The sequence below is a fragment of the Pandoraea sp. NPDC087047 genome, from assembly GCF_044745225.1.
In the GTDB taxonomy this organism is placed as follows: Bacteria; Pseudomonadota; Gammaproteobacteria; order Burkholderiales; family Burkholderiaceae; genus Pandoraea.
Map to the genome: position 1 here is coordinate 1 of NZ_JBIUZU010000013.1, position 115,343 is coordinate 115,343.

Annotated in this window: 94 protein-coding genes, 1 tRNA gene and 1 pseudogene; 72 read left to right on the plus strand and 24 right to left on the minus strand. The window is 63.6% G+C overall.

Features of this window, described 5'->3' with window-relative positions; genetic code table 11:
* The 3 genes from ACIPHM_RS21710 to ACIPHM_RS21720 form a co-directional block, all read left to right on the plus strand.
* Positions 1-302: hypothetical protein (locus ACIPHM_RS21710; RefSeq protein ID WP_400332891.1), on the plus strand; the 302-nt coding region annotated here is incomplete at its 5' end.
* A gap of 21 nt (positions 303-323) precedes the next feature.
* Positions 324-1,763, plus strand: coding sequence for an alanine/glycine:cation symporter family protein (locus ACIPHM_RS21715; RefSeq protein ID WP_400332894.1), 1,440 nt, complete (start codon positions 324-326; stop codon positions 1,761-1,763).
* A gap of 246 nt (positions 1,764-2,009) precedes the next feature.
* Positions 2,010-3,629, plus strand: a complete 1,620-nt coding sequence (locus ACIPHM_RS21720; protein ID WP_400332896.1) for a hypothetical protein — start codon at positions 2,010-2,012, stop codon at positions 3,627-3,629.
* A gap of 161 nt (positions 3,630-3,790) precedes the next feature.
* Here ACIPHM_RS21720 and ACIPHM_RS21725 read toward each other — a convergent pair whose 3' ends face one another.
* The 8 genes from ACIPHM_RS21725 to hemE form a co-directional block, all read right to left on the minus strand.
* Entirely contained in the window at positions 3,791-4,933 is a 1,143-nt protein-coding gene (locus tag ACIPHM_RS21725; protein WP_400332899.1) for a branched-chain amino acid ABC transporter substrate-binding protein, read from the minus strand.
* Positions 4,934-5,141: 208 nt separating this feature from the next.
* Complete coding sequence (putP, locus tag ACIPHM_RS21730; RefSeq protein WP_400332902.1) at positions 5,142-6,713, minus strand: sodium/proline symporter PutP; 1,572 nt, start codon at positions 6,711-6,713, stop codon at positions 5,142-5,144.
* A 375-nt stretch (positions 6,714-7,088) separates the two neighbouring features.
* Entirely contained in the window at positions 7,089-11,003 is a 3,915-nt protein-coding gene (putA, locus tag ACIPHM_RS21735) for a trifunctional transcriptional regulator/proline dehydrogenase/L-glutamate gamma-semialdehyde dehydrogenase (RefSeq protein WP_400332904.1), read from the minus strand.
* A gap of 260 nt (positions 11,004-11,263) precedes the next feature.
* The gene (locus ACIPHM_RS21740) at positions 11,264-12,718 is read right to left on the minus strand and encodes a hypothetical protein (RefSeq protein WP_400332907.1); all 1,455 of its coding nucleotides are present in this window, start codon (positions 12,716-12,718) and stop codon (positions 11,264-11,266) included.
* Between the two features lie 290 nt (positions 12,719-13,008).
* Entirely contained in the window at positions 13,009-13,401 is a 393-nt protein-coding gene (locus ACIPHM_RS21745) for a sulfite:cytochrome C oxidoreductase subunit B (RefSeq protein WP_400332910.1), read from the minus strand.
* Between the two features lie 16 nt (positions 13,402-13,417).
* A complete protein-coding gene (locus ACIPHM_RS21750) occupies positions 13,418-14,758 on the minus strand; it encodes a molybdopterin-dependent oxidoreductase (RefSeq protein ID WP_400332913.1) in 1,341 nt (446 codons plus the stop codon).
* Positions 14,759-14,918: 160 nt separating this feature from the next.
* On the minus strand, positions 14,919-17,438 hold the full coding sequence (locus ACIPHM_RS21755; RefSeq protein WP_400332916.1) for a primosomal protein N': 2,520 nt from the start codon (positions 17,436-17,438) through the stop codon (positions 14,919-14,921).
* A gap of 395 nt (positions 17,439-17,833) precedes the next feature.
* A complete protein-coding gene (hemE, locus tag ACIPHM_RS21760) occupies positions 17,834-18,904 on the minus strand; it encodes a uroporphyrinogen decarboxylase (RefSeq protein ID WP_400332918.1) in 1,071 nt (356 codons plus the stop codon).
* Between the two features lie 271 nt (positions 18,905-19,175).
* Between hemE and ACIPHM_RS21765 the strand changes: the two genes are divergently transcribed.
* Positions 19,176-20,012: a transporter substrate-binding domain-containing protein gene (locus tag ACIPHM_RS21765; protein WP_400332921.1), complete on the plus strand. Its 837-nt coding sequence runs from the start codon at positions 19,176-19,178 to the stop codon at positions 20,010-20,012.
* Between the two features lie 237 nt (positions 20,013-20,249).
* Here the strand turns inward: ACIPHM_RS21765 and ACIPHM_RS21770 are convergent, their stop codons facing one another.
* The 5 genes from ACIPHM_RS21770 to ACIPHM_RS21790 form a co-directional block, all read right to left on the minus strand.
* On the minus strand, positions 20,250-21,188 hold the full coding sequence (locus tag ACIPHM_RS21770) for an alpha/beta hydrolase (RefSeq protein WP_400332924.1): 939 nt from the start codon (positions 21,186-21,188) through the stop codon (positions 20,250-20,252).
* A 64-nt stretch (positions 21,189-21,252) separates the two neighbouring features.
* Positions 21,253-21,726: a CoA-binding protein gene (locus ACIPHM_RS21775; RefSeq protein WP_400332927.1), complete on the minus strand. Its 474-nt coding sequence runs from the start codon at positions 21,724-21,726 to the stop codon at positions 21,253-21,255.
* A gap of 764 nt (positions 21,727-22,490) precedes the next feature.
* Positions 22,491-23,285, minus strand: coding sequence for a 2-oxo-tetronate isomerase (gene otnI / locus ACIPHM_RS21780; protein WP_400332929.1), 795 nt, complete (start codon positions 23,283-23,285; stop codon positions 22,491-22,493).
* A 57-nt stretch (positions 23,286-23,342) separates the two neighbouring features.
* Positions 23,343-23,855: an energy transducer TonB gene (locus ACIPHM_RS21785; RefSeq protein ID WP_400332932.1), complete on the minus strand. Its 513-nt coding sequence runs from the start codon at positions 23,853-23,855 to the stop codon at positions 23,343-23,345.
* 125 nt (positions 23,856-23,980) lie between these two features.
* The gene (locus tag ACIPHM_RS21790; RefSeq protein ID WP_400332934.1) at positions 23,981-25,228 is read right to left on the minus strand and encodes a dienelactone hydrolase family protein; all 1,248 of its coding nucleotides are present in this window, start codon (positions 25,226-25,228) and stop codon (positions 23,981-23,983) included.
* Between the two features lie 302 nt (positions 25,229-25,530).
* Between ACIPHM_RS21790 and arsC the strand changes: the two genes are divergently transcribed.
* A complete protein-coding gene (gene arsC, locus ACIPHM_RS21795) occupies positions 25,531-25,887 on the plus strand; it encodes an arsenate reductase (glutaredoxin) (protein ID WP_400332936.1) in 357 nt (118 codons plus the stop codon).
* 94 nt (positions 25,888-25,981) lie between these two features.
* Here the strand turns inward: arsC and ACIPHM_RS21800 are convergent, their stop codons facing one another.
* Entirely contained in the window at positions 25,982-26,740 is a 759-nt protein-coding gene (locus ACIPHM_RS21800) for an exonuclease (protein ID WP_400332939.1), read from the minus strand.
* 8 nt (positions 26,741-26,748) lie between these two features.
* Positions 26,749-27,405 carry an MBL fold metallo-hydrolase gene (locus tag ACIPHM_RS21805; RefSeq protein WP_400332942.1) on the minus strand — a complete coding sequence of 219 codons (657 nt, stop codon included), beginning with the start codon at positions 27,403-27,405 and terminating at the stop codon, positions 26,749-26,751.
* Positions 27,406-27,643: 238 nt separating this feature from the next.
* Between ACIPHM_RS21805 and ACIPHM_RS21810 the strand changes: the two genes are divergently transcribed.
* The 4 genes from ACIPHM_RS21810 to ACIPHM_RS21825 all read left to right on the plus strand — a co-directional run bounded on the left by ACIPHM_RS21810 (position 27,644) and on the right by ACIPHM_RS21825 (position 31,605).
* A complete protein-coding gene (locus ACIPHM_RS21810; protein WP_400332944.1) occupies positions 27,644-28,246 on the plus strand; it encodes a septal ring lytic transglycosylase RlpA family protein in 603 nt (200 codons plus the stop codon).
* A gap of 431 nt (positions 28,247-28,677) precedes the next feature.
* Complete coding sequence (locus tag ACIPHM_RS21815) at positions 28,678-29,664, plus strand: ABC transporter substrate-binding protein (protein ID WP_400332947.1); 987 nt, start codon at positions 28,678-28,680, stop codon at positions 29,662-29,664.
* A 235-nt stretch (positions 29,665-29,899) separates the two neighbouring features.
* Positions 29,900-30,808 (plus strand): ABC transporter permease, encoded by a 909-nt coding sequence (locus ACIPHM_RS21820; RefSeq protein WP_400332950.1) that lies wholly within the window; start codon positions 29,900-29,902, stop codon positions 30,806-30,808.
* A gap of 2 nt (positions 30,809-30,810) precedes the next feature.
* Complete coding sequence (locus ACIPHM_RS21825; RefSeq protein ID WP_400332953.1) at positions 30,811-31,605, plus strand: ABC transporter ATP-binding protein; 795 nt, start codon at positions 30,811-30,813, stop codon at positions 31,603-31,605.
* Positions 31,606-31,748: 143 nt separating this feature from the next.
* Here ACIPHM_RS21825 and rsmI read toward each other — a convergent pair whose 3' ends face one another.
* The gene (gene rsmI, locus ACIPHM_RS21830; protein ID WP_400332956.1) at positions 31,749-32,633 is read right to left on the minus strand and encodes a 16S rRNA (cytidine(1402)-2'-O)-methyltransferase; all 885 of its coding nucleotides are present in this window, start codon (positions 32,631-32,633) and stop codon (positions 31,749-31,751) included.
* Between the two features lie 107 nt (positions 32,634-32,740).
* Between rsmI and ACIPHM_RS21835 the strand changes: the two genes are divergently transcribed.
* The 34 genes from ACIPHM_RS21835 to ACIPHM_RS22000 all read left to right on the plus strand — a co-directional run bounded on the left by ACIPHM_RS21835 (position 32,741) and on the right by ACIPHM_RS22000 (position 69,776).
* Positions 32,741-33,094 (plus strand): YraN family protein, encoded by a 354-nt coding sequence (locus ACIPHM_RS21835; RefSeq protein WP_400332959.1) that lies wholly within the window; start codon positions 32,741-32,743, stop codon positions 33,092-33,094.
* 144 nt (positions 33,095-33,238) lie between these two features.
* Positions 33,239-33,826 carry a phosphoheptose isomerase gene (locus tag ACIPHM_RS21840; RefSeq protein ID WP_400332961.1) on the plus strand — a complete coding sequence of 196 codons (588 nt, stop codon included), beginning with the start codon at positions 33,239-33,241 and terminating at the stop codon, positions 33,824-33,826.
* A gap of 118 nt (positions 33,827-33,944) precedes the next feature.
* On the plus strand, positions 33,945-34,718 hold the full coding sequence (locus ACIPHM_RS21845) for a BON domain-containing protein (RefSeq protein ID WP_400332963.1): 774 nt from the start codon (positions 33,945-33,947) through the stop codon (positions 34,716-34,718).
* Between the two features lie 504 nt (positions 34,719-35,222).
* Positions 35,223-36,188 carry a UDP-glucose 4-epimerase family protein gene (locus ACIPHM_RS21850; protein WP_400332966.1) on the plus strand — a complete coding sequence of 322 codons (966 nt, stop codon included), beginning with the start codon at positions 35,223-35,225 and terminating at the stop codon, positions 36,186-36,188.
* Between the two features lie 94 nt (positions 36,189-36,282).
* Entirely contained in the window at positions 36,283-36,843 is a 561-nt protein-coding gene (locus tag ACIPHM_RS21855; RefSeq protein WP_400332968.1) for a sugar transferase, read from the plus strand.
* A gap of 12 nt (positions 36,844-36,855) precedes the next feature.
* Positions 36,856-38,802 carry a polysaccharide biosynthesis protein gene (locus ACIPHM_RS21860; protein ID WP_400332970.1) on the plus strand — a complete coding sequence of 649 codons (1,947 nt, stop codon included), beginning with the start codon at positions 36,856-36,858 and terminating at the stop codon, positions 38,800-38,802.
* A gap of 37 nt (positions 38,803-38,839) precedes the next feature.
* Complete coding sequence (locus tag ACIPHM_RS21865; RefSeq protein ID WP_400332973.1) at positions 38,840-40,123, plus strand: FCSD flavin-binding domain-containing protein; 1,284 nt, start codon at positions 38,840-38,842, stop codon at positions 40,121-40,123.
* A gap of 266 nt (positions 40,124-40,389) precedes the next feature.
* Positions 40,390-42,111, plus strand: coding sequence for a ShlB/FhaC/HecB family hemolysin secretion/activation protein (locus ACIPHM_RS21870; protein ID WP_400332976.1), 1,722 nt, complete (start codon positions 40,390-40,392; stop codon positions 42,109-42,111).
* 409 nt (positions 42,112-42,520) lie between these two features.
* Complete coding sequence (locus tag ACIPHM_RS21875; RefSeq protein WP_400332979.1) at positions 42,521-42,868, plus strand: ArsR/SmtB family transcription factor; 348 nt, start codon at positions 42,521-42,523, stop codon at positions 42,866-42,868.
* A 158-nt stretch (positions 42,869-43,026) separates the two neighbouring features.
* Positions 43,027-44,403: a sulfite dehydrogenase gene (gene soxC / locus ACIPHM_RS21880; protein WP_400332982.1), complete on the plus strand. Its 1,377-nt coding sequence runs from the start codon at positions 43,027-43,029 to the stop codon at positions 44,401-44,403.
* A complete protein-coding gene (locus tag ACIPHM_RS21885) occupies positions 44,387-45,640 on the plus strand; it encodes a c-type cytochrome (RefSeq protein WP_400332984.1) in 1,254 nt (417 codons plus the stop codon). The genes soxC and ACIPHM_RS21885 overlap by 17 nt, the downstream gene beginning before the upstream one ends.
* Positions 45,641-45,731: 91 nt before the next feature.
* Positions 45,732-46,061: a c-type cytochrome gene (locus ACIPHM_RS21890; protein WP_242558913.1), complete on the plus strand. Its 330-nt coding sequence runs from the start codon at positions 45,732-45,734 to the stop codon at positions 46,059-46,061.
* Between the two features lie 111 nt (positions 46,062-46,172).
* Complete coding sequence (gene soxY, locus ACIPHM_RS21895; protein WP_400332987.1) at positions 46,173-46,640, plus strand: thiosulfate oxidation carrier protein SoxY; 468 nt, start codon at positions 46,173-46,175, stop codon at positions 46,638-46,640.
* Between the two features lie 34 nt (positions 46,641-46,674).
* On the plus strand, positions 46,675-46,986 hold the full coding sequence (gene soxZ / locus ACIPHM_RS21900) for a thiosulfate oxidation carrier complex protein SoxZ (RefSeq protein WP_042113531.1): 312 nt from the start codon (positions 46,675-46,677) through the stop codon (positions 46,984-46,986).
* Between the two features lie 249 nt (positions 46,987-47,235).
* Positions 47,236-48,021 carry a sulfur oxidation c-type cytochrome SoxA gene (gene soxA, locus ACIPHM_RS21905; protein ID WP_400333186.1) on the plus strand — a complete coding sequence of 262 codons (786 nt, stop codon included), beginning with the start codon at positions 47,236-47,238 and terminating at the stop codon, positions 48,019-48,021.
* Positions 48,022-48,040: 19 nt separating this feature from the next.
* The gene (gene soxX / locus ACIPHM_RS21910) at positions 48,041-48,691 is read left to right on the plus strand and encodes a sulfur oxidation c-type cytochrome SoxX (RefSeq protein ID WP_400332991.1); all 651 of its coding nucleotides are present in this window, start codon (positions 48,041-48,043) and stop codon (positions 48,689-48,691) included.
* A 179-nt stretch (positions 48,692-48,870) separates the two neighbouring features.
* The gene (locus ACIPHM_RS21915; RefSeq protein ID WP_400332994.1) at positions 48,871-49,416 is read left to right on the plus strand and encodes a TlpA family protein disulfide reductase; all 546 of its coding nucleotides are present in this window, start codon (positions 48,871-48,873) and stop codon (positions 49,414-49,416) included.
* A gap of 174 nt (positions 49,417-49,590) precedes the next feature.
* Positions 49,591-51,300: a thiosulfohydrolase SoxB gene (gene soxB / locus ACIPHM_RS21920; protein WP_400332997.1), complete on the plus strand. Its 1,710-nt coding sequence runs from the start codon at positions 49,591-49,593 to the stop codon at positions 51,298-51,300.
* A 125-nt stretch (positions 51,301-51,425) separates the two neighbouring features.
* Positions 51,426-51,501, plus strand: a tRNA-Ala gene (locus ACIPHM_RS21925).
* A gap of 270 nt (positions 51,502-51,771) precedes the next feature.
* Positions 51,772-52,281, plus strand: coding sequence for a transcription/translation regulatory transformer protein RfaH (rfaH, locus tag ACIPHM_RS21930; RefSeq protein WP_400333000.1), 510 nt, complete (start codon positions 51,772-51,774; stop codon positions 52,279-52,281).
* Positions 52,282-52,692: 411 nt separating this feature from the next.
* Positions 52,693-53,061, plus strand: coding sequence for a sugar 3,4-ketoisomerase (locus tag ACIPHM_RS21935; RefSeq protein WP_400333003.1), 369 nt, complete (start codon positions 52,693-52,695; stop codon positions 53,059-53,061).
* The gene (locus tag ACIPHM_RS21940; protein ID WP_400333006.1) at positions 53,054-54,172 is read left to right on the plus strand and encodes a DegT/DnrJ/EryC1/StrS family aminotransferase; all 1,119 of its coding nucleotides are present in this window, start codon (positions 53,054-53,056) and stop codon (positions 54,170-54,172) included. Before ACIPHM_RS21935 ends, ACIPHM_RS21940 begins: the two co-directional genes overlap by 8 nt.
* Positions 54,173-54,269: 97 nt before the next feature.
* Positions 54,270-55,397 carry a UDP-2,4-diacetamido-2,4,6-trideoxy-beta-L-altropyranose hydrolase gene (gene pseG, locus ACIPHM_RS21945; protein WP_400333009.1) on the plus strand — a complete coding sequence of 376 codons (1,128 nt, stop codon included), beginning with the start codon at positions 54,270-54,272 and terminating at the stop codon, positions 55,395-55,397.
* Positions 55,398-55,452: 55 nt separating this feature from the next.
* The gene (locus ACIPHM_RS21950) at positions 55,453-57,096 is read left to right on the plus strand and encodes a hypothetical protein (protein ID WP_400333012.1); all 1,644 of its coding nucleotides are present in this window, start codon (positions 55,453-55,455) and stop codon (positions 57,094-57,096) included.
* Positions 57,097-57,105: 9 nt separating this feature from the next.
* Positions 57,106-58,323: a hypothetical protein gene (locus tag ACIPHM_RS21955; protein WP_400333014.1), complete on the plus strand. Its 1,218-nt coding sequence runs from the start codon at positions 57,106-57,108 to the stop codon at positions 58,321-58,323.
* Positions 58,320-59,264: an FkbM family methyltransferase gene (locus ACIPHM_RS21960; RefSeq protein ID WP_400333016.1), complete on the plus strand. Its 945-nt coding sequence runs from the start codon at positions 58,320-58,322 to the stop codon at positions 59,262-59,264. The genes ACIPHM_RS21955 and ACIPHM_RS21960 overlap by 4 nt, the downstream gene beginning before the upstream one ends.
* Complete coding sequence (locus ACIPHM_RS21965; RefSeq protein WP_400333018.1) at positions 59,261-61,021, plus strand: ATP-binding cassette domain-containing protein; 1,761 nt, start codon at positions 59,261-59,263, stop codon at positions 61,019-61,021. The genes ACIPHM_RS21960 and ACIPHM_RS21965 overlap by 4 nt, the downstream gene beginning before the upstream one ends.
* A 15-nt stretch (positions 61,022-61,036) precedes the next feature.
* Positions 61,037-62,158 (plus strand): glycosyltransferase, encoded by a 1,122-nt coding sequence (locus ACIPHM_RS21970; protein ID WP_400333020.1) that lies wholly within the window; start codon positions 61,037-61,039, stop codon positions 62,156-62,158.
* Between the two features lie 35 nt (positions 62,159-62,193).
* Entirely contained in the window at positions 62,194-63,165 is a 972-nt protein-coding gene (locus ACIPHM_RS21975; protein ID WP_400333022.1) for a hypothetical protein, read from the plus strand.
* Between the two features lies 1 nt (position 63,166).
* A complete protein-coding gene (locus ACIPHM_RS21980; protein ID WP_400333025.1) occupies positions 63,167-64,210 on the plus strand; it encodes a polysaccharide biosynthesis protein in 1,044 nt (347 codons plus the stop codon).
* 4 nt (positions 64,211-64,214) lie between these two features.
* Entirely contained in the window at positions 64,215-65,342 is a 1,128-nt protein-coding gene (locus tag ACIPHM_RS21985; protein ID WP_400333027.1) for an NAD-dependent epimerase/dehydratase family protein, read from the plus strand.
* Between the two features lie 8 nt (positions 65,343-65,350).
* Entirely contained in the window at positions 65,351-66,496 is a 1,146-nt protein-coding gene (gene wecB / locus ACIPHM_RS21990) for a non-hydrolyzing UDP-N-acetylglucosamine 2-epimerase (RefSeq protein ID WP_400333029.1), read from the plus strand.
* A gap of 7 nt (positions 66,497-66,503) precedes the next feature.
* Positions 66,504-67,748: a glycosyltransferase family 4 protein gene (locus ACIPHM_RS21995; protein ID WP_400333031.1), complete on the plus strand. Its 1,245-nt coding sequence runs from the start codon at positions 66,504-66,506 to the stop codon at positions 67,746-67,748.
* Positions 67,749-67,814: 66 nt separating this feature from the next.
* A complete protein-coding gene (locus ACIPHM_RS22000; RefSeq protein ID WP_400333034.1) occupies positions 67,815-69,776 on the plus strand; it encodes a polysaccharide biosynthesis protein in 1,962 nt (653 codons plus the stop codon).
* 13 nt (positions 69,777-69,789) lie between these two features.
* On the opposite strand, the gene ACIPHM_RS22005 is transcribed toward ACIPHM_RS22000, so the two are convergent.
* Positions 69,790-71,214 carry an O-antigen ligase family protein gene (locus ACIPHM_RS22005; protein WP_400333036.1) on the minus strand — a complete coding sequence of 475 codons (1,425 nt, stop codon included), beginning with the start codon at positions 71,212-71,214 and terminating at the stop codon, positions 69,790-69,792.
* A gap of 708 nt (positions 71,215-71,922) precedes the next feature.
* On the opposite strand from ACIPHM_RS22005, the pseudogene ACIPHM_RS22010 reads away from it, so the two are divergent.
* The 5 genes and pseudogenes from ACIPHM_RS22010 to ACIPHM_RS22030 all read left to right on the plus strand — a co-directional run.
* Positions 71,923-73,050: pseudogene (locus ACIPHM_RS22010) on the plus strand (c-type cytochrome); the annotation flags it as partial.
* A gap of 324 nt (positions 73,051-73,374) precedes the next feature.
* Complete coding sequence (gene ctaD / locus ACIPHM_RS22015; protein ID WP_400333039.1) at positions 73,375-75,207, plus strand: cytochrome c oxidase subunit I; 1,833 nt, start codon at positions 73,375-73,377, stop codon at positions 75,205-75,207.
* Positions 75,204-75,839, plus strand: a complete 636-nt coding sequence (locus ACIPHM_RS22020) for a heme-copper oxidase subunit III (RefSeq protein WP_400333042.1) — start codon at positions 75,204-75,206, stop codon at positions 75,837-75,839. Before ctaD ends, ACIPHM_RS22020 begins: the two co-directional genes overlap by 4 nt.
* A gap of 30 nt (positions 75,840-75,869) precedes the next feature.
* A complete protein-coding gene (locus tag ACIPHM_RS22025; RefSeq protein ID WP_400333044.1) occupies positions 75,870-76,571 on the plus strand; it encodes a heme-copper oxidase subunit III family protein in 702 nt (233 codons plus the stop codon).
* A gap of 8 nt (positions 76,572-76,579) precedes the next feature.
* Positions 76,580-76,963: a cytochrome C oxidase subunit IV family protein gene (locus ACIPHM_RS22030; protein WP_400333047.1), complete on the plus strand. Its 384-nt coding sequence runs from the start codon at positions 76,580-76,582 to the stop codon at positions 76,961-76,963.
* A 24-nt stretch (positions 76,964-76,987) separates the two neighbouring features.
* Here ACIPHM_RS22030 and ACIPHM_RS22035 read toward each other — a convergent pair whose 3' ends face one another.
* A complete protein-coding gene (locus ACIPHM_RS22035) occupies positions 76,988-77,920 on the minus strand; it encodes a LysR family transcriptional regulator (RefSeq protein ID WP_400333050.1) in 933 nt (310 codons plus the stop codon).
* A 217-nt stretch (positions 77,921-78,137) separates the two neighbouring features.
* Between ACIPHM_RS22035 and ACIPHM_RS22040 the strand changes: the two genes are divergently transcribed.
* The 10 genes from ACIPHM_RS22040 to ACIPHM_RS22085 all read left to right on the plus strand — a co-directional run bounded on the left by ACIPHM_RS22040 (position 78,138) and on the right by ACIPHM_RS22085 (position 89,684).
* The gene (locus tag ACIPHM_RS22040) at positions 78,138-78,959 is read left to right on the plus strand and encodes a putative hydro-lyase (RefSeq protein WP_400333053.1); all 822 of its coding nucleotides are present in this window, start codon (positions 78,138-78,140) and stop codon (positions 78,957-78,959) included.
* Between the two features lie 278 nt (positions 78,960-79,237).
* Positions 79,238-80,572, plus strand: coding sequence for an MFS transporter (locus tag ACIPHM_RS22045; RefSeq protein ID WP_400333056.1), 1,335 nt, complete (start codon positions 79,238-79,240; stop codon positions 80,570-80,572).
* 274 nt (positions 80,573-80,846) lie between these two features.
* A complete protein-coding gene (locus ACIPHM_RS22050; RefSeq protein ID WP_400333059.1) occupies positions 80,847-84,518 on the plus strand; it encodes a hydantoinase B/oxoprolinase family protein in 3,672 nt (1,223 codons plus the stop codon).
* Positions 84,519-84,752: 234 nt separating this feature from the next.
* Positions 84,753-85,151, plus strand: coding sequence for a hypothetical protein (locus ACIPHM_RS22055; RefSeq protein WP_400333062.1), 399 nt, complete (start codon positions 84,753-84,755; stop codon positions 85,149-85,151).
* Positions 85,152-85,164: 13 nt separating this feature from the next.
* Positions 85,165-85,689: a hypothetical protein gene (locus ACIPHM_RS22060; RefSeq protein ID WP_400333065.1), complete on the plus strand. Its 525-nt coding sequence runs from the start codon at positions 85,165-85,167 to the stop codon at positions 85,687-85,689.
* 79 nt (positions 85,690-85,768) lie between these two features.
* Positions 85,769-86,395, plus strand: coding sequence for a hypothetical protein (locus tag ACIPHM_RS22065; protein ID WP_400333067.1), 627 nt, complete (start codon positions 85,769-85,771; stop codon positions 86,393-86,395).
* An 8-nt stretch (positions 86,396-86,403) separates the two neighbouring features.
* Positions 86,404-86,916, plus strand: a complete 513-nt coding sequence (locus ACIPHM_RS22070; protein ID WP_400333070.1) for a tetratricopeptide repeat protein — start codon at positions 86,404-86,406, stop codon at positions 86,914-86,916.
* Positions 86,913-88,421: a type III secretion system translocon subunit SctE gene (gene sctE, locus ACIPHM_RS22075; protein WP_400333073.1), complete on the plus strand. Its 1,509-nt coding sequence runs from the start codon at positions 86,913-86,915 to the stop codon at positions 88,419-88,421. The genes ACIPHM_RS22070 and sctE overlap by 4 nt, the downstream gene beginning before the upstream one ends.
* Positions 88,422-88,480: 59 nt before the next feature.
* Positions 88,481-89,155, plus strand: a complete 675-nt coding sequence (locus tag ACIPHM_RS22080) for a hypothetical protein (protein WP_400333076.1) — start codon at positions 88,481-88,483, stop codon at positions 89,153-89,155.
* A 4-nt stretch (positions 89,156-89,159) separates the two neighbouring features.
* A complete protein-coding gene (locus ACIPHM_RS22085; protein ID WP_400333078.1) occupies positions 89,160-89,684 on the plus strand; it encodes a hypothetical protein in 525 nt (174 codons plus the stop codon).
* Here the strand turns inward: ACIPHM_RS22085 and ACIPHM_RS22090 are convergent.
* Entirely contained in the window at positions 89,648-91,111 is a 1,464-nt protein-coding gene (locus ACIPHM_RS22090) for an SLC13 family permease (RefSeq protein WP_400333081.1), read from the minus strand. The two genes, ACIPHM_RS22085 and ACIPHM_RS22090, sit on opposite strands and share 37 nt — an antisense overlap.
* Before the next feature lie 192 nt (positions 91,112-91,303).
* Here ACIPHM_RS22090 and ACIPHM_RS22095 point away from each other — a divergent pair, with 192 nt between their 5' ends.
* Positions 91,304-91,669, plus strand: a complete 366-nt coding sequence (locus ACIPHM_RS22095; RefSeq protein ID WP_400333084.1) for a GIY-YIG nuclease family protein — start codon at positions 91,304-91,306, stop codon at positions 91,667-91,669.
* Here ACIPHM_RS22095 and ACIPHM_RS22100 read toward each other — a convergent pair.
* Positions 91,641-92,927, minus strand: coding sequence for a serine hydrolase domain-containing protein (locus tag ACIPHM_RS22100; RefSeq protein ID WP_400333087.1), 1,287 nt, complete (start codon positions 92,925-92,927; stop codon positions 91,641-91,643). The two genes, ACIPHM_RS22095 and ACIPHM_RS22100, sit on opposite strands and share 29 nt — an antisense overlap.
* Positions 92,928-93,424: 497 nt before the next feature.
* On the opposite strand from ACIPHM_RS22100, the gene mprF reads away from it, so the two are divergent.
* The 3 genes from mprF to ACIPHM_RS22115 all read left to right on the plus strand — a co-directional run bounded on the left by mprF (position 93,425) and on the right by ACIPHM_RS22115 (position 99,415).
* A complete protein-coding gene (gene mprF / locus ACIPHM_RS22105; protein WP_400333090.1) occupies positions 93,425-96,148 on the plus strand; it encodes a bifunctional lysylphosphatidylglycerol flippase/synthetase MprF in 2,724 nt (907 codons plus the stop codon).
* Between the two features lie 11 nt (positions 96,149-96,159).
* On the plus strand, positions 96,160-97,941 hold the full coding sequence (locus tag ACIPHM_RS22110; protein ID WP_400333093.1) for a virulence factor family protein: 1,782 nt from the start codon (positions 96,160-96,162) through the stop codon (positions 97,939-97,941).
* Between the two features lie 166 nt (positions 97,942-98,107).
* Complete coding sequence (locus tag ACIPHM_RS22115; protein ID WP_400333096.1) at positions 98,108-99,415, plus strand: solute carrier family 23 protein; 1,308 nt, start codon at positions 98,108-98,110, stop codon at positions 99,413-99,415.
* 41 nt (positions 99,416-99,456) lie between these two features.
* Here ACIPHM_RS22115 and ACIPHM_RS22120 read toward each other — a convergent pair whose 3' ends face one another.
* Positions 99,457-100,380 carry a LysR substrate-binding domain-containing protein gene (locus tag ACIPHM_RS22120; RefSeq protein ID WP_400333098.1) on the minus strand — a complete coding sequence of 308 codons (924 nt, stop codon included), beginning with the start codon at positions 100,378-100,380 and terminating at the stop codon, positions 99,457-99,459.
* A 397-nt stretch (positions 100,381-100,777) separates the two neighbouring features.
* On the opposite strand from ACIPHM_RS22120, the gene ACIPHM_RS22125 reads away from it, so the two are divergent.
* The 9 genes from ACIPHM_RS22125 to ACIPHM_RS22165 all read left to right on the plus strand — a co-directional run bounded on the left by ACIPHM_RS22125 (position 100,778) and on the right by ACIPHM_RS22165 (position 111,917).
* Entirely contained in the window at positions 100,778-102,454 is a 1,677-nt protein-coding gene (locus ACIPHM_RS22125; RefSeq protein ID WP_400333100.1) for a DEAD/DEAH box helicase, read from the plus strand.
* 289 nt (positions 102,455-102,743) lie between these two features.
* Positions 102,744-103,697 (plus strand): bile acid:sodium symporter family protein, encoded by a 954-nt coding sequence (locus ACIPHM_RS22130; RefSeq protein WP_400333102.1) that lies wholly within the window; start codon positions 102,744-102,746, stop codon positions 103,695-103,697.
* Positions 103,698-103,976: 279 nt separating this feature from the next.
* Positions 103,977-104,537, plus strand: coding sequence for a carbonate dehydratase (locus ACIPHM_RS22135; RefSeq protein ID WP_400333105.1), 561 nt, complete (start codon positions 103,977-103,979; stop codon positions 104,535-104,537).
* Positions 104,538-104,618: 81 nt separating this feature from the next.
* The gene (locus tag ACIPHM_RS22140; protein ID WP_400333108.1) at positions 104,619-105,392 is read left to right on the plus strand and encodes a peptidylprolyl isomerase; all 774 of its coding nucleotides are present in this window, start codon (positions 104,619-104,621) and stop codon (positions 105,390-105,392) included.
* A gap of 516 nt (positions 105,393-105,908) precedes the next feature.
* Entirely contained in the window at positions 105,909-107,327 is a 1,419-nt protein-coding gene (locus ACIPHM_RS22145) for an NAD(P)/FAD-dependent oxidoreductase (protein WP_400333110.1), read from the plus strand.
* A gap of 70 nt (positions 107,328-107,397) precedes the next feature.
* Positions 107,398-108,909 (plus strand): protoporphyrinogen/coproporphyrinogen oxidase, encoded by a 1,512-nt coding sequence (locus ACIPHM_RS22150; RefSeq protein ID WP_400333113.1) that lies wholly within the window; start codon positions 107,398-107,400, stop codon positions 108,907-108,909.
* A gap of 83 nt (positions 108,910-108,992) precedes the next feature.
* Positions 108,993-109,568 carry an AfsA-related hotdog domain-containing protein gene (locus ACIPHM_RS22155; RefSeq protein ID WP_400333115.1) on the plus strand — a complete coding sequence of 192 codons (576 nt, stop codon included), beginning with the start codon at positions 108,993-108,995 and terminating at the stop codon, positions 109,566-109,568.
* A 43-nt stretch (positions 109,569-109,611) separates the two neighbouring features.
* Positions 109,612-110,418: a fatty acid desaturase family protein gene (locus ACIPHM_RS22160; protein ID WP_400333118.1), complete on the plus strand. Its 807-nt coding sequence runs from the start codon at positions 109,612-109,614 to the stop codon at positions 110,416-110,418.
* An 11-nt stretch (positions 110,419-110,429) separates the two neighbouring features.
* On the plus strand, positions 110,430-111,917 hold the full coding sequence (locus ACIPHM_RS22165) for an FAD-dependent oxidoreductase (RefSeq protein ID WP_400333120.1): 1,488 nt from the start codon (positions 110,430-110,432) through the stop codon (positions 111,915-111,917).
* A gap of 128 nt (positions 111,918-112,045) precedes the next feature.
* On the opposite strand, the gene ACIPHM_RS22170 is transcribed toward ACIPHM_RS22165, so the two are convergent.
* On the minus strand, positions 112,046-112,750 hold the full coding sequence (locus ACIPHM_RS22170; protein WP_400333189.1) for a class I SAM-dependent methyltransferase: 705 nt from the start codon (positions 112,748-112,750) through the stop codon (positions 112,046-112,048).
* A 271-nt stretch (positions 112,751-113,021) separates the two neighbouring features.
* Here ACIPHM_RS22170 and ACIPHM_RS22175 point away from each other — a divergent pair, with 271 nt between their 5' ends.
* Positions 113,022-113,876, plus strand: a complete 855-nt coding sequence (locus ACIPHM_RS22175) for a helix-turn-helix transcriptional regulator (RefSeq protein ID WP_400333123.1) — start codon at positions 113,022-113,024, stop codon at positions 113,874-113,876.
* 44 nt (positions 113,877-113,920) lie between these two features.
* Here the strand turns inward: ACIPHM_RS22175 and crcB are convergent, their stop codons facing one another.
* Together crcB and ACIPHM_RS22185 are read right to left on the minus strand one after the other, a co-directional pair.
* Positions 113,921-114,319 (minus strand): fluoride efflux transporter CrcB, encoded by a 399-nt coding sequence (gene crcB, locus ACIPHM_RS22180; protein WP_400333125.1) that lies wholly within the window; start codon positions 114,317-114,319, stop codon positions 113,921-113,923.
* 119 nt (positions 114,320-114,438) lie between these two features.
* Complete coding sequence (locus ACIPHM_RS22185) at positions 114,439-115,128, minus strand: orotate phosphoribosyltransferase (protein ID WP_400333128.1); 690 nt, start codon at positions 115,126-115,128, stop codon at positions 114,439-114,441.
* Positions 115,129-115,343 lie beyond the last annotated feature (215 nt).

Sequence of the window (115,343 nt, forward strand, 5' to 3'; positions counted from 1 at the left end):
GGAGCTTATTCCCACAACGACGCCGGATAGATTTAGGCAAGCCAAACACTGCACCAAACATCAGTCTTGCAAAAATGGGGGTGACCATAGATTTTTTATTACGTCGATGTTTTGATGGGGGCGTGCGACGCGATGGCATTACCAGGGTAGGCCGCGTACTTGCATCTCGTCGCCGCGCCTGCTCTTGGGAATATGCTGAGAATTTCGCCTCGTCGCCCCGCTGCTACCGAAGTCTTGCGACCCTCTCCGGTTTCGCCCTGTTTCAGGGGCTCCCCGGTGCTCATGCGAGCGCCGACATGTAACAAGAGAGGAGATGGCAATTCATGGAAATTTGGCTCAAACCGATAGTCGACGCGATCGGTAGTGTGCTTTCGGGGTATCCCCTCGTCGTCGCTTTGCTCGGTGCGGGCTTGTACTTCACGGTACGGTTCGGCGGTATTCGGGTGCGCACGCTCTGGCATAGCCTCTGCCTGTTGCGCACGTCTGGCAGCACCACCGGCATTTCCCCCTTTCAGGCGTTCGCGACCGGACTGGCGAGCCGCGTGGGGACCGGTAACATCGCGGGCGTCGCGGTCGCGCTGACTATCGGCGGTCCGGGCGCGATTTTCTGGATGTGGATGACCGCGCTGCTCGGCATGGCGTCTGCCTTCGTCGAGTCCACGCTGGCGCAGATTTTCAAGATTCCGCGCCACGACAATACCTTTCGCGGCGGCCCGGCGTATTACATTCAGCTTGGTCTGGGGTCGCGCAAATTCGGCATCGTCTTCGCGCTGGCGCTACTTTTCACGTTCGGCTTCGCGCTCAACTCCGTGCAGTCGCATTCGATTGCGGAAGCACTGGAGGCGTCGTTCGGATGGGAGCGTCAGTGGATCGGCGTTGCGCTGGTACTGATGACGGCACCGATCATCTACGGCGGGGTGCGCCGCGTGGCATGGTTCGCGCAATGGGTCGTGCCGGTCATGGCAGTGATCTATCTCGGGCTTGCGACGTACGTCTGCCTCGTCCACATCGATCAGATTCCCGGCATGATCGCGATGATCTGGCGTCACGCCTTCGGACTCGAACCCGCGACGGGCGGTATCGCCGGCTACGCGGTGACGCAGGCGGTGCTGATGGGAGTGAAGCGCGGCCTCTTCTCCAACGAGGCCGGCATGGGCAGCGCGCCCAACGCCGCGGCGGTCGCCACCACGAAGCATCCGGTGCAGCAGGGGCTGATGCAGATGCTCGGCGTGTTCTTCGACACCATCGTGGTCTGCTCTGCCACCGCGTTCATGATTCTGCTCTCGGGCCAGCTCATGCCGGGCGCGGCCCCGGAGGGCGCGGTCCTCACGCAACGTGCGCTCGCGGTGCACTTCGGCGACTGGGCCATCATCTTCACGGGCGTTACTGTGTTCTTCCTTGCGTACTCCAGCGTGCTGGGCAACTACGCGTATGCGGAAGTGAACATGGATTACATGACGCAGCGCCCGTGGATGCTCAACATCTTCCGTGCACTGGTGCTGCTCGCCGTGATGCTCGGCTCGGTAGCGAGCCTGCCGCTGGTGTGGAGCTTCGCCGATGTCGGCACCGCGCTCATGGCGTTCATCAACCTTGTTGCCATCGGTCTGTTGATGAATTACGCGTTGATCGCGTGGCGTGACTATCAGGCGCAACGCAAGGCGGGTATCGCCGAGCCGATCTTCACGCGTGACGTGCTGCCCCAGAAGATGCGCGAGCGTCTACCGAAGGATGTCTGGCGTGCGGAGCGCGGCGACAACGGTTAACGGCGATGCCGCGCGATATGTGCCATTGATATTTCGCTGTTGTTCGAATTGAAAAGCCGCGTGGTCGATATCACGCGGCTTTTCATTGTTGGTTCGTGCTTTTGGATTCGCAGCAGCAGGCACCATTTAGCGGATAAATCCCGGCTATTTCGCGAGCAATGTCATTGATAATGCTGATCTCAATGTTTCAGCATTCACCGATACATGACTCTGTGATTGTCGGAGGATTCCAAAGAGGACAAGTCAATGAGAAGAAGTCAAACAGGCATTTTTCTTGTTTCCGCGGCGATGGCGATTGCTGTCGTCGGCATGCTGATTACGTTCTGGGGCGTGAATCAGATGCGTCAAATGCGAATCGAACGGGCAGAACGGGCTGGGCAAGGGCTCAAGATCATCGGCAACGCGGCAGATACATTCGTCGTGAAGCATTACAAGGAGATTGAAGCGTTGCTTTCGGCGCCTGGCAAAAGCGTTACCCTCAAAGGTCACACCTTCACCCGTATCCCTCCTTCCTCGTCGTTCGATCACGCGTACGTCGGAAATCTGGACGCTAAAGCACTCATTGATGTGCTCGATCTCTCCGGCGTGGGAAGCAAGCCGCCCTACGGCCTGGGGAACTATGACATCCGGGTGTATCGGAAATGCGATCGGGAGCACCCGCCAAATTGCCAGATCAATTCGCTGACATATCTCACTGAGCCGGCAAAGCGCGCATATACGTCATCGCCCGACTACGCGTTCGCTGCGATTGCCGTGAAGGCGGTCGGTGCCTTCGGTGGGATGTCCACGATGGACAAGCCGGAAGCGTTTCTATTCGTCGGTGAAGACATGAAGCCAATTTCGCAGGCAATACCCAATCCTTTGAGAGCGCCCGGATTGATCGCCATGCGCGGAGGCTTCCTGACACATAGCCAGGATGTCAACGTCCGGCGCGATGGGTCGCGCAATATCACCGGCGATCTTGATTTCAAGAGCGGCGTGACGAATCAAAGCATCAAGGGGGTCAAAAATATTGTCGGTGTGGGAAAGCTCGAAATGCAGGAGCTCGAGATCAAGGGCAACGCCACCATCAAGGGCCAGTTGCATCTGAGCGATGGGACCGACGCGACCCGACAGAATATCGTTGGCGCCCGAAATATCGAAGGCGATGGCAAGCTGACGATGGCGGAACTGGATGTGCAGGGAGCGACCGTGGGCGGCAACGCAACCATTAGCGGCAACTTGGAGGCAAAGAGCGGGGCCTCGGTCGGCGGTGCGTTGAGAATGCAACGCAACAATATCGAGCATGCGAATCGCGTGGATGCGATGCGGCTGCGATCCGAATCGGGCGTCATTCAACTCGACGGTGTCAAAACACTCCACGGCAATTGCAGGCAAGGCGAAATCGGTCGAGACGCCAATGGCAAAATGCTGTCGTGTCAAAACTCGGGCGACTACTGGTCGTGGCAATTGGCGACAACGACCAAGTACGTCACCAAAGTCGTGAATAGAGATGTGGAGCGAATCGTCGACCGGCCCATCGTCATGGCGAAGTGGACACAGACATACGCGGGTTGCAACGGCTATCGAAAGCCTGCAGGGAGCAGTTGGCGGTGGAGTGGATACTACGGAAAAGTCGATAAAGCGGAGTTCTGCGCCATCTTTGCAAGAGGATGGTGTGACGCAAGCGCCTTCGGATACTGGGACAACGCCTACGTGTACAACGTCGACGAAAATGGTATTTCAGTCAGCTCTGGCGGTACTCCCTACGTCGGTTTTGGAAACACCTACGGCGAATTGGTCTGTGGTTTTCGATCCAGAGAGGACGCTCTCGCGGGAGGCTTCACGCCTTGCGATAACTCGAACAATTGTTCCGCGCCGTACTGACATCACTCGTTCGTCTCGACCCTCCCTCGCTTCGCCCCGAGCCGCTCGCTACCCGCTGAGTGGTCAATTGAGGGCTTGCTGGCACGCATCAAATCACAAAGGCCGGTGAGTCATCCTCACCGGCCTTTGTCGATTGCAGCTATCCAGACATCGTCAGACGCTTACTTGCCGCCGACAGTCTCCAGCACCGTCCACTTGCCGTCGACCACCTTGTACAGGGTGATCGAGCCGTACTTCAGGTCACCCACGTTGTCGTAAGCCAGCTCACGCGTGGTCACGCCGGGCATGCTCGTCTTGGCCAGCACCGGCAGGTACTTCGCCGGGTCGGTGGAGTTGGCTTTCTTCATGGCCGACATCATGGCCATGGCGCCGTCATAGGCGTACGGCGAGTATGTTTCCGGACCCGCGCCGAACTTGGCCTTGTAACGCGACTCGTAAGCGGCGCCACCCGGCATCTTGTCGAGCGGCAGACCCGCGAGCGAGACGACCGAGCCGTTGGCGGCGTCGCCGGCGATCTTCAGGAAGGCGTCCGACTTGACCATCTCGCCGGCCATCAGCGTTGCCTTGATGCCCAGTTCGCGCATCTGCTTGGCGAGCGGGCCGGCTTGCGCGTCGGCGCCGCCGTAGAAAATCATGTCCGGATTGGAGCGCTTGAGGTTCGTCAGAATCGCGCGGAAGTCCACGGCCTTGTCGCTGGCGAACTCACGACGCACGATCTTGCCGCCGGCGCCCTTGGCAGCCTTCTCGAATTCGTCTGCCAGACCCTGACCGTAAGCGGTGCGGTCATCGACGATGGCGATGTTCTTGAAGCCCAGCTTCTTGACGGCGAACGTGCCGACGACCGAACCCTGCTGGATGTCCGAGGTCATCATGCGGAAGGTCGTCTTGAAGCCTTGCTTGGTGTATTCCGGGGCCGTCGCCATCGCGATTTCGGGGATGCCGGCTTGCGCGTAGATGCGCGAAGCGGGAATCGTCGTGCCGGAATTGAAGTGGCCGAGCATGCCCTTGATGCCGTTGTCGACCAGCTTCTGCGCGACCAGCGAGCCCTGACGTGGGTCGGCCTGATCGTCCTCGGCCTGCAACACGAACTTCACCGGTTTGCCGTCGATGGTCGGCTTCGTGGCGTTGTACTCGTCGACGGCAAGTTGAATGCCGTTCTGCATGTCCTTGCCGTAGTGCGCCTGAGCGCCCGTGAGCGGTGCGGCAAAACCCAGCTTCACTTCCTGCGCCTGTTGCGCATTGGCCGCGCCGAACGCGAGTAGCCCCGCAACTGCGACGGCGCTAGCCGTAAGCTTCGATTGCATCAACCCTCTCCTTGCATGTGTTTGTCGTTGAGTGGCGTGTCTGCGGGATCGCCGCTGCACGCCCTTCTTGAAACGCCGCTGGCACCGGGCTGGTTGGCCCAGGACGGCTTCAATTGCAATCAAACGCAAAATGCGTCCGACGCGGCAGTATTGGATGGCCGCACGCGCCGGTCAAGAGGGGGTTATTCGGATGGAAGGTGCTACTGGCTTATGGGGCCGGTTGCGCCGTGGGCGCGTTGGTGCCACCGCTGCCATTGTGGCCGCCGGTGATGTCCGTGCCGGTCGTCCTGCCTTCCTGGATGTCTTTCAACGTTGCTTCTGCGACGGCGTAACGGGCCAGCACCTCGGCGCTCGGCGCACGATCCAGGCGGCTCACCACGAAGAGTGCCAGACCGCCCAGTGCGAAGCCCGGCACGATTTCGTACAGATCGAACCAGCCGAACTGCTTCCAGATCAGGACCGTTGCGGCGCCGACGACGATGCCCGCGAGCGCGCCGTTACGGGTGACGCGCGGCCACAGCAGCGTGGCGAGCACCAGCGGACCGAAGGCCGCACCGAAACCGGCCCAGGCATAGCTCACCATGCCGAGCACGCGGCTTTCCGGGTCGAGCGCGAGCAGCACGGCGATAACGGCCACGGCGAGCACCATCGTGCGGCCGATCCACACCAGACGGCGCTGGCTCACCGGCCCGCGCGCGAACGTCTTATAGAGGTCTTCGGTCAGCGCGCTGGAGCACACGAGCAACTGACACGACAACGTGCTCATGACCGCCGCCAGAATGGCCGCGAGCAGCACACCCGCAAGCCACGGCGTGAAGAGCTGGGTCGTGAGCGACATGAAGATCGTCTCGGGGTTCGCGAGCACGCCTGCGCCCTGCGCCGGATGCGCGCTGTAATACGCCAGCCCGAAGAAGCCCACGGCCACCGCACCGGCGAGGCACAGCACCATCCACGTCATGCAGATGCGGCGCGCTTGCGGAATCGCGGCCGCCGAACGCGTGGCCATAAAGCGCACGAGAATGTGCGGCTGGCCGAAATAGCCCAGCCCCCAGGCGAGCATCGAGATCACGCCGATGGGGGCGAGATCGCCGAACCAGTCGGTGTGCGCCGGATGCACGGCAGTCACGGCATCGATGGCCGCCGTGGGGCTGCCGACGCTGGTGATCACCGCAATCGGCGTGACGACCAGCGCAGCGAACATCAGCGACGCCTGCACGGTGTCGGTCCAGCTCACGGCGAGGAAGCCGCCGATGAAGACGTAGGCGATGGTCGCCACGGCGCCGATCCACAGGGCCGTCTGGTAGTCGAGGCCGAACATCGTCTCGAACAGACGGGCACCGGCGACGACCCCGGACGCGCAATAAATTGTGAAAAAGATGAGGATCACAAGGGCCGTAACGATACGCAGCACATGGCTACGGTCGCCGAAACGCTGCGTGAGGTACTCGGGTAAGGTGAGTGCGTTGCCGCAGACTTCCGTGTGCACGCGCAGTCGCGCTGCCACGAGACGCCAGTTGGCCCACGCCCCGATGGCCAGACCGATGGCGATCCAGACACCCGACAGGCCGCCCGCGTAAATGGCGCCGGGCAGGCCGAGCAACAACCAGCCGCTCATGTCGGAAGCGCCGGCGGAGAGTGCGGTGACGAAACTGCCCAGACGGCGTCCGCCAAGGATGTAGTCGGAAAGATTGTTCGTGGAGCGGTAGCCGAGCCAGCCGATCACCAGCATCAGCAGCAGATAGACGGTGAACGACACCGCCGTCGGATTCCAAACGGACATGTTGCCTCCTTGAAGCAGCGGCGCGGTGCACGTCTGGTCCGTCTCCCGGCATGACGAAAGCGGCTTCAACGCGCAACAACGACCGCCATGGCCGGCGATACGTGTCGCCGGCACGGGTTGACCGCGCGAAGGCGGTGAAACGCGTGATATGTGGGGGGCGGCGCGAAGATACCGCGAATGAGCGTGGCGCGCATGGCTACGCAATGTGCGTGAGGGGCGCAACAAGCGGGGAACGTGGGGGAGAGGGCGGGGATTGTCCGATAAGAATGACGCGTAATGTATACGCATCGCGGCCGCCAACGTCCCGAAACGAGGGGCGTTGGCGGCCGCTTACGACGGCAACGTGCTGTGGGCGCTACTGCGGTGCCGCAGCGATCAGCCGATGGTCATGAGGTTGGCGTTCCCCCCGGCGGCGGCCGTGTTGACGGACACCGAGCGCTCGCACAGCAGACGCTCCAGCGCGTAGTCGTCACCGGCGGCCAGCGCTTCGGGCGCGAGACCCTGCATTGACAGGATCGGGCCGTTGCGTGTCGCGATACGACGGTTCAGCGCGCGCAGCTCGTCGCTGTCGCCTTCGAACAGCACGGCGGCAAGCGATGCCTCGCCGGCCGCATCCGCGCCCGCGGCCAGGACCGACGCACGACCCTTGAGCGCGGCAGGCAGGGCGCTTACCAGATCGCGGGCGGCGGCGCTGTCGGCGAAGACGGCGTGATTGCCCGTGGCCAGCGCAGCGGCCAGTTGCGTACGCGCGCCGAGCGCCGTGGCCGCCACGCACAGCACCGGGCCGCGCGGCTCCAGGCCGTAGGTGTTGCGCTCGCCGGTTGGGCCGGGCAGCACGACGGTGGCGTCGAGGGCCGACGTGGCCAGATAGCGGTCGACGCGATCGATAGCGGGCGCGTTCTCCGGTTGCTGACGCAGCCAGTCGCGATAGCTCACCAGCGGCGAGAGCGCGGCGTCGTTGCGATTCAGTTCCGGGGCCAGCGCAGCCGGACGCGTTGCCAGCAGTCGCGGCAAATACATCGGACCGCCCGCTTTCGGACCCGTCCCGGACAATCCTTCACCGCCGAACGGCTGCACACCGACCACGGCGCCGATCACGTTACGGTTCACATAGACGTTGCCGACATGGGCGCGCTCGGTCACGTACGCAATGGTTTCGTCGATACGCGTATGCACACCGAACGTCAGCCCGTAGCCCGTGCCGTTGATCTGATCGAGCAGCTTGTCGAGTTGCGCGCGCTTGAAGCGGATCACGTGCAGCACCGGGCCGAAGACTTCGCGTTGCAGCGCCTTCAGGTCGGTGAGTTCGATGAGCGTGGGCGCCACAAACGTGCCATGACGGGCGGCGTCCGGCAGCGTGAGTTGCTCGATCGGGAAGCCCTTGCCGCGCATCTGTTCGATGTGGCGGTTGATGCCGCTCTGCGCCTCGGCGTCGATCACCGGACCAACGTCGATGGCCAGACGATCCGGGTTGCCGATAGCCAGTTCCTGCATTGCGCCCTTGAGCATGTGCAGCGTCTTGTCGGCGATATCGTCCTGCAGGCACAGCACGCGCAGGGCCGAACAGCGTTGACCGGCCGAATCGAAAGCCGAGGCAAGCACGTCGTACACGACCTGTTCGGGCAACGCCGAGGAGTCGACGATCATCGCGTTCTGACCGCCGGTCTCGGCGATCAGCGGAATCGGACGGCCGTTGGCGTCCAGCCGGTCGGCCAACGTGCGCGCGATGATGCGAGCCACTTCGGTCGAGCCGGTGAACATGACGGCCTTGATGCGGGCATCGGCCACGAGCGCAGCGCCCACGGTTTCGCCCGTGCCCGGCAGCAGTTGCAACGCACCGGCCGGCACCCCGGCGGCTTGCATCAGACGGACGGCTTCGGCGGCGATGAGCGGCGTTTGCTCGGCCGGCTTGGCGATGACCGGATTGCCGGCGGCCAGGGCGGCCGCGACCTGACCGATGAAGATGGCGAGCGGGAAGTTCCACGGGCTGATACACAGCACCGGGCCCAGCGGGCGGTGCGTATCGTTGGAGAAGCCCTGGCGAATCTGCGCGGCGTAATAGCGCAGGAAGTCGACGGCTTCGCGCACTTCGGCCACGGCGTTGGGCAGCGACTTGCCTGCTTCGCGCACGCACAGGCCCATTAGCGTGGGCATGTGCGCTTCGAGCAGATCGGCCGAGCGCATCAGGCAGTCGGCGCGTGCTTCGACCGGCGTGGCTTGCCAGATCGGCGCGGCGGCCACGGCGTGCGCAAGGGCGGCTTCGACGTCGGCCGAAGTGGCCTCGATGACCTGACCCACGGTATCGCGCAGATCGGCCGGGTTGCGCACGACACGCGGCGTGCCCGTGGTGCGCTCGCCGTCGGCCAGCATCGGTGCAGCGCGCCACGGCGTGCCCGCGCTGGCGAGCAGCGCCGACGACAGCGACGCGAGGCGGTGTTCGTTCGAGAGATCGAAGCCCGACGAGTTGGCGCGCGAAGTGCCGTACAGATCGCGCGGCAGCGCAATCTTGGCATGCGGCGCTCCGAGCGGTTGCACCTTCTCGGCTTCCGAAATCGGGTCCGCGATCAGTTCGTCGACGCTGATGGTTTCGTCGGCAATGCGGTTCACGAAGGACGTATTCGCGCCGTTCTCCAGCAGACGCCGCACGAGGTAAGCCAACAACGTTTCGTGCGTGCCGACCGGTGCGTACACGCGGCACGGACGTGCCAGCTTGCCCGCGGCGATGGCGCCCACGACCTCTTCATACAGCGGCTCGCCCATGCCGTGCAGGCACTGGAATTCGTACTGGCCGGGGTAATAGTTGTTGCCCGCGAGGTGATAGATCGCCGAGAGCGTATAGGCGTTGTGCGTGGCGAACTGCGGATAGATCGCGTCCGGCACGGCGAGCAGCTTCTTCGCGCAGGCGAGGTAAGACACGTCCGTATAGATCTTGCGCGTATAGACCGGATAGCCTTCCAGACCGTCGACCTGCGCACGCTTGATTTCCGTATCCCAGTAAGCGCCCTTGACCAGACGCACCATGATGCGGTGGCGGCTGCGACGCGCCAGATCGATGATGAAGTCGATCACGAACGGGCACCGCTTCTGATACGCCTGCACCACGAAACCGATGCCGTTCCAGCCGGCCAGTTCGGGGTCGAAGCACAGCGATTCGAGCAGATCGAGCGAGATTTCGAGGCGGTCGGCTTCTTCGGCGTCGATGTTCAGGCCGATGTCGTACGAGCGGGCCAGCTTGGCGAGCGCCTGCACGCGCGGCAGCAGTTCCGTGACAGTGCGCTCGTGCTGGCTGCGCGAGTAGCGCGGGTGCAGCGCCGAGAGCTTGATGGAGATGCCCGGGCCTTCGTAAATGCCCCGGCCGGCCGACGCCTTGCCGATGGCGTGAATGGCTTGCTCGTAGCTTGCGTAGTAGCGCTGCGCGTCCTCTTCGGTGGTTGCGGCTTCGCCGAGCATGTCGTACGAGTAGCGGAAGCCTTGCGCTTCGTACTTGCGGCTGTTGGCCAGTGCTTCGGAGATGGTTTCGCCCGTCACGAACTGTTCGCCCATCAGACGCATGGCCATGTCAACGCCCTTGCGGATGAGCGGCTCGCCGCCACGGCCGATCAGGCGCGTGAGGGCCTTGGTGAGACCGGCTTCGCTGGTGGTGGTAACGAGCTTGCCGGTGATCATCAGGCCCCAGGTGGCGGCGTTGACGAACATCGACGGCGAATTGCCCATGTGGGCGTGCCAGTCACCCTTGCTGATCTTGTCGCGGATGAGCGCATCGCGCGTGGCCTTGTCGGGAATGCGCAGCAGCGCTTCGGCCAGACACATCAGGGCCACGCCTTCCTGGCTGGACAGTGAGAATTCGTGAATCAGACCTTCCACGCCGCCGCCGGTGCTCTTGCCGCGCAGGGCGACGACGAGCTTGCGGGCGAGGTCGGAGGCGAGCGTCGCGGTTGCCGGCGGCAGCTTGGCCTGACCGACGAGCACGGGCACGCACTCCGGTTCCGGGCGGCGATACGCCGCGGTGATCGCCGCGCGCAGCACCGATTGCGGTTGCACGTTCTGGGCGAATTCGAGGAACGGGTGCGGCACGGTGTCGTCGCCGGCATGGCCGTCGATCACCTCGGTACCCGACTGGGTTGCACCGCTCAGTTCGGGCGGCAGCGCGCCGCTCTCGATCCGTTCCAGATACGCAAAGATGGCCTGTTTGATAAGCCAGTGCGGGGTGCGCTCGATTTGCTGGGCGGCCGTCTTGAGCCGGGTGCGCAGGATATCGTCGACTTTGACGCCGAGAGTGGTGTTAGCCATGGAAGGGTTGCCTGATGACGCGGGATCGCAAAAAAACGTGACACCCATAGGGGGTGAATTGCGGCATCGTAACCGGCTTTCCGAAGAGGTGCAACCGGAGTCAAAATTCGGGTTGCACCTGATGCGTCATTCGCCATCGACGCCACGCCGGGGCGCGTGCGTGTCCGTCAGCGTGACGGCGCAGAAAGTGATGGGGAACGTCCGATTTTTGCGTCATACGGCACAGCGTCAGGCATCGACCCGATTCGGCATAAAGCGATTCAGAGAAAGTCGATACAGGTCATCACCGAGTGCGACTCGCTCGATTCGAGCATGTAAAACGTGCGATTGCCGGTCTTGTACCAGGATTTGGTGTTCCAGCCGGTTGCCGGGTCGTATGGCTCGGAGCCGTCGACGGTCGGCGAGACGGCATACACGCGCACCTTCGGATTGTTCTGCTGGCGGCAGGGGGAGTTGTCGATCCGGGAGACCCAGCAAAAATCGTGTCGCCACTTCGATGGGAGGTGTCGTGTTGTGCAGTTGAGGTATTCGTAGGTGGTCACCTGGCTATTGACTTTGCCTTTCAACGGCTCCCACACGAGTTTCTGCGTGCACGAATGAAAGTTGCCGAGGTTGTCTCTGCCGATCTGGCCGATGGAGGTGCATGAGGTGTTGGCAACAATGGGGGTGCCGAATGTGATCGTGCCCGCGGCGCGTTCGGCACGGCTGTCGCCTTCGCCGATGTGAACAAAACCCGACGCCGCCACGTTGCCCTTCTTGGATTCGGCGGTGCCGGCAATGGTCAGGTTGCCATCGTCGTTATAGATATCCCCCTTGGCCCACAGATTGCCGTAGGACCAGATCCCTTTCTCGGCGGCGACGTAGCCTTTGGTAGGTTGCCGGCGTACATCGTCCGTCATTTCCTGCGATTGGCCCGCCAGAATGTTGCCCGCGCTGACGAGGTCGTTCTTGCCCATCCGGAGGTTGCCGGTCATGACATCGGAGCCGTCGCGCCGCAGGTAGCTGCTCATCGGACCGAGCGGATAGCCGGCGCGAACGGCGAGCAGGCCGGGCGTTCGATTGGCGTCCGGATTGGCGAGTCGATTGGGTGTGTCCGTCTCACCCGCGGGGGTTTGCGGGAACGTGATGTATGCCGGCGTGGCGTCGCTTGAAAAGCCGCCGTGCACGCCGATCTTGCGGATCGCGGTCGTTAGCATGTTCATGTCGGCGTGCGCGCTGTAGGTTCGCTTGAGCGGCTGGTCGATGTAGACGAGCGCGTGAATGCTCGCATCGCGCGCGTGCTTCTCTCTTGTGATGCTGACCACGTAGCTCGCCCCGGGCATGGTCGGCGGGGAGGCGCCAACCCCCGGCAGCTTCATGATCTTGATGATGTCGTCCGCCGTGATGTGGCGGGCGCGGGCGCCAACCCGCAGTTGGAGCGAGAGCGGGTCCGCGCCGCTTCGTATGACTTCTACGCCATAGGGCTGAAGCTCGCCTGCATCCGTGAGGCGCACGGCGTTCCCGTCCTCGAACGCCTTACGAATGGCGGCATGGTGTTTCACCATGAACGATTGCGTGCCCTCGCCGATGAGCTTCAACGCCTCGCCCACGACCTCGGCCTTTTGGTTGCGCAGCGATTGCACGTACTGCTGTAAGCCGAAGGTGATCAATATGCCCACCACGGCCACGGCGATGGTCGCCCCGATCAGGAACACGCCGCGTTGTCTGTATCGCATAATTCTGCCAATAGAGTTGCCTGTGTCGCATCGAGCGACGCTCGATATCAGGGCAAAGGCGGAATTCTGGCGCAGACGGCTTCGGCGGTGTTTGGGGGGTGTCTCAAATGCTTGAGGGATCAGTCCTATATCGAAAGCGTCGCGGGCATATCGACGGTGTGACGCTTGCGATCGCAGTCATCCACGGCGCGTGACGGGCAAGCGAAAACGAGATTCGGCGGCGCAACGCCAATCGCCCCGACGCGAGCGCCAGGGCGATTCACGGAAAATCGGATGCGCGACGAAACGGCTTACTTCTGATCGTTGCCGTAGGTCTTGCCGAGATATTCGGAAATCAGCTTGACCTGATCTTCGGGAATCGGCGCGCCGTACACCTTCACCATCTTCGTGACTTCGGCGCTCCAGAACGCGGCTGGCATTGGCGGCTGGCTGTTGACGTAGTCGATCGAGTGACACATCACGCACCACGCGCTGGCGGCCTGATGGCCGGCGAGCGTCGAGGCTTTGAGTTGACCCGTTTCCTGCGGCAGCTTGATGTCGAGCGCTTGGGCGGGGCGCGGCGCCAGGAAACCGAGGCCGAGCAACAGGCCCACGGCCAGCGATGTTCGCACCGAGCGAGCGCTTGCGACCTGGCGCGAACGGGCTGCCGAATGCGGCAGCGTGGAAGGCGTTGAAATCGTCATGTTCGTTTCTCCCGTCTCACGCTGCGATCACGCGCACGGTTTCCACCCCGTTGCGCAGATAGCCGGCCGGATTCCACAACGATTGCAGCGGTTGCGATACCCCTGCGCGATTCGTCGCCCGAACTTTCAGAACATACTCACCCGGCTGCGGCGGCATGAACGACGCCGTCCACTCGCGAAACGAGTACTTCGACAACTCGCTGCCCAATTGCGCGGCTTGCCATGTCTGACCGCCATCGGTCGAAAACTGCACGTCGCGAATACCTTCGCCCCCATCGAACGCAATGCCGCGCACGCGCATCGCTGTGCCCGCCGCGACCCGCTGGCCGTCGGCATGGCTGGTGACGAAGGAGCGCACCGTGAAGCGTCCGATGGGCTTCGTTTTCTCCGGCGCTTTGCCCGGCTCGACACAGTGGCAGTCGTTATCGGGAATGCGATAGGCCGTGGCCATCCAGAAGCCGTCGAAGACGTTGTCGACGACGTTGATGTCCGCGAGATGCTTCACCCAGTACGTGCCGTAATAGCCCGGCACGACAAACCGCACCGGAAAGCCGTTGAGCATCGGGAGATCCTTGCCGTTCATGGCGAACGCCACCATCACTTCGCCGTCCATCGCGTGATCGAGATCGAGTGCTTTCACGAATTCGGGCGTGGCCGGGACGATCGGCCGGTCGAGTCCTTCGAACGTGACTTGCTTCGCGCCGGGAGATACCCCCGCGCGCTCGAGAATCCGCTTGAGCGGAATGCCGCGCCAGCGCGCGTTGCCCATCGCGCCGTTGGCGATCTGGCCGCCGCCGACACGCGGCTCGAAGAAGCCCCGGCTGTTGCCCGAGCACTGATGCACGGCCACGATGTCCACCGGTGCGCCGAAATCCTTCTTGAGCGACGCGAGCGAGATGTCGAGCGGTTTGGCGACGCTGCCCCCCACGCGAATCCGATGTTTCGCCGGATCGATGTCGGTCGGAATGCCCGCGAGGTGATAGCGCACGAAGAAGGCGTCGTTCGGCGTGATCAGGCCGTCGTTGAAGACGTCGAAGGGCGTTTCCAGTTGAGGCGGCCGGGCGGTGAGACGGATCAGCGGACGCTTCTGCGGATACGCAACGAGCTCGCGCTCGCCGTTGGCAAACGGTAGCGTCACCGTCTGCGGTGCGACGGTGGCGGCGAGTACGTCGAGCGCGCGTCCCGCGAGGCTGGCGCCGACGCCGAGGGCCCCGGCGCGCCGCAGGAAGCGACGGCGCGAAACTTCGGCGACGGCCGATTCGGCAGGTGACTCGGAGAAGGCGTATTCGGGAGGAACGGGCGGGGATGCAGCAGCTTGCGGCGCCGTTCGGGCGGCGCTTCGGGCGTGCGACTTCATCGGATGTCTCCTGTGGGACTTCGTATCGTGCAGACGAATGCAGATGACGCGAACCGTTCGACGTGCAGCGTTCTGATGACCGCTTTCTGATGACCACTTACGGCCGCATCGTCGGAGATTCTTCCAATGTTGTCAAATTTCCGGAACGTTATATACCGATTTATATTTCGAGTGGGTCGACTTCGAGATGCCAGCGCACGGGTGCCCTGAGCGCGCGCAACTCGCCCATCCAGTGCGTGAGAAAGCGTTGCAGCGCGCCGCGATGCGGGCTTTCGACGACGAGTTGCGCGCGCTCGGTGCCCGCGATCCGGACCATCGTCATGGGCACGGGGTCCCACAAGGAGATGCGCGGGTCGTTCAGCGCCGGGGTGGCGGCGATCTCGCGGGCCTGTTTGAGGAACGTCATGGCGTCCTCGAGCTTGCGGGCTTCGGCGCGTAACAACGCTTGATGCGTGTACGGCGGGAGCAGCGCGACGCGTCTTTCTTCCAGTTGCTGTGCCGCGAAGCCCGCATAGTCGTGCCGCATGAGCGACGCGAACAGCGGGTGAGACGCATAGCGTGTCTGGATCAGCACGTCGCCGGGGCCGTCTGCACGTGCGGCGCGTCCGGCGCGGCCCGCCACCTGCATCAGTTGGGCGAAGAGGCGCTCGGCGGCCCGGAAGTCGTGTGAGAAGAGGGCGCTGTCGGCGTTGACCACGCCCACGAGGGTGACGTTACGGAAGTCGTGACCTTTGGCCACCATCTGTGTGCCGATCAGAATGTCGACTTCGCCCGCGTGCACCTGCGCGAAGAGCGCCTGAGCGCTGCCCTTGCGGCGCGTGCTGTCGGCGTCGATGCGCGCCAGCCGTGCGTCGGGGAAGTGTTCGGCGAGCGCTTCTTCGATACGTTGCGTGCCGCGTCCGAGCGGCGCGAGATCGAGGTTGCCGCAGTCGGGGCAGGCGTGCGGGATGCGCGATTCGGCACCGCAGTGATGGCAGCGCAGGCGACGCTCGGGCTTGTGCAGCACCATGTGGGCGCTGCATCGGCGGCAGTCGCTGACCCAGCCGCAGGCGTCGCAGTTGAGCACCGGGGCATAGCCGCGGCGATTCAGGAACAGCAGGCTTTGCTCGCCCGCTTCGAGCCGCGCACGAATGGCGGCGAGCAGCGGTTGCGACAGGCCTTCGTGCACCACGCGCTGACGCTTGCGCTCGATCTCCATGTCGATGAGCGAGACGCGCGGCAGCACGGCGTCGGGCGTGGCGCGCTCAGGCATCGCGAGGCGCACGTAGCGCCCTTGCTCCGCGCGGTTCCAGCTGTCGAGCGATGGCGTGGCGGAGCCGAGCACGACCGGAATGCGCACCCGGTTCGCCCGCCAGATGGCGAGGTCGCGCGCCGAGTAGCGCAGGCCTTCCTGCTGTTTGTAGGACGGATCGTGTTCTTCGTCGACGACGATGAGCCGCAGGTGCGGCAACGAGGCCATCACCGCCAGACGTGTGCCGAGCACGATGCGCGCTTCGCCGCGATGGGCCGCGAGCCAGTGCCGGGCGCGCTCGCCTTCGGCCAACCCGCTATGCAGCGTGACGAGCGTCTCGTCGGGGAAACGCGTGCGGAAGACGCCTTCGAGTTGCGGCGTCAGGTTGATTTCGGGAACGAGAACGAGCACCTGGGCGTCGCGTCCATCACGTCCATCACGGGCGTGCAGGGCTTCAGCCACCGCGCGCAAATAGACTTCGGTCTTGCCGCTGCCGGTCACGCCGTACAGCAGGAACGGCGGGCAGGCGGGGGTGTCGCCGGAGGTGGCGGCATCGCTCGCGTCGCTGGCCGTTGCCTGATCGAGACGCTGGGCGCCTGCGCCGACAAGCGCGTCGTGGATGGCGGCGACGGCGTCGGCCTGTCCGACGGTGAGCGTCTTGGCGGCGCTGCTGCGCCCGCCGGAAGTGCTGGAGTCCGTCGGATCGGCGGCGCGATCGAGCGTGTCGCCCAGCCCGACGCCCGCGTCGCCGTCCTCGTTCTCGCCTTCTTCCTCGCCGGACGCCTCGACATCGCGCACGGCCTCATGGAACGGCACTGTCTCGACGACGACCCAACTGGCGGCGGCCCACTGTTTGAGGACGTCCGCCGCTTTCGAGCATAGGGCCCGTGCTTCGTCGGCGTCGAGTGTGCCCGCTTGTGCCAGTCCTTCGGCCAGCCGGCGCTGCGCGCGCAACCGGGCGGGCACGTTGTCCATCAGCGTGTTCAGCGCGCCCTCGGCGATCCGGTAGCGTTGCACGCCGCGCTGGGCAAGGAGCCGCGACCAGCGCATCGGCGTGCGCAGGTGGCCCGGTATGGCGGGCAGCGCCACTTCACCGACGCCGCGCTGGTAGTAGCGCGCCGCGAATTGCATCAGGTCGCGCCAATCGTCGCCAAGCGGGGGCAATTCGTGCCAGACGGAGGTCACTTCGCGCAGCTTGGCCGGATCGACTTCGCTGCGCTGCGTCAATTCCCAGACAATGCCCACGACCTGTCGTCGTCCGAACGGCACCTGCACCAGTTGACCAGGGCTCGCGGCCTGATCGAGACGGTAGTCGAACAGGGTAAGAAGCGGCGTATCGAGCGCCACGCGGGCGATGGCGGGCGCACCGATGCGAGGCTGGGTCGCCGGGGTGAGCGCATCGTCATGCAATGCGAGGGACGGTTCGGAGAGGTCGTCGGCGCGGGTCAAACTTAAAGTGAATCCTGAGAAGTTTCGGTAAACCCCGGATTTGAGTCGGCTTTCCAGTGGGTTCGAAACGCTTGTGGATAACTATGTTGAGAACTGTGGGGATTATCTCTCGCCAGCCTCGCGGCCCGGCCCCCACACCGCTCGACGCCTGGACTTTGCTTGAATCAAAAATGCTTTTTGATCAATAGCTTATGAATGACGTCGAAGGTGCCTTTCGTTCGCCTCTCACTTGCGGCGGCGCAGCGAGAATTTGTGCATAAGTCTTCGGGACAACTCCGCAAATTGGAGGGGTTATTCGACGGCATCCCCCTTGACATTCCCCGCTTGAAACGGCGGTTGGGTTTGCGTAGCGAAATGCCCCGCAAACCCGCACTGTCACTTGCGCACGCGGCCGATTATGCCGTCTGGCGCAGCTTCCGGCTGTAGCTGTGGACTTCGTCGACGAGTGCCGCAACGTGTTCGGGGTGGGTGAACTGCGAGATGCCGTGCCCGAGGTTGAAGACGTGGCCTGGTGCATTGCCGTATGCGTCGAGCAGGCGTCGCACTTCGGTACGAATGGCGTCGGGGGCTGCGAACAGGGCGGTCGGATCGAAATTGCCTTGCAGTGCACAACGCTCGCCCACGCGACGACGCGCGGCGGCGAGATCGACGGTCCAGTCCAGGCCGATGGCGTCGGGGCCGGTGTCGGCTATGGCTTCGAGCCACTGGCCGCCGCCTTTGGTGAAGACGATGTGCGGGATCCGCGCACCGTTCCATTCACGATGCACGCCTTCGAGCGCCTTCTGCATGTAAGCGAGCGAGAAGCGCTGGTAGAGGCCGTCGGCCAGCGCGCCGCCCCAGGTGTCGAACACCATGATGGCCTGCGCACCCGCTTCGATCTGGGCGTTGAGGTAGGCGGCAACGGCGCGGGCGTTGGTCTCGAGGATGTGGGTCATCAGGTCGGGACGCTCGTACATCATCGTTTTGACGGTACGGAAGTCGGCCGAACCGGCGCCTTCGACCATGTAGCACGCGAGGGTCCACGGGCTGCCGGAGAAACCGATGAGCGGCACGCGGCCGTTTAGCGCGCGGCGGATTTCGCTCACGGCGTCGAAGACGTAGCGCAGGCTGTCGAGGTCGGGTGCCTGAAGGCGGCGCACGTCGTTTTCGGTGCGCAGCGGATGCGCAAAACGCGGTCCTTCGCCCGCTTCGAACGAGAGGCCAAGGCCCATGGCGTCCGGAATGGTGAGGATGTCGGAGAACAGGATGGCGGCGTCGAGCGGGAAGCGCTCCAGCGGCTGGAGCGTGACTTCGGTGGCGTAGGCCGGATTCTTGGCGAGCGCCAGGAAACTGCCGGCCTTGGCTCGGGTGGCGTTGTATTCGGGCAGGTACCGGCCCGCCTGGCGCATGAGCCAGATCGGCGTGTACTCGGTCGGCTGGCGCAGCAGGGCGCGCAGGAAAGTATCGTTTTGCAGAGCTTGGGACACGTCGCAGCGGTGGTAGGAAGGTGTTGGGCAAGCGGCCATTTTACTCGGGTATCCGGGGGGCGGTCGCGCGCAGGGCTGTTATGCCGCACATAAGGAGCCGCAGACGGGCGGCAGGCCGCGAGACAGGCGAAGGCGGGGCAACGCAGGATGTCTGATTTTGTGCGGGTTGGCGTCGGGCAGGCGTGACAGTAGTATGAAGCCCCACGAGTTGCATCAGACGGCTCGGGAAATCGGTGCGTCACAGCGCCAATAAAACAATCTGGAGACAAGCATGACAGTCATGACGACGGCCGCCCGCGCGGCTTTCATGGCGGGAGCGGCGCTTGCCGCGACCGTTACGGCGCTCGGAAGCAATGCTCAGGCGCAATCGCTTTCCCCGTCCCCTTCCCCTTCCCCGGCTGTGCACTCCCGGCTCGACGACATCATTCGGTCAGGCACGCTGCGCGCTTGCGCGACGGGCGACTATAAGCCCTATTCATTCCGCCGCCCGGACGGCCAGTTCGAAGGCATCGACGTGGACCTGGTGGCCTCGCTGGCAAAGTCGCTCGGCGTGAAGCCGGTGATTGTGCCCACCACGTGGAAAGGGCTGATGGACGATTTCACCGCCGGGAAGTGCGATATTGCGGTCGGCGGGGTGTCGGTGACGCTGGACCGCGCGGTGCGCGCGTATTACAGCAAGGTGGTGATGATCGACGGCAAGTCGCCGATCGTTCGCTGCGCGGATGTGGCGAAGTATCAGACGCTCGCCGATCTGAACAAACCCTCCACGCGCGCCATCGCGAACCCGGGCGGCACGAACGAACGCTTCGCCCGTCAGTACATGCCGAACGCCACGCTCACGATTTATCCAGATAACGTGACGATCTTTCAACAAATCGCCGACGGCCGCGCCGACGTGATGGTGACGGATTCTTCGGAGACGCTGCTCCAGCACAAGCTCAACCCGGCGCTCTGTCCAGTCAACCCCGACAAGCCGCTTCAGTTCGGCGAGAAGGCCTATCTGCTTCCCCGCGGCGACGATGTCTTCAAACACTATGTCGATCAGTGGCTCAATCTCGCTCAGAAAACTGGCGAGTATCAGGCGGTTGTCGATGCCTGGTTGAAGTGAGTTTGGTTTTTTGACGGCTTTTTGGTGAGGGCGGTTTGGGGGGCGGTTAGGGGGCGCGCGGTGTCAGTACTGCTCCCTCCCGCTCGTTCTCTCCCATCGCAGCGACACCGAAACAAGGGGGGCGCTCCCCTCCGCTCCAACTTAAAGTCGCTGCGGTGAGCGCCCCCCTTGTTCCGGCCTGTTTTGCCCAGGGCTGTTACCCCTCGGGATTTCGAGGTCGGTGTTCTGACTCTTTTTTTATCCCAACCACTCTCTCAGACGCTGGGCCGCGTCGTGCATAACCATCCTCGCCTGCGGGACCAACGGCTGCAATCTCGCAAAACTATGCGTCAAGCCCGTCGCCTCAATAATCTCCGCCCTCGCTCCCGAGCGCGCCACGAACTGCGCATACTCAACCGCCTCGTCATGCAACGGATCATATTCCGCCGCAATCACCAAACTGTTCGGTAATGGATGACGCGGCGCCTCAGCCATCAAATTCATCCGCACATCGCTCTCGTTCGGCCGTGCATCCCCCAGGAATTCTTTCCAATACCACCGCATTTCGTCCCGCGTCAGGCCCACACCATTCGCCAGACGCTCGTAACTCGGGGTGTCGAATCGGTTTTGCACCACCGGATAAATGAGCAACTGTGCCCCCACGATTCCCGGATGCCGATCGTTGAACCACGCCGCCGCCTGTGCCGCCAAATGCCCGCCCGCACTGTCTCCCGCCACAGCCAGACGGTCCAGGCTCACCCCCAGGCGCGCACGCTGCTCCGCAGCCCACGCCAAGGCGTCGCGTGCATCGTCGACCGGTGTCGGGAACGGATGCTCGGGCGCCAACCGGTAATCGACGCTCATGACGGCAACGTCCCCGTCCTGTGCCAGCAACGCCGCTACGGTGCCATGGGTGTCGACGTCGCCCACGACCCAGCCACCACCGTGGAAGTACACGACAAGCGGTACGGTTCTTCCCACCGGACGATAGAGACGCGCGCGCAGGTTGCGACCCGGTAGCGCAATGTCGAATGTCTCGCTGCGCAATCCCGCCGGCAACGGACGCAAGGCCTCGACGGCGACGGTGGCGAATTTGGCCCGTACTTCCTGCGGACTCGGCAGTGGTGCGCCGGCAGGCGTGGGGTACTTCCGGTCCATCAGGTCGTAGTAGGCGAGTAGATCGGCGTCGATGGTCATGTCGGCAGGTGGTTGGCGTTAGGAGGCGTCGGACGTCTCGTTGTCTCGTTTTCTAAACGAAGGATTAGCGGTGGTTGGCCGGTTTCCCGAGGCCACCGCCCTGCATCAGCCAACGCTGATGTTCGATCGCGACGCAGCGGTCCATGACGACGTCGAGCCCCGACGCCAGTGCCACGGCCGCCGCGTCGTCGTTTTCGATGCCCAACTGCATCCACAAACTGGTCGCGCCAATAGCAACGGCCTCGTCGGCAATCGGCGGAATGTCGCCACTGCGGCGAAAGCAGTCGACCATCTGAATGCGGATGCCCTCGGCACGCAAGGCATCGGCCGCCTCGGTCAGGCTCGCATACACGGTTTCGCCCAGAATTTTCTCGCCGGAATCCGCCGCCTGCGGGTTGATCGGCACGATCCGGTACCCATGCTGTTGCATGTAGCGCGAAGTGGTGTAGCTCGGCCGCTCAGGCCGAGGCGACAAGCCAACGACGGCAATCACCCGATCGCGCGCCAGTATCTGCCCCAGACGTTCAATGGTTTCCATTGCTCACTTTGTTGCCACGCACAAAGATTGAAGTTAGCACATTGCCGCTTTGTGCGTGAATGACGGAAAGGATGCGGACCCGAACGACACATACGCCACGGATACGTGGAGTTGACGCCGGGAGGTGACGAAATCGAAGTCTCTCGAAGGATGTCTTATTCAGCGAATTATTCAGGATGGCGAACAAAACATGGCGTTTAGTGTCACTCCGGAGGTCCTTGCCGCATAAGGCGAAGACGCGCCTCCCGACGGGGGTGAAACGCTCGAGGTGTTACAACCTGAAACACTTTGTTACCCCTCCGTTCATACGTTTCCACCACAATGCATCTCAACGCTGACGTGCTTATCCCCCGGTAACGCAGCAGCGCGGCTGTATCGGCAAAATGCGTCCCCCGGCGCGATTTGCAAGGTCGTTCGATACAGTGCTCCGAATCTGGTCTCCTCGCGCTAACCCCGTAGCGTGTGGTTTTGGCGGGCCCGTGTGTCCCGCCATTTTTTTTGCCCAGTTCGACCTACATCTTTCCTAAACCTTTCTCCGACATTCCCGCAAAAATTGATTCGACCTCCGATTGAATTTCGGGAGGCGATGACTCCTGCGTAATTGCATAACGCAAATGTCCATGAGGCCGCCGGTGCGACCGCCGTCAATCCCGGCTGTGCGTCGGGATTGACGACGGAGAATGTCCCAGGCGCGATCTTTGCGCCGATTTCTCTTCGATGTCCTGCTGATTGGCGGGCAGCTTCGTGGCTGTCTCGCTCCCTATCTATTTAGCGGCGGTGGCCCTGAGCCACGGTTTGAGCCAGCCGAGTCCCGCGCGCGTTGTGCTTTGCGGGCGGTATTCGCACCCGATCCATCCGGCATACCCCAGTTCGTCGAGCAGACGGAACAGGAAGGGGTAGTTGACTTCGCCGGTATCGGGTTCGTGTCGCGCCGGTACGCCCGCCACCTGCACGTGCCCGATGCTGGCGATGTACTGACGCAGCTTCACCGCGAGATCGCCTTCGACGATCTGGCAATGGTAGGCGTCGAACTGGACTTTGAGGTTGCTCGCGCCAAGCGCCTGACGAATGGCATGCGCCTGATCCTGGCGCGTGAGGAAGTAGCGCGGGAAGTCGCGCGGATTGATCGGTTCGATGAGGATGTCGACGCCATGTGCCGACGCCTGACCGCTAGCATAGGCAAGGTTCTCGAGGTAGGTGGCGTGGCATCGCTCGGGCGACTCGGCGGCGTCGGGGCATCCGGCCATCACGTGCAACTGGCGGCATCCCAACGCATCGGCGTAATCGAGCGCGATTTCGATGCCGTCCCGAAATTGGGCTTCGCGCCCGGGGATCGCCGCGAGTCCGCGCTCGCCAGCGGCCAAGTCGCCTGCCGGTCCGTTAAACAGGACCTGGGTCAGCCCGGCGTCGTCGAGGCGCGTGCGGATCTCCTGCGCCGGATGGTCGTACGGGAACAGAAATTCGACGCCCCGGAAGCCGTCGCTCGCGGCTTCGTGAAAGCGCTCGAGAAACGGAACTTCCTGATAGAGCAGACTCAGGTTCGCAGCAAATCGCGGCATGGGATTCTCCGTCGTCCAACGCGGACGGGGCAGGGTAGGCAGATGCCCGTCACGATATCACTGCCCGTCGATCTGCGGCGCCGCGACGCTGCGCAACTGGAACCGTCCATCGTTGTTGAAGAGCCAGGTTTCGACGGCGCGCACGCGTCCGCTACTGTCGACGAGCGCCCGGCTCGGCGCCGGCAAGGGACTGGCCCGTCGCAGACTCGCGATGGCGATGCGCTCGGCTTCCTCATCGCCATTGCTTCGGTACAGCGCCACGCCGGTGACGTTGCCGTCGCGATCGACCCAGTATTCGAGCGATACGACGGAGCGCAGCATCGGTTGAGGATTGCCCGGCGTGATCTCCCGTGCGTTGACTTCGGTGACGCGTTGCGCCGCCACGATTTTGTATTGGTCGAGTCCCGAGACCGGCGGCTGGCCCGATAGCAGATCGAGGATGAGCGGCTTCTTGGGTTCGAAATCCGGATTGGCACAGCCAGTCACCATCAGCGCGCACGAGACGACGGCAAACCACCCCGCGCGCGCAGCGCGGGACACGCGTCCGCGCTGAGAAAGTTGCGTATTCATCCCTTGTCTCCCGCAACATTCGCGACACTTTTTCTTGTTTTGACTTCCTGTACTGCGTGATCTTCGTACCCGGCCTGTGGCGCTTGCTGCTGCCTGCTGCCGCCTGCCGGGCACGCGCATCGGTGTTACTGCGCCCGGGTGCCGAACGACCAGTTCGGCATCAGCGCGTTGGACGCCAGATTCTCGTCCTGCAATTTGCGCGCGGTCTCGACACCCGCCACGGGCAGGCCCGTGGGGTCGAGCAGGCCGATCTGCACCAGTACGCTCGCCTGATCCCAATAGATATGCTCGTGCTCGAGCTTGTCGCCCCGGAAGCGCACGATCGCGACCAGCGGGATCTCGACGCGACGACCCGTCGGCGCAACGCCCGGCAGCATCCAGTCGACCGGCGTCGTATGGGTGAAGCAGAACAACAGTTCGTCGACGAGCTGCGTTGCACCGATGGTGCGCGAAATCGGAATGAGCCTGGTGTCCGGCGGGTTGCTATTGACGAAGTGATTGCGGTAGAAGTGCGCCAGTTGCTGATGGCCCACGCCGCCCGTCATCGTCGGAATGTGGTTGACGTATGGCTCGGCCACCATCGTCTTCATCAAGGGATCGATTTCGCGGATGGCGAATTCGTACGCGCAATGCGTTTCCCAGAGCGACGCGAAGTCGAAATGCGGGCCGATGGCGTTGCGCACGGCGCCGAGAGTGCGCTGATGCGCGAGCTGGGTGGCCGCGCGGTTGAAGTGGTCGCCGGGACGCGCAAAGGCATGGTCGGCGTCCGGGTAGGTGTACAGCGCGACGTTGGGATGCTTGCCCAGTCGCTCGGTCAGCGCGTCACGCACTTCGGCCGGGGCGTATTTGTCGCGTTCGGCGATATGCAGGACAAGCGGCGGATGCTCGCCCGCGAGTTCGTCGATGTGCTGCTCCAGGCCAACGCCGTAGTAACCGACAGCGACGTCGGCGCTCGTGCGCGTGACGGACAATGCCGCCAGTTTGCCGCCAAGGCAGTAGCCGACCACCCCCACGCCGCCCACGCACTCGGGCAACGCGCGCAAGGCGTCGACGGTGGCGCCCACGTCTTCCATTCCGAGATCGACGTCGAAGCTCTGGAACAAGGCGAACGCCCGTTGCCAGTCGCCGGGGGTGTAACCCAGCTCGATGCCCGGCTCGATGCGCCAGAACAGATCGGGGGCAAGCACGACGTATCCCTCTTCGGCGTATCGGTCGGCCAGCTCGCGGATGTACGCGTTCACACCGAAGATCTCCTGACACAACACCAGTCCCGGACCCTTGCCTTCGCTCGGACCTTTGCCGTGCGGCGTGGCCAGATAGGCCTGAAACGTCTTGCCGTCGCGCGACTTGATGCTGATAAAGCGTCCTGCCATGTCACTTTCTCCTGAAACGCCGGATCGTGCGACGCACAGTGCGCTCTCTCTGCCTATCTTAGGCGGCCGATGCAGGGCGCGCAGCGCGGTTAACACGTAGACCGAGCACGTAGCGCCTTGCGGCGGTGCGTACGTCGAACGATGCGTGAAGTTAAGGGGGTGAAGCTGGGAAGATGCGGCCAGTGCTGCCTCTGAGGTCCGCGGGTAGCGGCATCCGACGATACCATGCATACTCGGAGCGCACGTACCAGGCGTGAACGACGATGTCGCGCCGGACGCTTTTCGTACGCAATGGAGTGACCATGATTACCGTGTATCACAACCCGCGCTGCTCGAAGTCGCGCGAAGCGCTGGCCCTCGTGGAGGGTTCCCCTGCCGTGGGCGGCAGCGATCTGCAAATCATCGAATATCTGAAGACGCCGCCGACGCTCGCCGAACTCAAGCGTCTGCACAAGCTGTTGGGCGTGCCCGTGCGCGAGATGATTCGCAGCAACGAAACGGAGTTCGCGGAACTGGGGCTGGCCGACACGGCGCTGACCGACGACGCGTTGCTGGCCGCCGTGGCCAAGCATCCGAAGCTGTTGCAACGTCCGATCGTGGTGAACGGCGACAAGGCGGTGATTGCCCGTCCGCCGGAACTGGCGAACGACGTTTTGTAATCCGCCAACGGGCATCGGATGGAAAAAGGGGCGTGACGTGTGAGACGTTGCGCCCTTTTGATTTTTGCTGCGCCTTGTGGAAAGCCGCGCCGGCCTAGCTGTGCGCGGTGCTGTCTTTGCCGGGACCGGTTTCGGGCGACTCGGTGTCGTCTGTCGGGGCCGACGACGTTGCCGCCTGGGCTGCTGCGGTGTCCCGGAATATCGGCGCGTCGGCGTTGGCCGTGAGGCCGGCGCCGCGCCAGCCGGGCAGGTCGGCCAGCGTCTTTTGCTGCTCACGCAACTCCGCGAGCATGTTGCAGAAGAGGGCGCCCTGTTCGAGGGCGTCGTCGAGCGCCACGTGAGTGTGCGGCAGCGGGTCGAGCCAGACCTGCGGCAGACGCGGCTTGATGCACTTGCGGTACGGCATGCCGGTCATGGCGAACGCGAGTGTCTTGATGTCGAGTGCCGACCACGAGAACGGGCACCGGCCGACGAAACGCATCATGTACCAGAACATGAACGTGAAATCGAACCCCGCAGGGTAAGCGACGAACACTGGTTTGCCGGGCAGCTTCTCCACCCACTTTACGTAGGCCTTGAGCGCCTTGGCCGGATCTTCCAGGTCGACGCGGCAGGCGGCCCACGCCTCGGGCTCGGTCTTCCACCACTTCATTGTCAGTGGATGCCCTTTGGCATCGGGCAGGCATTCCAGGTTGGCGCTGAACGTGCCAATGAGCTCCTTGTCCGCCGTATAGGCCGCCGACGCGAAGCTCAGCATCGAGTGGGGGCCGGGGATCGGGCCGTCGGCCTCGACGTCGGTGCTGATGAAAATCTCCTCGTCGACGGGAACGATGCGCGACGGAGTGCGGGACATCGCCTCACTCATACGGCGCTCCGGGCGAGCACGGCGTCCGCAACGTACGGGTTGGTCTGACGTTCCTGACCGAACGTGGACACCGGGCCGTGCCCGGGAATGAACGTGACGTCGTCGCCCAGCGGCCAGAGCTTGTCGCGAATCGACGCGATCAGGTCGGCATGGTTGCCGCGCGGAAAGTCGGTGCGCCCGATGGAGCCGGCAAACAGCACGTCTCCCACACTGGCCAGACGCTCATCCGCTGAGAAGAACACCACGTGACCCGGCGTGTGGCCCGGGCAGTGCAGGACATTCAGCGTTACCTCGCCGAACGTGACGGTCTCGCCGTCGCCCAGCCAGCGATCGGGGGTGAACGGCTCGGGCTCGGGAAAGCCGAAGCGCGCGCTTTGCGCCTGAAGCTGGTCGATCCAGAAGGCGTCGTCCGGGTGCGGGCCTTCGATGGGCACGTCGTACTTCGCGGCCAGCGCCCCCGAACCACCGCAATGGTCCAGATGGCCGTGCGTCAGGAAGATCTTTTCGAGCGTCACCCCCTGACGCTCGATCTCGCCCACGATCCGGTCGATATCGCCGCCGGGGTCGACCACGGCGGCGCGCTGGGTCGCGTCGCATACGAGCAGGGTGCAGTTTTGCTGGAAAGGCGTGACAGGAATCAGAGTGACGTTCATGAGATATCGGGGACGCGATTTTTGACTATTGTAATTCGCCCCGGCGTGTCGCCGCCCGGTGCGTCGTCGCGGATCGGGCGGCGCACGCTGCCGGGGGGAGGCCCGGCAGCACTCGTCGGACGTGGACATGCCATTCCCCGGTAACGCTTTGTAAACAAGTCTCAGAATGTAAGTGAACGCTCGCTGATGGGTTGATTATTGTGCCGTGTTAGACTTGTGGGCTATGCGAACACGCGACATGCTCACACGGTTCGCGGTCTGCTGCGCCCTCGCCCTGACGTTGACAGCCTGCACAACGCCGCTCGAACCTCCCAGCCAGACGGCTGCCGCCACTTCGGCGACAGGCGCGCGAGCCCGTGCGCGCGAAGCCAACGCACCCGTTGGCTCCAGCTTCGATCTCCAATGGCCCGGCCGTTCCTATCGCAACGAAGGTCTCAATCCCGGCGATCCCGATGCTCCGGATCGCGACGGTGAAGCGCGTCTGCGGGCCGATGCCGGTACTTTCTTTCAGACGGGCATGGCGTCCTGGTACGGCAAGAAGTTTCATGGCCGTCGCACGGCCACCGGCGAAGCGTTCGACATGAACGAACCGACGGCGGCACATCCAACGCTACCGCTGGGCAGTTTCGCGCTGGTGCGCAACATCGCCAATAACAAGACCGTCGTCGTGAAGATCAACGACCGTGGTCCCTACACCCGCAATCGCATCATCGACTTGTCGTATGGCGCGGCCAAACAGCTCGACTTCATTCGTGCCGGGCACACCAAGGTCGAAATCCGCCGTTTGTCGCGTAGCGAAGTCGCTGCCCTCGGTCTCGACGAGAGCAACAGCGCGCCCTGACGCGCGTGCCTTTATCGTCGCCGTCCCGCCAAGTCCATTCCGAATTCGTGTCGGACCCGTCTTAAAAAATGGGACGCCGTGCGCCTGTTTGTTGTGAAAAAGACAGTCACCGCACGTGAATTCCTCCACACTATTTCGGTTTTCGATGCGTCTCATGGGTTGAACGCATCGCATGAACGTGCGTGCAATGAATCGCGAACGACCGAATCGACTATTTTTTTTCCGATTGCCGCATAAATCTGCCAGCGTTTGGGCGCAATCCGATGTTCGGCGGGCCTCCCGGGAAGTTGCGTTGGCAACCGTTGTTCGCTTCGGGCGATGTGGGTAGACTGTGCCCCACGCGCAGGTGCACGCTTTACGTGCATCCGAAAGAGGCCCGCCGAGACCCGGGCCCGGCGCACCTATCAAGAAGCATTCCTGGAGGAGTTTTGATGTCGACGATGGGCAAAAACGCCACGCGCACCCTGCTGTGCGCCGTGGCCGCAACGTTGTTGGGGACGACCGGCGCGGCATTCGCGCAGGATACGAAGTCGGTAGCCGTCGTGGCGATCGTGGAGCACCCGGCACTCGACGCCATCCGTGATGGCGCGCGCGACGAACTCAAGGCGGAAGGTTACGAGGTCGGCAAGAACCTCAAGTGGGAATATCAGAGCGCGCAGGGCAACACCGGCACGGCCGCGCAGATCGCTCGCAAGTTCGTGGGCGACAAGCCGGACGCGATCATCGGTATCGCAACGCCGACGGCACAAGCCGTGGCCGCTGCGACCAAGAGCGTGCCGCTCGTCTACTCGGGCGTGACCGATCCGGTCGCGGCACAACTGGTCAAGAGCTGGGACGCCTCGGGCACCAACGTGACCGGCGTGTCGGACAAACTCCCGCTGGACAAGCAGGTTGCGCTGATCAAGCGTGTCGTGCCGAACGCGAAGACCGTGGGCATGGTGTACAACCCGGGTGAAGCCAACTCGGTCGTGGTCGTCAAGGAGCTCGAAAAGCTGCTGCCGGCCGCCGGCCTCACGCTCAAGACTGCCGCTGCGCCGCGCACCGTGGACATCAGCTCCGCCGCCAACAGTCTGGTCGGCAAGGTCGACGTGATCTATACGAACACGGACAACAACGTGGTGTCGGCCTATGAGTCGCTGGTGAAGGTGGCCAATGACCGCAAGATCCCGCTGGTCGCCTCGGATACCGATAGCGTGAAGCGCGGCGCCATTGCGGCGCTGGGCATCAACTACTACGACCTCGGCCGTCAGACCGGCAAGGTGGTGGGCCGCATTCTGAAGGGCGAAAAGCCGGGCGCGATCGCCTCGCAGACCAGCTCGAATCTGGAACTGTTCGTCAACACGGCAGCGGCGGCCAAGCAAGGCGTGAAGTTGTCCGACGATCTGGTGAAGGAAGCCAAGACGGTCATCAAGGAGTAAGCGTCACGCATGCGACACCGGTGGAGCGGGCTCACGCCTGCTGCACCGGCGAGCGACAGGGCGGCGTACGGACACGATCTGTCCCCGCCGCTCTTTTCCTATCGAATGGGTGAGACGGCTTCCCCCCGAACGCGGTCGCACAACGACCGGCTATGACCTGAACTGGCCGACTCGGCCGTGCGAGCGCTGACGCCGAACCCCGGCGTGGGCCGTCTTGCGCAGTGGAATAACGAAAATGTCCCTTTTTTCTGTGATGGGCGCCCTGGAGATCGGCCTGATCTTCAGTCTTGTGGCGCTCGGGGTGCTGATTTCCTTCCGCATCCTCAATTTTCCCGATCTGACCGTTGACGGCAGCTTCGCGCTTGGCGGCGCGACGGCCGCCATCCTGATCGCCGGTGGCGCCAATCCGTTTGCCGCGACGCTTGCGGCAATGGCGGCGGGTGCGGTGGCGGGGTTCATCACCGGTTGGCTCAACGTGCGTCTGAAGATCATGGATCTGCTCGCCAGTATCCTGATGATGATTGCGCTCTACTCGGTGAACCTGCGAGTCATGGGCGCGCCGAATGTGCCGCTGATCACGTCGCCGACGGTCTTCACGATGCTTCTGCCGGAGAACGCACCGAACTGGCTGCCGGATTATGTATTGCGTCCGCTGCTGTTGCTGGTGGTCGTGGTCGTGGTGAAGCTGGGTCTCGATTATTTCTTCTCGTCGCAACAAGGTCTCGCAATGCGTTCGACGGGCGCGAATCCGCGTATGGCGCGCGCGCAGGGCGTGAATACCGGCCGCGAGATTCTCGCCGGCATGGCGCTGTCGAACTCGCTCGTGGCGCTTGCCGGTGCGTTGTTCGCGCAGTCCCAGGGCGGTGCGGACATTTCGATGGGTATCGGCACCATCGTGATCGGCCTGGCGGCGGTCATCATCGGCGAGACGATTCTGCCGGCGCGACGCCTCGTTCTCACGACGCTGGCGGTGGTCGTCGGTGCGGTGCTGTACCGCTTCTTCATCGCGCTTGCCCTCAATAGCGATTTCATCGGTCTGAAGGCGCAGGACCTCAACTTGGTGACGGCACTGCTCGTGGCCGCGGCACTGGTGCTGCCCGCAACGCGTCGCAAGCTGTTCGCCCGCAAGAACGGAGGTGCCTGATCATGTTGAGCGCAAAAGACCTCAAGATCACATTCAACCCCGGTACGCCCATCGAGAACCGTGCTTTGCGCGGAATGTCGCTGGAGATCCCGACGGGACAGTTCGTCACGGTGATCGGCTCCAACGGTGCGGGCAAGTCCACGTTCCTGAACGCGATCAGCGGCGACTTGTCGGTCGACTCGGGCACGATTGCCATCGACGGAAATGACGTCACGAAGAAGACGGCGTGGCAGCGCGCGAATCAGGTGGCGCGGGTGTTCCAGGACCCGATGGCAGGTACGTGCGAGGCGTTGACTATCGAGGAAAACATGGCGCTGGCCGTCAAACGCGGCGAGCGCCGGAGCTTCCGGTTCGCGCTGAACCGTGAGCTGCGCGAGCGTTTTCGCGAGAAGCTGAGCCTGCTCAACCTCGGGCTGGAAAACCGGTTGTCGGACCGTATCGGATTGTTGTCCGGCGGTCAGCGTCAGGCGGTGAGTCTGCTGATGGCGTCGTTGCAGCCGTCGCGGATCTTGCTGCTCGACGAGCACACGGCGGCGCTGGACCCGAAGACGGCGGCGTTCGTGCTGGAGCTTACGGCGCGCATCGTACAAGAGAGCAAACTGACGGCGATGATGGTGACGCACAGCATGCGTCAGGCACTCGACTACGGCGATCGCACGGTGATGCTGCACCAGGGCAAGGTCGTGCTCGACGTGTCGGGCGACGAACGCAAGGGGCTCGATGTGCCCGACCTGCTGCAAATGTTCGAGCGCACCCGCGGCGAACAACTCGACGACGACGCGCTGCTGCTGAGTTGATCGTCGCAGTGTAGCGAAATGAGAGAAGCCCGCTTTGGCGGGCTTTTTTTTTTGACCTTTGGCGCTTGGGATATCGGCGGGATCGTTGTCGGAAACTTCCGATTTTCAACGCCCTTGGAGACGGCGTTGTGCGCGTCGATTCCTCAACCGTTCTTGAGGGCTAGTGCGCGTTCGTAGAGGGCGTTTTTGGGGGCGCCGGTGATCGATGCTGCGAGCTTGGCGGCGCTTTTTGTCGGAAGCTCGGCCACCAGCAGCGCGAGAATGCGCTGCGCTTCGGCGTCCACGCCGTCGTCGTTCGCGCTGGCTGCGGCTCCCGAGACTGCCAGCACGAATTCGCCGCGCTGGCGGTTCGCGTCCGCCTTCAGCCACGCCACGCCTTCGCCTAGCGCGCACTCGTGAATGTCTTCGAAGCGCTTGGTCAGTTCGCGCCCGATCAGCAGCCGTCGCTCGCCGCCCAGTCCCTCTGCCAGCGCCGCGACCGTCTCCACGATCCGATGCGGTGCTTCGTAAAAGACTTGCGCCGCGGTCGAGCCCGCGAGCGCGGCAATCGCCTGGGCGCGTTGCTGCGCCTTCGAGGGGAGGAAACCCACGAACGTGAACGTCTCCACCCATGCACCTGCGGCGCACAGCAGCGTGATCACCGCGCTCGCGCCCGGTACCGGTACGACACCGAGGCCCGCCGCGCGTACAGCGTCGACGAGTCGCGCGCCGGGGTCTGAGATGCCCGGCGTGCCCGCGTCCGAAATATAGGCGATGCGCTCGCCGCCGCGAAGACGCTCGACAAGTCGCGTTGCCGCTTCGTTTTCGTTGTGCTGATGGGCCGCAATCAACGGGCGATCGATGCCATACCGCTGCAACAACAACGCGCTGTTGCGCGTATCTTCACAGGCGATGGCGTCGACCATGCCGAGGATATAGAGCGCCCGCACGGTGATGTCCGCGGTATTGCCCAGGGGGGTGGCCACGACATACAGCGTGCCGGCCGGGTAATGCTGGCCTTCGGCCAGCGACATCAGGCGTTCATCCATGGCATCGGGCTCCCGCAAACGAAGTCGCTGCCACGCAGGGCGGCAGGGCGGGTGTCAGGGCTTTGGCAGCACCGGCGGGGCCGGTAACGGTAAACATCGGAACAACCATGTCGAATCAGCTAGGAGTTTCGTACGAGAGCCGCGCGCAGTCGCTACTGGAGCGGCGCGGCTGGCGGCTCGTCGCACGCAATTATCAGTGCCGGGGCGGCGAAATCGACCTCATTATGCGGGATCGCGCGGGGGTGCTGGTATTCGTCGAAGTGCGTGCACGCTCGCGAAGCGACTTCGGCGGGGCGGCGCAGAGCATTACGCGCGCCAAACGACGTCGCCTGACGCTCGCCGCGCGCCATTATCTGCTGCGGTGTCCGGCGGCGCGGTGCCGCTTCGATGTCGTCGCGTTCGACGGTCGTCCGCCCGTGGCGTGCTGGCTACCCGACGCCTTTCGCGCCGACGATCCATGACGAAACCCGCCCGGGCCGGCCCTGTTACACTGGCGAAAGTGCCGTTTTCAGGACTGACGGCCTTTGAACGCCGGCCGAAGCAGGTGAGAGCCCTAGGGCACCCGTGCGAGGCTGGCAGCTTTTGCGACACCCTGGCAAACGACCATGTCGATCGAACGAATTCAGCAACACTTCACGGATAGCGTCGAGACCAAGCTGGCCGCGCGCGACGCGCTGGCGCATCCCATTGCCGCCGCAGCGGAGCTCATGGTTGACGCGCTGTCCAACGGCAACAAGATTCTTGCCTGCGGCAACGGCGGCTCGGCGGCCGACTGTCAGCACTTTGCGGCCGAACTCGTTGGCCGGTTCGAGCGCGAGCGCCCCGAACTGCCGGCCATCGCGCTGACGACGGACTCGTCGATCCTGACCGCCGTCGGCAACGACTACAACTTCGACGTCATCTTCTCGAAGCAGGTGCGCGCGCTCGGGCACGAGGGCGATGTCCTGCTGGCCATCACCACGTCGGGCAATTCCGGCAACGTGCTCAAGGCGATCGAGGCCGCACACGAGCGCGGCATGCACGTGATCGCGCTCACCGGCAAGGGGGGCGGGAAGGCCAACGACGTGCTGGGCGAGATGGACGTGCACATCAGCGTGCCGGCCGATCGCACCGCGCGAATTCAGGAAGTTCACCTGCTGACCATTCACTGCCTCTGCGATCTGATCGACTCGGCGCTGCTTGGCGACGAGTGAACCTATTGTCACCTTAAGGCGTCAAGATCATCACGAGCACCGGGCCGCGGGGGCGGACGGTGCCGATTGGGCGCGGCGGGGGCCGTCCCGTTCGAACATCCAATAAGGAGAAAGCCCGATGAGTTTCCAACGCGTAGTCAAGCCGCTTGCTGCGGCAGCGTTGATTGCCGCAACCCTGGCCGGTTGCGCCCCCATCATCCTCGGCGGCGCCGCGACAGGCGCACTCGTGGCCACCGACCGGCGCTCGGTTGGTGCGCAGACGGAAGACCGCGAAATTCAGGTCAAGGCCGAAGCCAATATCGCCAATACCCTGACCGACGACGCGGTTCACGTGAACGTGACCGTGTTCAACCGTCGTGTGCTGCTGACCGGCGAAGTGCCGAACGACGCCAGCAAGCAGGCTGCGCTCAATATCGTCAGGCAGATCAGCAACGTGCGTGGCATCGTCGACGAGATCGCCATCGGGCCGAAGAGCTCGTTCGGCTCGCGCTCGAACGACGCGTGGATCACCAGCAAGGTCAAGGCCAACCTGATCAACACGAAGGAAATCTCGGCCAACGTCTTCAAGGTCGTTACCGAGCGCGGTGAAGTCTTTCTGATGGGGCTTGTCTCGCCCGAAGAAGGCACCATTGCCGCCAACGTGGCCAGCCGCATCGATGGCGTGCAGAAGGTCGTGAAACTTTACGAATACGTGAAGCCGGAAGAAGCGCAGCGTCTGTCGACCGAAGCCGAGAAGAATCCTGCCCCGGCACAACCCGACGACGCGAACGCGGCCACGGTCACGACCACCCCGATCGGCAACGACACCGTCACGGCCAAGCCGCTCTCGACACCTGCGCCGATCAGCGAAGGACCGGTCAAGCCCGGACCGTCGACCAAGACCGGCAACTGACGTATCGACGTATATCCCCTCCCCGGCGCCTGGCGTGCCGGGGAGGGCCGCATATCGTTGCATGAGGGCTATGCGCGTGCGGCCGGCCGTTCAAATCCGCAGACCGTGCGCGTGCCCCGTTGTCTTGCAACGACGCCCGCCGAATACTCTGACACGTTGGGTCACCCCGCTCAGCATGTCCTCATTTTCATTCGCTATTCTCGAGCGCGTGCCGCAAACGGGATTGCTATGAGATTGGGGAGCGGTCCGGGAGCCGCCAATAACATTGCCGTGCAGCGAAGAGAATGGATTCAGCGCATTCGTGCGCAATAGCGGCGTAAAAACGACGAAGCGTCGAAATTCGCCACGCCGCGCCGATTTGCACGGTTAAACGCGGCTATCATATGGTCTTTAAAAAATGAAATTAAATAACGGTTTCAAGGCGATTCAATACGTCTCGATCGGCACTTCGGCACGATTGCCGTCATAACCGTTTTTGATTTCGCCATTCAAAACAAGAATCCAATGACAGCTCGAATTTTGGTGACCGGCGCAAACGGCATGGTGGGCGCAGCGCTGGTGAAGCACCTCCGTCAGGATTCGAACGTTGAAGTCATTGAGGCGGTTCGCGCGACGTCGACCGGCAACCGATCGCCGCAGGCGCGTGTGATTGGAGATATCGGCCCCCGCACGCGTTGGGCCGACGCATTGGCAGGCATCGATGTCGTTGTACATTGTGCTGCGCGCGTCCATATCATGGGCGAGACCGACACATCGACGGCATTGAGCAAGTTCCGAGAGGTCAACGTTGCCGGCACCGAGCGTCTGGCGATGGAGTGCGTGCAAGCGGGCGTGAAACGTCTGGTGTTCGTCAGCTCCGTCAAAGTGAACGGCGAAAGCACGAGCGGCCGCGCCCCGTTTCGTTACGACGACGTGCCTGCCCCGCTGGACCCCTACGGCATCTCCAAATCGGAGGCCGAGGCGTCGCTCATGAAGGTAGCGCAGCACACGGGACTGGAAGTGGTCGTGGTGCGGCCCCCGCTGGTCTACGGGCCGGGCGTCAAGGCGAACTTCCTGCGCTTGATGCAAACCGTTGCGCGCGGCATTCCGCTGCCGTTCGGCGCCGTCGATAACCGGCGAAGCATGGTGTATGTCGGGAATCTTGTCGACTTGCTGTCGATCGCGGCTACGCATCCGGCGGCTGCGGGACAGACGTTCATGGTGTCGGATGGCGACGACCTGAGCACTCGCGGTCTGATCGAAGGCATTGCCAGGGCCATGGATGTGCGCCCGAAACTCGTGCCGGTCCCCGCGGGTCTGATGCGCGGTGTGGCGGCTTTATTGGGCAAAAAAGCCGTGAGCGATCGCGTATTGGGGTCGTTGCAGGTGGACATCGATCACACGTGCCGCACGCTGGATTGGCACCCGCCGTTGCCGGTCGCTGCCGGCTTGCAGGCGACGGTCGCCGCGTGGCGCGCGGCGCAGCCGTAATGGTTTGATCTGGTTTGAATCGTTTCGACGCAAAACTCTCGTCAGTGCCCGCTCTCGACGGATGCTGAAAGAAAGCAGAAGATCATTAGTAGCTATGAAACGAATATTTGATTTTTCAGTGGCGCTGGCCGCCGGACTCGTACTGCTGGTGCCGATATTGATCGTCGCCGTGCTGGTGCGGGTGACGTCGCGAGGCCCGGCGCTGTACTGGTCGGACCGGGTCGGGCGCGACAATCGGATTTTCCGCATGCCCAAGTTCAGGTCGATGCGTGTCGATACCCCGGCAGTTGCCACCCATCTGCTGCCGGACCCGAAGGCCTGTCTGACGCCGATCGGCGGCACGCTGCGCCGTACCAGCCTCGACGAACTGCCACAGATCTGGAGCATTTTGCGCGGCGACATGAGTCTGGTCGGACCGCGTCCGGCGCTGTTCAATCAGGACGATCTGATCGAGTTGCGGACTCGTTACGGTGTCCACACGTTGCGCCCGGGTTTGACCGGATGGGCACAGATCAACGGTCGCGACGAGCTTCCGATTCCCGTGAAGGTCGAGTTTGACGTCCAATATCTCAAGCGGCGTAGTTTTCTTTTCGATTTCAAGATTCTGGTAGCGACTTTCGTCAAGGTGCTTCACCGGGACGGCGTGTCCCACTAGCGGTGGAGGTGCATGGCTATGCTGAAATACATTACTAATCTGCCACGAACGATCAAGAGTTCGGTGATGGTCTGTATGGACGCCCTTTTGCTGCCCTTTGCACTTTGGGCAGCCATCGGTTTGCGCCTCGATGTCTGGCATTTTCCGCAGATTTACGCGTGGTGGGCGTATCCGTTGGCGTCGGTGGCCGCCATTCCGATCTTTGTCAGGTTGGGACTCTATCGCGCGGTCATTCGATACATCGAAGCGCGCGCCATGATGATGGTGGTGGTCGCGGTGACCATCGCCGTGTGCGCGTTTGCCGTATTGCTCGTGTTTCTGACCCTGCCGCCGGTGCCGCGCGGCGCGCTGCTCATCTACTGGATGATGGCGACGCTGTTTATCGGGGGAAGCCGTTTTCTTGCCCGCGCCATTTTGCAGAAGGCGACCTCGCCGAAGCTGCGGCACGACCGCCAGTCGGTCGTCATTTACGGTGCGGGCAGCTCGGGCCGGCAATTGACAGTGGCGTTGCGCGCCGGTCGCGATTTCCAGCCCGTGGCATTCGTCGACGACGCCCCCGCATTGCAAGGCATGGAGATCCTCGGCCTGAAGACGTACTCGCCTGAGGAGTTGCCGCACCTGGTGGATCGGTTGTCCGTTCAGCAGATTCTGCTGGCGATCCCCTCGGCAGGGCGCTCGCGCCGCCTGGAGATCATCAACCGGCTCGAAACGCTGAAAGTGGAAGTCCGTGTGATTCCGGGCATGTCGGATCTGGTCGACGGGGTGGTGAAGGCCGAAGACATCCGCGAAGTCGAAATCGACGACCTGCTGGGCCGCGACACGGTGCCGCCGAATCAGGATCTGCTCGACGCGAACATCTTCAACAAGCACGTCATGGTGACCGGTGCGGGGGGATCGATCGGCTCGGAGTTGTGCCGCCAGATCGTGCTGGGCCGTCCCGCATCGCTGGTGCTCTACGAACAGTCGGAGTTCGCGCTCTACTCGGTCGAGCGTGAGCTCGAAGCAATCATCGAAGCCAAGCGCCTCGGTGTGCGCCTGATTTCGGTGCTCGGGTCCGTACGCAACGAGGCACGCGTGCATGGGGTGATGACGTCGTGCAAGATCCAGACGGTCTATCACGCGGCGGCGTACAAGCACGTGCCGATCGTCGAGTTCAACATGACCGAAGGCATTCTGAACAATGTCTTCGGCACGTTGGCCACCGCGCGTGCCGCCATGGCGGCGGGCGTTGAAATCATGGTGCTGATTTCGACGGACAAGGCGGTTCGGCCGACCAATATCATGGGCGCGAGCAAGCGCTTCGCCGAATTGATCCTGCAAGCGTACGCCAACGATCCGACGGTACACACACGTTTCTGCATGGTGCGATTCGGCAACGTGCTGGGCTCGTCGGGATCGGTCGTTCCGTTGTTCCGCAAGCAGATTCTGGAAGGGGGGCCCGTGACCGTGACCCATCCGGACATCACGCGCTACTTCATGACGATTCCCGAGGCGTCGCAACTGGTGATTCAGGCCGGTGCGATGAGCCGGGGCGGCGAGGTCTTCGTTCTCGATATGGGTGAGCCGGTGAAGATCTCCGATCTGGCGCGCCGCATGATTCACCTGAGCGGTTTCTCCGTGAAGGAAGATGCCTCGCCGCAGGGCGATATCGAGATCCGTTTCTCGGGGCTTCGCCCCGGCGAAAAGCTCTATGAGGAATTGCTGATCGGTGAGGATGTGTCGGGGACACGGCATCCCAAGATCATGATGGCGACCGAACACTTTTTCCCGCGCGAAAAGCTTCTGCAAATCCTCGAGCGGCTATTCTCGGCGTGTGAAAACAATCAGCACGATGCGATCGTGCTTATCCTCCACGAGTGTGTGTCCGGCTTTCGAATGGTGACCCAGATACAGGATCATCTCTACGGACTGGACGCCACGCCGATCAAAGTCGTGAGTTTCCACAACACGATCCATTAAGTCCGGTTCAGCCGGACACGGAGACCGATTCGCCGCCATGCACCGTCGCGACTTTCTTCTCGGCGCTTGCGCCACAGCGTCATTGTTCGGGATGGACCAGGCGCTTGCCACGGTGCCGGTGTCGAGAAAGGCCCATGTCGTTGTGGTCGGTGGCGGATTTGGCGGGGCGACCGCCGCAAAGTATCTGCGCGTGCTCTCGGGCAACACGCTGAACGTCACGCTGGTCGAGCCGCGCGACGCTTTCGTCAGCCTGCCGCTGTCGAATCTGGTGGTCGGCGGCAGCCGTCGTGTCGACGATCTCACCGTCTCCTACAACGCCCTGGCCGACAAGCATGGCATTGTGCGGCGTCGCGCCAGTGCGCAGGCGATCGATGTGCGGCGGCGTCAGATCACGCTGAGCGACGGCGCTACGCTGGCCTACGACCGGCTGGTGCTCTCGCCCGGCGTTTCGCTCGAATGGCAGGCCGTGAGCGGGCTCGATACCGAGGCGATGCGCGCCGCCATGCCCGCCGTGTGGACCGACGCCTCGCAAGCTGGCCCCTTGCACGCCGCCCTGCGCGCGATGCCGGAAGGGGGTGTCTTCGCCATCACGATCCCGGAGGCGCCGCTGCGCTGCCCGCCCGCGCCATATGAACGCGCGACGCAGGTCGCACATTGGCTCTCCCGGCATAATCCTCGCGCGAAGGTTCTGATTTTCGACGCCAACAGCGACGTGCTGGCGCTGGCGAAGCCGTTTCAGACACTCTGGGCTGAGCGCTTCGCGTCGACGCTCGAATACCATCCCCAATTCAATTGCACCGAAGTTGCGCGCGACGGCGGCCGTTTTGCCGCGCGATTCGAGTTGGGCGAGCAGACACTGGCCGACGTGCTCAACGTCATTCCGCCGATGCGCGCCGGCGACATTGCGCGGCAGACGGGACTGGCGAGCGCCAACGACCGTTGGTGCGAGGTCGATTTCCTGAGCTACGCCTCGAAGGTCGCGCCGGACATTCATGTGCTGGGCGACGCGATCCAGATCGCCCCGGTGATGCCCAAGTCCGGGCACACGGCAAGCGAGCATGCCAAGGTGTGTGCCGCCGCGATCGTCGCGGAACTGGCGGGACGCCCGGTCAATCCGGCGCCGGTCTGCTCCAGCACGTGCTTCAGCTTCGTCTCGGACACCGAGGCGATGCACATCGCCGGAGAACATCGCTACGACCCGGTCGAGAAGACGATGATGCCGGTCGCCGCGAAGTCGGATGTCTCCACATCGCCCACGCGAGAGGATTTCGCCAGGGGCATCGCCTGGTCCAAGGCGATCTGGGCCGATATGCTGGCGTGATCCGCCGTCGTTTCGATGCTCCGGTTTTCCTCCGTAACCCGCGAATTCATGGCGTTCGAACGCGTTTGGAGCAAAGTCTCTAAGCGGTGCGAGCCAAGCCGCGTCTGAGGGTTGCCGGCGTGTCGCGTGAGCGCCGCATTTCCGCTGTGTTCCCCCGTTGACGACGCCTCACTCCTCCCGGTTACACTGGCTCCACGAAAAAATAAGCGTTGGGGGGCATAGGGATGGCGCATCGCCAGGGAGAGTCCCGTCTTGCGTCACGCGTCATGCGTGGGGGCTCGGTCAAGTCTGTTCGCAATCGCAGTGTGGTTCAGGTCATCGCTGTTTCGCTTTGCTCCCTCAGTCTGCTCGGCACCCAGCAAGCCCGGGCCGATGCCAGCCCGGTGCGTGGCGATCCGTTGCAGAGTCTTCCGAAGATTGAAGCGCCCAAGGCGCCGGCGGCCACCATTCATATTCAGGCGCCCACGCAGGAAGACGCGCTCAAGTCCTTGCTCGCCCGCAAGATCACCCCGCAGCGATTCGGCATCGAGGGCGTGAAGTCGCTGCCCTTCGAGCAGGTGGCCGGACGCTTCGCACCCATGGCGGGCAAGGAAGTGACCATCGGCGATCTGGTCGAGAAGGCCAATCAGGTCACGAAGATGTACCAGGACGCGGGCTATCTGCTGTCCTTTGCTTTCGTCCCCGCACAGGATTTCAACGACGGCTTCGTGCGCGTGACCGTCGTCGAAGGGTATATCTCCAGCACGAAAATCACCGGCAAGCCCGGGCCGTCGGAGCAGCGTCTGCGCGACATTGCCGCACACATCGAGGCAGAGCGACCGCTCAAGCGCGCCACGTTCGAGCGCTATCTGAACCTGCTCACGCTCGTGCCCGGCATGAAGATCAAGGCCGACGTGCAGCCGCCGACACAGACCGACGGCGCGACCGAACTCTCGCTCGATGTGTCGCGCCAGCCTGTGGCGCTGGGTACGTCGCTCTCGTATAACAACCCGGGCATTCGCGGCGTCTTTACGGTGACGAGCAACGCGCTCACGCCGCTGGGCGAGCAGATCCAGCTGACGGCCATCGCGCCGAAGGGCCATAACGACGAAGAGTTCTACGCGGGCTCGTATATCCAGCCGTTGGGATCGAACGGGCTTCAGGCGCGCGTGGATGCGTCGCACTATCGGGGCCAGCCGGACGATCAGGCGCTCGCCGGGCTCACGCGTCACCTCGATACCAAGCGCGTCGCAGTGAGCCTGTCGTATCCCATCCTGCTCAACAATCAGCGCAGCCTGACCGTGAGCGGCGGCATGTACGGCGTGAATTCGCGCGACCGCTACGAGGTGCCGAACTCTCCGAACTACATCAACTCGCAGACGAACGTGCGCGCCGGACAGGTGCAACTCGCGTACAACGAGGTGACGGAAAAACAGACCCGCAGCGCCACGCTGGGCGTGTTCAAAGGCTTCACGGGGATGGGCGCGAGTCAGTCGTACACGACGCAGCCCGCAGGCGTGCCGCAAATCCTCGGGCCGTACGATCTCGGCTTCTGGCGCTATACGCTCGATGCCAAACAGGGCGTGGTACTGCCGTGGGAGTTCGGGGTCATCGTCTCTGCGGGGGCGCAGTACAGCAGCAATACGCTGCCGACATCCGAGCAGGCCACGTTCGGCGGTCAGCGGTTCGGCCTCGGTTATCCGGCGGGTGAAATCGCCGGAGACAAGGGCTGGGGCGCGTCGATCGAACTCAACCGGATGTTTCGCACCGATTTCCGCTATCTGAAGACGATTCAGCCGTACCTGATGCTCGATACGGCGCGCGTCTATCTGAACGCCGGACAGTTGTTCCACAACCAGCTCGCCTCCGTGGGCTTGGGCGTGCGGATCTCGGACAGCAAGTATTACTCGCTCGACCTGTCGGTCGCCAGGCCGGTCGCCGATGCGCCGACCAATTCGCCGAACCGTCCGCTGCGATTCAACGCGAACTGGTCGTATCAGTTCGAGTAACTCGCCGCATCGCGCTACCGCTACCGTTACTGTCACCGACTACCGCGAACGATAAGGGACGAAGTACGCTTCATACGTGGCTCTGTCGCCTGTCCCTTGTCGCTTTTCTTATCAGGTTTTTCCCTGATGTGCCGAACCCCCGAGTTGTCCTGCATCGCGATGCGCCGGTTGGCGCTGGGGCCGACGCGCGTCGCGCAACCATATGACGTGCGGTGCGCTATATCCCGCTGTATACACGGAAATGCGCTCGCCGACGGCCGCGCGCCAATCGTTCGACGCAATATCTCGGTGTCCGACGTGTTGCAATGCAGCTTGCTTCTCTTGGCCATTATTTCGATTATCCGTATATGCGTATGTAGGCATATACAAAATTCTCTGTGCCTTCACACGAACTCAAAGACTGACCGTCATGGAAGAACTCGATCGCGTATTCGAAAAGGTGTCGCACTACTTCAGCCTGCTCTCCGAGCCGACCCGGCTGCGGATTCTGCACGCGCTGTGCGGTGGCGAGCGTTCAGTGAACGACGTGGTGACCCAGGTGGGCTCGTCGCAGACGAACGTGTCCCGGCATCTCGGCGCGATGTATCAGGCGGGGGTGCTGTCGCGTCGTCGCGAGGGCAACCAGGTGTATTACACGATCGCGGATACCGGCGTGGTCGAGATCTGCCGCGCCGTATGCGTGCAGGTCGCCGGCCGGATCGAGGAGGAAGCGCTGCCGGAGCGTGCCGTCGATGGCTTCATGCCTCGTGGGAATTGACGCAAGCTGCAGCCCGCCGCCGCTCGGCAGCATCGCAACATTGCAATACTCGTAGCACAGCGCGGCAACAAGACTGCGCGCACAGGCCCGTACACAAGGGGTAAGCCGCCCGTGTCCTCGCGACGCTGGCGCACGCCACAAGACGTGAGGAGACAGGGGTGAGCAAGACCAGCGATAGCGTATCGCGAGCCGGCCGTTTGCGCCGGGCGCCGGAGAATTTCATTGACGGCACACTCGCCGCCGACATCGCGCGCGACGGGGTGAATCCCTCGCGACGCGGTTTCCTGCAACGCAGCTTCCTGGCCGCGGGCGCCGCGCTCGCTGGCGGTGCGGCGTGCGCATCGAACGCTGCCGAAGCACCGAATGGCGCAGGCGATCCGATGATTCTCGAGCCGCGTGCCTGGGCGACATCGCTGGGGCAGCCGGTCGCGGCGCGTCCGTATGGCGTGCCGTCGAAGTTCGAGGCGAACCTGCAACGGCGTCAGTCGCCGGGCCTCACGCAGACGGCGCAGGCCTCCGTCGCCTTCACGCCGCTTCAAGGCCTGTTCGGCATCATCACCCCCAGCGGCCTGCATTTCGAACGTCATCACCAGGGCTGGCAGGAAATCGATCCGACGCAGCATCGTCTGATGGTGCACGGCCTCGTGCGCGAAGCCAAGGTGTACACGATGGACGACATCATGCGGCTGCCGTGCGTCTCGCGCATGCATTTCATCGAATGCGGTGCGAACACCGGCATGGAGTGGGGCAATGCGGCCGTGCCGACCGTGCAGTACACGCACGGCATGCTGTCGTGCTGCGAATTCACGGGCGTGCCGCTGTCGGTGCTGCTCGACGACGTGGGGGCCGACACCAAACGCGGCCAGTTCGTGCTCGCCGAAGGTGGCGACGGCTCCGGCATGACCCGCACGATCTCGATGGAGGCGGCGCTCTCCGACGTGCTCGTCGCCTGGGGGATGAACGGCGAGATGCTGCGCCCGGAGAACGGCTATCCGCTGCGTCTGGTCGTGCCCGGCGTGCAGGGCGTGTCGTGGGTCAAGTGGCTGCGCCGCATCAAGGTGGGCGACGCACCATGGAATACCAAGGACGAAACCAGTCACTACGTCGACCTCATGCCGGACGGTCAGCATCGCCAGTACACGTCGATTCAGGAGTGCAAATCCGTCATCACGTCGCCCTCGGGCGGGCAGGCGTTGCTCGATCGCGGCTATTTCAACGTGACGGGCCTCGCGTGGTCGGGGCGGGGACGCATCAAACGCGTGGACGTGTCGGCCGACGGCGGCAAGTCCTGGCGCGCGGCGCGGCTCGAATCGCCGGTGTTGCCCAAGTGCCTCACCCGCTTTAACGTCGACTGGCAGTGGGACGGCTCGCCCGCCATGCTGCAAAGCCGCGCGGTGGACGAAACCGGTTTCGTGCAGCCGCGTTACCGGCAACTTCGCGAGGTGCGCGGCACCAAGTCGATTTATCACAACAACGCGATCCAGACGTGGCAAGTGGCGGCGAACGGGGAGGTGACCAATGTCCACGTCGACTGAGCGCAAGCCGTGGGGCAGGGTGCGCCGTCGTGCGCAATCGCTGGTGATCGCCGGGCTCTGGGCGGGCGCGCTAACGCTCGCGGGGCTCACTGTCACGGCATGGTTCGCTTCGTCGGCGCAGGCGGCACCGACGACCAATGCGTCGAAGGCCACGCAGATGGCGGCTTCGCCATCGACGTCCTCCGCACCACCCGGGTCGCCCATCAAGGCACCCGCCGGCATCGGACGCGACGCCACGCCTGCCGAGTTGAGCGCGTGGGATATCGACGTGCGTCCCGATTTCAAGGGTTTGCCGAAGGGACAGGGCTCGGTCGCCGATGGGCAGACGCTGTTCGACGCGCGCTGCGCCTCGTGCCACGGCACGTTCGGCGAGAGCAACGAGGTCTTCAATCCGCTGGTGGGCGGCACCACGGCAGACGACATCAAGACCGGGCACGTGGCGTCGCTGCGCGCGAACAACCAGCCGGTGCGCACCACGCTCATGAAGGTCGACACGATCTCCACGATCTGGGACTACATCCGTCGCGCCATGCCATGGAACGCGCCGCGCTCGCTCACGCCGGACGAGGTGTACGCGGTCACGGCCTACCTCCTGAATCTCGGCGAGATCGTGCCGGCGGACTTCGTGCTCTCCGACAAGAACATTGCCGACGTGCAGAAATTGATGCCCAATCGCCTCGGCATGACGCGTGCGCACGGCATGTGGCGCGTGGGAGACAAACCGGATACTCATAACAAGGCGTGTATGCAGGATTGTCCCGAGGCTGGTATCGTGACGTCCGCACTCCCTGCGTACGCCCGCGACGCACATGGAGATCTGGCCGCGCAGAACCGGGTCATCGGCCCGGTGCGTGGTGTCGATACGAAGCTGCCGCCGCTGTCGGGCACCGCCGCGCAAAATGCGTCGGTGCGCAGGACCGCGGCCCTCGCCACGCTCGGTATGGCGAGTCCGGACGCGCCGGCCCAAACCGCCGCTGCGACGTCACCGGTAGCAACGCTTGCGGACAAGAACGGTTGTCTGGCCTGTCACGGCGTGACCGACAAGAAGATCGGGCCCGCCTTCTCGGAGGTCGCCACCAAGTACCATGGGCAGTCGAATGCGACTGAAATACTGGTGGCGAAGATACGTGCCGGAGGTGCCGGTAATTGGGGCAGCATGCCTATGCCGCCGCAGTCACAGGTAGCGGAAACCGATGTCCGTACGATGGTCGACTGGATTCTTCGTGGTGCCCATTGAGCGGGCAGGGGGTCCGACGGATGCGCCAACGCCGCACGCAGGCCGAAGCCGCCGCACGACCCCATCCCCTACACGAACCGAAGGAGAAACAATGAAAAAGATGCTGATCGCTGCGGCCATGCTGGCCGGCACCTCGCTGGCGCACGCCGGCGTCGACGTTGCTGCGGCGACCAAGCTCGCGGGTGCCAACGCCTGTATGGGTTGCCACGCCGTCGACAAGAAGCTCGTGGGCCCGTCCTATCAGGAAGTCGCCGCCAAGTACAAGGGCGACAAGGACGCCGTGGCCAAGCTGGTCAAGAAAGTGAAGGGTGGCGGTTCGGGTGTCTGGGGTCCGATCCCGATGCCGGCACACCCGAACATGTCGGATGCCGACGCCAAGATCCTGGTCGATTGGGTTCTGGCGGGCGCCCCGGCGAAGTAAGTCCGGGGCAGGGGGCTCGCCGGCAGGTCTGGCGAGCGAACGGCGGCCGGTGTGAAGCATATCTTTCGTACGCATTGCACCGGCGGCCTTCACAGAGGGAAGCACACAGAGATGAACCAACAGCGACGCGACATGCTGCGGTTTTCCGCGGTAATGGGACTGGCGGTGGCCGCCGGGCTGATCAAGCCCGAAGAGGCCCGCGCGGCACAGGTGGAATGGAACAAGGCGGCGTTTGCCACCAAGAGCGTGGCCGATACGGTCAAGGCGCTCGGCGGCACGAGCGCCAGCCCGAGCGACCTGGTCGTGCTGACGGCTCCCGACATCGCCGAGAACGGCGCGGTCGTGCCGGTGGCGGTCACGAGCAAGGCACCGAACACGCAATCGATCGCCATCCTGATCGAGAAGAATCCGAATACGCTCGCCGCGTCGTTCGACATCCCCGACGGGACCGAACCGTCGGTGACCATGCGCGTGAAGATGGGCCAGACCTCGAAGGTCTATGCGCTCGTCAAGGCGGACAACAAGTACCTCGTGGCCGAGAAGGAAATCAAGGTCACGCTGGGCGGCTGCGGCGGTTAAGCGACGCATCGTAGAACTCTAGAGGAGCCACAACATGGGTAATCCGATGCGCATTCGCGCAACCGAGGCCGGCGGGGTCGTCGAGGTCAAGGCGCTGATGAGCCACATCATGGAAACCGGTCAGCGCAAAGACGCTTCCGGTAACATCGTCCCCGCACACTTCATCCAGACGGTCACTGTCACCTGCAACGGCAAGACGGTGCTGACGGCCGAATGGGGTCCGGCGGTGTCGAAAGATCCGTTCATGTCGTTCAAGTTCAAGGGCGGCAAGAAGGGCGACAAGGTCACGGTGACGTGGACCGACAACAAGGGCGACTCGCGCACCGACGAGGCGACCGTCGCCTGAGCAAGCATGCCGGGGTGCTGCTGCCGCTGCGGTGGCAGGCAGACAGCCCGGCCGGGTGGGACGGCGCGGCCGACACGCGCGTCGTGTAGTGTGCGCGGGGGACTTTACCCCCGTTGTCGTGCCAACCAACCCCACAAAGAGGAGAGCCAGATGAAAGATGCGCACCATAGCGCACAAGCGAGCGCACCCACGCGAGCCCTCGCTGCCGCAACCCGCACCGCATGGTTGCGTAGCACCGTGCTCGGCGGCATGCTCGCCGTCGCGGGCGCCAGCGCACCCGCATTCGCTGCCGATAGCGCCACGGCCGACGCCATCGCGCAATACCGCGAGATGCTGGCCGACGGCAACCCCGCAGAACTGATCGAAATGCGCGGCGAAGAACTCTGGAAGACGCCGCGCGGCCCGAACAACGTCTCGCTCGCCCAGTGCGACCTGGGGCTGGGTGCGGGTGTCGTTAAGGACGCCTACGCACAACTGCCGCGCTACTTCCCGGATACGAAACGTGTGCTCGACGCCGAGTCGCGCATCGTCGAATGCATGGTGAATCTGCAAGGCTTCAAGCGGGCAGACGTCATCAAGCAACCGTTCTCCAAGGAAGGGCAGGACCCGACCGATCTCGAATCGCTCACGGCGTACGTGGCGGGTCAGTCGCGCGGCGCGCTCATTCACGTGCCGCAATCGCGCAAGGAAGAGAAGGAAGCCTACGCGCGCGGCCAGAAGATCTTCTATTACCGTGCCGGTCCGTACGACTTCTCGTGCGCGTCGTGCCACGGGGCGGACGACAAGCGCATTCGTCTTCAGGATCTGCCGAACCTGACCAAACCCGCGGCCGCCCGACAGGCGTTCGCGACATGGCCGGGCTATCGTGTCTCGCAGGGCGCCTTGCGCACGCTGCAATGGCGGATGTACGACTGCTTCCGTCAGCAACGGATGCCGGAGCTCAATTACGGCTCGCAGGCGTCGAACGATCTGATTACCTTCCTCGGTGTGATGGCCAACGGCGGCAAGATGGACGCCCCCGGCCTGAAGCGCTGACCGATCACGAGGCACACCCATGAAATCATTCGCATTGCGCGCGACGGGCGTCGCTCTCGCAGCGGCCGGGGCACTCGTCGTCGGCGCCGCCTTCGCTCAGGGTGAGGGCGTCAAGCTCGTCACCGGCACTACCGACGCAGCCGTCGTGCAGGAATTGCGCGACTCGTTCCGTGGTTCGGGCATCGCTCAGCTCGATCGTATCGACCAGAGCGAATTGCAGAAGCTGTGCACGCAGTACGCGGTCAAGCCGATGCCGGCGAAGATTGCGGAGCGCCTGCAAAAGGCCGAACTGGCCAACGTCAAGGCACCGGCCGACGGCAAGTATCTCGGCGACTGGAAGGAAGGCGAGAAGGTCGCCCAGAACGGCCGCGGCATGCAGTTCACCGATAAGGCGGATACCGTCAACGGCGGCAACTGCTACGCATGCCATCAGTTGACCAAGAGCGAGATCTCGTTCGGCAACATCGGTCCGTCGCTGTACAACTACGGCAAGCTGCGTGGCGATTCGCCCGAGGTGGTCAAGTACACGTGGGCGAAGGTCTACGACTCGCACAGCTACATGGCCTGCTCGAACATGCCGCGCTTCGGCGCGGCGGGCATCCTGACCGAACAGCAGTTGAAGGATGTTATGGCCCTGCTGCTCGACCCGGCGTCGCCGGTCAATCAGTAAGCGGTTGTGTTCGGACCGCTGCCTGGCGGGCAAAGAGGCTGAGGTCGGGCGCCGGCGCGCGGGATCGTGAGATCGTGCGTGCCGGCCTGCCTCCGGTCGGCTGCCCGCGCGGGTTTTGCGTGCGTGCCGCTTCCGTCTCTCATCTCGCTTTCGTTCGCCATTGGCATTCGGAGTACCGCATGAAATCCCAGATCGGTTGGATTCGTCACGTGAGGGCTCGTGCCTGGCGCCCTTCCGGCACCCTGCGCGTGCTCGGTTGGTGGCTGAGCGCTGCGCTCACGTGCGCGAGCGTGCCGGTGCATGCCGTGGAAGTCGGAGACACGGTGACGCTGCCGTCGCTCACCCTGCTCGATGGCAAGACGCTGCCCGCCAGCGCGTTCAAGGACCGAACGGTCATCGTCGAGTACTGGGCGTCGTGGTGTCCGTTCTGCGCGCAGCAGAACCCGCATGTGCAGAAGCTCTTCGAGGCCACGCGCGGCAAGCCGATTCAGATCGTCACCCTGTCCATCGACAAGAAGCCGCAGGAAGCCATCGATTACCTCAAGGCGCATGGCTATACGTTCCCGGCGGGCATGGAAACCGACGCGTGGCAGGCGGCGCTCGGCAAGCGCCGCGGATTGCCGGAGCTGTACGTGATCGGACGCAACGGCAAGGTGCTGCGCAAGGAAGTGGGCGAGATGTTCGGCGAGGACGTGGCGGCGCTTGCGGATTACGCAGGGAAGTGACGTAACGCGTGCAGGCGTGCAAGACGGCGGGCAATCCGCTTACGGCCGGCGACGATGCCGGGGCGACGTTGTGCACCGGGGGCAGCGGCCATCGGACGCCGGGATCGGTGCCCGGCATTCAATGAATAACGATAGAGGCGGTGCGTCGCCAGATGCATAGGCCACGGAGACGAAATGAATCGACGCGAGTTCATGCAGGTATTGGCAGTGGCGGCAGCCGGGGGAATGGCGCTGTCGCATCACGAGACGGCGGCGGCCAAGGCCGCGGCAGCGTTCTACGACCTGCCGAAGTTCGGCAATGTGCACCTGCTGCACTTCACCGATTGCCACGCGCAGTTGCTGCCGATCTACTTCCGCGAGCCGAGCGTCAACCTGGGGATCGGTGGGCAGGCCAATCAACCGCCGCATCTGGTGGGCGAGGCGTTCCTGAAGGCGTACGGAGTGCGTCCCGGCTCGCAGGACGCTTACGCCTTCACCTATCTCGATTTCGCGACGGCGGCACGCACGTACGGCAAGGTCGGCGGCTTTGCGCACCTGGCCACGCTGGTCAAGCGCATGAAGGCGTCGCGTCCCGGCGCGCTGCTGCTCGACGGCGGCGACACGTGGCAAGGCTCCGGCACGGCCATGTGGACGAAGGGGCAGGACATGGTCGATGCCACGCTCGCGCTCGGCGTCGATGTCATGACCGCGCACTGGGAGTTCACGTACGGCGCCGATCGCGTGAAGTCCGTCGTCGAGGAGCAACTCAAGGGCAAGATCGACTTTGTCGCGCAGAACGTGCAGACGAACGACTTCGGCGATCCGGTGTTCGCGCCGTACACCATGAAGACGATGAACGGCGTGCCCGTGGCGATCATCGGGCAGGCCTTCCCGTACACCCCGATTGCGAATCCGCGCTACTTCGTGCCGGACTGGACGTTCGGCATCCAGGAGGAGCGCTTGCAGTCGATGGTCGACGAAGTGCGTGGCAAGGGGGCGCAGGTTGTGGTCCTGCTCTCGCACAACGGTATGGACGTCGACCTGAAACTGGCGTCGCGCGTGCGCGGCATCGACGCGATTCTCGGCGGCCATACGCACGACGGCGTGCCCAAGCCCGTCATCGTGGAGAACGCCGGGGGCAAGACACTCGTCACCAACGCCGGGTCGAACGGCAAGTTCCTCGCGGTGCTGGACTTCGACGTGAAGGGTGGCAAGCCGGTGGACTTCCGTTACAAATTGCTGCCGGTGTTTGCCAATCTGCTGCCGGCGGACGCGCAGATGCAGGCCCTCATCGAGCGCGTGCGGGCGCCATTCGCCGAGAGGCTCGCGCAGCCGCTGGCGGTGACGGAGGGCGTGCTGTACCGCCGGGGCAACTTCAACGGCACCTTCGACCAACTACTGCTCGACGCCGTGATGGCGGAGAAGGACGCCGAGATCGGTTTTTCGCCGGGCTTCCGCTGGGGCACGTCGTTGCTGCCGGGGCAGGCGATCACGATGGAGCAGTTGCTCGATCAGACGGCGGTGACGTATCCGTACACGACACTGACGCCGATGACCGGCGAGACGATCAAGACAGTGCTCGAAGACGTGGCCGACAACCTGTTCAACCCCGATCCGTACTATCAGCAGGGCGGCGACATGGTGCGCGTGGGCGGCATGGATTACACGATCGATCCAATGGCGCCGATGGGGCAGCGAATCACGGAGATGCGTCTGAACGGCAAGCTCGTCGAGGCGGGCAAGACCTACAAGGTGGCCGGCTGGGCGCCGGTGGCCGAAGGGGCGCAGGGCGAACCGGTGTGGGACGTCGTCGCCCGTTATCTCCAGGCCCAGAAAACGATCGTTGCGAAGGCACCGAAAATCCCGGTCATCAAGGGAATGAAGGGGAATCTGGGCGCCGCATGATCGGTGGCTGGTTTTTGCGGGAGATGGGGGGAGTTCGATGAAATTGAGGGATTTTTAACAATCCCGAGCAATTTTGTCGGCTGCTCGCCGCGGGGTAAAAAACCGCTATAATCGTAGCTTCGTGTGGGGCGGTAGCTCAGCTGGGAGAGCGTCGCGTTCGCAATGCGAAGGTCGGGAGTTCGATCCTCCTCCGCTCCACCAGTTCTTTTGTCACCGGCAAGATCGCAAGCGTATCATCGGTCCGCCGGTTGTCATTCCTTCGCCGATCTCAGGCCGGTCCGTATCAAAGCCTTCCCGGTCCCGTGGATAGGTGCGCGCGCCTCGCCAGACTCATAACAAATTGTAAAAAGCGAGGGGTACGCTTCGGCCGCAATGCGATGATGTTGGCTCGAATTGCCTGTTTGTGGGGCAGTCGCCCGGTGACGCATTGACCCTGTTTCCGCCTTGTCAGCGGTAGGACTCAATTTGGCAATGAATTGGTACCTCATTCACACGAAGCCACGTCAAGAGCAGCGCGCCCTGTTAAATCTGGAGCAACAGGGATTTTCGTGCTATCTGCCGCTGGTACCCGCGGTGGCGCCCGGTCAGGCCGCGCGTCACGGCGGGTCCGATGTCGTGTCGGTGCCCTTGTTTCCGCGCTACTTGTTCATCCGTCTGAGCGAAAGTTCGTCCGGCCCGGGGTGGGGCGTCATTCGTTCCACCAAGGGCGTGAGCCGATTGGTCATGTTCGGCAATGTGCCCGCCCGCGTGGATAACGCGCTCATCGAGGCACTTCACGCCCGAGAGCATGTCGGAAGCACCACGGTTCGGCCGCTGTTTGCCGCCGGCGATCGCGTTCGGATCAAGGACGGGGCTTTTGAAGGGCTCGAGGCGGTCTATCAGATGGAAGACGGGGATTGCCGTGTCATTGTGCTCATGGAGCTGCTGAGCCGTCCGATGTCGATGCGCCTGCCTGCGTCGAGTGTGCAGAAGATCGGGTGAAATGTCGATCTGCACCGGGGGTGTTTCATCATGACACCACCCTTGGGCAATGATGCTTGAATCGATATGGGTTTGTGGCAGAATCCGGGCTTAGAATTAAATCAATTGAGGTCTCCCAAACCCGAAATGCACGCTGGCCGATCGTGACACGGCGGGGCGGTAGCATTCCCGAACGGGAAGTTATTGTCAATTTCGTCGAGCCATTCCATCGCGGCCATTTCGCCTCGGGCATCGTTCTGATCTGTCGGTTTCTGCGATCGTCTAAAGCGTTTCACTCCTGGACGGTTTTTAGCTCCCCATTACCGAAACTATTGTGGCGCCGGTCGTTATGTGCGATCGGCTTCGACGACTCAATCAGCGCTTCGTCTTAAATTCACGCACCGCGGTCTTTCCCTTCCATCAGGAACAAGAATGAAACGCTACACTGTTCTCGACTTGGCTACCTTCAGCGACGATCGTGGTTCGTTGACCGTTCTGGATAACGTTTTGCCGTTCCCCATCGCGCGGACGTACTGGATCTATGGTGCCGGCGGCCAAACGCGCGGAGGACACCGACATCACGTGACACGTCAGGCGTTGATCGCGATTTCGGGGACTGTCTCCGTCTATATGGACGACGGTATCGCCCAGGCAACGGTGCAGCTCGACAAACCCAATCTGTGTTTGCTCGTCGAGCCGAAGGACTGGCACACCATGACCTTTGGTGAAAATTCGGTTTTGCTCGTGGTTTCCTCGCATCACTACGACCGCAACGACTACATCGACCAACGCTATGACTAATAAGCAAGTCATCGAATACGAAAGCCTTGCCAATTCGAACCGACAGTTCATGGACGAATTGGAGGCCGCCGCGTCGCGAGTGATCCGCGGGGGCTGGTACGTGTTGGGCAAGGAGGTCTCCTCGTTCGAGGAAGAGTTCGCCAGCTATGTCGGCACGAAGCACTGCATCGGTGTGGCCAACGGCCTCGACGCGCTCACGCTTTCGCTCGAAGCATTCCAATTGCCCCCCGGCAGCGACGTCCTCGTGGCGTCCAATACTTACATTGCGACGATTCTCGCCATCGTGCGCACGGGGCATCGTCCCGTGCTGGTGGAGCCGGAGCTGGGCACTTTCAATCTGGACCCGGCGGGTCTGGCCAAGGCCATGACACCCAACACCCGCGCCATTTGCGTTACGCACCTCTTCGGCAAGACGTGCCGGATGGACGCGATAGGCGAGTTCGCGCGTCGGCACGGTCTGGCGGTGATGGAAGATTGCGCACAGTCGCACGGCGCACGTCTGGGGCAGCAAATGACAGGCACCTTCGGCAGCGCCGGATGCTTCAGCTTCTATCCGACGAAGAACCTTGGCGCGATTGGCGACGCCGGTGCCATCACCACGAATGACGACGCGCTGGCAGACCGCTTGCGCCATCTTCGCAATTACGGCTCCAACCAGAAATACGTCAATCGCTACGTTGGCACCAATTCTCGTCTGGATGAATTGCAAGCGGCGATGCTGCGCGTCAAATTGCGGCATCTCGACGACCTGACCGCGCATAAGCGCGCATTGGCCGACGTCTATTTTGCGAATCTCCCGGATTCGGTCGCGAAGCCCCTGCGCCGGGACGACGAGCACGACGTTTTCCACATTTTCGGTATTCGCCACCCGCGCCGGGACGCCCTGCGCGCGTATCTGCTCGAGCGCGGCGTGAAGACCGAAGTGCACTACCCGATTGCGCCGCATCGTCAGGAAGCCATGAAGGGCATTCTGTCGGGCGATTTTCCGATTGCCGACGAGCTTCACGCGACCGAACTCAGTCTGCCGATCTCCGCCGGACATACGGTGGAGGAAATCGCGCGCGTCGCTGAGCTGATTCGCGAATTCGAAGGCGATGGTGTCGCGTCGTGAGAATCGGATCCGCCCGGGAATGTGAGCGGCATCGGCATGCCCGACGCATCGGGCGCGTGTCACGTATGACGATACGAAATATCAGGGAATGGTTTGCATGAAGGTTGCTTTTCGAGCGGATGCGTCCACACGCATCGGTACTGGCCACATCATGCGGTGCCTGTCGTTGGCCGACCAGTTGGCGGCGCGGGGTGCCCGGTGTCTTTTCGTCTGCCGCGCCCACGAAGGGCATTTGCTCGACCTGATCGTTCAGCGTGGCCACGAGGTGCGCTCGTTGCCGGGCGCGCCGGCGACCGACAGCCCATCAAATGCGTCTTCGGGGCTAACGCACGCCGACTGGCTGGGGACGGATTGGCGCACGGATGCCGGGCAAACGCACGCCGTGCTCGCCGAATTCCGACCCGACTGGCTCGTGATCGATCATTACGCCATCGATAGCCGTTGGGAGGATATGCAACGCGATGTGTGCGCACGCATGCTGGCAATCGATGACCTTGCCGATCGGCAGCACAATACGGAATTGCTCGTCGATCCCAGTTGGTATGCGCCAAAATCTGCGGCGGCGCGCTACGTGAATCGCGTCGGAACGGACTGCGAGTGTTTGCTGGGGCCGAAATACGCGCTGTTGAAGCCTGCATTCGCGAACCTGGCCGAGTTGATGCCGCCGCGTGACGGACTAGTGCGCCGGTTGTTCGTGTTCATGGGCGGCGCCGACGCCGATAACGAGACGGCCAAAGTCCTGCGAGCGCTGATGCGAGAGGACCTGCAATCGCTGGTAGTGGATGTCGTGATCGGCCGCGGTCATCCGGACATTGCGGGGGTCACGAAGCTGGTCGAGGCTCGGCCGGGAACGAGATTGCACATCGCGCTGCCATCGCTGGCCGGACTGATGGCGCGGGCCGATATGGCGATCGGCGGCGGCGGTGGGGCGGGGGCCGAGCGTCTGTGTATGGGATTGCCCTCGCTGGTCATCAGCCTTGCAGAGAATCAGGTCGGCATGAACCGCGCGATGCAGGACGCAGGTTACGTGAAATATCTGGGCGAGTCGCGGCACGTGAATATCTCGCAGATTGCCGACGGCGTTGTCGAAATGATGTCCGATCCCTCCGCGCTCGTACGCATGAGCCGTATGGGGCAGGAAATCTTGCCGGGACGTGGCTCGGAGATCGTTGCAGCACGGCTCTTTGACGGTACAGGATCAAGGAAAGAGAATGTTCGGAGTTGACAAGCGTACCGGGGGGCAGCGGTTTGCGCAGTGGTTCCCGCGGTTATCCAGGCTCATGACCCGCTACCCCCTGGAGACGGTGGTACGGCCGGAGGTGCTCGAGCGGCTCGCACACCCGGCGAGCGCAGGCGATCGCAAGGCGAGTGGCACGCTTGCCATCGAATCGGTCACCACCCCGTTTTACTTCCTGCTGTTTGGCGCCATTCGCCGCGCCTGGGCCGACCACGTTGCCGGTCCGGCCCTGTTGTTGAGCGTGCGTTCGTCCAATGGCGCGGTGGGCACCGGCCTGGCGGCCGCGGTGAAACGCTCGGCTCCGATCGCCTGGCTGTGGGATCGCCCGTGGGAGCGGGCCTACGGCGAGGGGGTCGATGGGGTGGCCTACCGTGCCGCTACCTGGGCGCACCCGTGGATTGCGCTGCGCAATGGGTTCCGGGCGCGTCGCATCTGGCGCGATATGCGCGCCAGCGGGCGTTGCGAGACGAGCTTCGAGGGTGTCGCGCTGGGGGATCTGATCATCGACTCCTACCTGCGTTTCAAGCCGGCGCCCAAGTTCGATATCGACGATCCGTTCGTTTGCGAGCTGATCTGGCGAGCGCTCTGTCACGTTGAGTTTGCCGGCGCATGGTTTGCCAAGACAAAGCCGCGCGCCTATCTGACTTCATACACGACGTACCTGGAGCATGGTGTCCCCGTTAGGGTGGCGCTGCGCGAGGGCGTTCCCGTCTGGTCGTTCGGATCGTTGAACCGGACCTTTCAGCGGCTCACCGCCGAGCATTGGTTCCATCCGCCGGACACGTCGGCCTACCGGCGCCTGTTCGACGCTCTCGATCACCGGGCCGAACGGTTGGCACAGGCCGAAGCGAAGTTGCAGAGCCGCTTCGCCGGCGTGATCGATGGCGCCACCAGCTATATGCGCCAGACGTCGTACGGACATACGAGCGAGCCGTTGCCCGAGACCTTGCGCGGCGCCGCCGTGATCTTCCTGCACGACTTCTACGACAGTCCGCATGTCTACGCCGATCTGGTGTTCGACGACTTCATGCAGTGGGTATGCACGACGATCGATACCTTGCGCGCAAACGGCGTTACCGTGTTCGTGAAACCGCACCCGAACCAGATCGCCATGAGTGCGGCCGTGCTCGACGACCTGAAACGTGCCTATCCGGATCTCAATTGGTTGAGCCCGTCCGCGAATACCGTGCGGCTGGCGCAGGCCGGCATCGCGTGTGGACTGACCGTGTATGGCACGGTCGCGCATGAATTGGCCTACTTCGGCATTGCGTCGATTACATGCGCACGGCATCCGCATCATAGTTTCGACTTCTGCCGCAACGCGCGTACGCGTGACGAATACATTGCCATGCTGCGCGAACCCGGCAAGCCGCCGCTCACGCGTGAGGAGATGCGCGAACAGGCGCTGGCGTTCTTCTACATGCATAACCTGTACGGCACGCCTGAAGAGATCGAGTTGCGAGATCGCTACACTGCGTTCTGGCGCGCCTGCCATATCGGCGAAGCAGACGACGCGACGATTCTCGCGACCCTCGATGCGTTTGTCTCGTCGCCGGGCTTCGCGCACATGGTCGGAGAGATTGCAGGGGTCGTGCCCGAGACGCGTGAAGCAGGCGTCGAAACGCTTTCGCTGGCGCAAGACGCCTGTCATTCGTCGTACAACAACATTTCCACCGTGAAGGGGTGAAACGGGGTCATGACGGAAAATTTGTCGCTACTGTTAGCCGAGAATTATCGTCGGCATGAGTCGTTCCGGTTCGAGACGCCGTCGTGGACGGTGGACGAGCGGCTGGTCGACGCATTTACCGACCGGTACCTCGCTGCCAAGGAAACGGCGAGCTCGCTGACGAGCAAGGCCGACGATGCGTTGCGCAACGCATGCCTGAGCGCGATGAACGCCATTTTCGATGCGCTGGATGTGCAGGCAACGCAGGCGCCGGCACAACAGTTTCTGGTCGAACTGCGAGGCGAAGCGACGCGGCTGCTCGGCGAGGAGCTCGACTGGTATGCCAAGGCGCGTCGTCACGACTTCATCGACGCGGCAGGCGACGCTTTCGTCGATCAACTGACGGCGTTGCAGTCACGGCGTCATTTCATTGCCTGCCTACCGGCGTCTGCAGTGGCCGAGATGAACGAAATCGCACAGGCGGCGCTGGGAGGATTCCGGGCCAATGCTGCCGCCGGCAAACTACGGCGCGAGGATTTGTCGATCAATGGCGGCCCCATCGTCGCCCGCATCCGTCGCATTCTGAATCGCGAGTTCGAGAAGCTCGGCGTGCTGGACGCGATGAGCGCTTACGTCGGAAGAAAAACGCGCGTGGTTGGCCTGTCGCTCGAATTGAGTCTGCCGCAGGCGCAGTGGTGGCGTAATACCCTCGAAGGGTTGTCGCGGCCTCCGAAGACGCTCTACGCCCATCTCGACGAGACCATCTCGATGCCGAAGTCCATCGTCTACCTGAGCGACGTGGGCGACGATAACGGGCCGACCAGTTGCTACCCGCTGGCGTATGAGGGCATGGCGCTAAATCCGCTCCAGGAAATTATCGGACGCGTGGTGGGTATCGTAGGCAGCTCGACGTCGTCTATGCTCCACGAGTACTACGGCAAGTCCTATCACCAGTCGGTCGGCTCGGAGCGGTTTCGCGAGCACTTCATGAAGTTGCCCGAAATCATGCGCTTCAATTCCCATCTGGGCTGGGACGTGATGCCCGACAGCGCACTGGAATCCCGTCTGGCCGAGAGCGAAGTTCGCATGACAGGCCCCGCGGGGACGTTTCTGGTTTTCGACGGCGCGCGTTTGCTGCACCGTGGCGGCATGGTGCGCTCGGGCGAACGTCTGGCGCTGCAAGTCATTATTTCCGATCTGACCTTACCCCAGCGTGTCTGGAGAAAACTAAAAAGGATGGTGTCATGAGTGTTGTGCAGGCAATTCGCCGCTTGATCCCGCAATCTGCAAAGAATCGCTTGCGCCAGCGCACGACGCCGTGGCGTATCGCCAACCTGTTGAGCCCGGCGCTGCCGCCGAGCGTATGTGTGGACGTGGGCGCTTCGCACTATCCGCACGTCAATTGGCTGGTCATGCTCAATGCGCCCGAAACCCGCTGGCTGGCGGTCGAGCCGAACGAAGAGAATCTCTACTACGTCAAGAACTGGGCCTGGAAAAGCGCCATTTCGACATGCACGACCGGCCTGAGCCGTGACGGCGGCGCGCAGACGCTGCATATCACCAATGTCGACACCGGTTCGAGCCTGTTGCCGCCGGAGATTCCGGCGTCGATGCAGCATCGCGTGACGAATCTGTCCTACTTCTTCCCGGTAACCGAGCGACGCATCGAAACACTGACGCTGCCGCAGGCGATTGCCGGGCTGCCGGCCGACGCGCCGGTGTTCGTCAAACTCGATACGCAAGGCACCGAACTGTCGATTCTCGAGGGCGCCGCCGAGTTGTTCGACGCTCGCCGCATCGTGGGCGTCGAGCTCGAAGCCACGCTGTTGGCGCAGCCGTTGATGAAGGGATCGGGGAAGTTCTGGCAGGTCTGTCAGTTCATGGAGGCGCGCGGCTTCGAGCTGCTTCACGTCAAACTGGTGCAGGCGGTCGGACCCGATGGCTCGGAGGGACGCAAGCGCCGTCGTTACCTGAACGAGTGCGACGCGGTCTTTGCGCTGCGCGTCGACGTAGCCGCGAGCCTGCCCGTGAACTATCGCGCGGGATTGCTGGCGTTCTATACGACGTATGCACTGTATGACGAGGCACTGGCGCTGTTGCAGCGCGACGCCGAACTGAGCGCGATGCTCGGCAAGCGCGGCGCGGACGTTGCTGCGTTGATCGCAACTCTCGAATCGGCACCGCAATGACACAGCAATCGGCCGGATCCCTGCGCGCCGTCGGGCGTCAGATTCGCGACTACCTTTCGTACGTCGCAGGCAACTTCCGTCTGTTCCGTGTGGTCGTCGCGCTTACTGCCGTCGTCTTGATACTGGAGTACATCGCCACCAGCCTGATGATTCCGATGGCGCCCGGACAAAGCGCGGACAGCTCCGCTGTCGGACGGTTCTGGAGCCACGTGGCAGGCCTCATCGGGCTGGATGCGAATTCCCGCACGTGGATGTGGTTGTTCTTCATCGTGATGACCCTGCGTCTGGTGATCGGCTTCGTCCATCTGTCTCTCACGACGCTGCTCGGCAAGCAGGTGCACAGAACCCTCAGCGGCAAGGTGTTCGGTCACATTCTGTTCGACGAACCGATGGGCCAGGTCTACACGCGCTCGGTCGGCCATTACATCACCATGGCCGGCGACGACACCTTCAAGAGCGGCTCGATCATCAGCAACCTGTTGCAGACGGCGGTCGGATTCTTTACCGCTGCCGTTGGCATGCTCGTGCTGTTCCAGTTCTCGCACATGGTGTTTCTCGGCGTGCTGGGGTTCCTGATCGTGAGTATGCTGACGATCGGCCTGATGATGAAGCAGATCCTGCGCGTCAACGCCCGCGCCATTGTCCTGTCGCGCGAGCTTGGCACCAACTTCGTCGAGACGCTCAACAGTCTTCGCTCGATCCGCGCGTTGCACGAGGAACGTTTCGTGATGACGAGCTACGGCGAGCAGATTGCGCGCTACGTCCGCATGCTCGTCGAAGTCGAAGTGTTCAAGTACGGCGTCAAGGCGTTCCCTGCCATCGTGCTCTTGCTCGGTGCGGCTATTGCGCTGCGTCCGGGGAGCTCGGTCGGTATGACGGACGCGGGCCTGTTTGCGGGCACGATCATCGTGATCCGGATCTTTGCGTCGCTGGGCCAGATGGTCACGGCCGGCGCGCAGTTGTTGACGGATGTTCGCGCCGTGAAGGACATCGGCGCGCTGGTACGTCTGGGCGACGACGAGCCGGGTGCGAAAGCTACCGGCAAAGCGACTGGCAAAGTCGCCGGACAACCGACTGCGCAGGCCGCAAAGCAGGCGATCCGCACGCTCACCTTCGACCGTGTATCGTTCGGCTACGCTGGGCGCGAGCGCGTGCTCGCGGATGTGTCGTTCGAGTTCTCGGCCGGCAGGACCTACGCCATCGTCGGTCCGTCGGGTTCCGGCAAATCGACGTTTGCCGATATCGCGATCGGTCTGAGCGATCCGGACACCGGTACGATTCTCGTCAACGGCAAGGCCGGTTCGCACGAGGCGGGGCCGCGCAACATCATGCTGGTCGAACAGCAGCCGAAGATCTTCTCGACGAACGTGCGCGACAACCTGCTGGTCGGCACGCAGGCGAGCGATTCGGAGATTTTCGCCACGCTCGCCCTGGTCAATCTCGAGCAGATGGTCCGGGATCTTCCCGAAGGCCTCGACACGCGCCTGAGCTACCTCGGGGAGAACTTCTCCGGCGGGCAACGCCAACGCCTGGGTATTGCCCGGGCGTTGTTGCGCAAGCCGGACGTCTTGATTCTCGACGAGGCCACGAGTGCGCTCGATCCCGTCACCCGTGGCGACGTCGTGAGCAATATTCGACGACTCATGCGCGACGGTATCATCATCTTCATCACGCACGATATGGACATTGCCAACCTTGCCGATGAAATTCTGCCGATCGGTGCCCACGAACCGGCGTGCGACGTCGTTCAAAACTGATCCGACCGATTGCCAATGCGCATTCTTCTGCTCGATACCTATTACCCCGCCTTCCTGAAGGCGACTTATGCCGCGCAACCCGGACTGGCCGCCGCGTCGTACGACGCACAGCATCAGGCGATGCTGGGTCAACTGTTCGGCACGTCGGACTTTTACTCGCGTCATTTGCAGGCCATGGGGCATGAAGCCCATGACCTGATCGTCAACAATCTGCCCGCCCAGACCACGTGGGCGAAAGAACACGGCACGCGGATCAACACGCTTGCGCTGCGCGTGCCGCAGCGGTTGCGCCGGCTGCCGGTGCTGCGGGGCATGCTCGAAGCGCTGCCGGGGCTGGTCGATATCGCGGTGGAGCAGATCATCGACTATCGCCCCGACGTGCTCTATTGTCAGGACCTGTGGTTCATGACACCCAGGGCGATGGCGCGGGTGCGTCCGTACGTGGGCAAGATCGTCGGCCAGATCGCGAGCCCGATGCCGCCCGACCCGCTGATCCACTCGTACGATCTGATTCTGACGTCATTCCCGCACTTCGTGCCGCGCCTGCGCGCGATGGGCGTGGCGTCGGAATATTTCCGCATCGGTTTCGATACCCGCGTGCTCGAAGCGCTGGGTGACGTTTCGCGCGACATCGACGTGAGCTTCGTGGGCGGCATCAGCCGGCACCACGGTAAGGCGCTGCCGATGCTGACCTACCTCGCGCAGAACACGCCGATCCAGTTCTTCGGTTACGGCGCGGCCAGCCTGGAGCGCACGTCGCCGATTGCGGCGCGCCATCGCGGTGAGGTCTGGGGGCTGAATATGTACCGAGCGCTCGCCCGCAGCCGGGTGACGCTCAATCGTCATATCAATGTCGCCGAGAACAACGCGAACAATATGCGTTTGTTCGAAGCGACGGGGGTGGGCACATTGCTTATCACCGATCGCAAGGACAACCTCGGCGAGCTGTTCGAGGTCGGCAAGGAAGTGGTTGCCTACGATTCGCAGGAAGAGGCCGTCGAACTGATCCGGTACTACATGGATCACCCGGAAGAAGCCGACGCCATTGCCCGCGCGGGTCAGGCGCGCACGCTGCGCGAACATACTTACGAGCGTCGTATGCATGAGCTCGTGCCGATCCTCGAGCGTTATCTGTGACATCGCCATCTTCAGCAAACACGGGGCCAATGCGCATGCATCACTTTTGTACATTGTTCGACAGCAACTATCTCGTCAAGGGCATTGCCATGCTCGAGTCGTTGCGCGCCCATTGCCCGGACGCGCAGGTGAGCGTGTTGTGCATGGACGACGAGACGAACGCCATACTGACCGAGATGGCTCTGCCAGGCGTCTCGTGCATCCCGCTCGACACGCTCGAAGACGACGATCTGCGTCGCGTGAAAGCGCAGCGCAGCCGGGCCGAGTATTGCTGGACGCTCTCGCCGTGCCTGCCGAGCTACATTCTGGACAAGCACCCGGAGATCGACTGCATCACCTATCTCGATGCCGATCTGATGTTTTATTCGTCAGTGGCGCCGGTATTCGAGGAGATCGGCTCGGCGTCGGTCGCCATCATCGAGCACCGCTTTCCGGACGTGTGGAAGCATCTCGAGATCAACGGCCGCTACTGTGTGGAATGGGTCAGTTTTCGCCGCGATACGCAGGGCATGGCGTGTCTGGCACGCTGGCGCGAACAATGTATCGAGTGGTGCTTTCACCGTCTCGAAGACAATCGCATGGGCGATCAGAAGTACCTGGACGAATGGCCGCAGCGCTATGATTCGCTGTGTGTGATCCAGACGAAGGGGGCTGGCGTCGCGCCTTGGAACTACTCGCGTTATCGCTTCACGCAGGCGGCCGACGGCACGCCGCTGGTTGATGGCGAGCCGCTCGTCTTCTACCATTTCCACCAGTTCCAATGGTTGTCGAACGGCGAGTTCGACCGGCTCTCGGGTTACTACCGGTCGTTAGGGCAGGAACCGGAGGCCGTGTACGCGCGCTATGAGCACGTGTTGACGCAGACGCTCGCGCGCGTGCGCCGGTTGCGCCCGGGCTTTCGGGCCGGCATGAAGCCGGTGTTGCGCGTGAAATCACAACGCCTTGTGCAAACGCTGTTGCCCGGGCCGTTGAAACAACTATTCAAGAAAGTGATAAAGGCGGTTTGAGATGAGCAAATTCTCCCAACGCACCATTCTGATTACCGGCGGCACGGGTTCGTTCGGCGGCGCGGTCCTCAAGGGCCTGCTGAACGAGGACGTCAAGGAAATTCGCATCTTCAGCCGTGACGAGAAGAAGCAGGACGACATGCGCAAGCGCTACCACAACCCGAAGCTGAAGTTCTACATCGGGGATGTGCGAAACGAGCGCAGCATTGCGGCCGCCATGCGCGGCGTCGATTACGTTTTCCACGCGGCGGCGCTCAAGCAGGTGCCGTCGTGCGAGTTCTATCCGATGGAAGCGGTGCGCACCAACGTGCAGGGCACCGAAAACGTGCTTGAGGCGGCCATTGCCGCGGGTGTCAAGCGCGTGGTCTGTCTGAGCACGGACAAGGCTGTCTATCCGATCAACGCCATGGGGATCAGCAAGGCGATGATGGAGAAAGTCATGGTCGCCACCAGCCGCAATCTCGAAGGCACCGGCACGGTGATTTGCGGCACCCGCTACGGCAATGTCATGGCGTCGCGCGGTTCGGTGATCCCGCTGTTCGTGAATCAGGTTCTGCAAGGCAAGCCGATCACGGTGACCGATCCGGACATGACGCGCTTCATGATGACGCTCGACGACGCGGTCGATCTCGTGCTGTATGCGTTCGAGCACGGCAGCAACGGCGATATCTTCGTGCAGAAGGCGCCGGCCGCCACCGTTGAGACGCTCACGCGCGCGATTCTCGAGGTGATGGGCAAGCCCGATCATCCGGTACAGCATATCGGTACGCGTCACGGCGAAAAGCTCTACGAAGCGCTGCTGAGCCGCGAGGAAATGGTCTACGCTCGCGACATGGGCGACTATTTCTGTGTGCCGCCCGATGCGCGCGACCTGAACTACGCGAAGTTCGTCGAGCAGGGCGAGCTGCGCATTACGCAGAGCATCGAGGATTACAACTCGCATAACACGACGCGTCTGGACGTCGAGGGAATGAAGGCGCTGCTCGGCAAACTCGAATGGATGCAGAAGATCCTGAGCGGAGAAACGCCAGGTCAAGAGGATTGAGGTCATGAAAGTACTGATCACGGGGGCGCACGGTTTCGTCGGCAAGAACTTGCGCTTGCGCTTGTCCGAGCGCAAGGACGTCGAGGTGGTGACCTTCGGTCGCCACGACGATCCGGCGCACCTGGCGGCGTTGTTGCGCGACGTGGGCTTCGTGTTCCATCTCGCGGGCGTGAACCGTCCCCAGGATCCGGCCGAATTCGAAACCGGTAATACCGGGCTGACGCGCCAGCTCTGCGAGGCCATCGCCGCCGGTGCAGCGTCGCGCTCGCGGCCGTTGCCCGTGATCTACACGTCGTCGATTCAGGCGGCACGCGACAATCCGTACGGGGCGAGCAAGCTCGGGGCGGAACGTGTGCTGGCCGACGCCGAGGCGCGTGGCGAACTGGTAGCGCATCAGTTCCGTCTGCCCAATATCTTCGGCAAGTGGTGCCGCCCGAACTACAACTCGGCCGTCGCCACGTTCTGTCATAACATCAGTCGCGATCTGCCGATCCAGGTCAACGACCCGAACGCCGCGCTCACCCTTGTCTATATCGACGATGTGATCGAGCGCTTCCTCGCATTGTTCGACGGCGCCGACGCACAGCGCGACGGCGAGGGGTTCGATCGTGTGAGCCCGCAGTACACGACGACCGTCGGCCAGGTGGTCGACTGGCTGCAACGGTTCAAGGCCTCGCGCGAGACGCTGGTCACCGAGCGCGTCGGCACCGGTCTGCTGCGGGCGCTTTACTCGACCTATGTCAGTTATCTGCCGGTCGAGGCGTTTTCGTACACGGTGCCAGCCTGGGTGGATCGCCGCGGCGCGTTCGTCGAAATGCTCAAAACGCCGGACGCCGGTCAGTTCTCGTATTTCACGGCGCACCCGGGGGTGACGCGCGGTGGGCACTACCATCACTCGAAGACCGAGAAGTTTCTCGTGATTCGCGGAAACGCGCGTTTTCGATTTCGCCACATGGAGACGGGGCAGGAGTACGAGCTACTGACGCAGGCGACGCCGCCGACCATCGTCGAGACCGTGCCGGGCTGGACCCATGACATCACCAATATCGGCAACGACGAAATGATCGTGATGCTTTGGGCAAACGAAATTTTCGATGTCGCGCGTCCCGACACCTACGCTTGCCCGATCTGAGATTTCCCATGACTGCACCCCTGAACAAGAAGCTCAAGGTAATGACCGTGCTGGGCACGCGCCCGGAGATCATCCGGCTCTCGCGTGTGCTGGCGTCGCTCGACGCGCATTGCGAGCATGTGCTCGTGCACACCGGCCAGAATTACGACTACGAGCTCAACCAGATTTTCTTCGACGACCTGTCGGTGCGTCGCCCCGATCACTTCCTGAACGCGGCAGGCGCGACGGGGGCGGAGACCATCGGCAAAGTCATCATCGCGGTGGACGGCGTGCTGGAGGAGGTCAAGCCCGATGCGATGCTGATCCTCGGCGACACCAACAGTTGCATGGCCGTGCTGCCAGCGAAGCGTCGCAAGATCCCGGTATTCCATATGGAAGCGGGCAATCGCTGCTTCGACATGCGGGTGCCCGAGGAAATCAATCGCCGTATCGTCGATCACACGGCCGATATCAATCTGACGTATAGCACGATCGCACGCGATTACCTGCTGCGCGAAGGGTTGCCGCCCGACATGGTCATCAAGACGGGCAGCCCGATGTTCGAGGTGCTCACGCACTACCGCTCCAGGATCGAGGCATCCGACGTTCTGTCGCGTCTCGGGCTTCAGGAGGACGGGTATTTCGTGGTCAGCGCGCATCGCGAGGAGAACATCGACTCGCCGAAGCAATTCGACAAACTCGTCAATACGCTCGATACCATCGCGCGCACGTACGATCTTCCGGTGATCGTGTCGACGCATCCGCGTACGCGCAAGCGTATCGACGCACAGCAGGTTTCGCTCGATCCGCGAGTGCAATTGCTCAAGCCGCTCGGCTTCTCGGACTACAACCGCTTGCAGCTCAGCGCGCGCGCCGTGTTGTCCGATAGCGGCACGATCAGCGAAGAGTCGTCGATCCTGAATTTCCCGGCACTGAATCTGCGCGAAGCGCACGAGCGCCCGGAAGCCATGGAGGAGGCCTCGGTGATGTTCGTCGGCATGGAGTGCGAACGCGTCATGCAGGGGCTCGACATTCTGGCGACGCAAGGGCGCGGGGAGAACCGAACCTTGTTGCCAGTCGCCGATTACAGCGCGCCGAATGTCTCGGAGAAGGTCGTGCGCATTATTCACAGCTATACGGATTACGTAAATCGCGTGGTCTGGAAGCGCTACTGACCGGCCTATGCGTGTCCTCGTGGTGAGCCAGTATTTCTGGCCCGAGAATTTCCGCATCAATGAGTTGAGTGCCGAGCTGGTGAAGCGGGGGCACGACGTGACGGTGCTGACCGGCGTGCCGAATTACCCCGATGGGGAGGTGTTCGACGCCTACCGCAAAGCGCCGGAGGACTTCGCAACCTACCAGGGGGTACGTGTCGTGCGCGTGCCGATGTTGCCCCGTCACACCGGGGGCCTGCGTCTGGTCCTCAACTATCTGAGCTTCGTGCTCGGCGCATCGCTGGCGGGGCCATGGAAGCTGCGCGGTCAGGCGTTCGATGTGATTCTCACGTTCGAACCTTCGCCGATCACGGTGGGCATTGTGTCGGGGCTGATGCGCTGGATCAAGCGAGCGCCGCAGGCGTTCTGGGTGCTCGACCTGTGGCCCGACACCCTGGAGGCGATTGGCGTGGTCCGTTCGCCGCGCCTGCTGCGTGGCGTCGGGTGGCTGGTGTCTGCGATTTACCGGCGCTGCGACCTGGTGCTGGCGCAGTCGCGCAGCTTTATTCCTCACATTCGCCGGTATGTGCCGCCGGACCATCGTGTGGAGTATTTCCCGGCCTGGGCCGAAACGGTGTTCGACAGTGGCTCGGCAACGTTGGCGCCGGAACTGGAGCGACGCGACGACAAGTTCACCGTATTGTTCGCGGGCAATATCGGCGAAGCGCAGGATTTCCCCGCGATTCTCGATGCGGCGCAGCGTCTGCGCGAGCATCGTCATATCCGCTGGGCGATTGTCGGTGACGGGCGAATGGGTGCGTGGGTCGCCGAGGAGATTCGTCGGCGCGAGCTCGGGGACGCTGTCCTGATGCTCGGGCGCCACCCGCTCGAGCGCATGCCGGAGTTCTTCGCGCATGCCGATGCGTTGCTGGTGAGCCTGAAAGACGAGCCGATCTTTGCCATGACGATTCCAGGCAAGTTGCAGTCGTATCTGGCGGCGGGCATTCCCGTGCTCGCCATGCTCAATGGCGAAGGCGCCGACACGGTCGCGCGCGGTGGCGCAGGGCTGGTGTGCGCGTCCGGCGATTCGGCCGCGCTGGCCGAACAGGTACTCGCGATGAGCGAGATGTCGCCGGAAGTGCGCGCGCAGTACGGTGCTCGTGGACGCGCGTTGTGCCGGGCGCAGTTCGATCGCGACACGCTGATCGGGCAGCTCGAGCAGTGGCTGAGCGAATTGCCCACCCACAACAGGATTGCCGGACACTCTGTGTGAGAACCGGCAGGACGACGCGGGGCGCGTCGGCATTCTCGCAGCGGCGTAGCGTCGCAGGCTAGTCGAATGGATATTCCCGTCAAGGACTTTGCGCAGTACGTGCTCGCGATGCCACGCACCGCCAAGCGCGGGCTTGTGCTGTGTGTCGACGTTTGCCTGTGCGTGCTGGCCGCCTGGCTGGCGTTCTTCCTGCGGCTGGGCACGTTCATCGCGTTGCGCGATTCGGCCTTGTTCGCCGCGTTGGCGTCGATCGTATTTGCGCTACCGGTCTTCGTCTCTTCGGGGCTTTACGCAGCGATCTTTCGCTACTCCAGCCGGCAGGCGCTGATGACCGTATTCAAGGCCACGCTGGTATACGGCTTGCTCTATGCGACCGTTTTCGTGGCCATCGGTGTGCCGAACGTACCGCGCACGGTAGGACTGATCCAGCCGATCCTGCTGCTGATCATGGTGGGCGCGTCGCGAGCGTTCGCCCGCTTCTGGCTTGGCGGTCTCTACCATGTCCACCTTCGCATGTCATCGTTGCCGCGTGTGCTGATCTACGGTGCAGGCGCTGCCGGGCGCCAGATGGCCGCGGCGACGGCCAACAGCACCGAGATGCGCGTGGTCGGTTATCTGGACGATGACGACCGCTTGCACGGCCACGTGCTCGACAGCCTGCCGATCTACCGGCCCGCCGATTTGCCCGTGCTTGCGCAGACCATGCGCGTGAGCATGGTCGTGCTGGCGATTCCTTCGACGTTCAGAAAGCGCCGTAACGAAATTCTCGAGGCGTTGCAATGCGCGCGCGTATCTGTGCGGACATTGCCCGACACCACGGAAGCGGTGCGTGCCGACGACCTGGGCGCCGATGTTCGGGAACTCGATATCATCGATCTCCTCGGTCGTGAGCCGGTGACACCGAACAGCCTCCTGATGCGTCGCTCGATTGCCGGCAAATGTGTGTTGGTCACTGGCGCAGGCGGGGCCATCGGCACCGAACTATGCCGTCAGATTCTGCTGGTGCGGCCGCACGCGCTCTTGCTCGTGGAGCAAAGCGAGTTGGCGCTCGACAGACTCTACCGATCCCTGACGGCGCAACTCGCCCGGGACACCACCGTCAGGCTAGTGCCGCTGCTCGCATCGGTGGTCGATGCGGATCGCATGCGCGACATCATGACGACCTGGTCGCCGGACACGGTGTATCACGCGGCGGCCCACAACCATGCCCCGCTAATCGAGTACAACCTCGTCGAAGGCATCAAGAACAATGTCATGGGTACGCTCGTGACCGCGCAAGCGGCGGCGGCAGCGAATGTCGCGACGTTCGTACTGGCGAGTACCGACAAGGCCGTGCGGCCCGACAGCGTGCTTGGGGCGAGCAAACGTCTGGCCGAGCGGGTACTGCAGGCGATGGCGCCCGATGCGCCGCAGACCTGTTTTGCCGCAGTGCGGCTCGGCAACGTGAACGACGCGGCGAATGCCCTGGTGCAGACGTTTCGTCAGCAGATCGCACAGGGCGGCCCGGTCAAGCTCGAGCATGCCGACACGGCGCGTCATTTCATGACGTTGCCCGAGGCCGCGCAACTGCTGATTCAGGCGGGGGCGATGGCGCGCAGCGGCGACATATACGCGCTCGATATGGGGGCACCGCAAAAGATTCGGGAACTCGCCGTGCGTATGGTGCGCCTGTCCGGGCTGTCGGTGCGTGATGTCGGACACCCGGAGGGCGATATCGAGATCCGGGTCACGGGACCGGACGCAGGCGAGGCGCCGGTTCGCGAACCGAGGGCGGCACTTCGTCAGACGCCGACCTCAATGAGGCATATCGCGCGAGTGACGGAGGATTTCATGGACTGGCCGACGCTGTCGGCCAAGCTCGATGCCCTCGCCATGGTGTTGGGGGCAGGAGATGTCGGCATTGCGCGTCAGTTGTTGCGGCAGCTCGTGCCGGACTACGAGCCTGACGGCGATATCGTCGATCTGCTTTATCTCGCGCAAGATGCAGAGGCCGACGCACTCGATGGCACCCCCTCGGGGCGGGGATGAGATCCCCGCGATGTCAGCGCGAGTCGCTGTAGGTTTGCAGCGGTTCTTCTTCTTGCCGTGACGTATTCGCCGAGCGCACCATGACGGGCGATGGCGGGCGCTCGACAAAAGACGGCGTCGCTCTGCCCGGCATCGCGGGCGTTGTTGCCTGGCGTGCCGGGACACTTTCCGTCACGGCTTGAGCACGCACACGGCTGCGTACGTCCACGGCGATGATCGTGAAGTACCAGAGCAGCGTGATCGGCGCAAAGAAGTTCGGTGTGCCCTGAACCGGTTGCGTCATGCTGTACGTCATGAAGATCAGCAGCAGCATGCGCGCTTCCACGGTCTTCAGGCGTGTCCAGGTAGCGTAGAGGAATACGCAGATACCGATCGCACCGAGAATCCCCCAGTTGGCCAGCCATTGCAGCACCAGATTGTGGGCCTGCGTGCGCTGCGTCGTACCCTCAAGCGGAATGTCGACCATCGTACCGGCGCCGAACAGGGCGGAGTGACGTTTCAGCTCATGGAAATAGGACGAATAGATGCTCGAACGTTGGCCGTTCACCATCTCCAGCGGTTCTTGCCGTCCGAACACCTTCCAGCTCAGACACACGAGGGCAGCAACGACGACGACAATGGCGATGTCGCGCATCTTGCGTCGCCACGGCTCGTCGCTTTGGATTCGGTAATAGATCACGGCGGCGGACAGTCCGACGACCACGCCACGCGACTGAGCAAAGTACAGGGCGATCAGCATGATGCCCATCAGCACGTCGTGAACGTACTGATGGCGAGCTCGGAGTCCGCTGCACCACAACAGGAAGAGCCCCATTGAACCCCACAGCACAAAGCCGATGCGGCTCTCGGCGAAGCCATGCATGGAGCTGTCTTCGATGGCCATGAACAGGGGGCGCAACGGTCCTGCCAGCGAGAGCACTGCGGGGATGACGGTCCACGCCACAAGGAGCGGGCAGAGGATGCGCAAATAGCGGGCCACCGTTTGCGGTGCCGAGCCGAAAACATCGAAAAGGACAACGGTCGCCAGAGAGAAGAACACGGCGATTGCGGCGCTTTTGGCCACTTCCCCGTGCGTGGCGGAGATCAGAATCGAAAAGAAGTACGAAACGGTCAACGCCAGTGCTGCGCCGAAGACGAGGCGGTTCTCCTTGGCTGGTTTCGGGTGCGCGATGAATCGCGAAACCACCAGGAAGGCAAAAATCAGCGGCGTGACGTAGCTCGACAACACGCGCATCGCCCGGGCGAGCAGATCGGGGTTCGTGACGAGTGGTGCAGGAACGATCTGGCCGAACAAACTGGCGAACACGACGAACGCGAGCAGAGCGGCATTCCAGCGCGCAAGCGGCACGGAGGCACTGAGCGGCACCGAGTCCTTGACGAACACGTGCAGCCGTACAAAGTGAGCGAGTCGATTGTTGAGGCGCTGAAGAGGGTGCATTCAAATGGTCCGTTATCTCGTCCGATGCCGAACTACTCGCATGCTGGCAACGGAGAATCTGATTGGTCAAAGTCGATACTGCACAAGGCGCTGCATTTACAACTCAGCCTGTCGGTGCCACGACTTCTGGATTCCCCGGTTGTTCCTGATTTTTCCGCTATCGCTGTAATCGATTAATAGTAAAACGATTTTTTATTTTCCATTGAGCACGACTATCGAGCCGTCTTCATATGGATCGCGATTAACGTTTAACGACATGCTCTTGAACTGCTTTTTTTGCTGCGTGAAACTGTGTCAGCGTTTGATATCTCGGTAGTATCCCATGGCCGATCCGGAAAGAAAAAGGATTGGTAAGGAAAAACGGAAATTCTACGAAACTTTGCAGCACGGATATGACGCATTTGTAACGAATAAAAACTTCAATATTTGTGAATATCAACGAATACCTGTTGAAAATAGAAGCATTCGCCGCAGAAGAACGTCTGCCGAGCACGCTAATTCGCCAGCGTTCACAGTGTCGCGGTTAATAATTTGTTTGAGTGAGTCCATACGAATGTTTGAAACATTTCGTTACAGATCGTGACGGGGTGGCGTTGTATCCGTGCTGAAGCCTGTTGACTGCCCTGTCTGCCTTCATCGCATTGCATTCTTGACACTGCGCCGCCAACGTCTACTTTTGAGAAAGACGAGCCTACGCGGGTGAATGCCATGGCACTCCCGATCCTCCTGATCGTCGTCGTTGCTGCCGCGCTCGCCTTTCACTTCTGGAGTCCGTGGTGGCTCACGCCGCTGGCGTCGAATTGGCGGCAGATGGACGACACCCTCACCATTACGCTGGTCATCACCGGTGTGGCCTTTGTCGTCATCAATCTCTTCGTGGCGTGGGCGATCTTCCGCTATCGCCATCGCGAGGGCCATAGGGCGGCTTACCAGCCTCACAACCGGCGGCTCGAAGCCTGGCTGATCGGCATTACCACCGTTGGCATTGCGGCGATGCTCGCCCCCGGGCTTTTCGTCTACGCCAAGCTCATCGATCCTCCGCGCGACGCCCGTATCGTCGAAGTCGTCGGCCAGCAGTGGCAGTGGCGTTTCCGTCTGCCGGGTCCGGACGGCCGGCTCGGCACCTCGGACCCCAGCTATGTCACCGCCGACAACCCGCTGGGCCTGAATCCGAAAGATCCGGCGAATCAGGACGATCGCATCGTCGACGCCCCCGAACTCCACCTCCTCGTCGGCCAGCCCGTCAAATTGCTGCTGCGCGCAAAAGACGTTCTCCACGACTTCTACGTGCCGCCGTTTCGCACGCGCATGAACATGGTTCCCGGCATGGTGACTCAGATGTGGCTCACCCCCACGCGCACCGGCCGCTTCGACATCCTCTGCGCGCAGCTATGCGGTGTCGGCCACGCGAACATGCGCGGGGTCGTGGTCGTCGACGACAAGCCCGCCTACGACGCCTGGTTCGCCAAACTGCCCACCTTCGCAACGTTGCAAGCCCAGCACGCGGGGGCGATGGCCGCCGACCCGCTCGCCGCCAAGGGCAAGTTGCTGGCGCAGGCGAAAGGCTGCGCCGGGTGCCATTCCGTCGACGGATCGCCGGGCGTGGGGCCGACGTGGCACGGTCTGTATGGCAAAACGGAGACGTTCCAGGACGGGAGCGCAGCTCACGTCGACGACGCCTACCTCGAGACCTTCATCCGCAATCCCACCGCGCGCGTGCCCAAGGGCTTCGCGCCGATCATGCCCCAACTCGATCTGAGCGACGACGAACTGAAAGCGCTCATCGCCTACATCCGCACGCTGGGCGCAAGTGCCGCTCCGGCGCAGCCAGCGCCCCAGGCATCCGCCGCGCCCCTTCAGTTGACGCAGAACACGCTGCTCACGCCGAACGCGCCGGTGCAGTACGCCCCGCTGACCCCCTCCGCGCCGGGAAATCAGGGCGCACGCGCCCCGTCCCAGCCCGCTCGCCGACAGGGCGGCACACCCGGCCTGCCGTTGCAGAACGATCCCAACACGACGGCGCCGCCTCTGGCGATACCGCCCCAGCAGTCCACCGGGCCGCAGCCGCCCGGGCCAGCGCAACCCAGCGTTCCGATGATCCGGCCAGCGCCGTAGACCGTCCTCGGGCTGGGCGTGTACGACAACACAGGGAGATAGGTCATGACCGGCAACGCCGACAGTTCCGACAGTTCCGCCCGCACAGGCGGGCACTATGGCCTCCCGAACGGCTTCTGGACGAAATACGTCTGGAGTCAGGACCATAAAGTGATCGCGGTGCAATACGCGTGCACCGCCATCGCCGTGGGACTGGTGGGGCTCGTGCTGTCGAACCTCATGCGTCTGCAACTGGGCTTTCCCGGCAAGTTCTCGTTCATCGACGCCAATCATTACTATCAGTACGTGACCATGCACGGCATGATCATGGTGATCTACCTGCTCACCGCGCTGTTCCTCGGGGGCTTCGGCAATTACCTGATCCCGCTGATGGTCGGCGCGCGCGACATGGTCTTCCCGTATCTGAACATGCTCAGCTACTGGGTCTATCTGCTGGCGGTCCTGGTGCTAATGGTGAGCTTCTTCGTGCCGGGCGGACCGACTGGCGCCGGCTGGACGCTCTACCCGCCGCAAGCGATCCTGCCCGGCACACCGGGCACGGAGTGGGGCATCGTGCTGATGCTCGTCTCGCTGCTGATCTTCATCGTGGCGGCGACGATGGGCGGCCTGAACTACGTCACCACGGTGCTGCAAGCGCGCACCGAAGGCATGACGCTGCTGCGCATGCCGCTCACCGTGTGGGGCATCGTGATGGCGACGGTGCTGGCGTTGCTCGCGTTCCCCGCGTTGTTCGTCTCCGGCGTGATGATGCTGCTCGACAAGACCCTGCACACGAGCTTCTTCATGCCGGCGCTCGTCTCGATGGGACAGCCGCTCGACTATCGCGGCGGCAGCCCGTTGCTGTTCCAGCACCTGTTCTGGTTCTTCGGCCACCCGGAGGTGTACATCGTGGCGCTGCCTGCGTTCGGCATCGTCTCGGATCTCATCAGCGTGCACGCGCGCAAGAACATCTTCGGCTACCGCATGATGGTCTGGGCGATTCTCGCCATCGGCGTGCTCTCGGTCGTGGTGTGGGCGCACCATATGTTCATCAGCGGCATGAATCCGTATTTCGGATTTTTCTTCGCGACGACCACCCTCATCATCGCCATTCCTACGGCGATCAAGGTCTACAACTGGGTGCTCACGCTCTGGCGCGGCGACATCCATCTGACGGTGCCCATGCTGTTCGCCATTGGCTTCATCAGCACGTTCGTGATCGGCGGCCTCACGGGACTCTTTCTCGGTAACGTCAGCGTGGACATGCCGCTGTCGAACACCTACTTCGTGGTCGCGCACTTCCACATGGTGATGGGGGTGTCGCCGCTGCTGGTGATCTTCGGCGGCATCTATCACTGGTATCCGCTCATCACGGGCAGACGTCTGAACGACCGCCTCGGTCAGTGGCACTTCTGGATCACCTTCCTCGGTACCTACGCGATCTTCTTTCCGATGCACTACCTCGGCATTCTCGGCATGCCGCGACGCTATTACGAGTTCCAGAATTACAGCTTCATCCCTCAGTCGGCGCACACGATGAACGCCTACATCTCGGTGGCGGCGTTCGTCGTTGCGACCGGCCAGTTGCTGTTCCTGTTCAATCTCGCGTGGAGTCTGCGCCACGGCAAACCGGCGGGCGCGAATCCGTGGCGTGCGGCGTCGCTCGAATGGCAGACGCCCGACGTGCCGCCGGTGCATGGCAACTGGGGGCCGGTGCTGCCGACAGCCTATCGCTGGCCGTACGAATACAGCGTGCCCGGCGATATCGACGACTTCGTGCCGCAGAACCTCGCCCCCGATCCGCGGCGTCCCGCCACGCTCGTGCATGGCGACTCGGCGGCGCTGGGTCGCCATGACACGCCACCGCCGCCGGATTCGACGAAAGGAGCGACACCATGAGACCCGTTCCGTCCTGGCCGCCGATGCCCCCCGGCGGGGCGCCCGTGGCACAACCGGGCAGACGCGCCGCGTCGCAAGTCGCGCTGTGGTGGCTCATGGGCGTGATCGGCATGTTGTTCGCGCTGATGCTCGTTGCCTATGTGATGCGCATGAGTCAGGGCGACTGGCGGCCGTTGCCGAGCGTCAATGCGTTGTGGGTCAATACCGGCGTGCTGGCTGCTGCGTGCATTGTGATGCAGTCGTCGGCGTCGCAGGCCAGACAGGGCGAACTGCGGCGCTCGCGACGTGACTGGATGCTGGCCGGCGTGCTGGCCCTGGTGTTCGTCGCCGCCCAACTGTGGGTGTGGCGTGAGCTTGTCTTGCGTCACTACGGCGTGTCAGGCAACCCCGCCAACAGCTTCTTCTTCCTGCTCACGGGCTTGCACGGGATGCACATGCTCGGGGGACTGGTGGCATGGGCATGCCTCATGCCGCGACGGGTGACGCATGCCGCGCGCGCCCGTCGCTTGCAGCTCACGGCGCAGTACTGGCACTTCCTGTTTGCGCTCTGGATCGTGCTGTTCGCGGCCATCGTCAACCTCACGCCGGAGATCGCGCAGCGTCTGTGCGGCACCGGCGTCACCGCTCCGTGATCCGAGCGTCACGACGAGAGGAGCCGCATCGTGAATACGTCATCGCCTGCTTCGCCTGCCACCTATTGCGCTGCCGAGCCGCCGGGCGGCTGGCGCGGCGTCGTTGCCGACTGGTCGGGCGAACGCGAGGCGTTTCGCGTGCCGTGGGGCAAGGCGATGATGTGGATCTTCCTGGTCTCGGACACCTTCGTCTTCAGCAGCTTCCTGATCGGTTACATGACCGTGCGCATATCGACGACGGCGAAATGGCCGAATCCGTCGGAGATCTTCGCGCTCGACGTGAACGGGCATCCGGTGCCGTTGCTGCTCATCGCCATCATGACGTTCGTGCTCATCACGAGCAGCGGCACGATGGCGATGGCCGTGAACTACGCTTACCGGCGCGATCGCGACAAGACTGCGGCGTGCATTCTGGCGACGGCTTATTTCGGCATCGCGTTCGTGAGCATGCAGGCGTTCGAGTGGACGAATCTGATCGTGCACGAAGGCGTGCGTCCGTGGGGAAATTCGATGGGCGCGGCGCAGTTCGGCGCGTGCTTCTTCATGATCACCGGCTTTCACGGCTTGCATGTGAGCGCGGGTGTGATCTACCTGCTGACCGTCATGCGCAAAGTGCTCAACGGCACGCTGGAGCGACGCGGTAATTATCAGCTCGTCGAGATCGCCGGGCTGTACTGGCACTTCGTCGATCTCGTGTGGGTGTTCATCTTTGCGCTGTTCTATCTCTGGTAGGAGGAGCGATGGAAGCCTCTACGGTATCTGGCGATGCCTCGGCGCATGCGTCTCCCGCATCGCCCACGTCCTCCGAAAGCACGGCGCACGCCGGGCAGCAGCACTCGGTCGGAATCTATCTCAAGGTGTGGGGGCTGCTGTTCGTGCTCTCCACGTTTTCGTATCTCGTCGACTACGCCAATCTGCAAGGCTATTTGCGATGGGGACTGATTCTTGCGCTGATGGTCGCGAAGGCGGGGCTGATCGTGGCGGTGTTCATGCACATGCGATGGGAGCGTCTCGCGCTCGTCTACGCGATTCTGATTCCGCCGCTCGCCCTGCTCGTGCTGATGTCGCTCATGGCCGCCGAAGCCGATTACACGTTCGTTACCCGGTTGATGCACTTTCATTGAGTCGCTGACGCGTTGCCGCCGGACTCACAACAATTCCACCAGCCGCCGGTCGCTCTTCTGACAGTACTCGGCGCATGCCGTGCGCGCGGCGGTGGCGGCGCCGTGGACGAACCGCGGGGCGTCCGCGCGTTGCGACATCGACACCACGATGGATGGCGGCGCCGGCTGCAACGGTAATTCCACCACTTCGCCATTGGCGATCAGGGCGTCGACGAACAGGCGCGGAATCGCTGCGACACCGAAGCCATCTCGCACCAACTGCACGATCACGGCAATCGACGGCGAGCCCGTGATGCGCGTCTCCGAGAGCGGCACGCCATGCACACCCGCGAGCTTCGCCACAATGTCTTCGAGCGCGCGGTGCGGCGCGGTGCCGCGCCCGTAAGTGAGGATCGGATGTTGCAGCACCTGCTTGGCGAGCCCGCTGCGCGTGTTCGGAAACATTCCCTTGCGCGCAATCCAATGCACCGGATAGTTGGCGAGCGCATTGCACACCACGCTGCTGTCGTCGCTGCCCTCCACCCGGATGATGAGGTCGAGTTCGTCGGCCATCAGGCGGCGCTGCAACTGCACCGACACGTCGACCGTCAATTCCACTTCCAGCGTCGGGTAGTCGGCGGCGAGCCGTCGCAGATAGTTCGGCAGCCAGCTATGCACGACGGTCTCGATCACGCCGAGCCGCAAGCGTCCGCGCAGGGTGCTCTCGCCCGAGGCCGCAGCTTGCAGGCGCCGTGCCGCTTCCACCACAGCCTTGGCGTATCCCAACAGATATTCGCCATTCGGCGTGAGACGAAACTCGCGGCTCTCGCGATCGACGAGTTCGGTCTTCAACTCCTCCTCCAATACCTTGAGCCGTTGCGAGATGGCCGCAGGTGTGGCGTGCAGGGCGGCGGCCGTCGCGCGAAAGTTGCGCAGCATGGCGAGCGTGACGAAGGTCTCGAGAAAGCGCGTGTTCATGAGGTTCGGAGGGGCAGACGGGCGTCCAGAATCGGTAACTTACCGTGAACGGAGCAGTGAAAATAAATGCAACAAACCTCGGGAAAACCCCCGATGTTGTTAAGAAATTCTATACGGCGGTGCGAACAAAAACTCGTTAGCGATAACTTTTTTTTCTTTCTATGCTTCTGCCATCTGATGCCGACATGGTGTCTCCCCTACTCACGCCGGATTTGCCATGAACCACCGAGCCACGCCGCACGACTTCACTTCGCAACGCGAGACGATCACGCCTTACGAATTCCGTCAGGCCGTGCGCGCGGCACAGTTCCGTGGCCCGACAGCCGGCTACTGCGGCGACTTCGCTCAGGCGAATCTCGCTATCGTGCCGGTGGCGCATTCGCACGACTTCCTGCGTTTCTGCCAGAGCAATCCGAAGGCCTGCCCGTTGCTGGGCGTGGGCGAGCCGGGCCAGTGGCACGTGCCGGTGCTGGGGCGCGAGGTCGATATTCGTACCGACGTGCCGGGCTATAACGTCTATCGCGACGGCAAGCTCGACGCCCAGGTCGATAACCTCGCCGAGTTCTGGCAAAGCGACTTCGTCGTGTTCGCCATCGGCTGCTCGTTCTCGTTCGAAGACATGCTGGCCAGGGCAGGCGTGCCGCTGCGCCACGTCGAAGAGGGCTGTAACGTGCCGATGTACCGCACAAAGATCGCGAACCAGCGTGCCGGCAAGTTCGGTGGCGAACTGGTGGTGTCGATGCGTCCGATGAAGGGCGCCGACGCGATTCGTGCCGTGCAGATCACGTCTCGCTTCCCCGGTGTGCATGGCGCACCGATTCACATCGGCGACCCGGCCGAGCTGGGCATCGACGATCTGTCGAAGCCCGATTTCGGCGACGCCGTGACCATTCGCGAAGGCGAGCTGCCCGTGTACTGGGCCTGCGGCGTGACCCCGCAGACGGCGCTCATGGGCGCGAAGCTGCCGCTGGCGATCGGCCATCGTCCGGGATACATGCTGATGACGGACATTCCGAACGCATCGCTGGCCGTTTTCTGACGGCGACGAGCGTGCGTTCGTGCGCTGACGACGTGAGCTTTCGACGTTTTCGCACAACGTATTCGACGTGATGGACTCGCAGTAAACGCATTCGTCTCAACGCATCACGTCAATACCTGCAACACACGCGTCACCAGGTTTTACGTAACAACAAAAGAACCGCGCCAAGAAGGGCTGCGGCGGGTGAGCTATCGCCTGCCGGTGACCCGTTACGCCTATCGGAAAGCGCGGCCGAAGAGCACCACACGGCAAGACAGGACATCACCGGAGCCTTTTCCATGGAAAGCAAAACCCCACTCGCGCCCCCCGCAGCGACGGACTCTTCCGCCTCCTCCGAGGCGGGCGGCAGCCTGTTCGGCTGGTACGGCGACGCCACGCCGCGCGAAAAGCGCGCCTTCTGGAGCTGTAAGGTCGGCTACATGCTCGACGGCATGGACACCCAGATGCTGAGCTTCGTCATTCCGACGCTGGTCGCCACGTGGGGCATCAGCCTCGCCGACGCGGGCTTCATCGGCACCCTCACGCTGCTCGCGTCGGCCCTTGGTGGCTGGGTGGCGGGCATTCTGTCGGATCGCATCGGCCGTGTGCGCACGCTGCAACTCACGGTGCTGTGGTTCGCCGTGTTCACCGGTCTGTGCGGACTCGCGCAGAACTACCATCAACTGCTCGCCGCCCGTGCGCTCATGGGCTTCGGCTTTGGCGGCGAATGGACGGCAGGCGCCGTGCTCATTGGCGAAGTCATTCGTGCCCGCGATCGCGGCAAAGCCGTGGGCCTCGTGCAATCGGGCTGGGCTATCGGCTGGGGTTTGACGGCCATTCTCTACTCGGTGCTGTTCTCGCTGTTGCCCGGCGATATGGCGTGGCGTGCGCTGTTCCTGGTCGGTCTGCTGCCCGCACTGCTGGTGCTTTTCATCCGCCGCTACGTGCAGGAGCCGGAGGTGTATCAGAAGGAGAAGGCCAAGCAGGCGAAGTCGGAAGACGCGCCGGGTCTGGCGGCCATCTTCAGCCCGGCACTGCTCTCGACGACGCTTCGCGCCGCGCTGCTGACGACCGGCGCCCAAGGCGGTTACTACGCCATCACGACCTGGTTGCCCACGTTCCTGAAGACGGAGCGTCACCTCACGGTGATGGGTACCGGCGGCTACCTGGCGATGATCATCTTCGGTTCGTGGGTCGGCTATCTGGCGAGCTCGTATCTGACCGACCGTCTTGGCCGCAAGCCGAACTTCATTCTGTTCGCCGTGGGCTCGATGGTGATCGCGTTCTCGTACACGTCGCTGCCGCTCACCGACAGCGCCATGTTCTGGCTCGGCTTCCCGCTCGGCTTCTTCGCCTCGGGCATCTTCAGCGGCATGGGCGCGTTCCTGACCGAACTGTTCCCGACGCGCGTTCGCGGCTCCGGTCAGGGCTTCTGCTACAACGTTGGCCGTGCCATCGGGGCGCTGTTCCCGTTCCTGATCGGTATGCTCTCGAAGCAGTACGGTCTGGGCACGACCATCGGCATCTTCGCGGGTGTGGCTTATGGCGTGCTGATTATCGCCGCGCTCACGCTGCCGGAGACGCGCGGTCGCGAGCTCGACTCGCTCGAATCACTTGAGACGCGCGCGAACTGACAGTCGCGCTGAAAAACGAACCATCGACACCATGTGCAGATGAATCACCGCGGCAGCCGTCGCTGCCGCGTCCGATGAAGTCTCTTTCATTTTCCCGATAGCGCAGTGGCTGGTGCGCGGCCCCGTCCGAGAAACGTCGGACTGGCCCGCGCCGGGCTTCGTGCGCCCTGCGTCCGGACGATCGATTGACGCCTTGACCGATTGATGGCGGCTCGCCACGTGCCGTCAGCCCTTTTTCCGATTCACGTTTGACCATTGCTTTGCGAGTGACACCATGACGAACGCTCTCACGCCCTCCGCCCAAAATCGCGCGCCCGCGCATCAGACCGCTTCGCGCTGGCAGTTCTGGATCGACCGTGGCGGCACCTTTACCGATATCGTGGCGCGCCGCCCGGACGGCTCGCTCGTCACGCACAAGCTGCTCTCGGAAAACCCCGAACAGTATCGCGACGCCGCCGTCGCGGGTATCCGTCACCTGCTGGGTCTTGCTGCCGGTGCGCCGATCACGCCCGATCTGGTCGATAGGGTGAAGATGGGCACGACCGTGGCCACCAACGCCCTGCTCGAACGCAAGGGCGAGCCGCTCGCGCTCGTGACCACGCACGGTTTCCGCGACGCGCTGCGCATCGCGTATCAGAACCGTCCGCGTCTGTTCGATCTCGATATCGCGCTGCCCGAGGCGCTGTATGCCGAAGTCGTGGAAGTCGACGAACGTGTCGGCGCGCACGGCGAAGTGGTGCGCGAGCTCGATCTGGACGCCGCCCGCAGCGCGCTGGAAGCGCTCTATGCCAAGGGCATTCGTGCGCTCGCCATCGTGCTGATGCACGGCTATCGCTATCAGTTGCACGAGAAGAAACTCGCGGCGATGGCGTGCGAACTGGGCTTCGCGCAGATCTCCGTGTCGCACGAAGTCTCGCCGCTGATGAAGCTGGTGTCGCGCGGCGATACGACGGTCGTCGACGCGTATCTGTCGCCGATTCTGCGTCGCTACGTGGAGCAGGTCGCGAAGGAGATGCCGGGCGTGAATCTGCAATTCATGCAGAGCAGCGGCGGACTCACGCGTGCCGATAACTTTCAGGGCAAGGACGCCATTCTGTCCGGCCCCGCCGGCGGTATCGTCGGCATGGTCCGGGCGTCGAGCGCCGCAGGCTTCGAGCGTGTGATCGGCTTCGACATGGGCGGCACGTCGACGGACGTCTCGCATTACAACGGCGAATTCGAGCGCGTGTTCGAGACGCAAGTGGCCGGGGTGCGCATGCGCGCGCCCATGATGAGCATTCACACGGTGGCGGCAGGCGGCGGGTCGGTGTTGTCGTTCGACGGCACGCGTTTGCGCGTGGGGCCGGACTCGGCCGGTGCGAACCCCGGACCGGCGGCGTATCGTCGCGGCGGCCCGCTCGCGGTCACGGACTGCAACGTCATGCTCGGCAAGATTCAACCCGCGCATTTCCCGAAAGTCTTTGGCCCGAACGCGAATGAACCGCTCGACCGCGATGTCGTCGTCGCCAAGTTCACGGCGCTGGCCGCCGAGATCGAAAAGGCGACGGGACGCCGTCAGACGCCCGAAGCCCTTGCGGAAGGCTTCCTCGAAATCGCGATTGGCGCCATGGCCAACGCCATCAAGAAAATCTCGGTGCAACGCGGCCACGATGTGAGCCGCTACGTGCTGACGACGTTCGGCGGCGCAGGCGGTCAGCATGCCTGCGGTGTGGCCGACGCGCTCGGCATGACCAAGGTTTTCGCGCACCCGCTTGCCGGTGTGCTGTCGGCGTACGGCATGGGCCTGGCCGACCAGACCGCCATGCGCGAGCGCATGATCGAAGCGCCGCTGTCGAATGACGGTCTCGTCGCGCTGGAAGACGCCCTCGGCGCGCTCGCCGACGAGGCCGTGAACGCACTGCTCTCGCAAGGCGTGTCGGCGTCGCGTATCGAGACGGTGCGTCGCGTTCACGTGCGGTATGCGGGTACGGACTCGGCCATTGCCGTGCCGTTCGGCAGCGTCGAGCAAATGCGCGCGGCGTTCGAAGCGGCTTATCGTCAGCGTTATTCGTTCCTGATGGACGGTGCAGCGCTGATCGTCGAAGTGGCGTCGGTGGAGGCGATCGGTCTGTCGGACGCGCCGGTCGACATCGCACCGCTCGACGCCCGCACGTCGGGCGCGCCGCAGGCGGTCGATCGGGTGAAGCTCTACGCGGGCGGCGCGTGGCACGAGGCGGCGCTGTTCGAGCGCGACACGCTGCTTGCCGGCGACACCCTCGACGGTCCCGCCATCGTGGCGGAGAAGAGCGGCACAACGGTGGTCGAGCCGGGCTGGCAGGCGCAGATGACGGCGCAGGGCAACCTCGTGCTCACGCGCGTGGTGCCGCGTGCGACGCAACGCGATGCCGGCGACCGGGGCCCGCAAGCCGATCCGGTGCGACTCGAGATCTTCAACAATCTGTTCATGTCGATTGCCGAGCAGATGGGGTTGCGTCTGCAGAACACGGCTTACTCGGTCAACATCAAGGAGCGTCTGGACTTCTCGTGCGCGCTGTTCGACCGCGACGGCAATCTGATTGCCAACGCGCCTCACATGCCGGTGCATCTGGGCTCGATGGGCGAGAGCATCAAGACCGTGATCGAGCGCAATCGCGGCAAGATGCGCGAGGGCGATGTTTTCATGCTCAACGATCCGTACCACGGCGGCACGCATTTGCCGGACGTCACGGTGATTACGCCGGTGTTCGTCAAGGCTGACGGCGAGGCCTCGGCGGAGCCGCTGTTCTATGTCGGCTCGCGCGGGCACCACGCGGATATCGGCGGGATTACGCCGGGATCGATGCCGCCGGACTCGACGCACGTCGAAGAAGAGGGCGTGCTCATCGACAACTGGCAACTGGTGGCCGCAGGCGAACTGCGCGAGCGCGAGACGCGCGAACTGCTCGGCGGCGCGCGCTACCCGGCACGCAACATCGACCAGAACATGGCCGATCTGCGCGCGCAGGTGGCGGCGAACCAGAAGGGCGTGGACGAACTGCGCCGCATGGTGAACGAGTTCGGCCGCGATGTCGTGCTCGCCTACATGGGGCACGTGCAGGACAACGCCGAAGCCGCCGTGCGCCGCGTGATCGGCGCGCTGGCCGACGGTCACTATCGCTATCCGCTGGACAACGGTGCGGTCATCGAAGTGTCGATTCGCGTCGATCGGGCGACGAAGGGCGCGACCATCGATTTCACCGGCACGTCCGCGCAGTTGCCGAACAACTTCAACGCGCCGCGCGCGGTGTGCATGGCGGCGGTGCTGTATGTCTTCCGCACGCTGGTCGACGACGACATTCCGCTCAACGCCGGTTGCCTGAAGCCGCTGACGGTGATCGTGCCGCAGGGGTCGATGCTCAACCCGGTGTTCCCGGCGGCGGTGGTGTCGGGCAATGTGGAGACGTCGTCGGCCATCACCAACGCACTGTATGGCGCGCTGGGCAGCGTGGCGTCGAGCCAGGGCACGATGAACAACTTCACCTTCGGCAACGAGACGTATCAGTACTACGAGACCATCTCGGGCGGCAGCGGTGCGGGCAATGGCTTCAACGGCGCGGACGCCGTGCAGACGCATATGACGAACTCGCGTCTGACCGATCCGGAAGTGCTGGAGTGGCGCTATCCGGTGCGTCTGGAAAGTCATCGTATTCGGGCAGGATCGGGCGGTGCCGGACGTTGGCAAGGCGGCAACGGCGCCGTGCGTCGCATTCGTTTCCTCACGCCGATGACCGCGTCGATTCTCTCCAATAACCGCGTGTACGCGCCGTTCGGTGCACAAGGGGGCGGGGCCGGGGCGCTGGGTGCGAACTACGTTGAACGCGTTGATGGCACGCGAGAGGAGCTCGCGCACATCGGACGTACGCAGATGCAGCCGGGCGACATTTTCGTTGTGGAGACGCCGGGAGGTGGCGGTTTTGGCGACGTTTGACGTTGCGGCTTTGCGTCGTCGAATCCTGACGTTGTAGATTTGCCGGAACGCCCCGCCGGATAAGGGGCCGCGCATCGTGCAACGCGATGCGCGTGACGCACTCGTCACTGGGAAATGACTGAAGCGTGACCGGTTCCCGGAAGGGTTTGCGGTCTTTGCAAAGGCCGACTCCCGACGCCTTCGTAAGATGCCTGATGTCTTGAACGACTGACCGCAACATACGGAGGCGTCCTCATGTCTGACTCGTTGCCACAACGCTCACCCGCTTCATCCGCTTCATCTCCGTCCGCAGCACCGGACGATCTCCTCGTTCAGTACGAACGCGCGTGCGCCGAAATGCAGTTGGCCGGACGCAAGTTGCACCGCCAGATGCAGGAGTATCACGCGGTGCTCGACGAAGTCGCGCGTCTCGAAGCCGAGGGCACGCCGCAAGCGCGGGAGAAACTCCAACGCCTCGAAGCGCTTGTTCAGAGCGAAGCGTTTCAGCGTGACGAACGCGAAATCCGCCGCATGACGGCTGCGCTCGGACACGCCATCGAGCGCATGAGAGACGACGCGCCCGTGCCGCTTGCCGATGCCGGCGCAGCACCGGCGTTGAAGCGCGCGACGGCTGTGCGTCGCGTGTGCGCTTGAGACGAGGGACGTCATGATCGATCGAATCTCCGTGACCTCGTCGTATTCGTCAGTCGATACGGCGTCTTTCGCCGGTGCGCATGCCGCGTCCTCCGACAATCCGCTGCTCTCCACGATGGCCGCTGCCAGCGCGCAGTTGAGCACGCTGCAGTTGAGGGCCGATGCGTGGCTCGCGTCTGCGCAGCAGCGTCAGGCGGTCGCTCGCGAGGCGCGCGATTTCGCCGCGACGCTCGGCGACGTGGCACGTCGCGCAACCCGCGATGCAACGCCTCAGCGCTTGCCGAAGGCGTTGCGCGAATTCGTGGTTCGTCACGAACTCGTGTCGTCCCGCGACGCGAATGGAACGTTCGACGCGCAGCAGTTGCAACGCATCGAGTCGCAGCTTCAGGCGCTAGCGTCGAATGACGGCGCGTCGACCACGCGGGAGCAAATCGAGCTCAAGCGCTTCGTAAGCAGCTACGACAACACGCTCACGCTTTACAACGCCGTGATCTCCAGGCTCGGAGAAATCACGAAGAAGATCGTGAGCAGCCTCTGATCGGGGCGCGCCATCGATCCCGACGCTTTCTCCCCACGCCTCATATCCACCAATTCCACTGACTTCAGGATGCCATCGCATGACCGCTATCTACGCCTCGCCGTCCATCGGCCATACCCAGAGCCTCAGCCTCAACCGCGGCGCCAACGCACCCGGTGTATCGCCATCGCTTGATTTTCACGGCGCCATCGCACAGTACGCGATGCTGCTCATGGAGATGAACAATGGCGATGCGCAAATGATGATTCAGGAAATGCAGCTTCGGCAGAAAGAAGGGCAGGAGGCTCGCGAGGCGGCCAACCAGATCGAATCGCTGATTAACGAACTCGGCTCGGATACGTCTGGCACGAAGACGCTCGGCGACGGCATTCGCGGGTTCTTCGACAAGTACAACATCGAGATCACGGTGTACTCCGACGGCACGAAGAAGACGCTGATGCAATGGGAGAACCGGTCGGCTCGCCTGGGCGAGTCCAACTACCAGGCGCCTACGGGCAACAACGGCAATTACACGGCAGCCAATCTGCGCACGCTGAAAGCCGCTGCCGAGAGCTTTACCGAGCGGGCCTCCGACAGCCGCACCGTCGATCAGATCAAGATCAACAAGAAGCTTCAGGAATACAACGGCGCATCGACGCTTGTGAACACGATCCTCACGTCGAAGGGCTCACAGGTCAACCAGATCAACGGTTCGATGCGCACGTGAGCACGCCCATGGTCCTGGACGCCGCGCAGCCGGATCGTCACGCGCAGGAGGGAGAAGACGCGCAGGACATCCTCTCGCGATTTTTCGAACGCGGTGGTGCGTTGCGCATGCTCGCCGATCTGGATGAAGCCGATCTCGCGCGGGTGCGCGCCCACGCCGCGGGGCAATTCGCCCGGGGCCAGATGGCTGCCGCACAGCGCGTGTATTTCGTGCTTGCAACGCTCGACCAATGGTCGTTCGACGACTGGTACGGACTCGGGCTTTGCTACCAGCGGCTCGGCCAGCACGAACAGGCGTTGCCGTGCTTCGCAAAGGCGGGGGTGATCTGTGGGTCCGACCCGCGCCCGCCCTATCTGGCGGGGATGAGTTACGAACACACCGGCAACCGGGAATTTGCGCGCAAGGCTTACGACGCCACCTTGCGCCTATGTGCTCAGCGTCCCCAATACGACAAGTTGGCGCGTTCGGCGCGTGCACGAAACGACACGCTCGACTCCCACTCGGAACGTAAAACCACATGACAGTCATTCATTCCTCACAAGCCGGTTACGCGCCGGTCTGGGCCGGTAGCGTCGATACGTCGCTCGACAAAAGCGCGACGCACGACATCGTCGAATCGGCGCACACTTCTCTTGAACGCCGTCAGCGCACGGATTGGCTTCGTACCGAAGACTTCGCCCCGGACACGCCGGCGAGCGCCGACTGGCAAGACGCCCACGACGCGTTCGCCCGCGTATTGAACCGGCTCTTTTCCCTCGGCAACGGACTGGCGGCGAACGCATTGCGCGCGTCCAATCCGGCGGGGGACGCGGACCTCGCAGCGCTCGAAAACGTCGATCCGTCGACGCTTGCCTTGATGGCGTCGATGATCGCGATGGACTCGCTTGGCGACACCGCCAAGTCGACGCAACGTGCCTTGGCATTGCTCGGTGAGCGGCAAGACAAGCTGCGTCAGGAAGACATCAAGAAGTATCGCGAGCAGATGGACGCCAAGACCGAAGACGCCAACAAGGCCCGCAAGGGCGGCATCTTCGGTGTGGTGTTCGACTGGCTGATTGCTGCGGTCGATGTCGTGGTCGGTGCGGTCAAGGTCGTGACCGGTGTGCTCACCATGAATCCGCTGATGATCGCGGGCGGCGTGGCCGACCTGGGCGCGGGCATTGCCGGGCTGGGCGTCGCGTTTCACAAGACGATGGCGCTGACCGATCCGAAGAATGCCGAATATCACGAGAAGGAAGCGGCCAAATGGGGACACGCGCAGTTGGCGTTCCAGATGCTCGGCATGGTCGTGGGTTTCGGCACGTCGGTGAAGGGTTTCCTCGCCAAGCGCGCCACCACCAAGGCGGCCAGCCGTGTCTTCAAGGCGGGCGCGGGCGAGGCGCTGGAGCAGGCGGTGAAGTCGGGCGACAAGGCCGCCATTGGTGCGATCAAGTCGAGAGTCGTGTCCGAGATCGGTTATGTCGTCGGCAGCGAAGTGGGCAAGCGCGTGGGCCGGTCGCTGCTGCAAAGCGGCACGCAGAGCGCGCGTCGTCTCGCGAAGGCCGGTTTTAACCGGATGGCCGAACAGTTCACGCAGCAGATGATCGAGCAGATGGCGTCGCGTGCGTTCGACAAGGTCGCCAAGACGGCGCTCAAGCAAGCGGCGCGCGGAAAGGCCGTCACTGCCAAGGGACTGTCGAAATCGTTCTCCGCGGGCATGAACCGGCAGGGCTACTTCGCGTTGGCGCGCGGCTCGTGGTCGCTCTCGCACGCGGTGCGCGGAACGTTCGCCGGGGCAAACGGCCTCGGACAGGGTGTGATCGGCGTGCAGCGCGCCAAGTTGCAGAACGAAGCGCGCGACCTCTCCGTCGACATGCAGTGGTTGCAGACGCTCATGCAATTGAACGGCGACGACAAGAAGCGCGCCGCAAGAGGCATGGAAACGCTGGTCGGTCAGCAGAACGACATCGCGGTCTCGGCCGGCGAACAGGTGCAGAAAACCGGGGAGATGCGCATTCGAATGGCCGCCTCATCGGCACGTGCGTGAGCCGGCGTTGATTTCCCGGACGCGGCAGGCGCCGCGCCGGTTACTTACGGAGTGAAGATATGACGATGGCATTGAGTTCGACGTATGTGAGTCGCGGTCAGACGGATGACGCCGCAATCGAGACGCAACAAAGGGCAGGGGCGGGCGGCGCGGGCGGGCAAGTGTTGCCGCGCATTCGCGAAAAGGTCGATGGGTTGCAATCGGCGCAAATGCTCATCGCCCTGTTCCTCGCGATGCGCGTGGCTGAGCGCAACACGGATCAGGCGTATCGCACGCGTCACGACGCGATGGTTTTCGAGCGGGGTCTGACGGCGCGCGCCGAGAAGTACAACGCCAATCAGTCGCACTACAGTTCGGGCCTGAAGGCGGCCATCGGCGGGATCGTCTCCGGCAGCTTTTCGCTGATCGGTGGCGTGGGTTCCGGGGCGGCGGGTTTCGGCGGCGAGCTGGGCAAGCTGAGGGTTGTGGGCACTGCCGTCGGCGAAACGACCAAGGGTGTGAGCCAGTTCGTGAAATCGCCGTTCGACGTGGTGTCCAACGACGATTCGCTCGCGGGGCGGGACAACGACGTGCTGGGCGAGTTCGAGATGTCGCTCACCGAAGAGACGCGCCGCACCAACGACCGTCTGCGTCAACGTATCGATGCAACGAGTGCCGATATTCGCGACGTGTCGCGATCGATGTACGGCATGATCGGCCAGCAGGTCACGAAGATGTACGACACCATCCGATAAGCCAATGACAATCTGCGAGCGCGCCGTTGCGGCATTTTTCCGGACTCACCGTTTTACGGCGCGCGCGGAAGTCTGCGAGCGCATGCAATTCACCGTGGGACAACGCGTCGAAAACGGCGAGTTGTCCCTTTGTCATCGTCTCGACAAAGGCGCAGCGGGATTCGTGCTGACGATTACCGACTTCAGGCTCGACGCCGACGCCCGCTCTCGCGAGCACGCGGTGCGGCGCTTCTGTCAGCTCATTCGTGCGCTGCTGCGCACCGTGCCGCATGTGAGCTACGTGCGAGGCATGATTCTGCCGGGCGTGAGCGACGCGCGTCTTCGTGAGACGCGGCTTCGGCTGGGGGCCATCCTTGAGCGCGAGGGCGCATTCTGGCGCGAGGAGGACGGCGACCGGTGGCTCGTGTTCTGCCGCGAGCAGCATCGCATTCCAACGCGGCACACGGCGCTGCTCGGGACATCGTCTTCCGGCGCTTGCTCCACGCCATCGCACTACGGCAACATGCCGAGCACGCGCCACCACACATAATCCAGCGGAAACAACAGCAAGAGCGTGATGATCGTCATGACGACGGTCAGCCGCGTGCCGTCGCGCATGCCCACGCCGCCGAGATGCATCGCAATCATCATCGGCGGACTCTGATAAGGCAGCAGCACGGTCGAGAACACCGGCACCTGCAGCATCAGCACGGTGTAAAGCGGCAGCCCGCTCGCCGTGGCGAGCTGGCCCGCGAGCGGCGTGAGCACGGCGGGCAGACCGGGCAGCGTTGCCACGAGCCCGATGGCCGCACCGATGGCGATCAGCCATGCGGCATTGATCGCGGGCGTGCCCGGCACCATGCCGACGGCATCCAGACATAGCCGCGCCACCTTCTCCCCCAGTCCCGTATCCGCCACCACGGCACCCACGCCGAGAAAGCCCGCCACGTAGATGAGCGGGGTGATCTGCATCTGCTCGGTGAAGGTCTTCGGCGTGACGATAGGAATCGCAGGCAGCAGGCAGACGATCGCGGCCGCGACGGAGATCCACGCGGGCGAGATGCCGTGCCATGCGTCGGTCGCAAAACCCGCGAGCGCCAGCGCCAGCAGAATGGACAGACGCCGCGCATCGGGGGTGAGGGGCGCAGGTGTTGCGGTGGAGGCGTTCGCGAGCGGGCCGTCGTCGGGGAAGAGGCGGCACACGACCCACACCAGCATCGCGGCCTTGAGCGCGCCGAGCACGGGGAAGTGCAGCAGCAGATACGGCGCGTAGTGCAGCTTCACGCCGTAGAACGAGTCCGCCGCGCCCATCAGCACGCTGTTCGGAATGTTCGCAGGGAGGATCGTCGTGGGCGGCATGTAGCTGGCGGCGGCGACCATCATGACGAGCCCGGTGCGGCCACGCCGCCCTTGCACGAGGCCGATGCGATCCGCGAGCGCGAGCACGATGGGGATGAGCAGCAGGATGCGTCCGGTGGTCGAGGGCATCACGAACGCGAGGCCAACGCTTGCGACCATCACCGACGCCACGTATCTCGGGTATGCCGGACGCTTCAGTGCAAACAGTGTCGCGGCCAGCCGCGAGCCGAGCCCGGTCGTGCGCACGGCCAGGCCGGTGACTGCGCCACCGAAGACCAGCCACCATGCAGCGGAATGAAAGCCCGCGAAGATGACTTCCGGTTTCGCCACGTGAAGCAGCACGGCCAGCAGGAAGAAGGTCAGTGTGGTGACGGGTTCCGGAAACAGTCCGAAGGCCCACGCGCCGATGGTGAAGAGCACGAGCACGGCGGCTTGTGCGGCCGTGGGCGACAGGCCGAGCGTTGTGCTGCCGTGACTGGCTGCCCATAGGGCAAGGGCGAGCACGGCATAGGCCGCGTAGCCACCGAGCGCCGTTAGGCGGGCTCGCAGTCGCTCCTGACGCAAGGCGTCGCGCACGTGCGACGAGGGGGGTGTCTCCGGCGAAGCAGATTCGGTCATGGCGCTTGTCGTTTTGATGATGGGCCAGGAGCGACGATACGCGGTGCCGTGTTCAATGGGAAGCGGACTTTGCGGTTTGCCGGGATCTTATCGTCTGCGGTGCGGGAGCCGAGTGCGTTCGGGATCGTGAGAGGGCGGCTACAATTAGCCGCCTCACATTGCGCCGCGTGCATTGCGGCGGAACGACGTCACATGTTGGAAGCGAACGAAGCAGCGAGCGAAGTCATGACCGCCACCACGCCGAAGCCCTGGTTTCTCTACTTGCTGGAGTGCGCCGGCGGACGCATTTACACCGGCATCACGGTCGACGTCGGTGCGCGTTATGCGGCGCATGTGGCGGGCAAGGGCGCGCGCTTCACACGCGCCTATCCGCCGTCGCGCATTCTGCTCTCGCTCACGTTTGCCGACCGTTCCGCGGCCTCGCGTGCGGAGTACCGCATCAAGCAACTGAGCGCGTCGCAAAAGCGCGGCCTGATCGCGGGAACGTTCGTGTGCGATCTCAGTGACATCGTCGTCACCGGAGCGGCGCTTACGGTACCAGACGCGCCTGACGAATGATCCGGCGAACGTCGCGCTGAAGCGCCCCGAACTGGCCGCGCGACGGAATCGGCGACACCACGAGTGCCCAGCTATCGCCCGGCACGGTCTTCTCCACGACGGTGTAATAGGTCGATTGCGTACGGAAGAAGTCGGCAATGCCGTCGTGACTGATGCGATAACTCCGATCCCCCGCGCCCGGCAGCAGAAACACGCCGAGTGTGTAATACACGTCGCGATCCGAATTCACCGGCCCCGATTGCTTGTCGAGCAGCAGCGCGCGCAACGTCTTCTCCGTGAGCAGACTCGGACGCCGAATGTCGAACACGCGCCACACCTTGAGCAGCGCGCCGGTCGACATCTGCCAGCCCGCGAATGGCGCGAGCAGACGCCAGTTGTCGGGTAGCTTCGCGTCGGTCACACCCAGCGGCGTGAAGATGTTCTTCTCGCAGAAGTCCCGGTAGTCTTCGCCCGACACCGCTTCGATCACCATCCCGAGCAACAGATACGAGACGTTCGAGTAGACGAAATCGGACTTGCCGGTCGAGTGTCCGGCGTCGCCTGCGTCGAGATAGTTGAAGAAGTCCGCGCTACCGCCCACGCGCCGAATCGCGAGGCCGCTGAACAGACCGTTGACGGGATCGTTGTAGCCGTTCGTGGCGAGCCCTGCGCGGTGTGCGAGCAGGCGTCGCACAGTCAGCTCGTGCAACGACGGGTCGAGCGGCTTGCCGTGTTGTCTGGAGTAGGTGTCGAGCAGATCGCCGAGCTTGGCGTCCAGCGAGAGCTTGCCCTGTTGCACGAGGAGCGCAATGCCGATGGCCGTGACCGACTTCGACAGGCTGGCGACGGGCAGCAACTGCTGAATGTCGTCGCCCGGCGTGGCGGCTTCGAGCGTGGCGCCGCTGTCCGTCTCGGAGCGCAACCAGACATGCGAGAGGTTGTAGCGCTCCTTGAGTTGCGCGACCCCTTGCGTGATGGTCGCCTGACCGATCGGCACCGCCGGCTTGATCGGCGTGGAGCCACCGGAGGACGGCAGGGCCACGACGGCGCTGTTCGCGCCGGTGGCGGTAGCCGACGAGCCATTGCCCGAAGCGGTTTGGGCGAGCGCGTGGCCCGTGCCCAACAGCGTGGCCGCGCCCAGCAGGACACTCAGCACCCCGCGGCGAACGCACGCGCCACGTTGCCCCAGGGCAGACACGATGGCATGCGGATTGCACCGCATCGCCGATTGCAGGGTCAGACGTGCCCCTGCCGGACGGCCAAGCCGTTCGACGTTCATGTTCAAACTCCCCCCGCGCACAAACTTCGGACCGTGAATCAACTCTCTTCGGAGTCGCAATGGTTCGGAGTGCGCACGTGCTGCATTGCCGCGATATTCGAATCGAAGTTTAGGAAAACTTCGGGTAATTCCTAGTAAAACCCGCGCATTTTACATTAAGTTGCAGATATCGCGATATTTCGCCGATAGCCGGACGCAATCGCTCCGGGCCATCTCCCGTGCGGTGGGGCTGGCGCGCGGGATGTCACCGATATTGCGCGGCGAAAACTCCCTTGTCGGCTGAGAGATCGACGGGAGAGGCCCGTCGCACGGGGGGGGTAGGGGCTGCTCGAGGGGCACGGCAGCGCCCGGGACGACGGTCTTGTCAGCGGCGCACCGACAAGACCTGTTACGCATCGCGGTGTAAGCTATCCCCCAGACAGGCTCCGACTCGCCCACAGGCCACGGGGGCGGCGTCTCGTAGATGACGTCGTGCCGGCCGAAAGATCGACCGAAACATGACCGAACCATCCCGTGCGTGCCCGAGCCGGCCCGCCGATGCAGCTTCTTCCTCTGTGGCGCTTTCCACGACCGCTGCGGCATCGGCCGCGCACGCAGGCCCAGGCAACCCCACCGGCATGCCGACGCCCGTCGAGGCCGCCTGGCTCGCGCTGCCCGCGCCCTTGCGCTTGCTCAGACGCTTCCCATGGAGCGCCGCGCGCCCGTGGCTGATCGTCGCGGGCGTTCTTCTGCTTGGCCTGTTCGTTTTCGATGCGCTGCATCACATGCTGCGGCACGTGCATTACGACAACGTCATCGCCGCCATTCACGACACGCCGGTGACGCGCCTCGTGCTTGCCATGCTGGCAACCCTGGCGAGCTACGCGGCGCTCACCGGCTACGACATCTCCGGCCTGGCCTTTGCCGGCGCCAAGGTCAAACGCTCGACAGTCGTGCTCACTTCGTTCATCGCCTACGCCTTGGGCAACTCGGTCGGCCTCGGTGTGCTCACGGGCGGCACTGTGCGTATGCGGATGTATGCGGCGGCGGGCGTCGAGGCGTCGAAGGTCGCGCAGGCTGTCGCGTTCAACGCCGGGGCATTCGGCCTGGGCATGACGGTGTTCGGTTCGCTGGGGATGTTGTGGGGGGCGTCGCGCGTGTCGGCGCTGGTGCCGATTCCCGCGTGGATGCTGCAACTGTTCGCGCTGCTGTTGCTCGCGGGCGCTGCGGCGTTCCTCGTTCTGTGCGCGCGCAAGCGCTCGGTGGCGATCTTCGGGCGCTGGTCGATGCCGCTGCCGCCGCTGCGCCTCGCGCTGCGTCAGTTACTGATTTCGGCGGCGGATCTCGGCATGGCGGCCGCGGCGCTGTGGTGCCTGCTGCCCGCGGGCGTGGTGGATCTGCCGACCTTCGTCGTCTTCTACGCGATTGCCATGGCGCTGGGCGTGCTCAGCCATGTGCCGGGCGGCGTAGGCGTTTTCGAAGCGGTGATTCTGCTCGCGACGAACGGCCACGCGCCGATCAGTCAGGTCGCGGGCGCGCTGGTGCTCTATCGCGGCATCTACTACCTGCTGCCGCTGATGCTCGCGGCGTGCATGCTCGCCGGGTTCGAGTTGCGTCAGGGGCCGGCCGCGCCGATTGGACGCGCGGCCGTTCGTCTCTTCCCGGGCCTGCTGGCGGCGCTCACGCTCGTGGCCGGGGTGATGCTGCTGATTTCGGGCGTGACGCCCGCCACGCGCGACGCCGAAGACTTCCTGCGCCGTCATGTGCCGCTGTTTCTCGTCGAGGTGTCGCATCTGCTCGGCAGCGTGGCGGGCCTGTCGATGCTGTTCCTCGCGCGCGGGCTGCTCCACCGTCTCGACGCCGCCTGGTGGGGCTCGCTCGGGCTGACGATCATTGCGGCGGTGCTGGCGATTCCGAAAGGCATCGCCGTGTCGGAGTTCTTCGTGCTGGCGGTGCTCGCCACGTTGCTGCTCGTCTCGCGCAAGCAGTTCGACCGGCGCTCGTCGCTTTTCACGCAGACGTTCGAGCCGGGCTGGATCATCGCGGTGCTCTCGGTGCTGGGGGCGTGTACGTGGCTGATGTTCATGTCGTACCGCCGCGTGGGCTATGCCAACCAGCTCTGGTGGCAGTTCACGTTCGACGGCGATGCGCCGCGTTCGATGCGCGCACTGATGGTCGTCGCGGTGATCGGTCTGGGGCTGTCGCTGTGGCAACTGCTGCGTCAGTCGCCCGGCGCGATGGTGCCCGCGAACGAAGACGAACTGGCGCGCGCGAAGGACATCATCCGCAAACAGCCCGCCGCCGACGCGTGCCTCGCGCTCATGGGCGACAAGAGCTTTCTGTTCTCGCCGTCGGGCAACGCTTTCATCATGTACGCGAAGCATCGCCGCTCGTGGGTGTCGCTCTCGGACCCGGTCGGCGACCAGAAGGAGTGGCCCGAGTTGATCTGGCGCTTCATCGAACTGGCCGATGCGCACGGCGGGCGTGCGGCGTTCTACAAGACACGTCCGCAGGCGTTGCCGCTCTATATCGACGCGGGCCTGCGCGCGTACAAACTCGGCGAGGAGGCGTTCGTGCCGCTACCGGAGTTCGGTCTGCAGGGCGCGCGCCGCGCGAATCTGCGGCACGGGGTGACGCGCGGCGAGCGCGAAGGGTTGACGCTGGAGATCGTGCCGCCCGAGGGGGTGGCGCCGCATCTGGCGGAAATGCGTCTGGTGTCGAATGCGTGGCTCGCGCGGCAGCACACCCGCGAGAAGGGCTTCTCGCTGGGCGCGTTCGACGACGCCTACGTGGCGCGTCAGCCGGTGGCGCTCGTGCGTCGCGAAGAACGGCTCGTGGCGTTCGCCACGCTGATGTGTCCCGATGTGCAACGCATCGAAGCGAGCATCGACCTCATGCGGCAGGTGCCCGACGCGCCGCCCGGCACCATGGATTTCCTGTTCGCGAAACTGATGCTGCATTTCAAGGCGCAGGGCTATCAGCGTTTCGGTCTGGGCATGGCGCCGATGTCGGGCATGCAGACGCACCAGCTCGCTCCGCGCTGGCATCGCTTCGGACGCATGATGTTTGCGCACGGCGCGCGCTTCTACAACTTCCGCGGCTTGCGCAGCTTCAAGGACAAGTTCGATCCGCAATGGGAGGCGCGCTATCTGATGACGCTTGGCGGCATAACGCCGATGCTGACGCTGGCCGACGTGGCGTCGCTCGTTGGCGGCGGCTGGAAAGGGATGATTACGAAATGACGGGAAGGGCGATGGCGAATCACGGCAGGACTGACGAGGGGGGCGCGCGCTACCCGAAGCGCTCGCGCTGGACGCGGTGTCTGCGACCGATGGCGCTGAGCAGCGCTGCGACCTTCACGGTGGCGATCGCGGCAGTGATCGCGATGGCGATCTCGACGGGCGTCGCTGTCGCGCAAACATCGAGGCAGACGCAAGGCAATCAGCTCAATGTGCTCAAGCCCGCGCCCAAGGCCGGGCCGGTGGCGCCGTCGCCCGCTGCCGAGTCGAGCGTGCCCGCGCCGGTGATGCCGCAGGCCGCCGCTGCGGCCGCCGGAGCGGCCGCATTCCGCAGTGCCGGGAATGCCGCGCCGGAGATCATGACGCACGGCCGCTTCGAGAACGTCCCCATCTTCCGTCCGCAGGGCGATCCCAACGCAACGGTGCTGTTCTTCTCCGACGACGACGGCTGGACACCTCGCGCCGAACGCATGGCCCGCGCGCTGGCGGACACCGGCGCGCTGGTCGCCGGCATCGACACGGCGCGGCTGATGGCCAACTACACCAAGGACGATATTGCCTGCGTGTACGCCGCAGGCGATCTCGACAACTTCGGCCGATGGGTCGAGGCGGCCGTCAAGCTGCCGGGTTACACGCCGCCGATTCTCGTGGGCGACGGCGTGGGTGGCACCTTCGCCTATGCGATGCTCGCGCAGGCCGGCAGCGACACCTTCTCCGGCGCATTGTCGGTCGACTTCTGCCCGGTGCTGCCGATGGCGCGTCCGTTGTGCCAGGGCGAGGGGGTGCATTTCGGACGCGGCATCACGCACACGGCGGGTGGCGCGCCGATGCGTCTGCTGCCCGCGCCGGTCATGAGCGCACCGTGGATGGCGATGGGCGGCCCGGTGGGTGGCCCGGCCAGTCCCGGACGCGCACCGCGTTGCTCGGACCACCTCGCGCAAGCGTTCGCCGCGCGCACGCCGAATTCGACGTGGCTCGTCGGCGGACTCGCCGGCAGTCTGGGGGCGATGGATACGAGCGGTGTGAGCAGCCCGAGCAGCACTGGCGCTGCTTCGGGCACCGCCTCGCCCCCGCCCGTGCTGGCCGACTGGGTAACGCAGTACAAGAACGCGTTCCGTCGCCTGAACGCTCACCACGTTGCCGGCACGGCCCGGCCGCCTGCGGCCGTCGCCGATCTGCCGGTGATCGAGGTGCCTGCCACGGGCAAGCCTGCCGCCAATATGGCCGACACCTTCGCGATCCTGATGTCGGGTGACGGCGGCTGGGCCGGGCTCGACCGCGACGTCGCCAGCGCACTGGCCGCCCACGGCATTCCCGTGGTGGGCGTCGATTCGCTGCGCTACTTCTGGTCGGCGCGCACCCCGGCGTCGGGCGCGCTCGACGTCGAACGTCTCATGCGCTTCTATCAGACCCGGTGGAACAAGAAGCGCGTGATTCTGGTCGGCTACTCGCAAGGCGCCGACGTGCTGCCGTTCATGGTCAACCGGCTGCCGCCCATGGCGAGAGAGCGCGTGGCGCTGCTCGTGCTGATGGGGCTCGGGCAGAAGGCGGATTTCGAGTTCCGCATGACCAACTGGGTGATGTCGAGCCAGAACGGGCTGCCGATTCGCCCCGAAGTGGAGCGACTGCCCGACGGCGTGGCGATGTGCGTGTATGGCGCCGACGAAGACGATAGCAACTGCCCGGGGCTCGATCCCAAGCGTGTGCAGGTCGTCAAGATGCCCGGCGGGCACCATTTCGACGGCAACTACACCGGGCTGGCGGACGTGATTCTCCAGGGGGTCGCCAAGCGTTGACGACCGCCTGTCGTGCCGGACCAACGTATCAGGGATCCGCGGCTTCTCGCCTTGCCTTCCGTGCGGGCGCTCCGTACACTGCGGCCAGTTTTTCCCCGTCGCCCCGCGTACCGCAGGGCGGTCGGGGACCACACGATACGGCACGACACACAGGAGAAGATCGAAAATGGCACAGGGTTACTTCCCGAAGTGGCAGCAACAGGACACGGCCTTCGGGCGCGTGATCGCCCCCGACGAGCGTCTGGCCTGGCCGCAGACCATCGCCATGGGCGTGCAGCACGTGGTGGCCATGTTCGGCTCGACGGTGCTCGCTCCGTTGCTCATGGGCTTCGACCCGAACCTCGCCATTTTCATGTCGGGCATCGGCACGTTGCTCTTCTTCGTGCTCGTTGGCGGACGCGTGCCCAGCTATCTCGGCTCCAGCTTCGCCTTCATCGGCCTGGTCATTTCGGTGACGGGCTATGCCGGCAGCGGGCCGAACCTGAACATTCCGGTGGCGCTCGGCGGGATCATTGCCTGCGGTGTGCTCTACGCCATCATCGGCCTGATCGTGATGGCCGTCGGCACGCGCTGGATCGAGGCGCTCATGCCGCCGGTGGTGACCGGGGCCGTGGTCGCGGTGATCGGCCTGAATCTCGCGCCGGTCGCGGTGAAGGGTGTCTCCGCCACCAGCTTCGATACGTGGATGGCGCTCGCGACGGTGCTGTGCGTGGGCCTCGTGGCGGTATTCGCGCGCGGCATGGTGCAGCGTCTGCTGATTCTGGTCGGCCTGCTGCTCGCCTATGCGCTCTACGCCGTGCTGACGAACGGCATGGGGCTGGGCAAGCCCATCGACTTCGCCATCGTGGCCAATGCCGCGTGGTTCGGTCTGCCGCACTTCGCCGCACCTGTGTTCCAGCCGGAAGCGATGGTGCTGCTCGCGCCCATCGCCATTATTCTGGTGGCCGAGAATCTGGGGCATATCAAGGCAGTGAGCGCCATGACGGGACAGAACCTCGACCGTTACATGGGCCGTGCCTTTCTCGGCGACGGACTCGCAACCATCGTGTCGGGCAGCGTCGGTGGTACGGGCGTGACCACGTATGCCGAGAACATCGGCGTGATGGCCGTCACGAAGATCTACTCGACGCTGGTGTTCGCGCTTGCCGCGGTGCTCGCGCTGGTGCTGGGCTTCTCGCCGAAGTTCGGCGCCGTCATTCAGACGATTCCGGGCCCGGTGCTCGGCGGTGTGTCGATCGTGGTGTTCGGTCTGATCACGGTGGCCGGCGCGCGTATCTGGGTGCAGAACAAGGTCGACTTCTCGGATAACCGCAACCTGATCGTGGCCGCTGTTACGCTGGTGCTCGGCGCCGGTGACTTCACGCTGAAGTTCGGCAACTTCTCGCTCGGCGGCATCGGTTGCGCGACCTTCGGCGCGATCATTCTGTACGCGCTGCTGCGTGGGCGCGGCGCTTCGCGTCCGGCGGCGATGTAAGGCTTCGAAGCGGCGTCAGATGGTCAAAAGCGGCACGACGATTACGTCGTGCCGTTTTCGTTGGTGTGGGCGGCAGGCGCTTGCAGGCATTCGAGCAATTGCCGTGCGTAGACGGGCAGGGCGTCGCGCTCGCGCACGCATAGCACCAGCGTGCGCAGCGCCCACGGGTCGGCCAGCGGCACGATGCCGATCCCCAGCGTGGCCGCCGAGCGACGGGCGGCGCTCAACGGCACGATGCCCAGCGCGGCGCCGGCCGCCACGGCGCGGCACAGGCTGTCGAAGTCGCGCAGACGCAGGCGATAGCGCAAGGGGCGTCCGGCCCGTTTGGCATGGCCTTCGAGATGCTCGGCGAGCGCGCTTTGTTCGGGCAGGCCGATGAACTCCGCGTCGAGCACGTCGATGAAAGCCACTTCGCCGCGCGCGGCGAGCGCATGGCCCGGCGGCGTGACGATCACCAGCCGGTCCTGCCGGAACGGCACCGTCTCCAGTCCCGTCAACTCGATCCAGTCGGAGACGACGCCGATATCGGCCGCACCTTCGAGCACGGCTTGCACCACGGCAGGACTCGTCTGCTCGCGCAGCGCAATCTCCACATTGGGATGGTCGCTCAGGAATGCGCCGAGCACGTCGGGCAGAAATTCGGACATCGCGACCGTGTTGGAGGCGATGCGCACGTTACCCTTGAGGCCTGCGGCATATTCGCCGAGTTCTCCGCGCATCTGCTCGATCTGCGCAAGCACGCGGCGGGCGTGAGTGAGCAGGGCGCGTCCCGCAGGCGTCGGGATGACGCCCTGGCGATGGCGCATGAAGAGCGCGACGCCGAGCGTCTCTTCGAGGCCGCGAATGCGGGCGCTGGCCGACGCCAGCGTCAGATGGGCGCGCTCGGCGCCGCCGGTGATGCTGCCGGCTTCGGCCACCAGCAGGCACAGGCGCAGATCGGTCAGGTCGAATCGTACGGATTGCACGGGACGGGCCAGAGGTAATGGGGCTGAGGGACACTGGCGTCAGTGTAGCGGCTTGGGCCACGCGCGCGACTGCCGGCGTGCAGCGCGCCGGGATATCGCACCCCTGACAAGCACCCTTACCAGCAGGTAAGGCAGCGCAATGGCGCGATGTCGACTGACTTGGGAAAGGGCGCATGGTAAACTACGCGCTTTCAAGACACGGCCGTACCCGCGACGGCCTCGCCCGCCAAGCCGCTAGAAATTCATTCGCCGGCGGGTCGTCTTGCTGGCGTTTTCAGACGCGTCGCCCAAAATGAGCGCGATGCGCGTCGCACGCCCGACGCGGGCATTCCATCAAGAACACAACATCGATACGCGCGGGGCACACACATCGTGGAGTCCGCGCATTGGTCTTTATATGTCTTTTGAAACGCTCGGCCTATCGGCCGACATCCTGCGTGCGGTAGCCGACCTTGGTTACACGCAGCCGACTCCGATTCAACTGCAAGCGATTCCGGCAGTGCTGCAAGGTGGCGATCTCCTCGCCGGTGCCCAGACCGGAACCGGCAAGACGGCAGGCTTCACGCTGCCCATCCTGCAAAAGCTGTCGACGTCCACGCCCAAGTCCGCCGCAGCGATTGCGGCAGCCGCGAAGGGCAAGCGCCCGGTGCGCGCGCTCGTGCTGACCCCCACGCGCGAGCTGGCGGCACAGGTCGAGGAAAGCGTCACCCAATACGGGAAGTATCTGCGCCTGACGTCGATGACGGTGTTCGGCGGCGTGTCGATGGACCCGCAGGTCAAGAAACTCGCGCGCGGCGTAGACATTCTCGTGGCTACGCCCGGCCGCCTGCTCGATCACATGCAGCAGAAGACGGTGGATCTGTCCGCCGTTGAAATTCTGGTGCTCGACGAAGCCGACCGCATGCTCGACATGGGCTTCATTCGCGATATTCGCCGTGTGCTGGCGGCGCTGCCCGCCGCGCGTCAGAACCTGCTGTTCTCGGCCACGTTCTCCGACGAAATCAAGCAACTGGCGGACGGTCTGCTCAAGTCGCCCGCCCTCATCGAAGTGGCGCGCCGCAACACGACGGCCGAGACCGTCGCGCAGAAGATCCACCCGGTCGATCGCGACCGCAAGCGCGAACTGCTCGAACACCTCGTGCGCGAGCACAACTGGTTCCAGGTGCTTGTGTTCACGCGCACCAAGCACGGCGCGAACCGTCTGGCGGAACAACTGACGAAGGGCGGCATTCCGGCGCTCGCGATTCACGGCAACAAGAGCCAGGGCGCCCGCACGCGCGCGCTCGCCGAGTTCAAGAGCGGCACGCTGCAAGTGCTGGTCGCGACCGATATCGCAGCGCGCGGCATCGACATCGACCAACTGCCGCACGTGGTGAACTTCGATCTGCCGGAAGTCGCGGAAGATTATGTGCACCGCATCGGCCGCACGGGTCGCGCGGGCGCGAACGGCGAAGCCATCTCCCTCGTGTGCGTGGACGAACATCTCCTGCTCCAGCAGATCGAGCGCCTCATCAAGCGCACCATCGAGCGTGAAGTGATTCCGGGCTTCGAGCCGGATCCGCATGCCGTGGCCCAGCCGATTCGCAAGAATCAGCAAGGCAACGGTCGCGGCGCCGGTGGTGGACGGGGCGGCCGTAACGGTGGCGACGACGATGCGCGTCAATCGGCACGTGCACCGCGTGAGCCGCGCGATTCCCGCGACGGCGGTCGGGGCGCGCGTCAGGGCGGCGAATCGAAGCCGCGTCGCGAGGGCGAGCGCGGTGGCCGTCAGGGCGGGAACGGTGGCAATGCCGCTAATGCCGCTAATGCAGGTCATGGCATCAATGTCGGAAATGTGGGACAGGGCGCAGGACAGCGTCAGCAAGCGCCCAAGCGTCAGGGCGATGCACAGCGTCCGCCCGCACGTGCGGCGCAGGGCTCACAGGGCTCGGGCGCTGCGCGCCAGGGACAGAGCGCAGCGCGTGGGCAAGGCGGTGGCGGTGAGCGTGGCGATTTCGCCCAGCGCGGACCGCGTCCGGCGCGCCGGGACGGTGCCGGCGGCGCCCTGCTGATGGGCAAACCGAAGCGCGACTAAGCGCTCGGGGAAGTCTCGACGATGTGCGCGTCGCTCAACATTCCGATGAATTTGAGCGGCGGCATTTATTTGGCGGAGGTTGCCAAATGGCGTCACGAGGGCCGTCAAAACGGTCGTCACGACGGCCATTACGGCCATGACGCCGGGTGCTGCGATTCGCACGTCCCGGCGTTCTCGCCGCCGCCTTGCGCTGAACGCCCATCGACCGCTGTCGCGCCATCCGGATCGGCCCGGACGGGCGGGCTGCGCAAAATAAGTAAAATATTAACTTTTTGCGCCCGAGAATCTCATGATCGCCCGTGTCACCCGGCTGTTCCCGTTGTGGGCTCTGCTGATGTCCGTTTTCGCATTCTTCTCGCCGGGCAGCTTCTCCGGCATCACGCCACATGTCACGGCACTGCTCACCGTGGTGATGTTTGCGATGGGCGTCACGCTCACTTTCGACGACTTCAAGCGTGTGCTCACCCGTCCCGCCCCCATCGTTGCCGGTGTGGTGCTTCACTATCTGGTCATGCCGCTGGCCGCGTGGATCATTGCACGCGTGCTGCACATGCCACCCGATCTGACAGCGGGCATGGTGCTTGTGGGCAGCGTAGCGAGCGGCACGGCATCGAATGTCATGATCTATCTCGCCCGAGGCGACGTGGCCCTTTCGGTCACGATCAGTGCCATGTCGACACTCGTCGGCGTATTCGCCACACCGCTGCTCACGCGTCTGTACGTCGACGCCTCGATTGTGGTGGACGTCGAGGGCATGCTGTTGTCGATTCTTCAGATCGTGGCGCTGCCGATTGGCGCGGGTTTGCTCATCAATCGCTTCTTTGGCCGCGCCGTGCGGGCCATCGAGGGTTTCCTGCCACTGGTGTCCATGGTGGCGATCGTGCTGATCATCGGTGCGGTGGTCGGCGCGAACCAGGGCAACATTGCCACGGTGGGGCCGCTGGTCATGCTGGGCGTGATTCTGCACAACGGCCTGGGACTGCTCGGCGGGTACTGGGGCGGTCGTGCACTGGGCTTCGACGAATCGATCTGCCGCACGCTGGCCATCGAAGTCGGCATGCAGAACTCGGGTCTTGCCGCCACGCTCGGCAAGATCTATTTCACGCCGCTCGCGGCGTTGCCTGGCGCCCTCTTCTCCGTCTGGCACAACCTGTCGGGCTCGCTGCTCGCAGGCTACTGGCGCGGTCGCCCGACGGGCACGGCCAACGATTCTCAGGCGACGGCAACGCGTCCGACACACTGAGTTTTTTCCGCACCGCACACGGGTGTGTGCGGTGCGCAACGGGAGCTCTCACCGTCATCGCGAGCATTTGCGTTTCTGTCTCTCATCGCCTAAAACATCGATATACCGTTCGCAGCGGTGAGAGAGTCCGTATCACGGCGCCCGTCCGTGTTCCCTTTCCTCCGTTCGTCCACAGGGCGTATTCCGGCGTGGCCAGCGACGACCAGCACGCATCGCGCAATTCGCGCGGCGCGCTGTCGTGGCCCGGGGTACGAGCGAGCGGTCTGGAGTCACTCAAGCATGTTGCGAAAGAATCCGCGCGGGGATTATCCCGTGGTGCACGAAACTTCGTTCGTCGATCCCACGGCCATTTTGTGCGGCCAGATCATCGTCGGCGAGAACGTCTTCATCGGGCCTTATGCGGTGCTGCGCGCCGACGAGGTCGATGAGCACGGCAAGATGGAGCCAATCGTGATCGGCGCCAATTCCAACATTCAGGACGGGGTCGTGATCCATTCGAAAGACGGCGCACGCGTTTCCATCGGCGAGAACACGTCGATTGCCCATCGCTCCATCGTGCATGGACCTTGCGTCATCGGTCATCGGGTCTTCATCGGCTTCAACTCGGTGTTGTTCAACTGCGTCGTGCACGACGGCGTGGTGGTGCGGCACAACAGCGTGGTCGACGGGCGCGATATTCCCGAGAATTTCTACATCCCCTCGACCACACATATCAGCCGCGAGACCGATCTTGCGACCATTCCGAAAGTCACTGTCGATGCGCGTGAGTTCTCCGAATCGGTGAGCCGCACGAATGTGCAGCTCGCGCGTGCCTATCGTCGTATTCAGAACACGTTCTGACGACAGGATCCGGCTCGCCGGCAACGGGCTGGCGAGCGCGCATGAACGGTGGCCGTGAACGCTTTTTGGTGGGAGTCCGTCATGTCTTTGAGCGTCAACGGTATTGTCATCGACGCACGCCGCGTCGCCGATGAGATCGATCAACATCGAGACGCGGCCGATCCGCAAGCGGCCGCCGAGCACGCGCTGGTGAGTCGCGAGTTGCTGCGTCAGCGGGCGCGCGACTTACGCCTGCTCGACGAGGACACTGACGCCAGCGACGACGCCGTCGTCGACGCACTCTTCACGCGCGACGTGCGGGTGCGCCGTCCGACCGAGGCCGAATGCCGGACTTACTTCCACGATCACGCCGGACAGTTCCGCGTGGGCGACAAGGTGCAGGCGAGCCATATCCTGTTCGCGCTATCGGCGGGGGTGCCGCTGTCGAGCACGTTGGGACGCGCTCAGGCGGCGCTCGACGCCGTGCTCGCCGAGCCGTCGTCGTTCGAAACCGTCGCGCAGATGATGTCGGATTGTCCGTCGGGGCGCGGCGGCGGCAGTCTTGGCTTGCTCGCGCGCGGCAGCGGGGCGCCGGAGTTCGAACTGGTGCTGTTCTGTGGCGACCGGCTCGGCGTGTTGCCGCGGCTGGTGAATACCCGCTACGGCTTTCACGTCGTGCGTATCGAGCGACGCATCAAAGGGCGCATGCCGCCGTTCGAGCGCGTGGCCGATCGCATTGCTGCGCTGTTGTACGAACAATCCCGGGCACGCGCATTGCGGCACTATGTGGCCCTGCTCGACGGGGCCGCCGAAATCACCGGCGCCGACGATGACGATGGGCCACTGCGTGTGCCCGGCGACGGGCTAAACGCCTAAAGTCACCCTGTCAGGTTCTGCTCCCGCCGAAGGCCGGTGTCTGTGCCGAACAGACCCCGGCCGTTCTCGTTGACGGACGACTCGCCGAGGGCGCAACACCTTGCGCCTGAAGGGACGCCGTCATCTTCCTCCCCCAACGAAGCCCCGCTGTCCGGTCTGTGCGACGGCCGTCCCGGTTTTCGTTTTCCGATGTCTTTCATAAGTTGCTGCGCCATGCGCATCTGAACGGCGGCCGGCGCTCGCCTATGCTCGGGAGGTCGTGATGTCCGAGTGTCAATCTCGCGACACTCGAAGTGTGTCGTTGAACACGCGGGGGCGATGTCAGGGCAACGATTGCGACCTGAGCCGTTGTTAGCGGCGGGATTTCAGGGATTGCAACTGCGCATCATCGGCGGGATGCCAGGTAGCGGCCGGCGACATCGTGCTGGCGGCGTTGCCATTTTTCGGTCTGCGCAATGCGCTTTTGTTCGACGTGCCTTCGTCGGCAAGCGCATCGCACCGTCATGGAGACACCTCATGACTGCTGCATCGACGTTGGCACAGGGTGTGCCTTGCGGTAACCCATCGCCGCCTTCGCGCGCCATCGTGGTCGGCGCGGGCATGGCGGGCTTGCTCGCGGCCCACGTGCTGGCAGGACACTTCGAAGAAGTCTGTCTCCTTGAGCGCGACGATCTCGCCGAAGCACCGGAGCCGAGGCCGGGCGTGCCGCAAGGGCACTATGTTCATCTCCTGATGATGCAGGGGCTGCGCACGCTCACGACACTGTTCCCGGGCCTTGAGCAGACGTTGGTCGAGGCCGGCGCGGTGCCGGTGGACTGGTATCGCTCGGTGCGCTGGTTCGGGGCCGCGGGCTGGATGAAAACGGGGGGTGAAGGGTTCGTGACCTACTCGATGAGCCGTAACCTGCTCGAGTTCGCGGTGCGTCAGCGGGTGCAGGCCGAGCGGCGCATCAGCGTGGTGAAGCGCTGCGAAGTGACCGGACTCAGCTTCGACGCTTCGCTTTCGCGTGTTTGCGGCGTGACGTTTCGGCACCGCGCCGGGACGTCGTCCGGTCATGCCGACAATGGCACGACATTGCATGCCGATTTCGTTGTCGACGCGAGCGGTCGCAACTCACGCGCACCGACGTGGCTGACGGCCGCAGGTTACGAAGCGCCGCGAGAGACCGTCGTGAATGCCGGCGTCGGGTACGCGAGCCGTCTCTATGAGGCGCCGACGCGTTGGGACGGGCGGGACTGGGACGCGATGGTGGTGTACGAGCGTCCCCCGGGATGCTGGCGCAGAGGCACGATCTTCCCGATCGAGGGAAATCGGTGGATCGTCACGTTGACGAGCGCTGGCGGCGATCATCCACCGGGGGACGAAGCGGGTTTCCTGGACTTTACGCGCAGTCTGCCTGCATCGGCGCTGCACGACGCCATTGCCGTGGCCGATCCGGTGTCGACGATCCGCCAGTTTCGCCGCACGGAGAACCGTTTGCGTCACTACGACAAGATCGGGCGCTGGCCCGCAGGCTTCGCCGTCATCGGTGACGCCGCGTGCAGTTTCAACCCGGTGTACGGGCAGGGCATGACGATTGCCGCGTTGAGTGCCGTGGCGCTCGACGCCCATCTGCATGCCCTTCGTCGCAGCGGCGATGTGCCCGGCAGCCGCGCGTTACAGCGTGCGTTGGCGCGTGTGGCCCGACCGGCCTGGATCCTATCGACGGGTGTCGACATCCGCCAGACGGGGGACAGAGGGCCGGCGCATTGGAAAGCGCAGCTCATGCAGTGCTATGTGGAGCGGCTGCTCCCCCTCGCGGTGGAAGACGACGCCATCTTCCGGCTATTCATGCGCGTGATGCACATGGTGGAGCCTCCGTCGGCGCTGTTTGTCCCCTCGGTCGCGGCGCGAGTCGCCTGGCGGTGTGCCCCCGGCAGGTCGCGCGAACGATAAGCGATAACGACGTGCAGCGGCCCCCGGTTCCGGGGGCAGACCACGCTTGTTTCGTGGTGCGGTGTTCATTATGAGTTGCCGCTATTGGAGTGTCAAAAGGACGAACGGCGTTCGCCTATGCTTAGGATGTCGTGATATCCGGGTGTCAACGTCACGATACTTAAAGCATGTCTTTGAACATGCCGGGGGCCATGTCATGACTACCATTGCGACCTGCGCTGTCGTTGGCGGCGGGATTTCAGGCATTGCGGCGGCACACTATCTTCGCAGTGCCGGAATTCATGTCGAGCTTCTCGAACGGCATCGTACCCCCGGCGGCCGGATGCTTAGCGCCACACTCGACGGTTGCCGGATCGATCTCGGCGGCAAGAACATCGGTCGGCGCTACCTGCGTTTTCGCCGGCTCGCGCACGAGCTGGGTCCCTTTGCGTTCGAGCCTTTCGGCATCAATACGTCACGCATTCGCGACGGAAAAATCGTCACACTCGACAGCACGCGTCGCCTCGGCAGCACACTCGCCTATCTGCGGGGATGTCCGCCCGCCGACGCCTTACGTCTTGCCGGCCTCTGCTCGCGCGTCTGGCTCGACGCGCGCAATCGTTTTCTCGACGGACCGTCATTTGAAAAGCTGTCGCACCAGTCCGACGATTCGCCGCTGACTGCCTACTTCAGCCCTGTGTTTTGTCGCGCCGTGGTGCGGGCAATGTCCGTGCGGATGAACGGTGCCGAGCCCGACGAGATCCACCTGGGTAACTTCGGGACCCACCTGGGGATGTGGCTGGATACGTACGACCAGCTCAAGGACGGAATGGGAGCGTTCGTCAGTGCGGCAGTCGCGCCGCTGCATATTCGCTGCGATACGAGCGTCGAGCGTGTCATGGTGCGCAACGGGCGAGTTTCCGGCTTGCTGCTGCGTCACGCCGACGGGCGCACCAGCAACATGGAATGTGAGCGCGTGGTGCTTGCAACGCCTGCCGGTGTCAGCGCAGAGTTGCTGCGCGAGCACGATGCGATACTCGCCGCTGCGCTCGACGAAATTCGCTATTTCCCGGTGCTTGTCGTGGTGGCGGCCTATCGCCGGCCAATATTCTCTGCGACCGTACGGGGTCTGTCGTTCGGCCCGGATAACGAGTTGAGTAACGCGGGCGCGTATGGCATCGAACGGCTGGACATTGTGCGTTATACGTTCAGCGGCCGCAAAGCGCGCACGCTGATCGAAAGCGCGCGGGGCGTCGACGGCATTTCCGGGCCGCAAACCGAAGCCCTGCTTGATTTGGCCGAGGCGACTCTGCGCCGGTATATTCCGGTGGAACGTGCCGACCGGCGCGACGCTATCGCGCACCTGTTTGATCCCGGATTGTGTGCATACGCGCCGCATCACTACCGGTTGCGGGCATTGCTCGACGATCGGTGTCACGGCGTCGATGGCTTGGCATTTGCGGGCGATTATCTGCGCGGCGCGTCGATTGAGGCTTGCATGTTCGCGGCGCAGGAGGCGGCAGCTCGCATCGCGCAATCTGTCCCCGAGGGCAAGCGACGCCCATCGCGCCATACCGGCTACGGCTACCACCCATCGACGTAAGTCAGGTCTGCAGCGTCCCGGCCAATCCATTCTCTCGCACGATGGATTGGCTTCCGTCCCCCCAACGTTTGAACGGAGTCGCCATGAACCTCCAATTCCCTTCGATCGGCGGTGCTGCCGCTGCTAGCGATACCCCCGCCGGCGATGCCGAAGCTTTTTCGGCACCCGGGAAACTCAATCGAGAACTGGTCCACAAGGCCGACCCGGGCAATGTTCTGGTGGCGTCGATAGAACGGGCCGGCAACACGACCGACGGGCACGAATGTTTTATCGCTACGCTGGATATCGACCGGCACCACCCCTTCTTCTTCGAGCATCCGCTCGACCATGTGCCGGGCCTGATGCTGATCGAAGGCACGCGGCAGACGGGTACCGCGATCTCGCACTGCTTTTATCACGTGTCGCACGATCTCGTTTTCGTCCTCGATGCGCTGAACGTCACCTTCGAGCACTTTGCGGAGTTGTGCGCGCCGCTGTCGGTGCGGTTCGTTATCGTTGACAAAACCTATCGCCACGATCGTCTTGCCTCGCTCTCCTGCGAAAGCCAGTGGCTGCAATTCGACCGTCCGCTGGGCACGATGAATGCGCGCTGGAGCTTTTCTCCGCCAGCCCTGCTCGCCCGGCTGCGCCATGCCGCCAAGGCAGGTGACATTCATTGAGTCCGCCCGATCGTGTCTTTTGATGGGCTTGCGAGGAGGCATCATGAAACATCTCGCTCGATGGCTGGGCTTGCGCTACACACAGGACCTGGCCCCGCTCGCGCTTGTGGTCTGTACGGCGGTGCTGCAGTGGACCGCCTACCTGCGGGTGCACGATATCCGAGCCGCGATCGTATGCGCGACGCTGCTATTGCTGCCTCAGATCGCCGTATCGACCGCAGTGCATAACCAGTCGCATGTGGGCATGTTTTCGGGCGCGTGGGCCAATCGCGTACTTGAGCTGGTCATGTTCCTGCAAACCGGTATGTACGCTGCGAAGTTTCGATTGCATCACAGCCGGGGGCACCACCTGCACTACACTCAACCGGAACGGGACCCGTCGCGTTGGGTCGATGCGAGCGGTGCACGGATGTCGCGGCTCGTCTACGTTGCGCACTACTTCCTCACGTATGACTATCACGTGCTGCGCATTGGACGAACATGCACGCATTTACGCAGGCGCTGTCTCCTGCAGGTGGTGGCCAGCTTCATCGTGCTGGCGGTATTGCTGTTCCACGACCCGCGCAACGCGTTCCTTTTCTTCGTTGCTCCGATCGTATTGGTCTGGTTGAACTTCATCAACATGACCTACGACGACCACATCGACCTCTACTCGCAAGACCCGTTCAAGGCGTCGCACACGAAGACCAATCACTGGCTCAATCTCGTGTTCTTCAACAATGGATACCATCTCGCGCATCACTTACGCCCGGGCTTGCATTGGAGCCGGTTGCCGCAATTTCACCGGCAGATTGCCCAGCGGATCGACGTGCCGCCATCGGCAAGCGCATTGAACCGCTGGTTTCGATAACGAGACGCATCATGACTTCTTCGTCGGTGTTGGCCGGTGGCGTGCCTTGCAGTCGGACATCGACGGCTTCGCGTGCCGTTGTGATCGGCGCGGGCATGGCCGGCCTGCTCACGGCGCACGTGTTGACGGGGCACTTTGAAGAGGTCTGTCTCGTCGAGCGTGACGATCTCGCAGACGCACCGGCGGCGAGACCGGGCGTGCCGCAAGGGCATTATGTCCATCAACTATTGATGCGGGGACTGCGCACGCTTGAGGCACTGTTCCCGGGCCTTGAGCGCACGTTGCTTGACGCCGGCGCGGCGCCGCTGGACTGGTATCGGTCGGTGCGTTGGTTTGGGGCGGCTGGCTGGATGCCGGCGGCGGGCGAAGGCTTCGTGACCTGTTCGACAAGCCGCAATCTCCTGGAGTTTGCCGTGCGCCAGCGAGTGCAGGCCGAGCGGCGCATCATTGTACTGACGGGGTGCGAAGTGACGGGGCTTAACGTCGATCCCTTGCGCGCACGTGTTTGCGGCGTGACGATTCGGCCCCGTGCGGGGGCGTCTTGGGAGCATGCCGGCAATGCCACGACATTGCAGGCCGATTTCGTTGTCGATGCCAGTGGCCGGAACTCGCACGCACCGACATGGCTGGGGGATGCTGGCTTCGACACACCGCGAGAGACCGTCGTAGATGCCCGTGTCGGGTATGCAAGCCGTCTCTACGATATACCGAGACGTACGCTCTGGCGAGACTGGCAAGCGCTGGTGGTGCATGGCCGTGCGCCCGAATGCTTGCGCAGCGGCACGATCTTCCCGATCGAGGGCAATCGGTGGATTGTCACTTTGACGGGCGCTGGCGGCGATTTCCCCTGTGGCGATGAAGACGGCTTCGCGGCCTTTGCGCGCAGTCTGCGTGTGCCTGCACTCTACGACGCCATTGCCGTTGCCGACCCCGTGTCGCCCATCCGCCAGTTTCGCCGCACGGAGAACCGTTGGCGCCACTTCGAAGAGATGGGGCGATGGCCTGCAGGCTTTGCGGTCATCGGTGACGCCGCGTGCAGTTTCAATCCGGTGTACGGACAGGGAATGACGATTGCCGCATTAAGTGCTGTTGTGCTCGACGCGCATCTGTATGTTCTTCGCCGGAGCGGCGATGCACCGGGTAGCCTTGCGTTGCAGCGAGTTCTGGCGCGCGTGGCACGGCGCGCATGGATATTCGCAACGGGAACCGATCTACGTCAGATCGGTAACGCCGGGGCTGAGCATTGGAGGGCGCGGTTCATGCAGCGCTATGTTGAGTCTGTGCTCGGACTCGCAGTGGACGACGCTGCCATTTACCGCAGGTTTCTGCGCGTGATGCATATGGTGGAGCCTCCGACTGCGCTGTTCGCACCTTCGATTACCGCCCGGGTCGCTTGGAGATTTTTCCGTCATCACGCTGCGCGCTTCCTTACTGCGGGAAACGTCTTCTCACAACGCGGCCGTCATTGGAACGGCTTCGGAAAAACAGGGCGAAAGTGATGGCCGGTGCGGCGCAGGTGAGTGTCTTGTCACGCCAACTTCCTAAAGGCTGACACGAGGTTCGTTTTCAACGGGGCGGGCCTTGACGCCGTCGCCCCGTCTTTGCGCCTTCCCGGCTCCGGGAACACTCAACCGACGATCAACTCGAGTGTGAGCGTGTCGAGCGTAAACGAGCCGTCGCACTGAATGCGGAAGTGATCGCGCACGCTGTCGGCCATCGACTGCTGCAATGCGCGAATGGCGACCTGCATGTGTTCCGGCGTGCGCATGCGCGTTGTCCACGTCTTGAAGTCGAGTTCAAGCGTGCGCGGCGTGAGCGACGCCAGCGAGAATCCCGCGCCTGCCGCCATCGTCAGCCATTCGCCCGGTGCGTAGTTGCGCACGTGCGAGGTGTCGCGCAGCACTTCGACGGCTTGCAAATACGTGTCGAACAGCGGCTGGCCGGTGGAGGCGACGTCGCAGATCGCAACGCGTCCGCCAGGCTTGAGCACGCGGCGCATTTCGCGCAACGCCGCGCCCACATCCGCCCAGTGGTGCGCGCTGTAGCGACTGAAGACGAGGTCGAAGCTGGCGTCGTCGAACGGCAGCGATTCGGCCGCGCCGAGTTGCGTGTCGACGTTCGTCAACCCGCGCCTGGCGGCTTCGCCCGCGACCACGCCGAGCATGTCGGCCGAGAGGTCGTACGCCACCACGCGCGCGACGTGCGGCGCGGCGAAGAAACTCACGTGACCCGCCCCGCAACCGAGGTCGAGCACCTGCGCGCCCGCATGTGCGCGAGCGATCCCGGCGAGTTGCTCCAGATCGGCGCCCTGTGCGTGGTTGGCGCTCGTCAGATAGGCGGATGCCTGCGGGCCGAACTGGCCGGTGACGACCGCGTTGTGGGCGTCATGGGATGCGGGGGACGCATGGTCTGCCTTGCCTGCTTGCTGCGCAGTGGGCCGTTGGGTATCGCTCACGGAGAGCCTCCTTTGTTTGTGGGGCGGGGCGCGCGGTGTCGCTGCGTATGCCGGGGTATCGTTTTGTGCGTCGAGGTCTTGCGCGACATCGATGGGTCTCACGATAATGGCTCGTCGATACCGGTACAAGTTACCTAGTTATCCTAGTATGAAAACTACCCCCATTCCCTCGCACGATACGCCATCAGGTGAGCGTAGCCCTCACGCTGCGCCTGCGGACGACGCACGTCAACGTCGCGCATTGGGCGACTTTCTGCGCGCGCATCGCGAGCGGCTGACGCCCGCGGCGGTCGGGCTGCCGCCCATGGGACGGCGGCGCACGCCGGGCCTGCGCCGGGAGGAGGTGGCGCAGTTATGCGGCCTGTCGTCGACCTGGTACACGTGGATCGAGCAGGCGAGGGAGGTGTCGATCTCGGCGGGGGCGCTGGCGGCGGTTGCCGGGGCACTGCGGCTCTCGCGCGCCGAACGGGCGTATCTGTTCGATCTCGCGGGCAAGCGCGATCCGGAGCGTGGTGCCGAACCGCTGCCGCATCACGCCGCAGCGCAGGTCCAGGCCGCGGTGGCGGCCGTCGCCGCGCCCGCCTATGCGCTCGACCGGTGTTGGGACGTGCTCGCCTGGAACGACGCCGCTGCCGATATCTTTCGCGGCTGGCTCGACGTCCCCGGCGCGCCGGGCACGAAAAACCTGCTGCGCTACATCTTCCTCGACGCGGGGGCGCAAACGTTGATTCGGGACTGGGAGCGTCGCGCGCGACGCGTTGTTGCGGAATTTCGCGCCGAGTGCAGCGCCTATCTCGACGATTCGCCCGTGCGCGCGCTGACCGACGCGTTGCAGCGCGAGAGCCCGGTGTTCGCCGCGCTCTGGTCGCAGCAGGATGTTGTGGAGCGCGAGGGCGGGCGGCGCGGTTTCCATCATCCCGAGCGGGGCGACATCGATTTCGCGCAGGTCACGTTCCGGTTGTCCGGGCATGACGACGTCAAGCTCGTGATGCTGCTGGCCTGAGCCGTCAACCGATCAAAGGCGCAGAGGATCGGCAAATCACCTGTTCAGACGGCCGGACGCAGCCATTGCACGAGCAGCATGGCGCTGGCCATGCCGAACAGCGTCATGACGAGCGAGCCACCCACATGGACGACGACGATGAGCGACGCCCAGCCGATCTGGCCTTCGCGCAGCAGCGTGGTGACTTCGGCCGAGAAGGTGGAGAACGTGGTGAGGCCGCCCAGAAAACCGGTGACGATGAACAGACGCCATTCGATCGGGATCGACGGCACGTGGCTGAACAGCGCGACTGCCACGCCGATCAGATAGCCGCCGCCGAGGTTGGCAGTGAGGGTGCCAAGCGGGATCGTCGGCAGGATCGTGTTGAGTTGTACGCTCAGCGTCCAGCGCAGCAATGCGCCGAGGGCGGCCCCGATACTGACGGCGACGACCGAAGCAAACATGGATGACTCTCCTCGCGGATCGGGTCAATCGTTCACATGATGCGGATAAAAAAACGGCCAGCCGTTTCGGGCTGACCGTTCTCGCCTCTCAAGCGAATACGACGCGCAGTTCCAAGGACTTAGTCCTTCGGGAACGACGTGGCGCCACCGTGCGCGCCCGACCACTCGGCCGGAGCGTTCAGGAATTTCTCCACTTCGTCGAGCGTCTTCGTGTCGAAGTGGTTCTGCTGCTTGGCCACGCACAGCACGTCCCACCACGTTGCGAGCGAGTGCAGTTGGACATCGATGTCCTTGAGCACCTGACGGCTCTCCGGGAAGATGTCGTAGTGGAAGATCACGAACACGTGATTCACGCTCGCACCGGCTTCGCGCAGCGCCTTGCAGAAGTTGATCTTGCTGCGGCCGTCGGTCGTCAGATCTTCGACGAGCAGCACGCGCGAGCCTTCCGGCAGATCGCCTTCGATCTGGGCATTGCGGCCGAAACCCTTCGGCTTTTTGCGCACGTACTGCATCGGCAGCATCAGCTTGTCGGCGATCCAGGCCGCGAACGGAATGCCTGCGGTCTCACCGCCGGCGACCGTGTCGAACTGCTCGCAGCCGATGTCCTGAATGATGACGGCCTCTGCGAAGTCCATCAGCGTACGGCGCACGCGCGGGTACGAGATCAGCTTGCGGCAGTCGGTGTAGACCGGGCTGGCCCAGCCCGAGGTGAAGATGTACGGCTTCTCGGCGTTGAAATGCACCGCGCCCACTTCGAGCAGGATCTTGGCGGTGATGTCGGAAATCGCCTGGCGGTCGATGCCAATCATGATGCGGTTCCTCAGCGTTGCTGCCCGCCGTGCGGCGTGCAGCCAGGAGTCATGGGTGAGTCAGCGGTCTGCCGCACTACCTGAATACGTAGCGTGCTGCGGCAGTGCACCGTCTGAGGCGGCGGGCGGCGCGTCTTGCAACGACCGGCCTGCGCTTAAGCGCGAATTATGCCACAAGTTTCAGCACATGCGACGTCAATTATGCACTGAGCGTA

Bases quoted from the DNA above. Each gene is read 5' to 3' on its own strand.
- ACIPHM_RS21715 (WP_400332894.1), top strand. From the start codon at position 324: ATGGAAATTTGGCTCAAACCGATAGTCGACGCGATCGGTAGTGTGCTT.
- ACIPHM_RS21720 (WP_400332896.1), top strand. From the start codon at position 2,010: ATGAGAAGAAGTCAAACAGGCATTTTTCTTGTTTCCGCGGCGATGGCG.
- ACIPHM_RS21725 (WP_400332899.1), bottom strand. From the start codon at position 4,933: ATGCAATCGAAGCTTACGGCTAGCGCCGTCGCAGTTGCGGGGCTACTC.
- putP (WP_400332902.1), bottom strand. From the start codon at position 6,713: ATGTCCGTTTGGAATCCGACGGCGGTGTCGTTCACCGTCTATCTGCTG.
- putA (WP_400332904.1), bottom strand. From the start codon at position 11,003: ATGGCTAACACCACTCTCGGCGTCAAAGTCGACGATATCCTGCGCACC.
- ACIPHM_RS21740 (WP_400332907.1), bottom strand. From the start codon at position 12,718: ATGCGATACAGACAACGCGGCGTGTTCCTGATCGGGGCGACCATCGCC.
- ACIPHM_RS21745 (WP_400332910.1), bottom strand. From the start codon at position 13,401: ATGACGATTTCAACGCCTTCCACGCTGCCGCATTCGGCAGCCCGTTCG.
- ACIPHM_RS21750 (WP_400332913.1), bottom strand. From the start codon at position 14,758: ATGAAGTCGCACGCCCGAAGCGCCGCCCGAACGGCGCCGCAAGCTGCT.
- ACIPHM_RS21765 (WP_400332921.1), top strand. From the start codon at position 19,176: ATGACAGTCATGACGACGGCCGCCCGCGCGGCTTTCATGGCGGGAGCG.
- ACIPHM_RS21770 (WP_400332924.1), bottom strand. From the start codon at position 21,188: ATGACCATCGACGCCGATCTACTCGCCTACTACGACCTGATGGACCGG.
- ACIPHM_RS21775 (WP_400332927.1), bottom strand. From the start codon at position 21,726: ATGGAAACCATTGAACGTCTGGGGCAGATACTGGCGCGCGATCGGGTG.
- otnI (WP_400332929.1), bottom strand. From the start codon at position 23,285: ATGCCGCGATTTGCTGCGAACCTGAGTCTGCTCTATCAGGAAGTTCCG.
- ACIPHM_RS21785 (WP_400332932.1), bottom strand. From the start codon at position 23,855: ATGAATACGCAACTTTCTCAGCGCGGACGCGTGTCCCGCGCTGCGCGC.
- ACIPHM_RS21790 (WP_400332934.1), bottom strand. From the start codon at position 25,228: ATGGCAGGACGCTTTATCAGCATCAAGTCGCGCGACGGCAAGACGTTT.
- arsC (WP_400332936.1), top strand. From the start codon at position 25,531: ATGATTACCGTGTATCACAACCCGCGCTGCTCGAAGTCGCGCGAAGCG.
- ACIPHM_RS21800 (WP_400332939.1), bottom strand. From the start codon at position 26,740: ATGTCCCGCACTCCGTCGCGCATCGTTCCCGTCGACGAGGAGATTTTC.
- ACIPHM_RS21805 (WP_400332942.1), bottom strand. From the start codon at position 27,405: ATGAACGTCACTCTGATTCCTGTCACGCCTTTCCAGCAAAACTGCACC.
- ACIPHM_RS21810 (WP_400332944.1), top strand. From the start codon at position 27,644: ATGCTCACACGGTTCGCGGTCTGCTGCGCCCTCGCCCTGACGTTGACA.
- ACIPHM_RS21815 (WP_400332947.1), top strand. From the start codon at position 28,678: ATGTCGACGATGGGCAAAAACGCCACGCGCACCCTGCTGTGCGCCGTG.
- ACIPHM_RS21820 (WP_400332950.1), top strand. From the start codon at position 29,900: ATGTCCCTTTTTTCTGTGATGGGCGCCCTGGAGATCGGCCTGATCTTC.
- ACIPHM_RS21825 (WP_400332953.1), top strand. From the start codon at position 30,811: ATGTTGAGCGCAAAAGACCTCAAGATCACATTCAACCCCGGTACGCCC.
- rsmI (WP_400332956.1), bottom strand. From the start codon at position 32,633: ATGGATGAACGCCTGATGTCGCTGGCCGAAGGCCAGCATTACCCGGCC.
- ACIPHM_RS21835 (WP_400332959.1), top strand. From the start codon at position 32,741: ATGTCGAATCAGCTAGGAGTTTCGTACGAGAGCCGCGCGCAGTCGCTA.
- ACIPHM_RS21840 (WP_400332961.1), top strand. From the start codon at position 33,239: ATGTCGATCGAACGAATTCAGCAACACTTCACGGATAGCGTCGAGACC.
- ACIPHM_RS21845 (WP_400332963.1), top strand. From the start codon at position 33,945: ATGAGTTTCCAACGCGTAGTCAAGCCGCTTGCTGCGGCAGCGTTGATT.
- ACIPHM_RS21850 (WP_400332966.1), top strand. From the start codon at position 35,223: ATGACAGCTCGAATTTTGGTGACCGGCGCAAACGGCATGGTGGGCGCA.
- ACIPHM_RS21855 (WP_400332968.1), top strand. From the start codon at position 36,283: ATGAAACGAATATTTGATTTTTCAGTGGCGCTGGCCGCCGGACTCGTA.
- ACIPHM_RS21860 (WP_400332970.1), top strand. From the start codon at position 36,856: ATGGCTATGCTGAAATACATTACTAATCTGCCACGAACGATCAAGAGT.
- ACIPHM_RS21865 (WP_400332973.1), top strand. From the start codon at position 38,840: ATGCACCGTCGCGACTTTCTTCTCGGCGCTTGCGCCACAGCGTCATTG.
- ACIPHM_RS21870 (WP_400332976.1), top strand. From the start codon at position 40,390: ATGCGTGGGGGCTCGGTCAAGTCTGTTCGCAATCGCAGTGTGGTTCAG.
- ACIPHM_RS21875 (WP_400332979.1), top strand. From the start codon at position 42,521: ATGGAAGAACTCGATCGCGTATTCGAAAAGGTGTCGCACTACTTCAGC.
- ACIPHM_RS21885 (WP_400332984.1), top strand. From the start codon at position 44,387: ATGTCCACGTCGACTGAGCGCAAGCCGTGGGGCAGGGTGCGCCGTCGT.
- ACIPHM_RS21890 (WP_242558913.1), top strand. From the start codon at position 45,732: ATGAAAAAGATGCTGATCGCTGCGGCCATGCTGGCCGGCACCTCGCTG.
- soxY (WP_400332987.1), top strand. From the start codon at position 46,173: ATGAACCAACAGCGACGCGACATGCTGCGGTTTTCCGCGGTAATGGGA.
- soxZ (WP_042113531.1), top strand. From the start codon at position 46,675: ATGGGTAATCCGATGCGCATTCGCGCAACCGAGGCCGGCGGGGTCGTC.
- soxA (WP_400333186.1), top strand. From the start codon at position 47,236: ATGCTCGCCGTCGCGGGCGCCAGCGCACCCGCATTCGCTGCCGATAGC.
- soxX (WP_400332991.1), top strand. From the start codon at position 48,041: ATGAAATCATTCGCATTGCGCGCGACGGGCGTCGCTCTCGCAGCGGCC.
- ACIPHM_RS21915 (WP_400332994.1), top strand. From the start codon at position 48,871: ATGAAATCCCAGATCGGTTGGATTCGTCACGTGAGGGCTCGTGCCTGG.
- soxB (WP_400332997.1), top strand. From the start codon at position 49,591: ATGAATCGACGCGAGTTCATGCAGGTATTGGCAGTGGCGGCAGCCGGG.
- rfaH (WP_400333000.1), top strand. From the start codon at position 51,772: ATGAATTGGTACCTCATTCACACGAAGCCACGTCAAGAGCAGCGCGCC.
- ACIPHM_RS21935 (WP_400333003.1), top strand. From the start codon at position 52,693: ATGAAACGCTACACTGTTCTCGACTTGGCTACCTTCAGCGACGATCGT.
- ACIPHM_RS21940 (WP_400333006.1), top strand. From the start codon at position 53,054: ATGACTAATAAGCAAGTCATCGAATACGAAAGCCTTGCCAATTCGAAC.
- pseG (WP_400333009.1), top strand. From the start codon at position 54,270: ATGAAGGTTGCTTTTCGAGCGGATGCGTCCACACGCATCGGTACTGGC.
- ACIPHM_RS21950 (WP_400333012.1), top strand. From the start codon at position 55,453: ATGACCCGCTACCCCCTGGAGACGGTGGTACGGCCGGAGGTGCTCGAG.
- ACIPHM_RS21955 (WP_400333014.1), top strand. From the start codon at position 57,106: ATGACGGAAAATTTGTCGCTACTGTTAGCCGAGAATTATCGTCGGCAT.
- ACIPHM_RS21960 (WP_400333016.1), top strand. From the start codon at position 58,320: ATGAGTGTTGTGCAGGCAATTCGCCGCTTGATCCCGCAATCTGCAAAG.
- ACIPHM_RS21965 (WP_400333018.1), top strand. From the start codon at position 59,261: ATGACACAGCAATCGGCCGGATCCCTGCGCGCCGTCGGGCGTCAGATT.
- ACIPHM_RS21970 (WP_400333020.1), top strand. From the start codon at position 61,037: ATGCGCATTCTTCTGCTCGATACCTATTACCCCGCCTTCCTGAAGGCG.
- ACIPHM_RS21975 (WP_400333022.1), top strand. From the start codon at position 62,194: ATGCATCACTTTTGTACATTGTTCGACAGCAACTATCTCGTCAAGGGC.
- ACIPHM_RS21980 (WP_400333025.1), top strand. From the start codon at position 63,167: ATGAGCAAATTCTCCCAACGCACCATTCTGATTACCGGCGGCACGGGT.
- ACIPHM_RS21985 (WP_400333027.1), top strand. From the start codon at position 64,215: ATGAAAGTACTGATCACGGGGGCGCACGGTTTCGTCGGCAAGAACTTG.
- wecB (WP_400333029.1), top strand. From the start codon at position 65,351: ATGACTGCACCCCTGAACAAGAAGCTCAAGGTAATGACCGTGCTGGGC.
- ACIPHM_RS21995 (WP_400333031.1), top strand. From the start codon at position 66,504: ATGCGTGTCCTCGTGGTGAGCCAGTATTTCTGGCCCGAGAATTTCCGC.
- ACIPHM_RS22000 (WP_400333034.1), top strand. From the start codon at position 67,815: ATGGATATTCCCGTCAAGGACTTTGCGCAGTACGTGCTCGCGATGCCA.
- ACIPHM_RS22005 (WP_400333036.1), bottom strand. From the start codon at position 71,214: ATGCACCCTCTTCAGCGCCTCAACAATCGACTCGCTCACTTTGTACGG.
- ctaD (WP_400333039.1), top strand. From the start codon at position 73,375: ATGACCGGCAACGCCGACAGTTCCGACAGTTCCGCCCGCACAGGCGGG.
- ACIPHM_RS22020 (WP_400333042.1), top strand. From the start codon at position 75,204: ATGAGACCCGTTCCGTCCTGGCCGCCGATGCCCCCCGGCGGGGCGCCC.
- ACIPHM_RS22030 (WP_400333047.1), top strand. From the start codon at position 76,580: ATGGAAGCCTCTACGGTATCTGGCGATGCCTCGGCGCATGCGTCTCCC.
- ACIPHM_RS22035 (WP_400333050.1), bottom strand. From the start codon at position 77,920: ATGAACACGCGCTTTCTCGAGACCTTCGTCACGCTCGCCATGCTGCGC.
- ACIPHM_RS22040 (WP_400333053.1), top strand. From the start codon at position 78,138: ATGAACCACCGAGCCACGCCGCACGACTTCACTTCGCAACGCGAGACG.
- ACIPHM_RS22045 (WP_400333056.1), top strand. From the start codon at position 79,238: ATGGAAAGCAAAACCCCACTCGCGCCCCCCGCAGCGACGGACTCTTCC.
- ACIPHM_RS22050 (WP_400333059.1), top strand. From the start codon at position 80,847: ATGACGAACGCTCTCACGCCCTCCGCCCAAAATCGCGCGCCCGCGCAT.
- ACIPHM_RS22055 (WP_400333062.1), top strand. From the start codon at position 84,753: ATGTCTGACTCGTTGCCACAACGCTCACCCGCTTCATCCGCTTCATCT.
- ACIPHM_RS22060 (WP_400333065.1), top strand. From the start codon at position 85,165: ATGATCGATCGAATCTCCGTGACCTCGTCGTATTCGTCAGTCGATACG.
- ACIPHM_RS22065 (WP_400333067.1), top strand. From the start codon at position 85,769: ATGACCGCTATCTACGCCTCGCCGTCCATCGGCCATACCCAGAGCCTC.
- ACIPHM_RS22070 (WP_400333070.1), top strand. From the start codon at position 86,404: ATGGTCCTGGACGCCGCGCAGCCGGATCGTCACGCGCAGGAGGGAGAA.
- sctE (WP_400333073.1), top strand. From the start codon at position 86,913: ATGACAGTCATTCATTCCTCACAAGCCGGTTACGCGCCGGTCTGGGCC.
- ACIPHM_RS22080 (WP_400333076.1), top strand. From the start codon at position 88,481: ATGACGATGGCATTGAGTTCGACGTATGTGAGTCGCGGTCAGACGGAT.
- ACIPHM_RS22085 (WP_400333078.1), top strand. From the start codon at position 89,160: ATGACAATCTGCGAGCGCGCCGTTGCGGCATTTTTCCGGACTCACCGT.
- ACIPHM_RS22090 (WP_400333081.1), bottom strand. From the start codon at position 91,111: ATGACCGAATCTGCTTCGCCGGAGACACCCCCCTCGTCGCACGTGCGC.
- ACIPHM_RS22095 (WP_400333084.1), top strand. From the start codon at position 91,304: ATGTTGGAAGCGAACGAAGCAGCGAGCGAAGTCATGACCGCCACCACG.
- ACIPHM_RS22100 (WP_400333087.1), bottom strand. From the start codon at position 92,927: ATGAACGTCGAACGGCTTGGCCGTCCGGCAGGGGCACGTCTGACCCTG.
- mprF (WP_400333090.1), top strand. From the start codon at position 93,425: ATGACCGAACCATCCCGTGCGTGCCCGAGCCGGCCCGCCGATGCAGCT.
- ACIPHM_RS22110 (WP_400333093.1), top strand. From the start codon at position 96,160: ATGGCGAATCACGGCAGGACTGACGAGGGGGGCGCGCGCTACCCGAAG.
- ACIPHM_RS22115 (WP_400333096.1), top strand. From the start codon at position 98,108: ATGGCACAGGGTTACTTCCCGAAGTGGCAGCAACAGGACACGGCCTTC.
- ACIPHM_RS22125 (WP_400333100.1), top strand. From the start codon at position 100,778: ATGTCTTTTGAAACGCTCGGCCTATCGGCCGACATCCTGCGTGCGGTA.
- ACIPHM_RS22130 (WP_400333102.1), top strand. From the start codon at position 102,744: ATGATCGCCCGTGTCACCCGGCTGTTCCCGTTGTGGGCTCTGCTGATG.
- ACIPHM_RS22135 (WP_400333105.1), top strand. From the start codon at position 103,977: ATGTTGCGAAAGAATCCGCGCGGGGATTATCCCGTGGTGCACGAAACT.
- ACIPHM_RS22140 (WP_400333108.1), top strand. From the start codon at position 104,619: ATGTCTTTGAGCGTCAACGGTATTGTCATCGACGCACGCCGCGTCGCC.
- ACIPHM_RS22145 (WP_400333110.1), top strand. From the start codon at position 105,909: ATGACTGCTGCATCGACGTTGGCACAGGGTGTGCCTTGCGGTAACCCA.
- ACIPHM_RS22150 (WP_400333113.1), top strand. From the start codon at position 107,398: ATGAGTTGCCGCTATTGGAGTGTCAAAAGGACGAACGGCGTTCGCCTA.
- ACIPHM_RS22155 (WP_400333115.1), top strand. From the start codon at position 108,993: ATGAACCTCCAATTCCCTTCGATCGGCGGTGCTGCCGCTGCTAGCGAT.
- ACIPHM_RS22160 (WP_400333118.1), top strand. From the start codon at position 109,612: ATGAAACATCTCGCTCGATGGCTGGGCTTGCGCTACACACAGGACCTG.
- ACIPHM_RS22165 (WP_400333120.1), top strand. From the start codon at position 110,430: ATGACTTCTTCGTCGGTGTTGGCCGGTGGCGTGCCTTGCAGTCGGACA.
- ACIPHM_RS22175 (WP_400333123.1), top strand. From the start codon at position 113,022: ATGAAAACTACCCCCATTCCCTCGCACGATACGCCATCAGGTGAGCGT.
- crcB (WP_400333125.1), bottom strand. From the start codon at position 114,319: ATGTTTGCTTCGGTCGTCGCCGTCAGTATCGGGGCCGCCCTCGGCGCA.
- ACIPHM_RS22185 (WP_400333128.1), bottom strand. From the start codon at position 115,128: ATGATTGGCATCGACCGCCAGGCGATTTCCGACATCACCGCCAAGATC.